The organism is Actinoallomurus vinaceus, assembly GCF_039542055.1.
In the GTDB taxonomy this organism is placed as follows: Bacteria; Actinomycetota; Actinomycetes; order Streptosporangiales; family Streptosporangiaceae; genus Actinoallomurus; species Actinoallomurus vinaceus.
On record NZ_BAABHK010000001.1, the window covers coordinates 395,225 to 510,567 of the forward strand.

Consider the following 115,343-nt stretch of genomic DNA (forward strand, 5'->3'; position numbering starts at 1 on the left):
GTCCGGCTGGTACGGAGGCGCATCCGGTGGCGGGTACGCCGCTGGCCGATGCCGGGAAACGGTACCCGGTGACCATGAAGGTGCCGTCGCTGGCGACCCTCGGGCATGCGCCCACGCAGCCCCGGTACCTGCCGGCGCATCTGGCGCATCTGCACTCGCTCGGGGTGTCCACAACGCCTTTGCAGGTCAGCGACGTAAAGCCGCTGTTCGATCAGGCGGAGCAATGGCTTGGTGAGCACGGTTTCCTGCCGTCGCAGTCCACTGTGGCAGCGGCGCTGGACACGGTCACCCAAAAGTCCGTCCGGGCCAGCCGACTGAACAACATGCGCAAACTGGACCAGGCGCGGTCGCGGTTGGGGCTGCGCTCGGAGCTGGAGGAGATGATCCAAGGCGGTGCCGGCATCACCTTCGAGCTGCCCACGACAACGGGTGTGTGGCGAGCGACGGTGAAGCTGACAGCCGAGCGCAGGTACACCGGGCAGGACGCCGAGGTGGAGCACTACTGGACCTTGCCTGATGTGCAGACGCTGAACTACACCGGCTCCACCATCGGCGGGGACGAGCAGTTCAGATCCGCGCCGTTCGCGTGGAACGCCAGCGTCACCGGCTCGGTCACCAACCCGCTCAAGAGCAAGCAGGTCACTCAGCGGCTGAACCGGATCACGGGCGAGTACACCTACAACCGGCAGACGGCGAAGGTGAACGGGTCGAGCTCCGGCACCGGACATGAGTACTACCTGCTGAGTCCCACCGAGGACGGAAGCCAGTTGTTCCTGGTCCCGGTCACCTATCGGATGGAGTTCTCCTTCAGCCACGGACCGGCCCCCGAGCCGGCGGAGGCCAGCGGCTCGGTGCGGCTGGCGGTCCCGACGTTCCGTACGCTGAGCGCGCCGCTCGCCGCCCCAGCCCCGCGGCCGGTGACCGTCCGCGACCAGACGGACGAAGACATCGCTCGGCTGGCATTGCCCGGGGACGGCCACACCTACCACGACGGAGTGCTGCGGCTGCCGGACACGGCCGTGCTGGAACGGGTCGAGGGCAGCAAGGCGCTGAAGGAAACCGTCCACAACATCTTCAACGACCTGGAGCAGGAAGCGGCCGAGCTGGAGCGCGCCGCGCAACAGACCGTGCCCCCGCCGATGCCCGGCGCCTGGCCGCCGAACGACGCGGAGCTCGATCTGGAGGCGCAGGTCGGTCCGGACCGTCTGGGGCACGGCCCGATCCTGCCGACGCATCACGTACCTGCGGATACGACCGCACGCGCGGCCGAGGCCCCGGCCGCGTCTTCGTGGGCCAAGGCCCTCACCGACGCGGCCACGTCCGTGGCCAAGACCGCCGCCTGGGAAACGGCGAAGTGGACCGGGGCGGTGGCCGCGTGGCGGTTCGTGCGGCAGGTCGCGGTGGGGGAGCCGGCCGCGAACGGGGAGTCGGCGACCGAGCAGGTACACCAGAACGCGCTGTCCCCCCAGCACCTGACGGCGAATGCGCTGCGTATCTTCCGTGACTCCTACGTGGTCGAGGGCGGCGGCACGGCCGGTGCGGTCGCGGGGACCGACGTCACGGTCGAGGTGACGGGGTACATCACCGACGTCCGGTTGCTGCCGCAGCCGCCGAAGCTGGACAGCGAGCGGTGGCTGCAGTCCACCAACTTCTCCATGACCACCGACTCCCGCACCGCGGGGCATCACGTCGCGGGGTCGGTGGCCGGTCAGTACGGCACCGCGCACCGGTCCTTCAACCCGGCGGGCACGTATCAGTTCGGTTCCTCCACGACCGACAGCTCGGTGGTGAACGACAACACCGGCGCGTTCCGGGTGACGACCGAAGACACCACGCTGGCCCACCGGTTCACCGCGAAGGTGGTCTACGCCGTCACCGTCCGCCGGGGGTTGAGCAACATCCTCACCGGCACGCTGCGTCCCGGCCCCAGCCTGGAACGCACCCGCATGGTGGAGGCCCCCGACGGGCTGGAATTCCTACTCGTCGACAACGATCTGCGCAACCATCCCGAACTGCTGGCCATAGGCGACTTCCCCCCGCTGTCCGAAGGCCGGCCGCGGAACCGGATGCTGCCCCCGTGGTACATCGACGGCGGCGGCGCCATGGGTGCGGGCGCGGTTACCGAAGTCCACCTGCAAGGCGGCAGAAACGCCCTCCACAACGCCGTGATCGCCGCGGTGGAGGAGCAGGCTCCGGGAGTGACCCGGCCCGGTCACGCCACCTATCTGCGCAATGTGCTGACGCGGATCAACGAGCACACCTCCACGCTGGGTCTGCGGACCCTGCCCAACGCTGGACCGAACGGCCACACCGCCTTCCACTTCATCCACCGCTCCTGGCTCGGGCCCCGGCTGGTGGAGGTGGCGTTCACCGCCCGGCCCGCGCCGGGCATCGACCTGGCGGGGATACGCGGCCGGATGGTGGATCCGAACTCCGGTGTGGACAACGTCTTCGGTCGCTCCAACGGTGACGGCGCGGCGCTCAAGGTGCCCGGCGCGACCGGGGTGAGCACCACCCGGACCACCAGTCACGAGATGGACTTCGCGCCGCTGGGCCAGGTCAGGGGCAACCAGAGTCGGCCGACCCTGCGCCTGTCCGGTAACCGCACCACGACCGACGTCCAGACCTCCGCCCGCGAGTTGCGGACCTGGAAACGTACCGTCAACAGCGTCGAGTTCAACGGGGTGCCGTACGCCTACGCGTGGACCGTCAGCTCCCGCCCGCTGGACGAGGCACTGCTGGTGCGCCTGGTCGGCGCCGGGCTCAGTGGTCTCGTATGGGCCGGGCGGGCCACGCGCATCCTCGACCTGCTCGACCCGGTACTCCAGCACCTTCCACGTCCCGTCAGTCAGGCGACCGGCTGGCAGCCGGCGTCGGTGAGTCTGCGGTTCGACGCCGATGAGGCGCCGGATGACGGCGGCTACCGCGCGGCATCGGTCCAGCCCGGCCTGTATGCCTTCGACCCGACCGTCACCCCCGGATCCACACCGGGCGGATACGTCATACAGATCGGCCCGGACGAGGTCCCCGCCGATGCGCGCGGGTTGCTCTCCGGCCCGCGGTGGGTCCCCTCACGGCCGTTCCAGATCTACGACTTCGGCGGGATACGGCAGTTGGGCCAGGCACTACGGAACGTGGACCCGTCGCTGGAACAGGATTTGGCCCCACAGACCTCTCAGTCTGCCGAGGGTATGTTCCTGCGGCTCAACCAACTCGTCGCCAGCAACCGGCTGACCCTGCTCGAGCCCGCCGCCACCGCCCCCATCCTCGGGCGTCGCGGTGGCAAAGGCACCTCGATCAAAGTCACCTTGTACTCCCCCCGTCAGGAGACCACCAGCAAAGACGTCGCCATCGACCGCGTCGAGCTGTCCACGGACGGGTTCATCAACCGGACGGACAAGTCAACCGCCTTCTCGCTGACCTTCGGTGGTTCGCCGCTGAAATCCGACGGGACCGACCGCGGCGGCCCGTCCATCCCCCTCCTCGGCGGCACTGAGAATTTCGGCCAGATCTCCAACTTCTCCAGCCAGCGCCGCGAACTGTTGCGCATCGGCACCCCGAAGGAAGGCGCCGACGGCTCCGGACACACCGGCCACCGTATCCGCGCCGTCGCCGTACTGGAGGTACGCGGCCCCTCCGGCACCCGATGGGTCGTCGGAGACTTGCTGCTCCGTACCACCGAAACCCCGCCGACCCTCACCGAGAAGACCGAGAGCGCCGCAGGCACCACTCCCTCCGAGTCCCGCATCACCACCGGTACGGATGAGGCACCGTTCGTGGACCGGCCAGGGCAGGTCATCGCCGAGGCCGCCGGGTCCGAACCTCTCGACTGGCAGAAGAGCACGCACAGCCGGCCGCGGCGCCCGAACGAACCGGAGGCGTGCGTTTCGGTCGCCGTCGTCGTCCTCGTGCCGGCGGTGGGCCGGTGACCGGAGCCTTGGGCGCTGTTCCCCGACGACGCCCCATCGAAGGGGTGGCCACCGGGGTGTCACAGACGCCAGCGGAGAGATCCGCTACAGTGACGCGCCAGTCACTCGATGAGCCCAAAAGTGTACGGTGCCCCGGAAGGTCGGAAGCGTCGCCCGTCTGCGCTGGTCACCGGGAAGGCCAACCGTGTCGATCATCTCGCTGGGCCGGGACGTCAATGGTGGAGTCGCCGCTTGGCGCACGTCACGTTATTGCACTGCGACGGGGAACAACGCGTGTGTCCAGGCCTCGGCCGCCATTCGTCACGCTGATGGCCGGTTCAGCCTCACCGTGGCGGGCGCGGGCCGTAGCGATACGGCGACGAGGCTGAATGAACGGCTGAAGAAGGTCCTCCCGCCGTTCGAGGGAAATTCCGTCGACTGTGTCATCCGCATGGAGTCTGTGCGCGCCGACTTCTACAAATCACCTCGGGTCACGCGCGATGATTCCGCGCTGGGCACCGGCCGGCACCAAGACGCCCTGGCCTCGGCCGTGGGTGGCGTCTGGCAGCCGGTGGGGAGCTCGCTCGAGATCGTGATACGGCGGCTGGAAGAGCTCGGCCACGGGGCGGCCGCGTTCGTTCTCACCTCACCACCAGGTGACCAGAACCGACACGGCTTCGTCCTACGCAATGAGGACGGAACAGTCTTTCGGATCGAGACCCAGGAGACCGAGGGCGGACGGGTCAGCCCGGCAATAGTGCAGGGCTGGATCAACCCGGTCACCGGGCAGCCGATGGCGCCCTCGATCGGGACGCGAGTCATCGTCGTCGACTCGTCGGGCCGCGCGGTGCCCCTGGCCGAAGACCTGGTCTCCGTGGCGAGAACCGTGGACGCGGTGGTAGACCCGTCGCGTGACCTGAAGTACAAGGCCATGGGCGTGGAACTGGAAGTCGGCTTCATCGTGCATGGTCACAACGGCGTGCCGCTCGACCACGAAACCGTCCTCATGGAGGACGACAATCTGGGGATCAAGCTGATAACCGATACCTGGGAAGTGGTGGTCGCCGGCGGACGCTACTTCCCTTCGCGAGAAGCGGCGGCCGCCGCCCGCGTGGGACGGGTGACCACGCGGGCGGTCAAGGTCATTGAGATAGTGAACAAACCCCCTGTCGGCGTCATCCTGCCGGAGGAGTCCAACCGGCCCTCACTCGAGCAGGGTTACCGGAGCATCCGGGAGGTTCTGCGGATCCTACGCACGGCGCGGCCCCACGGTGGTGTCGCCGGGCCCGGCCGGCGAGGGACCTCTCTGCTGGACCTGTTCCCACCCGCGCCCGGGCGGCGATTCTTTCGGGCGTCAGCTCAACTCTCCATTGTGCCTGGCCCCTGGGGCACACAGTGGGGCACCCCGCAGATATCGGTAGGCCTACCCGGGGAAAGCATCCCGGCTTTTCAGCGATTCGCTGCGCGCCATAACGGTGGCTTTCCCTTCATGCAGAGATACCTGGCATCGAGCCTGGGATTCGCTGCGTCCGTCACCCGCGACTTCATACAATTTCGGATCAAGAGCGACACCTCGGTGGACGGGTATGCGGTGGTGGCGCTGGACTATACGCCGGCAGTCAGTCTGTTCGCCTCGGCCATGGAGCTCTTGGCCTCACACGCCTACGCTGAAGTCCACACCTACCTAATAAATCCCGACGGCCGAGCGAAGAACAATGTTCATGCGACATTGCGCACCTCATTCTCGGGCGTCCTGCAAGCGCTTCCCGTTGCAGCGCGAGAATATATCTACAAGAATGCCCGCCCCATCAAAACGCGACTGCGAGAATATATCGAATATGACTTCGCTCAAGATATTCGGCGCCACAAAGAACAGCGCATTCGGCAGAATCTTCCCGCCCTCGACATCTTTAAATATCCGTTGCAGTACCAGGACGAATTGACCCTGGACGACTACGTCAACAACATGTTGCAGCCGAGGCACCGGCGACGAGTCCACGTCGACCAAGCGGACGCCATGAACGTCCGGACGAACTTCGACAGCGCCGACACGAACGACGGCCGACTCACGCATCCCCTCATTGTCGTGGAGTGGCGTAACCTTGGTAAGCGGTGGTTCTCCATCGATGAGGTCGAAGAAAAGTACCGGGCCGTCGCGGGCTTCGCGCAGCTGGCTTATGGAAACAGGGAAAAGCTTGCCCTGAACGAACAAAACCCGGAAGGCCAAAAATTCACCGAGGCGTTGAATGCCGCAGTGGGCCATCTGAGCGGTCTGCCGAGGGACGGCGGCCTGGTGTCACAGGTTCGCGAACTCCTGGAGGCGGTCGTCGAGGGACCGGCCGAGTCGCTCCGTACTCCGCTAACCCGAGGCGCGGTGACCAGCAACGTCATCGCCGACACGGTGGTAGCCCTTCATTCGTTCTCCCGGTTCGGTGATTGGCAGGTGGGGCCGCTGAGAGCCGCGCTCGAGGCTCTCAGGTCGACGGCCGCTCTAACCGTAGGGCCGGGAAATCGCACACTCATGTACCGAGCTGACGGGATCATCGACGAACTGTGGCGCCGGGAGATGGACCATCTGCTGGTGGTGTTCGCCGACAGGCAGAGCCGCCTCCTGCCCGGTCAGCGTGCCGACCTGGATCGGTTTGCGGCGCACGTCGTCGATCAGGCAAGGAGAGGGCCGCGTCTGCGCCCGGCGCTCGTCGTGCGCGTGGAGAGCCCTGATGGCGGCGTGGCTTCCCACGGGCTGTTCCGCCGGCTGTTCCGCATCGTCCGTAGCGTCCCCGCGGGGGAGATCGTGGCCGGTGACCTGCGGCTGCTGATCTACAGAGAGCTTTCGATGCGCGGGATGGACCCGGCGGTGGTCGCGGTCCAGACGCGGGCGCGGTCGCTCGATACGTCCGCACCACGACATGGTGCCGGGCGTCCCGTGTGGGTGTCGGTCGTGCCGGTGCCGGTGCCGGTGCCGGTGCCCACGAGCGCGTATCGGCACGGTGGCCGTTCGCAGCAGGCCGGCCCCGGTCGTTCCGGGGTATACCGGAGTGCGAGCGCCGGCGACGGTATTCGAACTTACGGCATCCGACGCGGGGTGCCGATGGGGCGGGTTTCGTTCCAGCCTGTTCCATCCCGGCCGACGCCGATGAGGGGAGGCCGGTCGTTGCCGGTTCCCCCGTCCATCGCCGGTGATGGTGACCGGTCTTGGGTGGTCGCCCGGTTGCGGCTTCCGCGGAACACAGACGTGGTGATGCCCAGACGTGGTGACGGCCCATGGGCCGGGATCAACCGTCCGGTCCCGGGGGTCACGACGCAGCCGTCGATCAACCAGAGCGTCTCCGCCCTTGAGGAGGGGGCGGTGGCGGCCGAGCTGGCCAGGTTCGTCGCGGAGCGCTATCCGGTGCTGCACGCACTGAACCCCACCGGCAACACGATGAACTGCAACCAGGCGGTCGTAGCCGTCGACTACATGCTCAACGGGGACGCGCAGGTACGGGTGCCGCCTTCCGGCACCGGCGGCTGGTACGGGCTGGACCTGCTCCAGGACCGGTACGGGGGCCGCTGGGTGGAGGTCGACGGCTACGACGACATCATCACCCGCATCGCCGGTGAGCCTGGCAGCCGTGGCGTGGTCTTCATCGGCGCTCGCCAGGGTGACCCGCACCTCTTCAACGTCATCCACACCGACGTCGGCGTGGTGTTCCTCGACGGCCAGATCGGCGGCCTGGCGGCGCTGCCGGCCAACGCCGTCGAGGTCGGGCTCATGATGTACCACCCCAGCGGCAAGGCTGAGGGGACCGCCGGCCCCGGGCTCGCGGCGCTGCGGTGGACGAAGAGCAGCCAGAGCGTGGCCGACAAAAACGGCGAGAAGTACTGCGTCGAGGTCACCTCGATCGGCGAGACCGGCAAGCGAAGCCGCACGCGCTTCGGAGGTCCGACCCCCTCCCACGGAACGCCGTCGCCGATCAGCTAGGCCCGAACTTCGCCGTCTGGCCCATCGACACTCCTCCCACCAGTCGTCGGACGGAGCGGTCGTCACCAAGCGCCACCGTCACATCACGCGCTCCTATCGCCGCCATCGGGCAGGTGCCCGACCCGGACGACGGCTGGGATCCCACCGAAGCGTTCGGACCTCTGTGCCGATGCGGAATTCACAGAGTGTCCACTCGTCATAAAGTGGATCACCCTAGCTTTAGTTAGTGTCGCGTGAATACGAAAGCATCGTGGATCGCGGACTCGGCGTGAGTCGACTTCCATCGCCGGGCTCACGCCCATGGCATGTGTGTTTTCCACCGACAGAAAGCAAGGTCAAGAATGGCCACGATTACGACTACAGACGGTACGGAAATCTTCTACAAGGACTGGGGCTCCGGTCAACCGATCGTCTTCAGTCACGGGTGGCCGCTGTCGTCCGATGACTGGGACACCCAGATGCTCTTCTTCCTCCACCATGGTTATCGGGTGATCGCCCACGACCGGCGCGGGCACGGCCGGTCGGCACAGGTCGGCGACGGTCACGACATGGACCACTACGCCGACGACCTGGCGGCCTTGACCGAGCACCTCGATCTGCGGGACGCCGTCCACGTCGGGCACTCCGCCGGCGGCGGCGAGGTGGCACGCTACATCGGCCGTCACGGCGAGAGCCGGGTGGCGAAGGTGGCGCTGATCAGCGCCGTGACGCCGTCCATGCAGCAGACGGCGGCCAACCCGGACGGGCAGCCTCAGAGCGTCTTCGACGGCCTGCAGGCCGGGCTGGCCGCCAACCGCTCGGAGTTCTTCCGGGACGTGGCGTCCGGCCCGTTCTACGGTTTCAACCGGCCGGGCGTCGAGCCGTCCGAGGCGGTCATCGAGAACTGGTGGCGCCAGGGCATGACGGGTGCTGCGAAGGCCCACTACGACTGCGTCTTCGCGTTCGCCGAGGAGGACTACACCGAGGACCTCAAGAAGATCAGTGTGCCGGTCCTGGTGATGCACGGCGACGACGACCAGATCGTTCCCTACGCCATTACGGCGCCGCGAACGGCCGAGCTGGTGCAGAACGGCACGCTGAAGACGTACGCGGGCTTCCCGCACGGTATGCCGACCACTCAGGCCGACACGATCAACGCCGACCTGCTGGCCTTCATCCGCTCCTGACCAACCGTGAGGCCGTACTCGCCTGAGCTCGCCGCACCCGGGCTCAGGCCAGGCGGCTGGTTGTATGAGAGCTCGCTGATGAATCGCCGGCCCAATGTGGCGTCAAGAATCCCTGCACTTGCTCTCCAGTCGTACGTCTCATACTCGCCTCGCCGCCGACGTTCGGTCGGCGGCGAACATCTACGAAGGAGCAAGACAGTGCGAAGGAAACTGATCGCGCTTGCGCTGGGCGTTGCGGCGGCTGTCGCTGTCGGCGCGGGTCTCGAGACGGCGATGGCACATCCGGCAACCGGCCACGTCGCCCTGCGTACACCGCTCGTGCACTAGCGTCACGTAGTCGCTGCACCAGGCCTGAAGCCAAGTTCCTGGGCTCGCCGCCGCGAACGCCGCGGCGAGCCCGAAAAACAGACCCCCACGGTCGTCCTGGTGCATGGCGCCTTCGCCGACGCCTCCAGCTTCGCCCGGGTCATCCCCGAACTCCTCGCCGACGGCCTGTCCGTGGTCGTGCCCGCGATGCCTAATCGCAGCCTGGTGGGCGACTCCGCCTACATCGCCCCCGTGGTCCGGCAGATCCCGGGACCGGTGGTGCCGGTCGGGCGCTCGGTCGAGCGTTTCGGCTACCAGCGGGCGGGCATGACCACGGTCGAGGCCGCCTCCTCGCACCTGGTGATGCTGTCCCAGCCGATGCGGGTCGCCGACCTCATCCGCGAGGCAGTGCGCACCGTCACCGGCTGACCCGGCGATCTGGGGCGCTGTCCGTGTCCACACGCCGGGTGGCGCCCCATGCGAAGGCAGTTCCGTCTTCTTCTCACCCTCCACCCCGCAGAACATGGAGTCACCATGTCTCTCCGTCTTCGTCGCCGTGCCGTCGGCACCGCGGTCGCTGTCGCCGGTCTCCTCGCCGCAGGCACGGCCGCGGCCCTTCCGGCCGTTTCGGCGCCGGCATCGGCTCACGCTGTGCGCGCTGAAGCGACGCAGGCCAAGCCGGCGATCGTGCTCGTGCACGGCGCCTGGGCCGACGCGTCGAGCTGGAACCCCGTCATGAGCCGCCTTCAGAACGCGGGTTACACGGTCTACGCTCCCCCGAACCCCCTCCGCGGCGTCCAGTCGGACGCGCAGACCATCGCCGACTTCGTGAACACGATCCCCGGCCCGGTCGTCCTGGTCGGCCACTCCTACGGCGGGTTCGTCATCACCAACGCCGCCACCCTCAGCCACAACGTCAAGGCGCTCGTGTACGACGACGCCTACATCCCCGCCAAGGGCGAGACGGTGTCCCAGCTCAACTCGGCCCAGCCCGGATCGTGTGTGACCGCCGCTCCCAGCACGTTCCTCAACCTGGTCCCTTACCCCGGCGGTCCGAAGGGCGACGTGGACGCGTACCTGAAGTACGCCCCCAACGGCAGCTACCAGGGCTTCGAAGGCTGCTTCGCGAACGGCGTCCCGCCGGCGCAGGCACGCCTGCTGGCCGCCGGCCAGCGGCCGCTCGCCGTCAGCGCGACCTCGGAGCCGTCGGGCGCCCCCGCCTCGAAGACGATCCCCTCGTGGGCCATCGTCGGCACCGCGGACAACGTCATCCCGCCGGCCGAGCTGCTGTTCATGGCCAACCGGGCCGGATCCCACGTGGTCAAGGTCCCGGCCGGTCACCTGTCCCTGCTCACCCGCCCCGGCACCGTCGCGGACACGATCATCGCCGCGGCCCGCGCCGTCGGCTGACGTCCCCTCGACCGCCCAACGGCTGATCCTGACCCCTCTGCTCCTGAAGGCCGACCGGCACCACCGGTCGGCCTTCGCCACACCACGCCCCCTCGAATACGATGAGATCAACTTCTCGACACTCACTCAGAGAGCATGCAGTCCGGCGAGGACCCTCGAGAGTATTTCCTCGCTATGCGAATACTGTGATGGCTCCTCCGGGGTGTGAACGCTCAGGATGCCTTTGTCCTGCAAGTCGCCGAGGAGCACGTGCACAACGCCCAGTGGAAGATTCATGCCGGATGCCAGGTCGGCGACGGTGATCGGGGATTGGCAGCGTGCCAGGAGGCGTAGGTGTTCCGCCTCCAGGCGCGCGCGATCGACCTCTGATGCGGAAGAACCGACCACGATGGCGAGTAGATCGAATGATTTCCCTGGCGATTCGGTCCGCCCTTGGGTCACCGCGTAGGGCCGGACGACCGGCCCGGCGGCGCTATCGAACCAGCGGTCATGTTTGGGCGGGTTCACTGAGCATCAGATCCCGAAGGGTGCTTCAATTCCTGGCCCTGGTGGTGTGGCCATGGTGCCGAGCGGACACGTCTAACCAGCTAGCTGCGGCAGCCACCCAGCGGCCATCTCGGGTACCCACGCCTCCGTCTTTGATGTTTCACTCTTCGAAATTCTCGTCACGTCCTTGGAGCCATCCATTTTGAAAGGATTCCATGCGTGACCGTATATCCGTCGGAGGGCGGGTGCCAGCGAGGTCTTTTCCGGTCGGTTCATGTTTGGCATGGTCCTTACGCAGTTGCGGCGCCATATTTGCTTGGCGGACCCGACGGGGCAGTTTTCGGACCGTGCTCTCAGTTCGCCCGTCGATGGACAGAGGAGGCGAAATCTGTCCGACGTCGGCGGACGTATGTTCAGCCGTCACATCCGAGTCAGGCGGTGCCGGAGTTGCCGTCTCCTTTGAGATGTCGGCAGGCACCGGAGGACGCGACTCCAGGCTTGAGGCGGGGAGCCGACCGGATTTGGCGACTGGCTCATTGAACAAGCCGTTTTCAGCGGCGAATCCCCGATCGCGGGTGATCAGGTCGGATGGAATCAGGGCGACAGCCTGTACCCCGCCGAGGGGCGATGACCTGAGTGTTACGCGGATTCCTCTACGAGAGGCGATCCTTCCGACGATGAACAGCCCAAGCCGGTTACTGTCGGCGAGATCAAATTCCGAAGACGACGTCACCCGCGCGTTGGAATCGGCCAACTCTTGGGAATTCATCCCGATGCCCCCGTCCTCAACCTCGACCACGTAACCGCTGGCCACAAGTTCTCCGCGCACACGCACATACGTATCTGGTGGTGAGAAGGAAGTCGCGTTCTCGATAAGTTCCGCCAGCATATGGGTAACGTCGGCGACAGCCTCACCCACCAGTGCGGCGGCCGGCCCCGCCTCAACGATGACACGGGTATAGTCCTCGACCTCGGCGATCGCGGCCCGCAGGACATCACGTATGGGCACCGGGTTGTGCCAGCCGCGGGCTGGTGGCGCGCCGGACAAGATCACCAAGCCCTCGGCGTGGCGGCGCATACGGGTCGTTAGGTGGTCGAGCGCGAAGAGGTCTTTCAAGGCAGCCGGCTCGGTTGCCCGCAACTCCATGGCGTCGAGCATGGAGAGTTGGCGGTGCAGCAAAGTTTGATTCCGCCATGCGATGTTGCGGACGACCTGGTGGATGCTTTCCCGCAGATGTGCCTCACTGATGGCCGCCTCGATAGCGGTTCGTTGCAGGGTGCTCAGCGCATCGGCAACGTTTGCGACTTCTTTGCTCGTGCCGATGTAAACGCGCGGCGCTTCGGCGGTGACGTCTACTCTCTTATTTTCTCTAAGGTGCTTGATCACCCTGGGGAGGCGCTCGTTGGCCAGATGGAGCGCGGTCCGCTGAAGGGCGGTTAGCTCACGGGCCAGGCTTCGGCCGAACCGTGCTGAGACCGCGATAGAAAGCGCCACGGCGACTAGACCAAGTCCGCCTGCGACATATAGCAGCAACATAATTCTGTCGCCGATGGGCTTGGCCTTGCTGGCCAAAGCGACGCCGGTCCGGGCGATCGCTTGCTGCAATGCCGCCATGACCGATTCGGTGGCAGCCCGCCAGCTAAGCGCCGTCGGCGCCAGCGAGGCTCTCGCACCACCGGCGATAACGGCGCCTTCCAGTGTGCGAAGGTCGGCGAAGCTTGAGGAAGCGGCCAATTGGCCGAGTGGGGCACGTAGGCTCGGGCTCAGATCCGCCATTCCAGTATCGAACAAATAACGTTCGTTGTTCGCGGTCTGCACGAACATGGCGTACTCCGGGGCGGTCAGCTTCCCGGTCCTACCGGCCAGAGCCCCGGTCACCAGTGCATCCTCGCGCGCCAGGAGTTCTTCGGCCTTGCTCACATTGACGATCGCGAGACCTTCGCGGTAGACGTTCAGATCGTTGATCATCACGAGGCCGCTGTAGAGATGCATGAACGAGTCGATCAACGCGCCGTAGTCATCGATCGCACGCAGCGCGTCTGCCGTTCCGGCATCGACCCGCAGGCGTATGTCGGGCAGCCCGTCGAGTTGCTTCAGCAACTCGCCGAGCCGCTGTGTGGTCAAGGGGCTCGACGTGCGGCGAGCAGCAGCTGACAGCACCGATCGACGGAAGGTCTCCACCATCGCGTCCGTGCCCGCCCGGCTGCGTTCGACCGACGAGCGCCCCTGCGAACGAGCCGTTGCGACATACGGCACCGATGTGCCCCGCTCCAGTTGGAGCGCGAGTGTGAGCGGCATACCCGGCATGGCGATCTTGTCGAACGTGGTCGACGCGTCGTACTTGGCGAGGGCGTCTCGGGTCGTCACGTAGGCGCCGAACGACCAAATTACCGTCAGTGAGGAAAGAGGCACCAAAAGCAGCGTCACTAGCCGCAACCGCAGCGAACGGCGCGTAGAACGCTTGTGTGTAGCCATGACAGCCCTATCGGATTCGTATGGGCGCACGACAGGCGCAACATCAGCGCAGGATCGCCCAATGCGACTGATTGCACCATCTGGTGGAGAACCGACACAAGCGCCTCAAGTGCCACAAAATGGACTCAGTGTGTCAGGGGCGTAGCCGGGGTCGCTGGTCATCGATGGTGAGGACGGCCGGGTGGGCCCGCGTTCCGCAGACCCCACGCTCGTCGAACGCAGGGAGAGGGAGACAGGCGTCTGACGTCGTCGGCGTACGCGGCGTGTTAGGCCGGCTGGAGTGTTTGGAACGCCGTGGTCAGCGCTGCGGCGTATCGGTTGTTCCAGCGCGCCGCCGCGGCGACGACAAGGATGGTGTACTGATGCCCATTCGCGGTGAAGGCGCGGCCATAACCGTGCAGCCTGTGGTGGCGGCCCCGGGCCGAGGTGAACTCGATGTCGGCCGTTGTCCAGCCGCGGGCGGAGAACGGCTGGCCCCACCGCAGAACACGCATGGCGGGGAACGTCGATCGCTGAATCATCTCATGCTGAAATCTTCGCCAGTGTTCGACGGGGTCGGGCACGTCCCAATGGGTGGCGCTCACCTGAACATAGGCCCCGGTCTTCGGCTCGGTCCATCGTACGGAAGCGGAGGTCAGCGCCTTTCGCCGCCATTTGGCCGGTACGTCGAGCGTCGTCATGCCAGGGCCGTTCGCCTGCCGAAAACCAGCCGCTACGGCGGAGGTCGAGTTGCTGCCATGGTCGGACTTCTCGCCGGGCGGGCGGAGTACGACGAAGCCCACCTCGGCCACGGCGAGTACGGTCAGCGCCGCCAACGCCAGCGTCCTCCATGTTCTGGTCCGCGACGGTTTTCCCGTGGGCGGAGCCGCTTCCCGCGTAGGCTCGTTTTGCGTGTGCGGTTCGATCGGGTTTTCCGGAATGGCCGTGTCTGGAGTAGGAGACGCCTGCTGGATGACTTGAGCGAGTCCCTCCGCCGCCTGCTCGGCCGACATCCGAAGCGTCACGTCCTTGGTCAGGAGGCCTCTCAGCACAGGGGTGAGCGGCCCGGCGTGGCGTGGCGGGGTGGGCTCATCGCTGTAGACCGCCTGAAGCGTCTCCATGGCGGTGCCGCGAGTGTAGGGCGGTCGTCCCTCGACGGCGGTGTACAGCGTCGCTCCGAGGGACCACAGGTCGGAGGCGGGGCTCGCCCATTCGCCGGCGACGCGTTCCGGGGCGATGAAATTCGGAGATCCCAGGACCGTGCCGGTGCGGGTGAGGGCCTGTTCGCCCTCGATCGCGGCGATCCCGAAATCGGTGATCACCACGCGGGGGGTCGCGGCCATGTCGCCGGATTCGGTGAGCGTGAGTAGTACGTTCGGTGGCTTCACGTCGCGGTGCAGGATGCCGGCCGCGTGTGCGGCTCGGAGCGCCTCCAGCATCTTGACGCCGATCACGGCCACCTGCCCCGGTGACATCCTGCCGTCGGCTCTGATGACATCGTGCAGCGAGCGGGCATGGAGGAGTTCCATGACGATGCAGGGCCGACCGTCCTCTTCGAAGACATCGTAAACGTTCACAATGCCGGGATGGGACAGGCGTGCGGCCGATCGTGCCTCTCGCAGCGTCCTTTCGTAGAGCACCTGACGCTCGGCCGTTGTCAGGCCGGGCGGAAAGTAAACGGTCTTGACCGCGACTTCGCGGTGGAGTCGCTCGTCGAGACAGCGCCAGACGGTTCCCATTCCGCCGTTACCGACGCGCGACAGCAAACGGTAACGTCCGGCCAAGACCGAGTCTTGTCTCAATTGTGTGGTGGACATGATGTATCGATGCAATTAATGTGACAGCGCGTCGAGGCCAGGCCTCAGCGGACGATGGTGAAGATGATCAGATCGGCGATGACGGCCACCACTGTTGCGACCAGCAATGCCGATCGTAGAGTCGGCCGTCGCCTGGGTGACTTTACGGAGGGCTCTGCCGCGACGGGTGCTGACGACTCAAGCAACTCGGACAACTCGGCGGGTGTGACGGAGGGGTCATTCGTGACCTGTTCGAGCATGGCCACGACTTCCGCAGCCGTTAGTCGCTCGTCGGGATTCTTGCAGAGGAGGCCATCGATCACGGGTTGGAGAGGGCCGGCCTTCTCGATCGGAGCAGGGTCGTCGTTGAGTACGGCGACCAGACTCGCCACCGCCTCGGGCTTATTGAACGCCGGTCTCCCCTCGGCCGCTTCGTACAGCGTGGCACCGAGGGACCAGAGGTCGGATGCGGCGGCCGCGAGTTGGCCGCCTACACGCTCGGGTGCCATGTAGGCCGCGGAGCCGGTCAGAACGTCGGAATTGAGGGTCGTCGCGTCGCTGTGCGCGCGGGCGATGCCGAAGTCGGTGAGCACGGCGCGTACGGACCGCGACTCGTCGACGAGTACGTTGCCCGGCTTGACGTCGCGATGCAGAATGCCGGCTTCGTGCGCGACGAGGAGTCCGTTCGCGACCTGCAGACCGATCTTCGCGACGAGAAGCGGCTCCAGCGGGCCGTTCTCGTCGATCAGGTCTCTGAGCGAAGGAGCGTGGATCAGTTCCATGACAATCCACGGCCGGCCTTCCTCCTCGACGACGTCGTAGATCTTCACGATCGCCGGATGGGACAGCCGGCCGGCCAGCCGGGCCTCCTTGAGCGTCCGCTGGTTGACCTCGTCATATTCGGCCGGTGTGAAATCGGATGGCAAGATCATGGCCTTGGCCGCGACCTCGCGGTCAAGAAGCTCGTCGTGGGCGTGCCATACCGTACCCATTCCGCCGCGGCCGATCTGTGATAGCAGACGGTAACGCCCACCCAGCGTGGAACCTTCTCCTAGTGACATGACCCCTATAAGTACCAAATCGTCAGCTCAACGCGGAGCTGGAACGCCTTACCGAACGTCAGGCAAAGGACGTGCTTGATCACTGGGCGGCGCGAACGGCTCCATTCACCCGTCGTCGCGCAGCACCTAGTTTACGGTTCGAGTCGGCTGCGGCATAGTGAATGGGTGCCACAAAATAGAACGAGAATGTCATGCGTGAATGAGTTCCCCCCGGGAGCGGAGGCGAGCCGTCATGTGCTTAATGTGATGCAACTCATGCAACTCATGCAACCCCTTACCGACGCAGCACCACTTGCGGATGTCGCGAGCGACGCGGGACCGAACGGGAATCACCTGCCGACGCTGCGATGGTCGGCGTACGAGGCAGGGATCGCTTCGGACGGGCGCGAGGCCGATGACGCTCTGCGGGACTGCCCGGACCTGCTACGTGAATTTCCGGCACACTTCGGCGACCTCGACGCAGAATCGGCCGTCACTGAGGGAGCTGAACTTCCACGTGAGGCCATTGTCGTCGGTAACGAAGCTGTCATGGACGCCCGGGCCGGAGCCAGCCGTGTGTTCTGTCGGGGTGCCGGCGCCGTGCTGCGGGGGGACGATACCGGATGTCGCGAGGTCCGCGGTCACGACGTGTGAGTTGGTCGAGGGATGCGGGCTCCGTGAAGAACCGGCGGGATTCACCTCGTGTGTCGGTGTCTGCCCGTCCTTGCGGAAAGCCGGCCTCCCGCCCCGCATCCGCGGGGGAGCGGAACCGTGGGCGATCTGGTGGGCGATGGCGTTCGCCCACTCGGCGCGGTTCTTTGGCAAGGGCGTGTTCTGCACCAGCACTTTCCGGCCGGCTTCATGCACAGCGTTTGCGTCGACGTTGTCACCGGTCCAGCCCAGGGTTCGGTCCGTGCGTAGAATGCCGTTGACGAATTTCAGCAGGTCAGGGTCATTCAGATGCCTGAGCCAGCCGCTCACGCCCCACAGAATCCGCTGCGTCTCCTCGACGGGCCCGTAAGTGTCCGGGACTGGGTGGACTGGCCCGATACCGTCAGCCACCTTCCTCAGGGCTTTGGCGAGCGATTCGGCGTTTGCGGCCGGATCGCGGATGTACTCGCCGAGTTCCGTGAGGATCGCCTGGACTTCTGAGGTGGTCAGTATCGGAGCCGCGTCATCATCGACCACCTCCAGTGCGCGGAGGGTGTCACTCACTGCCGGATCCGTGCTGGTGCTCAGCTCTCTTGCCAGCCGCCGCCGGTGCTCGATCCGTTGTGGATCGTTGTGTACGGCATCCCGCATCGTGCGCGCGGACTCATAACTCTGGGTTGCCAGCTGTTTGAAGTCCGTGAAGGTGGCCTTCACGTCATTGAGTGTGCGGGCCCGCCGGTGGCTGGAACGTATTTCGAGCAGCACCAAGGGGGTCCGAAGCTTGCCCTGTGCGGTGTCGAGGCCGGTGAAGCGGGTACGTACGCCGAGGGCCTGGTACTGGTCGATGATCTGCCCAGGATCGGGAAGCAGGGCGTTGTCGAGGTAGTCACCGATCGTGGCGTCGCTCTCGTCGTCCAGCCGTACCTTTAGGGCGTCACCGGTCAGCCCCGGTCTTTCGACGCCCGCTGTGCGAAGCAACTCCGCGCGGATCTCCGCCGCGCGGTCGCGTAGGAAGTCTTGGACCGGCGGTGGCAGTGCTGCCCGCCATGCCGCGAGATTGGTACGCAGGGCGACGGGGGTACGGTTCTTGATCATCTCCGGGTCCTGTGGGCCACCCGGGAAGGCTGCCGTGACCTGCGTGTACACGGTTGCCAGAAAGAACCTGAGCATGGAGACGTCTCGTTCGTCCAGCAGGTCGGCGGTGGGCGGCGCATAGCGCGTGCCGTGATACAGGGATATCATTTCCCCGGAAAACCGGATGCCGTCCGAGAGCCTCCTCTTCCTTATCGGGTGCCATTCGTTGTCCCGAACGTACTCAAGAAAGGACACTCCGCTTTCGAGTGGCATTCCAACGGTATAATGCATGTAGAGTTCTGGTCTGATGCCGTCTATTGTGGGGTCCGGCATCAGGAGAGCGTCTTCGGCGTCGTTGGTATAGGTGAACCGGTCTTTAGGGAATATCTCCTCAATCGGAGTGCCTTGGGGGGAGTGTCTCAGTCGAGACAGGGCGCTTTCGACGGCGGCGAAGACCGCACCTGCACTTCGCCGCGCACGCTCTTCCCCGGGTAGTACCGCGATCGGCGCGGTGACGATCTCCAGGATCGGCCAATGGGTCCACTCCGCCACCTCCTTGCCGGCGCCGAGCAGGTTATCTTCCGATTTGTAGAACGTACCGTCCTTGGCCTTATAGGCAGCGTTGTTGTCGAGGACTACCTTGAACGTGCCGTCTTTTGCGATGATCTGAAAATCGTCGCCGGTTATCCCTGGGCGGAGTGTGACGCGCGGTAGGAGTTCCGCCTCGAAACCGATCGCACCGCCTAGCAGGGCCGGGAGCGGCATGCCGGCGATGTGGTGCGCGACCCATTGCGCCCGCCCCCGCGGGTTGCCGGGCGGCCTTCTGCCCGCCCGTTCCAGCTCTCCCAGCGCCTTTTGAACGTCCTTCCCGTCGATGTCCTGGCCGGTTCGTCCAAGTTGGCGCAACTGTGTGTTGGTCTCGTGCAGGAGGAAGTCATGCGGCTTGCCCGGCGAAGTGCGGTCGGGGGTGGTCCAGGTATGGCCTCGACCGGCTCCTTGGGGCCCACGGTGCGCGCGCAGCACGCCAGGGCCGATGGTTGAGCTTCCGCCGGGTTCATCGGCCGGCGCCGGCGGTCGTGATCGGGCGCCTGGTTTTAGATGGTGGAACTGGCCTTCGTGGTCGATGACGCCGGGCGCCGCTTCGACGCAGGCCCCAGCAGTGCGAGCCGACTTACGCCACAATCGAAGGTTTGCGCCCGGCCTCGTCCCAAGGGCTGCGAGTGTCTCCGCGGTGGACGCGACGCCCGTGCCTTGAGCGGTCATGGAGAACTCGCCGGGCGCCGTCGTGCTACGACGCAGCAGCCAGTGCCACGGGCTGCGGTCACTCCGGCGTGGCCCGGGCATGGTACCGGACAACACTTCCCCATAGATCGAGCAGCCATGCGATGGCTGCAGGATGGCCGCTGCATAGACAAGTAAGAAGTGTTGTCCGCTCGACCTTCTTTGCAACAGACTCTTCGAGTCTGGCGTGACGCCATGGCTTCAATAAAGAATACGCGCGTCAGATACTTGAATTTAGACGCCAATCCTTCGGTCCCTGGCCTTCGTGTTGCCCTCGGCTGGGGCCGTACCTGCCAGCGGTTCGGATCGGCGGTGTGCCTGTCGGGCACCGGCTTAGTCCTCCTGTGGGATGGAGTTCGAACCGGCGTTCCGGGTCGTCAGGTAACCGTTCAAACGCTCGGCCGCGCATGTGGGGCAAGATCGAATTGAACACGCCGACCTCAAGGGGTAATTTTGCTCTCAGTGCCAATGACTGCACGATGAACTTCCCGCTGAATTCGCTGCTACCTGCATCGGATACTCGCGCCGAGACGATCGGAGCCGATGCTCGACCGCTTACGGCCTATGCGAGCGCCGCGCTCGAGGCCGTGGCACATGGGCGGCCCGTCTCGAACGTGAGGACGATCGCCAGAACAGTGACCACACCGATCTCGAATGACCGTCATGGCGAGATCTTGTTGGACGCTCCCGGACGGCTCCACCTAGCGTGACCTCTGGAAAGGCGGAAGGAGTGATCACTTGCGGTACGGGCAGCCCGGGAGTTCCGGGGCGTGGTTCCTTGCTCGTCCTCGGTACGTTGCCGGGCGGACCGGCGAGGCGACCCGGGCCACGCGTCCGTCTTCGTGGCCCACGCCGACCCTCACCGGCGTGACCCCCTGCCTCGACACGGGAACGCCGCGGCTGCAGATCAGCTATTCCTCCCCCCTCCCCCGAGGGACGTGGCCGGCTCGGCGCCCCCCTACGCCGAGCCGGTCCGCGTCGCTGGAGCAGGCTTCGGAGGCCCCTTTCGAACCTCCGCTTCGATGTCTCGCCGCGTCGCAGCCAGGGTCTCGGCGGTGAACACCATTTCGGCGAGCAGCCGCGCCGGGGGGCTGTCCTCCGTGGTGACGAAGTGCACGACCCATTGCAGATCCGGTTCGGGGAACGGCCGTCGCACCAGGCACTCCGCCTCCGGCTTGTCGGCGAGCGGCGTGGGGACCAGCGCGATGCCCAGCCCCTTCCGCACCAGCTCCATGAGCATGTGCATGTCGTTGACGGTGAACACGACGCGCCGTACGAGGCGGCGCGTCGCGAAGGCGGAGTCGATGATCCGCCGCGCCGTCCACGTCACGTCGAAGTCGACGAAGAGGTGCTCTTCCAGATCCGACCAGGTCACCTCGTCACGGGAGGCCAGCGGGTGCCCGGACGCCAGCACGAGCTCGAAGTTCTCGCGGGCCACCTCGAACGAGTCCAGCTTCCGGCCGGAGAGCGGTGCGACGAACGCGCCGGGCTGGGCCAGGAACGCCGCGTTCAGCTGGCCCCGGAGCAACTGGTCGAAGACGACCTGTGTACCGAGCTGCTCGAACCGGAGCGCGATGCCGGGGAACCGCGTGTGGAACGACGCGATCAGCTCGGGCAGGTCGACCAGGTCACCGAGGCACTGCTCGGAGCCGACGCCAAGGGCTCCTTCCGCCGAGTCGTCCGCGAGCTCCCGCAGCGCGGCCCGTGCGTCGTGCAGCATGCGGCGGGCGCGGGGGAGGAAGGCATGACCGGCCTGGGTGAGCACGACGGCTCGCGGTGTGCGGTCGAACAGCTGGGACTTCAGCTCGCGTTCCAGGCTGCGGATCGAAGAGGACAGCCCCGACTGGGTGACGTACATCAGCTCGGCGGCCCGCGTGAAGTTGAGCTCCTCGGCCACCGCGACAAAGAATTCGATCTGCCGGATGTCCATGGATCACCCCCCGCTGAGCATCATATCGATCCAAACGCCGAGGTCAGAGGGAGCACTGACGGTCGAACGCCGGGAGGAGGAGATCGCGGTGCTGTCGGCGATCCCGTCCGCCACGCCGTTGGCGTCTTTGAGCGGGCGATGGTGGCCGGATGCCGAGATCACCTGGCCGACCGCAGATCACCCGAATGCCCGTCACGGCGGCGGATCTCACCGATGCGGTGGAGCTGCCGGTGCCCCAGGGGCTCACGATCCGGCACGTCACCGACCGGCCGGGCATGCGTGATCTGGTGAACGCCTACGCCGAGCCGCTCGGTTTCCCGTCGGAAGCGATCGACACCATGGTCGAGCGCAAGCTCGAGTACCTGTCGCGGGATCCGAAGCTCATCCATCTCGTCGGCCTCCTCGAACTGACCGGAGGCGGCTCAGGACGGCGAGAGTGACGTCCTGACACCCGGCCGCCGCCGTCAGCGCACGCGACGACGGCAGGCGTACCCGGGTCGTGACATCGATGGGCTGAAAAGGCGGCAAGAGGCGGACGATCAGTGGAAGAAGTGCGAATTCAGATCCTCGGTCCGTTGCGGATCTGGCGGGGCGATGTGGAGCTGGACGCCGGCCCCTGGCAGCAGCGTTGCGTGCTGGCCCTCATGCTCGCTCGCGGCGGCAGCCCGGTCAGCATGGCCGAGTTGATCGATCTGCTGTGGGCCGACAACCCTCCGGCCAGCGCGGTCAATGTGATCCACAAGTACGTAGGCGCGCTTCGCCGCCTGCTGGAGCCGGAGCTGACGGCTCGCGCGCAGGGCTCATGGCTGATCCGGCACGGTAACGGTTACCGCCTCGTCGCCGGTCCGGACCATCTGGACCTGGCCGCCTTCCGGAGGCAGGTCGACATGGCGAGGAGAAGCCTGCGCGAGCACCGGCCGGACGACGCGCTCGACCACTACATCCAGGGTCTTCGCCTGTGGCAGGGGCCGCCGGGCGACGGCCTGGCCGAGAGCACGGCGGCGTCGGTGGTTCGGCCGGCCCTCGAGGACGAGCTCTTCGAGGCGGCCATGGAGGCCGCCGAGCTGGCCATGCGCCGGAATCAGCCGGCCCGGGTGCTGCCCGTACTGCGACGAGCGGTCGGCCTGGGGCCGCTGAACGAACCGATCCACGCCCTCTTGATGCGGACGCTGGCCGCGGCGGGCCAGCAGGCCGAGGCGTTGTCCGTCTTCCAGGCCGTGCGCGACCGCCTCACCGATGAACTCGGCATCGATCCGGGGTCGAGCCTGAGGGAGGCGTACCGCCAGGTGCTGAACCAGAGCGCCGCGGCAGCGGAGAACCGTCCCAAAGCCGAGCTGCCGAGAACCGGTCGCGGAGTGAATCCCGAGCGGATCGAGCCGGTCGGCTCGGCGTTCCTGACTCCGCTCGTCAGACCCGCCCAGCTCCCGCCGGAGCTGCCGAACTTCTTCGGCCGGAAGGCCGAACTGTCGACCCTGACCGGACTGTTCGAGAACCGGTGCCGGGGAGAGCGCACGAGCCCGTTGATCGTGGCGATGGACGGTATGGGCGGGGTCGGCAAGTCGACGCTCGCCCTTCATTTCGCCAGCCGGATCGCCGAGCGGATGGAGGACGGCCACCTCTATCTCTACCTGCGAGGAAACGAGACCGAGGCGCTGCCGGTCGGTGACGCCCTGAGATCTCTCCTGCACGCCCTGGGCGTGCCCGCGCAGCGGATCCCGGACACGTTCGACTCGCTGGTGGGCATGTACCGGAGCCTGACCGCGCGCAAGAACCTCCTGATACTGCTGGACAGCGCTCGCGACGTCTCGCAGGTCCGGCCGTTGCTGCCCAACTCCGCCGAAAGCGTCGTCCTGGTGACCAGCCGGACACCGCTGGTCGGGCTGGCCGCGTTCGAGGGCGCCCATCTGCTGCACGTCGACGTCCCCGACATGCCGGAGGCGCACGCACTGCTCGAGAGGCGCCTGCCGCCGCTTCCGCCGGAGTTGCGCGACGAGCTCATCGACGAGGTCATCACCGCATGCGGCCGGCTGCCGCTGGCCCTGGCGATCGTGGCGGCCCGGATAAGCGCCCGTCCGCATCTCTCGCCGGCCGCGGTGGCCGCCGAGCTGAGGGATGACGAGGGCCTGCTGGGCGCCTTTCCCGGCGGACACGGCGTCAGCGATCCACGTACCGCCTTCGCCTGGTCCTACCAGCGGTTGAGCATCGGCGCCGCGCGGCTCTTCCGGCTCTCGTCGTTGGCCCTCGGCCCCGACGTCTCCGTGGCCGCGTACGCCAGCCTGGCCGGGCTGGATCCGCGGAAGACGCGTGAGCTTCTGCGGGAGTTGTCGGAGGTGGCGCTGTTCCAGGAGCACGGCGCCGGCCGGTTCTCCTCCCACGTCCTTGTGAAGGCCTACGCGAGAGAACTCTGCGCCAAGATCGACACCGAGCAGGATCGGGACGAGGCCACCAGCCGTCTGCTGCAGCACTATCAGCAGCTTCAACGCACAGGTCGCCCTGAAATCGCACCGGACCCCGATCCAGCCGCCGCCCGCGGTGGCCGGCGTCCGTCCGGAGCGGCCCGGGTGCTCCAACGAGGCGATGGCATGGTTCGCCGTCGAACGTGACGTACTCGGTCACGCGGTACGGGAGGCCGGTCTTGAGGTTCCCCCGTTGCGCGGACACCTGCGGTGTGGTCACTTGTGCGGGGGCTGCGCATTTCGTGGCTGTCCGTGAGGGTGTGAGAGCAGTATTCTCGCTGCCGGGTGGAATTGGCACTGTTATTCAAGTATCTGTCGCCAGTCTCCTGTTTTGGCTGATCCCGTGTGCGGCCCATCTTGTCGGCGGTCTGATCGCAGAAATTTATCGGGCGGAAATGTTGGGGCGGGTAGTCTGCGGTAGAAGGGCAGCGGGCTGTTCAGCCGACTTTCACCTGGCGTTGCCGAAAGAGGTTCACGTTCGTACATAGGCTGCTGCCGTAGGTTCAGGGGCTCATCGGACCGCAGGCTCTCTAACACCGGTGAGTTCGGCGGATCCGGGAGTGTCTTCGCGAGGAGACGAATGACCGAACGGAGCCGACCGTGGCGCACGTCCAGCCGGAGCGGTACCGCCTTCTGCGTGCAGGCGCGAGCGATGCATGTGCGCGCCGTATCCGGGACGCGTGAGCGGCCGGCCGAAGGCGGTCGGCGCGGCGGTGTCGGGATTTCCGCGCCGCCGACTTCCCCGCCCGTGCGGGACCGGGTGGACGCAGGGAAGACATCCGCCAAGGACGACTTCTTCGAGGAGCTCGACTGGCTCGCCGCCGCGATCGACAGCGGCTGGCCGCCGGTCGAGGCGCCCGAGCCTCCCCGCCCGGCCGATCCGCCGGATCCACCTGCGCCGAACCCGCCCTGGTACGTGCGCCAGGGCGGGTTCGGCGACGGCGGGGTGTCGTCGATGGCGGAGGTGGTCAGCGAGTCCGTGCCGGAGGGCAAGCCCCTCGACACCACGGTCGACCGGTGGATCACCAGGGTGACCACCGGGATGAAGCAGGCGACCGCCGCGAAGGTACGCGCACGGGTCATCGCGTTGCTGGGAGAGGACGACCCCCGGGCGTGGGAGCGGCTGCTGCGCCACGGCAAGCTGATCGTCGCGGACGGCGTGCGGGTGAAGCTGACCTTCTCCGCCGAGCAGCTCGGCTACGAGCCGCCGAGCGGCGAGCCGGCCGAGCCGGGCTACCAGACCTACTTCAGCAAGTACGGTGACACCTCCTACGCGGAGGGCGAGTCGTCCCACCACCGGACCGCCGGAGGCGCCCGCATCGAGCCGGTGCTGTTCGTCGCGGCGGCCGCGCAGGGGGGCATGTCCCACGTTTCGCCGTCGGTGAAGGTCGGCACGGAGCAGGGCCACTCCTCCGGGAACAGCGTCGCGATGGAGGTGCAGGCCGGAAACCGGGTCCTCGCGAACGCGACCCACCTGTTCACCGGGAGGATCCGGGTCGCGGCGGCCGTGAACCGCGAGGCCCGCCCCGCCGTGGTGCTGCCCGGCAAGGCGCGGCTGGCGTTCCCGGAGGTGTACTCCTCGGCCGCCGAGGTGCCGGCCGCCGAGGAACGGCCCGGCGACGGCGGGCATCCGGCCCTGCCGGTGGTCAAGCCGTCGGTGCTGCAGGGCCTCGACCACGCGGTCAACGCCGCAGTCCCCGGGGACCTGCTGGACGCGCTGGCGGAGACGCTCGAGAACGAGCTCGGCCTGCCGGAAAAGGCGGTCGACGAGATCCGTCAGGAGATCGCCGAGGAGTACCTGAACGAGAAGACGCTGAAGGACCGCAGCCAGTGGTGGCTCACCGACAGCTGGGTCTCGGGTCTCATCACCAAGAAGCTGCCCCGGTGGCGCTCGTTCAGCGGTCACCTGGAGATCAGCGCGATCCCGCGCACGGTGCGTTACGTCACCACGACCGAGCAGGAAGTGCTCATCCGCAACGACATCGCGGACACGGCCACGTTCCGCGACGGCGGCGAGCATGAGAGCTCGGCGAACATCACGCCGGGGCTCGCGCTGGGCGTCGAGGTCGGCGACCACCTGGCCACGCCCGGCTTCGACGTCCTGAAGATCTCCTCGGAGCGCGGCCACGGACGGACGGTGGCCAGGGGCGGACAGACCAAGAACGCCATCATGCGCAAGGACCGGCTGGTCCGCTACCGGACCGAGTTCGAGATGACGGTCGTCCTCCATTCGGACAAGGGCCGGGCCAAGGTGACCAGACCGGTCCTCGGCGAATTGGCGATCGGCCGCGAGCACGCCAAAGAGTTCGAACGCCAGGCCCTGGGCAAGGAGCTCACCGGCTCCGGGCTCGTGGCACCCGAGGAGTTCAGGGACGAGGAGCGCGGCGGATCCAGGCCGGCGCCCGAGCTTCCACCGCGACGGAAGACGGGCTTCACGCAGCGGCTCCGGGACGGGTTCGGCCGGAGCGCGACGACGCCGGCGCCGTTCCCCAGTGGCGGCGTACGCGGTGTGGACGACCTGCGGCGGCTCGCCGGCCGGGGGCCCATCGAGATCGCCCTGCCGCCGGCCCTGCACGACGGCCGGGCGCCGACCGGGCTGCGGTCGGAGGGCTGGCGGGCGCTACTCGGAAACCCGGGCGTCACGTGGGTCTTCATGGGGGACGAGGCGTCGAGTCTCGTCTCGCGCGCCGTGGGCCCGGCCAACGCGTCCTGGCGGTACGTGGTGGACGACCAGGCCCAGGTGGTGGGCGCCCTGTTCATGGAGGAGCAGCCGACGGGCGTACGGGAACCGCGCGGGTACGTCCCCAACCCCGCGGTGACCGCCCCGCCGGAGGCCGCGAAGCAGCAGCGCCCAGTCGCGGCGCCGGAGCCCACGCGGGAACCGGTGACGGAGACGCCCGATCCGGCCGGCGAGCTGGACTGGGCGCTGCGCGCGGCAGGCCTGGGCAGCGTGGCCGACTTCGTCGCGGGCGGCGGCGTAGCGCAGGTCCAGCTCAGTGACGCGCTGCGGCCGCGGCTGAAACATGCCGTCGCCTTCGACCCGCTGGACCGGGCCGTCACCCTGATGGGCACCGCACCGGGGATCCGTGTCATCGGTGCCGACGGCCGGCCGTTCGCGGCCGAGGATCCCGACGGTGAACCGGCCGCGGAGCGGTCCGACGCCGGAGCGCCGGTCGTGCCGCCGGAGCGCCGGTTCGTCATCGACGGCGCGGGCACGGCGCACGGCCCGCTGCGGCCCTGGCATCACGTCCCGCATCCGCGCGAACCGAGGGCGCTCGCCGCCCGGAAGGGGCTCGGCCGCGGCATCGTCCGTGAGACGGCCGGCCTCGAAGAGGTGTACCCGGCGGTGCAGAACGCCATGTCGCACCAGATGCGCGCCGCCGGCGTCGCGAACGCGCTCACGGCGCCGGAACGCCAGCACCTGGCACGGGTGCTGGCGATGAAGTTCGGTGTACCCGGACTGCGGGGTGCCTACCCTGGCCTGCTCGACGGTGGCGTCGCGCACGAGGTGCGGGTCGGCGACTACGTGTTCACCGTCACGCTGGACGCGGAGCTGCGCGGCCTGCGCCGTGCGCCGGTGGCCGAGACCGGCGTCGTCCTGGACTCCCAGCGCAAGGGCGTCGCGGCGGTGGACGTCCAGGAGAAGCGCGGCGCGGGGGTCGGCGCCGCTCTCGACTTCCGGTTCCGGGCCAAGCTGGCCCACTTTTTCAGCCTGGACATCAACGCGCTGAAGCTCGACTACAAGCGTTCCTCGGTGCACAAGGTCATCGACAGCAGGGGCATCAAGGAGTACCGCCGCGACCGGACCGACGGGAAGGTCACGCGGTTCGAGTACGAGACCGCCTACACGCTGGCGGTCACGACCCGCCGGGCGTCCGAGGGCGTCGTCGCCGCCCAGGTCCGGGAGTTGTCCGGCGACGCGTACTGGACCGCCGTGACCATGTCCGACGCCCACCTGCCGGACGAGCCCGTGCCCGCGGACGAGGTGCTGGAGGTCGGCCGGGTCACGGTGGAGAACGGCCGGCTGGACGATGAGGGCGTCAGGAAGCTGGCCGGCGGGCCGGGTGAGAAGTTCGACCTCAGCAAGGAGGGGCTGTCCGGCATCCAGGTCGGCCTCGTCGGCCTCAGCGAGATATCGACGCAGCTGGCCGCGATGGTGGCCCAGCACAACGACCTGTCCTGGGCCGGGACGAAGGCGGACGCGTTCCAGGAGGTCCTGGAGAAGGTCGTGCCGTCCGGCGGCCGGTACGGGGTCGCCGAGCGGATCCTGCGAACCGGCACGCAGACCTTCCTGGAGGCCAACGTCCGGGCGACGATGGGCGAAAGGGGCCTGGTGGTTCCGCTGCCGCCGACCGCGGGCGGGTGGGAGCAGGAGGTCAGGATTCGCATGCGGACCTTCAACGCCCGTCACGAAAAGACGGTCAAGGGCGGAAGGCTGGAGCAGTACACCGAGGCGGACCTTCGCTTCGGCGAGGAGAACGCGGTCACCCACACGCTCCACGGCACCGCCGGCCTGAGCGGCGTCGGGCGGCTCGGCAGTCCTCCGGCCCAGGAGGGCGAACACACGACAAGCCAGAAGTCGAGCAGTCAGATCTCGGCCGGGGGCTTCGGCCACGGGGGCAAGTCGTGGGGCCGGCACGACGGCGACCTGGGCGGCGGCCTGGACCTGAACCTCGGCTCGTACTCCGGCGACGGCGAGATGATCGGCGCCGACCCGGTGTACACGCTGGAGTACCGGCGCTGGCGTCGCCGGTCCGACCTTCCCCCACGGCCCAAGGACCCCGAGCGCAACGTGCTGAAAAAGGAGCGGCGAGGCCCACGCCTCTACGAGACGGACACTCGGCACGTCAGGATCGGCCGTGGCATCGAGATCCTCGCGCCGTACGTGCGCGCGGCCGACCACGGCCTGCCCGTCCCCGCCCGCGGCGACCTGCCCGCGAGGAAGGGGGAGCGGAGCTACCTTGAGACGAACCTCGCGCTAGCGGCCGCGTACGTGGAGAACGTGGACGCCGACGGGGGCGATGAGGCCGATGGGGTCCGTCGCAAGGCCGATGGGGTCGTCGAGAAAATCTTGGAGATGCTCGGCCGGGGCGTCGATCCCGAGGTGCAGCGCGCGGTGGAGACGGCGTTCTCCGAGGAGGCGGTCCGCGCCCAGTACGGCATCGCACGCCGTGGTGGGATCCACCAGATCTTCACGATGCCGGCGAAGCTCTGGCTCGACCACGGCGCCTGGGACCACCTGAAGATGTCCCCGCGTACCAGCGGGACCGTGCACACCGGCATCCGGGTAACGGTCAAGGAGCAGCCGGCCGAGTACCGGCGGCCCCGGCCGGACGTCAAGGTGACGACCGGCGGACAGGCGTTCACCCAGAAGGGCAAGGCCCGCAGCCGCGGACGGACCGGCCAGGTGTCCGGCTTCCTCCACGGCCGGTGGTCGAACGCGCCGTACGGCCTGCGGCCGGCCGGTGGGGTGAGCGGCGCCTATGAGTTCGGCCGCCGGTCGAAGGAGGGCACGACCTCCACCGCGCGCGACATTCGGCGCGCTACCGCGCAGGACACCTCGCAGGAGTTCACCCACCAGGTCACATACGAAATCGAGGTCTTCTACCGGTACTCGCCGGACGAACTCACCCGCAAGGCCGGACGGCTTCTCTCCCTCGCGCCCGAGTTCCTCGAGGTGATGACACGAGGAGAGAGCCGACGGTTGTGGCAGCGTTTCTTCCCGGCCGACGGGTTCTCGGCCGCGATGGAGGGGAAGGTGAGCGGCCGGGCGGCGGTCCTCGTCCCCACGCACCTGACGACGGTCTCCCGCGCGCCGGTCGCCGCCCCCGAACCACCGGTGCCGGCGGTCGCCCGGACGGCGGCACCTGCTCCCTCGGCGTTGGCGACGGCGCTGGCCGAGCACGCGCACGCGCTGTCGATGCCGGGAGCCGAGACGCTACCGATATGGGCGCCGCTCGCGGCGGTCCCGTGGCGCCGCGTCGACCCTCAGGCGGTGGCGCGGGGCGACAAGCCGATCGTGGAGGCGTTCGCGCCGGGCACCCAGGACGGACTCACCCTCGGCCTGGCCTTGGACGAACGCGACCTGCGCGCCAACATCGCCGCGGTGCTCGCCGGCACGTACCGCATCCCCCTGGCCAACGGTGACCACCTCACCGTCCAGCTCGTGCCGTCGAAGGCGCGGTGGCTCGTCCGGGGCCAATACTCCGCCCTCAACTTCCCCGAGCATTCCGCCGAACCGGACCGCGAGAACGAGGCGCACCGGAGCCGGAGCGGCGGTACCGAGTGGGACGTCGGCCACGCCGTCGGCCATCCGCTGAAGCCACACGCGGAGACGCCGCTGCTGGACCCGGGAGTCGCCCGCGACCGCGACGGCACGACGGTCCGCGTCACGAAGAACTCGACCGGTGACTACGTCGAGTCCAACCGCCAGCGCGACGGCGACTTCGACTACTACGTGTTCGACGCCGAGTACCACGTCACCGGCCCGTACGGCCATCGGGTCAGCGTCGCGATCGCGGACGGCCTGGTCGGCATGCTGCCCGCCACCGTCGTGGCGCGGCTTCTCGCCAAGGACCCACACCTGCCCCTCGAGCGGGCCCCGCTCGACGCCGAATGGGCGCAGGACGGGACCCTGCCCTCCGGGGCGGCCGCCCGGATCGTCGAGAACGCCGGTGGCGCGGAGGCCGTGCGCGCCGCCGGAACGCTGCGACTGTGGGCTCCGGCCGAGCACCTGGCGGCCGCCACCGTGACCGCAGGGCGGCTGGCCGCGGACGTCGGTGTCCCGGTCGAACTCTTCATCCGCGACGCCGACGGCTCGATCGGCCGCCACCTCGTGGCCGCCGGCGACGAGACCCCGGACGGCGTCGATGCCGCCGGCCTTAAGTGGAAGCCCAGCAGCTACAGCGCCGGGGGCTCCTCGGAGGGCGAGGAGACGTTCTGCGTCGAGGTCGCCGTGACCCAGGCCATGATCAACGCCAGACCACAGTGACCTCGACACAGGCCTCCTTGCTGTAGCTCGATTTAACGTATTGCAGGCCGATGCCATCGGTCTCGGTGTTCTTTCGCTGTGGCTCCCGCTCGTCCGTCTCCGGGACGCGCGTCGAGGCGGTCCGATCGTGTCCAGGCGCGGCTTGCGGCTCCTCCAGGAAGACGCGAGGGCGGTCCGGACGGGAACGCTCGCCGGCCGCAGGGCTCCGCGGCCTGACCCTCGCTGATCCCGATCCGCGCAGGGAGGCGACGGCAGTGGCGTACAGATGGGGAAAGGACGACGCGTCGCTCGCCCCGATTGTCCCGATCGTTCCTTCCGGTCCGGCGTCCTCGCTCGACGACGTGAGGAGAGAAACAGGCTGTGACGAGGGGAGCCGGAGCGAAAAATGCTGATCGGGATCGACGATCAGGAAGGTCGGCCACGCACCGGCCTCCAGCCGCAGTTCCTCGGCACTCAGGCTCCGGATCTCCGCCCCGGGTACGTACGTGCGATACCGCCCTCTGCCGAGCGCGACCGCCGCTCCCGTCGCGGTGTCGCCGTCGAACGCCACCCACGTGCCGCTCCGCAGGTCGTCCGGCAGTTCGCTTCTCGTCCTGACGAAGCGGTCGGGTCGACTGAGTTCCTCTTCGACACGCTGAGACAGGCTCATGCCACGGTCGGCCGTCAGGAAGTCCAGCGCGTTGGTCCAGTCGGTGCCGACGATGTCTTCCACCGTGACGCCATTGTTCGGAGCGCCGTGCATGAGCCAGAAGACCGGAGCGTAGTCCGCCAGCGGCCGGCCAGGCCCCGCGTGGAGGACCGTGCGCCCGTCGTCCTGCATCGACAGGTGCGCGTCGGTGAGGGCCAGCCCCATGGGAACCCGCGGCGGGTCCTGGCTGAGCAGCGCTTGCGGCACGTGCGAGGAGGACGTCCCTCCCTGCTTGGCCACCGCGGCGGCGGACGATCGGAGTCGCTGGAAGATCGCCTGCCCGAGGCGGAGATCCGATAGCCCGTCGACCGGGTTTCGTACCTCGCCGTCCAGATCGAGGTCCAGTGACGCCGTCACACCGGCCGGCCGGCCCACAGGCCGGCCCAGCGTGTCGAACCACCGGACCGTATCGTCTTGGTTCGCCGCCACGAGCGGGCGCCCGGACGAGAGCACCAGCGACACGGCGCCCGAGCGGGCCTGGATGAGTTCGTCTTCGATCGTCGCGGCGGTCGTGTCCGGCGACCGGGTCCGGTACGCACGGCGGACGCGTGGCGACCGGGCCAGCCGTTCCAGCGAAGTCAGGTCGTCGAGCCGCTCGCCCATCCGCCGCATGATCTGCGGCGATTGCTGCGGGCGTCCGCCCGGCCGGGCGAGGTCCCGCAGGCCGTCCAGGATGGCACCCGCGTTGTCCGCCCGGTCCTTGTCATCTCGGGTGTCGCGGACCTCCTTCCGCGTCTGGGTGAGATCTTCGAGATCCGCCTGGTGCTGGTCCAGCCGACGCTTGATCTCCGCTCGCTCCGTGGCGGTGTCCGGTGTCTCGCGCAGTAGCTTCAGCTGCCTCGTCGACGCGGTCACGTCCGTGTTCAACCGGTTGATCCGGCGGTCGATCTCACTGCGCCGTTCGCTGCGCCAGTCCAGCTCGCTTCGCCAGAACTCGTGGGCCTCGTATGCGTGCCGCAACCGCTCCGACATCCCCGGGTGCACCGTCTCCAGCCGTTCGCGGCGGGCGGCGATCTCCTCCGCGACGGCCTGCTCGAACGTCTGCTGGCGCGCCATGGAGTCGCGGTACAGCCGGCCCAGCTCGGCGTCGTCGAGCGCGAAGGTGGCGACGTCGGTGCGGTGCCAGTCCGACAGCAGCCCGCGCTGGTACACGAGGTCGGCGGTGAACGGGCGCTCACCCCGTTCGTCGGAGACGTGGAGGTTGCCATCCTCGTCGACCCGGTCGCGGGCCGGGTCGAAGGCGTGCACGCCGCCGTCGGGGGCGATCCAGGTCGACCGCATCGCGCCGCCGGCCTGCCGGACGTCGACGCGCACGTGGGTGTCGAGGGCGTGCGCCACGTCACGTGCGACGTACACCGGGTCCTGCCCGAGCACCGATATCCCGGGTGGCAGCTCCGGCAGGATCTGGAGCGGCGTACGGGGACGCCCGTCGCGCGCCGACGCGTTCGCGATCGCCGCGTTCATGTCGTCGCGTGCGGCCTGGACGTCTCTGATCATCGCGTCGACGTCCTGGTTCATCGCCGTCGCCAGGTCGGGTGTCCTGGCGGGCTGCCCGTTCGGGCCGATGCGCTGCGCCGGGTGGACGGCCCTGTTCCCCTGCTCCCACTCCCGGAGTTGGTCCAGCCGCGTCTCATAGGTCTGCCGGTTCGCCGCTTCGGCGACGTCGTCGCCGACGGCTCCGCGGGCGGCCCCGAAGTCGGCCCGCATGGTCTCCACCGCCCACGACAGCGCCGCGCGGTACCTCTGCATCGCGAGGGTCCGGTCGTCGGCGGTGAGGACGACCGGCCGGTCACCGCCGACCTGGGTACGGATCTGGCGGGCCACGTGCTGGTAGGCCCGTGCGGCCTCCAGGTGGTTTTCGGCCGCGCCGGTGAGCAGGGGGGCGAGGTCGAAGGCGGGAGCCCGGCGCATGTCCGGCCAGGCCTCGGTGCGTGGCCGTGCGTCGGCCCGCTCCTGCTCGATCTTGGCGCGCAGCTCGTTGACCTCGGCCTCGAACAGCTCGGCGTACACGTCTCCGCTGATCGGGTCGCTGTGGAACCGGCCCTTGAGCGTCGGCTTGCGGAACATGTGGTGCTGGAACTTGTCCGCGTAGAGCCGCCCGCGGAACTGGAGCCGGACCATGTAGACCGGGCCCTGCTCCTTGGCGTGCTGCTCACGGCGGTAGTTCTCGGTGCCGGCGCTGTTCTGGTTCAGTGAGGTGACGCGGCTGCCGGGCTGGTCGGGGTTCCAGGTGTACGGGGGTTGGTCCTGGGACGGCTTCAGCTGGGGTCCCACGGCACCGTCGACCTGGTAGTCGCCCTCCAGACGTACGTGGTCGGTGCCGGCGAAGGTCGTCGTGCCGCTCTGGTGCTTGCTGTAGCGCCCGGTTCCGGTGCCCTCCTTCATCGGTGCGATCACCTGCAGGTCGTACAGCCCGCCCTCGAGGAAGAGGTCCGCGCGGGTGTCGGCGTCCCCGGGCATGTGGAGGCCCTCGGCCACCTGGTAGGTGCTGCCGCCGGTCGCCTCCGCGAGGTGGTTGGTCAGGTGCAGCCGCGACAGCAGGACCGGAAGCGACCGGCTGGACTCCTCCTTCGGGCCCCCGGCCCCGAACATCCGCGCGACCGCGCCGGGTTTGAACACCTGTGCGAGCATCTTCTGGGCGATCGGCAGGGCGTCGTCGATCATGGTTCCGGCGATGAACCCGTTGCCCGGCAGCTTCGGCAGGGCCGCCAGGTCACGCCGGGCGGACGGGCCGCGGATCACGCCGGCCTCCGCGATCGCGCGCGGCACCTGGATCTCCAGCCGGCCCGACACCGTGACCTCCGACGTCCGGTTGTGCCACGTCATCGGGTTGAACGTCCGCTGCAGCAGATTGTTCAGCGGCCGGCCGGACATCCTGAGTCGCCGCACCTTGACCGTCATCGCCTCGCCGAAGTCGGCCAGGTAATGACCGGACCAGTCGTAGACGGTCTGCTCGGTGACGCCCGTCTCGGCGCGCGTCGTTCCGCGGTGATGCCCTTCGGAGATCTTCCCGGCGCCCGCACCGGACCCGGTGTAGGTGTCCGTGCCGCCCGCGCTGAGTTTGGTCGTGAGGGACTGGGAACCGTCCTTGGACTTGGAAGTCGAGGCGCTGCGGTAGCCGTGGGAGTAGACCTCGATGCCGGTGTTCGGCACGAACTCGCCGACCTTCGGCGCCGAGGTCAGGACGCTGGAGATGTTGATCTCCACGATGTCGGTGAGCAGCCAGCCGGACGGGTGGGCCAGGTAGAAGGAGTGCCCGTTCGTGGACAGGAACTCCTCGAACATGCCCACGTCCCGGCCCTGGGCCAGCATCGCCTGGAGCGCGTCGACGCCGCCCTGCATGCGGCCGACGACCCGTCCCCTCCGGTCCCAGATCTCGGCCCCGGCGGCCAGCATGCCGGGTGCCACCGCCTCGATCTGCTCCTTGACGATCTGGTACGTGGTGCGGCCGTCGTCGTGCCGGTAGGTCTGCATGCCGCTGTGGCCGAGCATCCGCCCGCCCGGGTCCTCACGCGTCAGGTACTCGGGCAGTTCCATGTGCTCGAGCGGCGTCTTCGGGCGTGGCAGTGGCCGCCGCTCCTGCGGAAGGATCGTCTCGAACCGCTCCCGCGTCGCCGCCTGCCGGATCGGGAGCGCGCCCGCGGAGTGCAGGTCGTACAGGAGCTGGACGAGTTCGTCCCGGTCGTCGGTCCTGTCCGACAGGTGGGGCGCCGTGGTCATCCAGCGCGCCAGGATCTCGGCCACCACGTCGCCGTTCAGGGTGAGGTCACCGTTCTGCCAGGCGTTCATGGCCTCGGTCAGCCGCCCGTCCGGCAGGTCCACGGCGCCCTTCGCGTAGTCCAGCAGGTCCTGGCTCCCGGACATGTCGACGGCGGCGGACGAATCCCGTGGCTCCTCCAGCCTCGTGGAACGAGTGAAGGTGGCATTGAAGTCCCGCCGGACGTCGGCGTCACGTACCGGCGCCGAGCCCGTACGATGCATCCTCGAAAGGGCGTCCGCGAAGCCGTTGGCCTGGCGGAGACGCTCGGCGCGTTCCGTGTCGAGCGCGCCGGCCGGCTGCGTGGTCCGGGTGCGCAGGTCGGTTCTCCAGCGCGTCAGGACCCTGGCCACGGTGTCACCGCTGAGCGTGAGCTTTCCGTCCTGCCAGCGTGTCAGGGCGTCGGTGAGCTGTGCGTCGGAGATCGGCACGCTGTCATCGGCGTAGCGTTTCAGCGCCTCCGGCTCCGACAGCAGGAACATCACCGTGCGCGGGCCGAGCCGTTCCCGCACCAGGCGCTTCGTCCAGATCGGCGCGGGCTTGGAGTGTTTCTCCTGCCGGGCCGAGACGGCGAGGTCCAGCCGGGCGGTGAAGGCGTAGACCTGGTTGAAGTCGAGCTGGATCAGTTCTTTGGCGCCGGTGCGCCCGCTGGAGGTCGAGGTGTTCCACTGCCAGCGCCGGTTGAGGTCGGCCTCGCCGGCCAGCCCGGCGTGGCCGGCGCCGCCGCCGAAGGCGAAGTCCAGCTGGTCCCAGGCGATGCCGGAGGAGTTGTTGTCGGTGAGCCGGTTCTCCAGCAGGGCGAGCTTGATGTCGCCCTTGACGAACTTGTCCCCCGAAGAGCCGCTGAACCCTACGTCGTACATCTCGCCGGAGATGTCCAGGGCTCCGAGGGTGTCGACGAACAGCCCGGTGTCGAACAGCCGGTCGGTGGTGTACTCGCCCTTGAGGATCTCCCGCAGATGAGCCCGTACCCCGATGGTGCCGGCGAACGTGTCGATGTCGGCGTCGGCGGTGCCGGCCGGTCCGGTCAGGTCGGTGAGCGCCCGGCCGGCCAGCTCTCGCAGGCCGGTCGTGTCGACGAAGTAGCCGACCCCCTGGTCGAGGAGGTCGTCGGGCGCGCGCCCCTTTCGCACCGGCCCGCGCTGCTCGGCGGTGCCCAGCGGCATCAGGTGCACCACCGCCGTCTGACCCGGCAGGCGGACCTGCTGCGGGCGCCGGTGCTTGCGCAACCTGTTCCTCGTCTGCTCGGGGGGCCGGCCGACCTCTCCCGTCCGCTCGGGGCGCTGGACGATCTCTCCCGTCCGCCCGGAGTACTTGTACTCGAAGCCGACCTCGTAGTCGCTGGTCAGCGTGAACTCATCGACCTCGCCGGGGTACTCCAGGAGCTCGGGACGGTTGTTCAGGAAGCCGACGCTGTCGGCGGCGCCCACGGTCCGCTGGATCTCCACGCCCATCGCGGCGCCCCTGAGGAACGTGTACAGCCCCCGGAGCGAGACGCCGGCCGCGAGCTTGCGGGACCGGCTGACGCTCTGCCCCGTGGTGTCCATGCCCATCGCCAGGTTCACCGTGTGGTACTCGTTCGTGGTCCGGTGGTACCTCGGGGGCCTCGTGGCGCTCTGCCTGGCCTTGACGGTCACCTTGACCGAGTCGACGTCGAGATCCGTGCCGGCGATGCCGCTGCTAAGCCGGAGTGTGAAGGTCATCCCGTCCTGGTGGATCTGGTCGTAGTGGGAGTCCAGACCCTGCGTGGAGATCATCTTCCTCAGCAGTTCACGGTTGTCCAGCCGCCGGCCAAGCCGGTTGCCGTGGCTGTACCAGTGGTGCCCGGCGAACGGGTCGTCCTGGTCCCGTGGCAGGAACCCGCTCACCTCGTTCTCGACGATCCCGCGGAGCCTGCTGACGGCCTCGTCCGACACCCGGACGAGGCCCATCCCGACGCCTTTGCCCTTCTGGACGTGCAGCGGCACGTCTTTGCTCTGCGGGTCCTGCGGACGGCGTCCGGAGTCCAGGACCGCGTCGTCCCGGTACGGCATGGTGTTCCCGTCCGGGGGGTTCTCCAGGGTGGCCCGGTCCACCGTGAAGCCGTGCGCGAACGCCGCCTTCACCGGCATCCGCACCAGCCCGCGCCCACGGACCGGCGTCGTCGGCTCGGCCCTCCGCCCGCCGAGGACGCTCACGGTGGCGTGGTGCTCGAACTCGACGTTGTACGCCGCGGTGCGGCCGGTGTACCGCGGCACCAGGACCCACAGGCCGGTACGCCCCGCGGACAGCGTGTCGGTGCGGGTCTTGCTGTACGACGCCGAGGCGCTGAGGTTCAGGCCCAGACCCTCGATGCCCGGGTTCGGCAGCAGGTCGAACTCCACGCTCAGGGCGGCCGTGGTGGAGTTGGTCAGCGTGTGGCCGCCGCTGCTGCCGTCGATCGCGGTGCGGACGTCCTCCAGGTGCACCTTGTCGCTCACCGCACCGACCTGTTGCGCCGTGGCCGGCTTCAGCAGCCGGCTGTGCACCTGCACCATGGCGATCGGCTTGCCCCGGTCGTCGTGCAGCGTGATCTGGTAGCCGATCTGCCGCTCGTTGACCGCACTGTCCAGGTGGGTGTTCAGGTTCCACAGCTTCTGCAGCAGTTCCTCGCGGGTGACGCTCCCGGTGTGCAGCCGCAGACCCTGCCGGCTCAGGGCCCTGAGGGTCTCGTCGAACAGTCGCGGGATGTCGGTGAGGCCCGAGGCGTAGTAGTTCCTCGGCAGCGTCCCCCTGCGTCTGTCGACCTCGGGGCCGGTCGCGGTGACCGTGGTCATGGGTGCCGGAGACTGCTCGGTGTACGGCTTGGGCACCCACACCAGCAGCGCCTCTTCGCCCGACTCCGGGATGTGGTGGCGCGGCAGGTCCTGCCAGCGGGGCACCGGCTCGTTCCTCCTCTGCTCGCGGATCTTGTAGGAGATGTTCACCTCCGGATACGCGATCAGATCCGCCTCGATCCGGCCGTCCTCGACCTTGCCCCGCTCGGCGTCCTTGACGGCCGTCGTGCTCCGGTTGGACTGATTGGCGGTCCCGGCGATCGAGCCGCCGACTCTGATCAGGTTGAGCACACGCGGTGCCAGGCCGCCGATCCCGAACGAGAACCCGATCTTGCCGCGGGTCGCGCCGGTCTGCCCGCCGTACGTCTCCCCGTGCGCACCGGTGCCGTACGCGGCGTTGATCGTGCCCACGGCCATGGAGGAACCGTCCGGAGCGGCCTGCTTCGACGGCGCGGTGTACGAACCGGCCGGGTTGCGTACGACGCGTTGTGGCCGCTGGGGATCGAAGGTGATGAGGATCTCGATGGACCCCACCGGGACCACCAGGCCGCTCGCGTTGTCGTCCGTACTCCGGCCCAGCAGGTACGGGTAGTTGGCGAGCAGCCGCTGCACCAGATCGTCCTGCTGCTTCTCGGTGAAGGTCTGATCTCGGACGGCCATCTCGAAGCCGATCGCGGCCAGCAGCGTACTCATGTACGGCAGCCCGGCACGCGGCACGCCGATGGAACGCGCCATCTCGTCCAGAGGCCGGCTCTCCGTCACCGGCACGTCGATCGTCGGCACTTCCCGTGCGCCCGCAGTCAGCGAGGCCGCGATCGGCCCGCCGTCCGGTTTGCCGGGCACGTACACCCGGAACGGTTCCGGCACCGGCCCGTCCTGGCTGGGGTGGAAGAACGTCAAGGCGGCGCCCAACGTCAAGCCGGTGCCCAGGTCGAGCCGCATGCCGTCCGGGGCCGCCAGCACCGGCCCGTCGAACTCCCGCGCCAGCGGTTCGGCCACCCCCGCCGCGCCCGGGACCAGCAAGAACGGCTGCATGCCCGGAGCCCTGGCGGCGATCGTGCGGCGCAATGTCGCCGCCGACACCGGCCGGTCACCGACCACCATCTGACCGTCGCGCTCCGCGGCGATCACGAACACGGTCTGCGGCGGCACCAGGTCACCCAGCGCCCGCAGCGTCGCCTCATCGAAACGCAACCCATCGGCGGGCGCACCCGGCAACCACAACGCCACCGGCCGGCCGCCGACCACACCCATATCCGTGCTGGCCAGCAGCTCGTCGAGCTTCGCCGTCTCCGGACCGGACTCCGTGTCCAGCGCGGGGGACCGCATCGCCGGTTCCTCGGTGGTACCGCCTTCCGCGTCGGCCCAGCGAACGGTCTTCCTCCGGCTCGCCACGGTCGCATTCGCCGTCGGCTGCCCGGAGGTACGAGGAATGTAGACGGCCCTGGCCTGCACGCAGAAGGAATGCCCGGCCGCGTCGCTCCACCTCGACGTGCGCCATGCGGGTTCGGCCGGCGTGATTTCCGATCGGCCGCCCGCGTCGACGTCGGCCGGATCGACGCGGCAGGAACCTGTCGCCCGCCGACCACGAGCTGTTCGCATAGATCGCTCACCTACCGACGACCGCCGAGCGCAGCACGGCCCTGAACCCGACTTCGTGACGGCTGGATGTACGCCCAGGGTCCGAATGTTTCAAACATGTATCACGCAAGTTAGAACAAAGGAAGAGAAAACGTTTACGGCGGACGCGTCCGGTATATGGAATTGAGTATTCGCGCCATTCGGTTGAACCTCAGCGCCATCCGGGCCCTGCTGAGGGTGCCGACGTGTCAGTGAGTGATCGGGTGTTCAATGCGTTGGCGCCGGCGTTCTAGCCGTGCGCCTCGGCTGGCGTGCATCCTTGTTTACCGCTATCGATGCAGAGGGTTCGGGGAACATCATGAGATATTCAGGACGGTTCGCCGTCGTCGGTGCCGTCGTCGCCGGTTTGTTCCTCGCTGCAACTGCGGCGAACGCCACTCCTCCCGGCCCTGGTGTTAGCGGCACGATCATCACGGACGAGACCGTGGGCGACAAGCACATCGTCGTGCGTGAGATCACCCTGCCGCCGGGACAGAGCACCGGTTGGCACTACCACGACGGAAACCTGTTCGGGTACGTCAAGCAGGGCACGCTCAGCCACTTCGACTCCTCCTGCAAGCCCGATGGCGTATATCGGACCGGCAGCACCATCGTCGAGCCGGCCGGTTCGAATCACGTGCACATCGGACGCAACCTCGGCACGGTCCCCGTGGTACTCGACGTGCTCTACATCCTTCCGGTGGGAAGTCCCCTGTCGGAGGACGCGCCGAACCCGGGATGCGATTTCCAGTAATCCGTAACGGCCTCTCGCCACGGATGGGCTCCGCGCACGACCCGACCGGGCTTGGACCGGCCGAGTCGGCGTGACCCTCTCATCGAGAGCCCGAAACCCACTGGGGGTGAACATTGGGCGGCGTGACACCAAAGTACGGCCCGCCGTTTCAGCCGCCGAAGGGCGGCGACGGCTCCTCCGACCCGGACAGCGGAAAGGACTTCTGGGGCGATGTGCCGAATTTGGCGGTTCCCGCGCCATGGGGCACTACGGGTCCGCCTTCGTTCAACGACGACCCGTCGTCCCCCGCCGGGGCGGGCGAATCGCCGCCCGGAGGTATACCGCTGACCACAGCCGTCTCGGTGAATCTGTCCTCTCTACGTTTCGCCATGAACAGCATGCTCTCCGATGTGAAATTGCTGGTGAGTGACTACGAGAGCTTGAAGTCCCTGGTAGCCGCGCAGAAGGACACTGTCTTCGGTCAGAATGCCATCGTCACTAAGGTCGGCAGCTCACTCGGCAACGCCACAGGTCAGGCCAGCGGTGGCGGTGGCAGTAACTCTGGCAACCCTCAGGATCATACGTATGGGAGCCAGATCCAACCGTACGCGCAAGAATTCGCGGCCAGCATCAACCCTGCTCAGGAGAAGACGCTCGAGGCGATCGCCAACTCCCTAGAGCTGGTCGGACAGTTCATCGCGGGTGTGGACAGAGCGGGCCAGACCTATAGTCATGCCGACCGTCTGGCAAGATTTCCCGAGCCAAGAATTTGGCGGCTTTCCGATTCCGGCACTCCGATCACTCCTCGCACTCCGACCGTTCCTGGCAACCAGGTGTGACCAATACCTGAAGGCCGATCCTTCCGGCGCTGAGATCAATGGGATGTCCAATGGCGAATCCGCCGTCGAGCTTGAGCGAGTTCAAGGTTGACCTGGGTCAATTGCATGACGCGATCGGCATCGTCAAGAAACAGCATGATGTGATCAGTGGCGAGCTGGACAATGTCGCCAGCGAGTTCAACGGATGCAGGGAGTCCTGGAACACTCCGTCGACCGCATCGTTCGATGACGTAAGCACGTGGTTTACGAATGTCAGTAAGGACGTTAATTCAGTACTGGCCGAAATGGTCAACCGAATGCAGACGGCTTATGACAACTACACGTCGGCGGAAGAAGCCAACGTCTCAAATCTTGAAGCACATGGCAAGAAGCTGCTGGGCAGCTCCGAGCGGTTTTTTGTTGGGGGTCACGGCAAGAAGCTGCTGGGCAGCTCCGAGCGGTTTTTTGTTGGGGGTCACGGCAAGAAGCTGCTGGGCAGCTCCGAGCGGTTTTTTGTTGGGGGTGACGCCAAGAAGCTGCTGCGCGTCGCCGCGCAGCCCCTTGATGCGAATGGGTGACCGCCGAGTGGGCGACCTTGGCCCGTTGACTGAGAGGCTGTGTATCGGTCATGGCAGTTTCTGACGTAGACTACGATAGTGTTACAACTTTTTACGTCAATCCGCACAATAACGTTCCGGGCGATCTCGTCAGCCATACCAATAACATCGTTGCGAGTAACCAGAATATCGTTGACGCTCTTTCCACTATCAACAAAACGCTTAGTGATCTCAACTTGGGATGGGCGGGGAAGACGTCTCAGGAAGCCAAAGACTTTGGCGACCGGTGGAACGCCGTTATGAAGGAACTCTTCGGCACCGAGGACGAGCCGTCGATAGGTGCGCTCAACCTCATCGCGACCGGTTTGTACACGGCCGCCGGCACGTTCGCCCAAGCCGAGCATGCGCTCATGGACTTCTTCGGCAACTTCGTGAATGCGCTTTGGAGTTCAACGGGCGGCGGCTCTGGTGGCGCTCCGCAGAGTATCACCGACGCCACGATGACGGCGGTTACCGAAACCTGGTAGCCGAACGCGGCGGCACCATCATGACCCGATCTAGGGTGGGGAGGATTCATGGCTGAAACCGACTTGTCCCTGTTGGGCGTGGATACGGCCGCGCTGTACGACCTGGGCAATTATTGGATCATGCTCGGTGACGCGCTCGCGCTTGGTACCCAGTCAATGGTTGACGCAGTGGCGAGCATGAGCTGGACCGGCGACGCGTCCAAGATGGTGCGCATGCTGTGGTCTGAGGTGAATGAGCCAGGCCCGATTATCGGGGGGATGCATCCGCATGCGAATGCAGGCCCCTACCTTTCGGCAGGCAGCGCGGAAGGCATCCCCCAGTGCCTTCTGCAATGTCGGGACGCCGCGTACGAGATCGGTGGTGCCATTAATTACTACGCCGATCAGGTCTTGGCAGCCGTGGAAAAGTATAACAAGGAAGCCAAGATCGAGATCGTCCTCCAGATCGTCGGGATCGTCTTCGACTTCTTTGCGTTCGGTCCCCTTGGTGAGCTCCTCGGTGCGGCCGACGCGATACTCACCGATATCATCTCCAATCTGGTCAGCGTCGTATCGCGAATCGCCAAACTGGACGGGCTGATCCCCGAGACCGTTCTTCGCTTCGCCGCGGGGGCCGTCAGCGGAGCGGTGGTCAACGTCTCGGTGGAATTTACAGCCGAGGCCATCGCCAACGCTGCCGTCGGGAACCACCACTGGACACCTAACCCGGCGGGCGTGGCCGGGGCAGCGGGCCTCGGTAGCCTCATGGGGAGTATGGCGCACGGTGGCGGCTTCGGGGCGCGCGGGAAGGGTGGGTTCGATGGGCTGAATGCCTCCGATGTGCCCTCGGTCGGAAAAGTCCCGAATGCCGGCGATATCAAGGGAGTCGGGGCACACGCCGACACGGTATCGGTCTCGGGCGGCGGTCAGAGGGGCGAGGTGGTGCCCAACTCTACGATCACCACGGCCGATTTCAAGGGCATGTCCGGGATGCCGGGCAACGGCGAGTCCAAAATTGACCCGACGGGCGTCCACAGCGACCCATCGGGCCTGCCGGGACCGGGTGGCGTTTCGGTCAAGGACGGGCTCGGCCGCCCGGACGTGAGCGGTCCTGCTCCGGCGGCGCAGATCTCGGGCGGCGGGTCCGCTGAAGAGAGCGCCAGACCGGCCGGAACTCCACGTCCGGAGCCCGCGGTGTCCTCCGCAGGAGGGGTTGCCGGCCGTCCCCCCGCCGATCACACTCCAACCTCTGCCCAGATCACCCCCGGCGAGATCGCCTCACGGCCCGGCGGCGAGGTCGTGGCGCCCGGTCCCGCGGATCATTTGCAGAGTGGACGGCCGGCGTCCGCGGACCCTGGCGCCGCGGCCGGTGGGAGGCCCGGGTCTGTTTCGTCACGCGGTGGTCCGGGGGAGCCCTCTGGACAGACTCCGGTCGCGGACAACGGGGCTTCGGGCGTGCGCGGTCCTGGAGCCGTCAGCGATGGCCTCGCGGCCAACGGCGGTAACGGCCCTCGGTCGTCGGTGGTAAGCCCGCAGGGCAGGCCGGGCGCACCGGCGAGTGAGCGCCCGGCGTCGGGTGACCCGTCGTCCGAGCACGACCCCGCGGTCGTCGGCCGGCCCGGTACGGCAGGTCCCACGAACGGCGACCCGCTTTCGGCCACGCCCGGGCGGGCGGGAGCCGGCGGGCCGGAGTCGGCGGTAAGCCCGCAGGGCAGGCCGGGCGCACCGGCGAGTGAGCGCCCGGCGTCGGGTGACCCGTCGTCCGAGCACGACCCCGCGGTCGTCGGCCGGCCCGGTACGGCAGGTCCCACGAACGGCGACCCGCTATCGCCCACGCCCGGGCGGACGGGAGCCGGTGACCCGCTTTCGCCCACGGCCGGGCGCGCGGGAGCCGGCGGGCCGGAGTCGGCGGTTGAGGCCGGGCGGGGCGTGGGTGCGGCCGGGTCGGTGGCCGGGCCTTCGGGTGCGCGTCCGGGCGAAGGTGCGGCGGCGGCCGCGAAACCTCAAGGCGACGGAGCCGTCCCCCCGGCCGGGTCCGCGGAGGGGGTGCGGGGTGGGCGGTCGGTGTCCGCGGACTCGGCTGCTTCGGGCGATCGGGCGGTCGTTCCGGGGCGTGGTGGCGCGGAGAGGCCTTCTGGGCAGGGTTCTGCCGGGGATGTCGAGGATGCGGGCGCGCGGGACGCCGGTGCGGTCAGCGGTGGTGCGGCGGTCAACGGTGGTGGCAGTTCCCGGGTGCCGGCGGGGAATCCGCCGGCCAGGTCGGCGGGCGGGCGCGCGGAGACGGGTGAGGCGCCGTACGAGCGCGATGCTGTGGTGGTCGACCGGTCGGGTCCGGCTGGTTCGGCGAATGGTGGTGCGGTGCCGCCTGCGTCCGCGCGGGCGGGAGCGGGCAGGTCGGAGTCGGCGGTCGAGACCGGGCGGGGCGTGGGTGCGGCCGAGTCGGTGGCCGGGCCTTCGGGTGCGCGCCCGGGCGAAGGTGCGGCGGCGGCCGCGAAACCTCGAGGCGACGAGGCCGTCCCCCCGGCGGGGACCGGCCGGACGTCGCCGCCGAAGTCACCGGAGCGGCCGGCCGCCGGCACGGGAGCGAAGGCTGAGGGCCCCAGCGGCGGTTCGAGCGGATCGAAGGTCTCGTCGTCGGAGGAGCCGCCGTCCCGTACCCCGGGACAGGAGAGCGAGACCGTCCACGGGACGACGCGGGATTCCGCCGTCGGCGAGGACGTACCCACCGGTGCCGTGCGGTCCGATGAGCGGCCGACAGGGAGTATCGGTTCGGCCAGGACCGGCAGCGAGCCGAGGACCCCGCGCGATGAGCATGCCGCTCCCGCGGAGGACAGGCGTAGCGACGCCGGGAGCCCACGGGCCGGATCGGCCGAATCGAAGGACGCCGCAGGCGACGGGGGTCCTCAGCGGTCGGCCGTGCCTCGTCGTGACGGTCCCTCCGCCGGCCCGGCCGACGACGCCCGGAGGACACCGGCATCACCGGAGGGCAGAAGCCAGGAGAGCGCCAGGCCGTCCGCTCCGGCTGACCGGGGAGAGAGGCCCACCGGACCGTCGGGCGAGCGGGATGCCTCGGGCGGGCACGGCGCACATCGGCCCGAGGCCGGTGAGGAGGCCGCCGCGCTCGTCTCGCAGCACGGGCCCCTGACCAAGGTCGAGACGTGGCAGGCCTTCAAGAACACGCGGGACGCCGACTACGCGGGCCGGTTCTCGAAGGAGGAGCGGTTCGCGCACGCGACACGCGATCTCGACGTGGACCATGAGGTCGCCAGTGCCGAACGGCATTTCCGGGAGGATGACCCGGACCTGGCCGCTCACCTGCCTGCGGACGGGACCGCCGCCGTGAGCAAGGGATTCCGGGAGGCTCTGCACGACGCGTTCTCCTCCGCATGGAAGAAGAGCGCGGGGCGTCCGGAGGAGACTGACACGTGGTCGAAGACCTTCACGCGGCTCCGCCAGGAGCTTCCCGACCGGTTCGCACAGGTGAGCCTGCAGCATCGCGAAATCAGCCGGATGGACACCGCCCTCAACGAAGCCGCGGACAGATTCGGGGAGAACGATCTCTTCAGGGGCAATTACCTGCCGAAGGAGAAATTCGACGAGAACGCCGTCAAGTTCGACGAGACAACGGGAACGTTCTCCGTCGATCACGAGAAGGCGGGACCGTACGGCAAGCTGCGACTGGACGTGCACAAGGACGTCGTTGAGACCGTGAACTCGGCCTGGAGGGACGCCGGAGGGCTCCCGACAGGCGAGGCGGCGCGCGGACTGGAGAACGACCTTGGCCAGATCCGTGACGGGCTGCACGAACGCCTTGAGAATCTGAGCAACCAGGAACGCCAGGTTCGGCATGGTGAACGGGCCCTCGACGAAGAGCACAGCGCGCGAGGCACCCCCCTGAGCCGTGACGTGCTGGACCGGGTTCGTAAGGAGTTCGGCGACGAGATCCGAAGTCGGTACAACGAACTGCGCGAGCAGGCGACGGGGCGTGACGCCGGATGGTTCGACCGTGCCTGGGACGCGGCCGACGAACACATGCGCGGCACGGACGCTCTTCGCAACCGTCTCGATCACGGCGAGTTCCGTGAGAATGCGCTTCAGCAGGGGAAGCAAGCCCTGCGGAAGGCCGTCGCCCGAGCCCAGGGCGAGGACGGCGGGGAAAGCCTCGGGGAGTATGTGGGCCCCGAAGGCGAGGAGCGACTGACCACGGATTGGACGAAGGCCGTCGAGAAGGCCGTCGACGACCACTGGTCCTCACTCCCGGGCCGGGACTTCCGCAGCACAGGCCGCCCCCAAGAGAGCGTGCGGTCGTCCGTGGATGACGATGCCGTCTCCTCGCGCGGGAGCGTGCCGGAGTTGGAGGACGATGTCAGCCTTCATGAGGGCTCGCAGATGTCCTGGGAGGAGCGTTTCCGGCAGCTCAGCGACACACTGCCCCAACGGATCGCGCACGAGTTCGACAAGAACACCACCCTGCGGCAGGCCGCCAACGACTTCGAACAGATCGCGGGCCATCCCGACGACCTGTCGGCCGGGCACACCGTCACCCCAGAGTCGTTCGAGAAGCTGTCGAGCGATTTCCGTACCGACACCGTCACCGAGTACGACCGGCTCTGGGGGCCGGAGGGGACGGACTCCAAGGCATGGCTCGAACACGAGGCCCAGCACGAAAACGTCTTCGAGACGACGCTGACGGGCCTGCGTGAGGCACCGTACCGTCCGGGAGACCGCGGGCCCGAAGGGCATGCGGAAGAGTCGGCCGCAGGGGGCCCCGCCGATCCTCGGCCGCCCGACGATGACACGAGTGGACCCGCCGTCCCGTCTTCCGGCGACCGGCCGACGCCCACGGCGGCTTCGGCCGACCGGCCGGTTCCTGAGCCGGGGGCGCGTCCGGCCGAGCACATGCGGTCGGATCCAGGGCAGGTCCACGCCGAGGTCGTGCGCGAGCGGCTCACGTCATCGAGCGTGCGGTCACCGGGTTCACACGAGGAAGGTCTCGGTGCGAAGGGCGCTGGAGAGACGACCCCGAAGCCCGTGGGGTCGGATCCAGGGCAGGTCCACGCCCGGGTCGTGCGCGAGCGGCCCATGTCATCGAGCGTGCGGTCACCGGGTTCACACGAGGAAGGTCTCGGTGCGAAGGGCGCTGGGGACACGACCCCGAAGCCCACAGGGGAGCACGATCTCGTCGAGACGCCGGAATCCTCGGTGGCCACGCCGTCGGAGATCGTGGACGGCTTCACCAAGACCCTGAACCGAGTCGGCGAGACGGCCGCCATCCGCGACGATGCGTACAAGACCTTCCAGACTCAGTTCGAGGCCCGCTATCCCGAACTGCGGACACGTCCGGCCGTACGCGACGTCACGCCGGTCCGCGAGTGGTTCGCGGACCGCTGGACGGCGGCGGCGAAGGAAGCCGGTGGCTCCGAACACTTGACGACCGCGACTCAGGAGCGGCTGAAGGGCGGACTGGCGAGTCGGCTGCCGACCGGTACGAGGCCGCCGGCCGACGATGGCCTACAGCAGCGGTACGAGTGGGAGTTCCGCGTCGTCGCGCTGCGCGTCGAGAGCGGGACTGACTACGCAAATCCTGATCCCACATGGGATCAGACGACCACCGATCTCTTTCATCAGGGGCTTGACCGGCTTCGGGAGCGGTATGTCGCGGATCGTATTCCGCTGGGTGTAAACCGAACGGAGCAGGTCGAGCACTTGCAGCAGGTCATCGTGAAGGCGGCGACGATGCTGAGAGCTCGGGTGGAACCGATTGGCGCGACGGTCCATGCTTTCAACGAGCGGACGCGCGACATGAGCCCCCATGCCGAACGCGACCAGGCGCTCAAGCGGGACCCCGCCCTGTTCTCCTGGTACCGGCGGCAGCAGGAGAACATCGTACGGCGGTTCTCGGACGCGCTGGAGCTTCACGGGCCCGGCGCAGAGCTGGAGCGCGTCTTCCAACAGCGGATCACGACGCTGCGTGACATGGCATGGTCCAGGCTCGAGGCAAGTCGGGAGTTCGGGCGCCTGCTCGACAAGGCCGCTCCTCAGGAGCTGGCCACACCTGCCGCCCGGACATGGGCCGCCGACCAGGTCGAGGAAGTCCGCGAAAGCTTCATTCAGGCCCATCTCGACTGGCGGGCCACCGTGACACCGCCGGAGGCGCGGGGGTCGGCTTTGGCGTCGGCAGGGGCGTCGGGTTCTGTTGATTCGCCGGTTGTCGCGGATCGTGTCGTGGCGGTGGAGGAGCCGGCGCGCGTCGAAGAGGCGCGGGGGTCGGCTTCGGTGTCGGCCGAGGCGTCGGGTTCTGTTGATTCGCCGGTTGTCGCGGATCGTGTCGTGGCGGTGGAGGAGCCGGCGCGCGTCGAAGAGGCGCGGAGCTCGGCTTCGGTGTCGGCCGGGGCGTCGGGTTGGGTTGTTCGCTGGTTGCCGCGGATCGTGTCGTGGCGGTGGAGAGCGCGGGGGTCGGCTTCGGTGTCGGCCGAGGCGTCGGGTTCTGTTGTTTCGCCGGTTGTCGCGGATCGTGCCGTGGCGGTGGAGGAGCCGGCGCGTGCCGAAGAGGCGCGGGGGGATGACGATTACGGCCTCCACAAGAGCGGGTGGCGGCCGCTCAAGGATGACGATGCTTCTTCGTCTTATTCGCAGGAGCATGAGTGGTTGCTGGGGGATGACTCGGATTCGGCGTCGGCCGAGGCGTCGGGTTCTGTTGATTCGCCGGATGTCGCGGATCGTGTCTTGACGTCGGAGGAGCAGGACCGCCTCGATGTGATGCAGCGTCGCGTCATCAGGAGACAGCAGAAGCGCGTCAACAAGGCGATCGCCAGAGCGGCGGCGTATATCGCGGCTGAGCCCCAAAGCCCCTTCGCGCGCAAGTTCAACCTGGCGAAGGGCGCTGTCTCCAGCTCCGCCCTGTCCGTCGTACGCGATCGGCTGCAGAGCGGGTTCGACGACGTGATCGCCAGGGAGACCTCCCCCCGTAAGACGTTGTTTCACCCTGGCCCCGAGAGCGTCGACGTGCGGATCGCCGATCTGAAGGCGCGGATCAGCGGGCCGGTCGACCGCCTGGTCAAGGGGATCGGGTGGGCCCTCGAGCGCGAGGCGGCTCGCGAGGCAACCATCGCGAGGGCTCGCGCCATGGTCGACACGGCCGCACGGACCTGGCAGACCGTGCTCGAGCAGAGCACGGCTCTGCGCAACCGGCTCGGCGTCCAGAGGCCCGTGCCCGCCGACGTCTTCGGCGCGATCCGCGAAGGTTTCGCCATCAGGGCAGGAGCCCGGTTCGACAGTGTCTTCGACCGCGACTCCGAGAGTAGGACGGCCCCCGTCAGACAGTCACATGAGCAGCTGGAGAAGTTGCTCAACGCGGACGAAAGTCGCCTGCACGACTGGTTCCTGCTGCCGATCGCACACAGGGCACTGGTGGCCGAGGCGACCCGGACGTTCGACGAGCGGTTCGACACGACCGACGCCGGTCGCGAGCTCGCCCCATGGCAGGTCGGCCGCCTGAGGAACGCGTTCGCCGCCCTGGGCGGAGAAGTCTTCAAATCGGTCTTCGACAGCGTCACCGCGGATCCGGTCGACCTGACGGCCCGTATATGGGAATGGGAGGACCGGATGAACGGCCTCCTCGGCGAGCTGGCCGGGCTCGTCGGCGTCGAGTCCGCGGCGACGGAGGAACCGCGGGCCGACACCACGTCATTCCACAGGGTGAGCGACGAGTACGACGTGGCGCAGGACGAACTCGCCACCGGGGATCGTGACGACCGGGCGTCGGCCGGTGTTGTCGAGTCCCCGATGCACGAACCGGCCGATCTCGACGCGGTACGGGAATCGCTCGGTGAGCGGTCCGCCGGCGAAGCCGAGGCTCCCGCGCGCGGGACCGATGATGCGGTTGAGAGCCAGATCGGGACGCCGGCGCCGGCCGATGACGCCGAGCGCGCGGTTTCTGATCTTGGTGAAATGCCTGTACTGCGTGAACTGGGTGCCGAGAGTAGCGATTACAACCTCGATGCGGCACGGGAACTGCTCGAGAAGGAGTACGAGGAGTCCAAGGCCCGGCACAACAATGCCATGCTCGAAGCACGAAGGATCATTCGCGAGCTCGTCGGGCGGACGCCCAGCATTTCCGACCCTGGCGGGGTCGTCTCGGACATCGATCGGGCCAGGATCCTCACGGCGGCGTGGATCGCCCGCATGGGTAGCGAACACGCCAAAGAGTTCGCCGATTCCGCGCTTACTTTGGTGCCTTCACGTGAGCCCATGGCGTCCGAACCGGAGCAGTTCACTCGTGCGAACCTCATGGCGAAGGCCCCTGAGGCCGACGAATGGCTGAACGATCTGGCGGATGAGACCCGCGAAAAACTGTTGGACAGGGCCCGTCAGATCGTCGCGGATCACCACGAGCCACCCCCCGTCGGCGGGACCGTCGAGTCGCTGCGGCAACGGGAGGCGTACGAGGCCGTCCTCCAGGTTGTGGCGCACGCTATGGCCAAGGCCGCTCTGGACGGCGCCAGCCCGGAACAGGCCGAGGCGGAGGCCGATGGGCTGGCGTCGTGGCTGGCGGGTGCGCCGCAGTTGCGCGGGCCTGGCCCGGCGGATGTGGACGCCGGCGCAAGGCCTGATGGTGGTTTTGCCGCCGGCGTACCGGCAACAGCAGATCCCGTCGTCGCGCGGGGCGACACTGGCGGAGCCGCCGTGGTCGGCGCTCAACCCGCGGATCTTGCGCCCGAGGCGCCGTGGCCGGGCACTGCGGCGGGTTGGGTGGACGGTGATGAGGATGATCAGCTACGCCGGGCCATCGAGGCGAGTCTGGTCACCGGCACGGCGGGCGGTCAGCATGGCACCGCGGGTGCGGAAACCGGCGCCCCTGCCGCCGACGCGGAAGCCGGGCCGGGCATCGGCGGCAGTGAAGCCGCCGAGCGGCCCGATCCCGACCTGATCAAGGGCGACTACACGGCCGGTTACCCGCAGGCGTACCTGGACACGGCACAGCGGTACGCCAAAAACCTGGGGACGAGGGTCCGCGCTAGGGATCAGGTCGTGATCGAAGCTGCCGTGAACGAGCGCATGGAGCCGCACTTCCGCGCGGCGTTGCGGCACGTGGGCATCGTCGACCGGTCGATGCCGCCCAACGGCGACTGCTTCTTCGAGACCCTGCTCACCGACGACACGCCGGCTGTGGTCACGCAACGGCTCCGCGAGGTCCTGGGGACCGAGCCGACAGTGGGGGCCATCCGGGCGCACATGGCCGACTACCTGGCGGCCGACTTCGACTTCGCCGCCCGCCATCCGGACGCCGAGCCCGTGGTCGCCCACCTGTTCCCGAACGCGGAGGAGCCCGACGCCCAGATCCGGTACGTCGAGGACATCCGGCGTATGGGCTCGTACAACAATGATGCCTCCGACATGGTGCCGGCGATGTTCTCCTTGATCTTCGGCATCCCGATCGTCGTGTGGCAGCCGCGGTATCGGTCGGAACTCGGCTGGCGTCGCGAGGAGACCCCCGACGTCGTGCCGATGCCGGTGATCCGCCGGGGAGCGCACTACTACTTCGGTGCCACCCCGCAAGAGCCGACGCTGCTCGACCCGGTCCGGCCCCGGGCTTCGGCCGCGGGAGGCGAGCCCCTGCGACCGGTGGACGCGCCCCGGGCGGACACCTCTGCAGACCAGAAGCTCGATCCAGAAAACCTCGACGATGCAACTGCGTCGGTGTCTTTTGCGTCGCGTAACCGTCCGGCCGCCGGTTCGGCGGTCACCGCCTCGACCGATGGTGTGGACGAGACGGTGCACGATTACGCCGATCTCAACAGGGCGCGGAGGGCGCTGGCCAAGCAGTCCGGCTCCCGGTACGACGACCCGATGGAAAAGGCGTGGACGATCGTCCGTGACCGGAGCGGTCTCCGGCCGACCTGGAAAGACCTCGGCGGAGAGGTCTCGGACGTCGACCGCATCCGGCTCCTCGTGGCGGCCCACATCGCCCGCGAGCGGAGCGACGGCTACCTCCGTTCCGACGTAGACCGGAGAGCGTCTGAGCCGGTCCGGTTGGACCACAGCGGCGAGGTCTCGGACGTCGACCGCGAGGCGGCACCCACCGTCCATGACAGGAGCGCTGCGGCCTTCGCCGATTCCCTCCTGGCCGCTCTCTCGGCGTCCGCGCCGTCGCGATGGACCAGCGACCTGACCGCCGAGGTGAACGGCATACTCGGCCGTTGGGGTGTCCCCTTGTCCACGTCCGAGGAGGCGGTGCGCGCCTACCATGGCCTGCCGGACGAGGATCGGAAAGGCCCGATGCGCACGGTCGCGCAGCGGATCGCCGACCGGCTCGTCAACGGAGAGTCGCCCCGGCTACCCGGAGGCGCCATCGGCGCGGAGTTCGAAAGCGTCATCAAGCTCCACGCGGACGCGGACCTTTGGTACGGGACGCCGCTGGCCAACAACGAGCGGCTGGGTTTCAAACTCGTCGTCGATCATCGCAACTTCTTCGTCGACACAGCGGGTGACTACTACCCGACAGCGGAACTGTTCAAAGCCTCGAACAAGCCGCTGAAAGAGCGCCAGGACAAGACTCCCATCGTGGAGTTCGTCACTCGCCCCGGAGGAATCCCGGGCGAGCACAAGAAGTGGACCATCAAGGAGATCATCGCCCAGGTAAGCACCACCATCAACGCGTTGGCGAAGGCCGAGGAGCCCCTGTCCATCGCGGAGTGGCTTCCCGAAAGCGAGGGGTGGACCGTCCACCGGCCGGAGATCAGGGCCGAGGTCCTGCCCATTCGCACCGGCCAGGCGGATGATGTGACATTGTACGCCCAGTACACCGTTGATCTCAGGCCGACGGAGCTGTACGGCGTCCTTCAGGACGTCCTCGCGCAGGGGAAACAGGGTACGAACTCCGCACGTTTTCTCCAGCAGGGACTGGAGTTCGGCACTGAGATCGCGCGGGATTTCGCCGCCCTCCTTACCGGCACCGAACTCCCTTCGTCGGCCGTCGACGTACTTGATGAGATCGAACCTGTTGCGGCCGTACGGGGTTTTCTGGCACTGGTTTATCCTCATATCACCGCCATTTTCCAGGGCGCCCTTCTAGGGACAAACCTGATCAAGAATTGGGTACTCGCCGCATCGCGGACCGATTTCGCGGCGATACGTGGTCTCCTGCCCGAGGCCTCGCGGTTGTTCCTGGAGTTCTACACCCCGGCCATCGAAAAACGGCTGGTTGAGAAGTTCCGCGAGGGCTCTCCCGAGCTCGACGAGCAGGCGGCCGGAGCAAACCTTCTTGCCAAGCGGTTGTGGACCACGGGCGGCACGATCGGCGACTACCTGAACAGCGCCCTGCTCGAACCACAGCGCAAGCCGGTCGACCAGCTCACCGGCATCGGTATGTGGACCCACAACCGCAGGACACATGACGGCCAGCTTGCCGTGGAGCTCCGTGGCTGGGGCCCGTATCCGATCGGCCTCGGCGAGGTGCCGGAGGTCATCGACTCGCTCGGCACGATGCTTGCGGACCGGGAGAACCGGGCCGGGCGGAAACGCTTCCAGACCTCCGCCCGTGGTCCGCGGCTGCTCGACGCGGCTCGTCTGCTCGCGGACCACCCGAGGGCGGCGGCCTTCAGGAGTTTCAACGAAGACGGTCTGGGCCAGTTGAAGCGGATCTGGCGGAAGAAGCATTCCAAGGACGATACGGAACTGCTGCCGGTGGCCGACGTGGCAACGATCCTGGTCGGGCTCCGCGCCCTCGATGTGCCGGAGCCGACCTCCGCGCAGGACGTCGCCGATGCGATCGAGGTGCTGCGGGCAGCTTCGAACCGGCTCAAGCTGATCGCGGCCGACAAATCCACGGCGATCCAGAACATGGCGCACGGCGCACTCGAGCGGTTGGAGGCCGTCCTCGAGCCTCTCCACGCCTACACGCCACCGTCCACGGGGCAGGAGCAGGCCGACGCGGGAGCCTTCACCGCGGATCACAGCCAGATCAGCTTGGATCTCTGGCAGGTGGCGTCCCTACTCAGCGAGACCTCACCCGAGGAACGGGTGAGGGTGTTCGGCGACTTCCTGATGGGACTGGATGCCACGTGGAGGCCGCATTACGCGCGGGGTGAGCTGTTCCCAGTGGCGGATGTGGCCACGGTCCTCCGCGGACTACGCTCTCCGCACGATGAGGACGTGCCGTTGGACATCGAGGACGACGAGCCGCTCAGCCGGCTTCGCTCCCACTTGGAGACGCTGGCCGATGATCCCCAGGTCGGCGATCAGGCACGCGAAACGCTTCAAAACCTCGACGCGCTGGAGGCCTATTTTTGGTCTTCGAACATCGTCTCTTCTCCGGACGCGCTGGGGGAGATCGAGAGCGGTCTGGAGCCGGACGTGGCTCCGTCGGTGCCTGGTTCTCCTTCGGTCGGGTTGGACGAGTTCGAGTTCGGCCTCGCGCCAGGCTCGCCGTCGTCGGTTCCTGTTTCTCCACGTGAGCTCGTGGCGTCCGAGCCGGATCCGGTCATTCTTGAGAACCTTATGAGCGACGCCGCTGAAGCCGAACGGTGGCTGGACGAACTGCAGGAGGATGTCCGCAACAGCCTGCTGGCCAGGGCCGGCGTGATCGTCGGGGTTTATCATGAGCCGCTCCCCGTCGAGATGACCGGTGAGCGTGTGGAACGGCTACGGCCGGTGTACGAGGCCGTCCTCCTGGTCGTGGCGACGGCGCTGGCCAACTCCGAGGAGGATGCCCGCGACATGGCGTCGGGGCTGGCCGGCGCACTGGGGACGCGGCGCCGGACGGCCGGCGCGCCTCCAGGGGGTTCCCGGCCGCCCGTGGAACTCGATGTGATCGGTGGCGGGGGTGAGTCCAGCGGCGCGGTACACCGGCGCCCGACCGAGAATGTGGCGGACGAGCTGCCGCCGTACGTCGACCGCGAGGTGCCGTCAGAGCGGCTTACGAGTATGGCCGGGATGCTGCGCGTCTCCCAGGAGCGGCTGGCCGAACTGTTGCAGTACGACTGGCTCGACGAAGAGCTCTTTGCGACGGCGCGTGAGCAGGCAGGTTTGGTCGGCGACGCGACGGAGCTGGCGGACTTCGCCGAGCAAATCGGCAGGATCCCCGATGACCTGCAGGACATCGCCACGCTGCTGGCGCCGATGCGGCCCAGGGACGTCTACCTGGTGAGTCAGATGTGGGATATGGATCCACGCTGGCTGCTGGCATTCCCCGACAGACTCCGCGACTTCTACTCCCGGACCAGCGTGCCGGATCTCGACCATAGGCACCTTGAACTGCTGCTAGACGAGAATTACTTGTTGCAAGACGAGTTCGAGAGGGCGATCGAGCCGGACGAACTAGCTCTTATTGGGAAGCTGTGCTATCAGGCGGGAATCAGCGCACCGGAGCTGGGTCGGCTTCTGGCTGAGCGGCGCGATGGGCTGCGCGCTGAGCTACTCCTTGACCCGAACACACGCGTCGGGGCACGCGCTGAGGCACTCGCCGATCTGCTCCTTGACCTGGAAGCACTCAATGAGGCACTCGCTGCACTACTCGCCAACCCGTCCCTACGCGCTGACCTACTCGCTGACCGGAACGCACTCGCTGAGGCACTAACTGACCTACTCGCTGACCCGGACACACGCGCTGAGCTACTCGCTGACCCGGACAGACGCGTTGATGCGCTCGTTGAGGCACTCGATGAGCGACTCCCCGGCCTGAACGCACGTGACTTGCATGATCTGCCGGGAGGTAACGTCGAGGATTTGGTTGCCGTCGAGGACTTGGTCGACGTTGAGGCTTTGGTCGATCAATTGGTCAACGTCGAAGACTACGTCGATCGGCGGGTCGATCGAGAGGCGTTCGGCATTGACGATCTGCTGGCGTCGGGCTATGACGCTTTTGAATGGCTAGATGAAACTCTCTTCAATCGTTTCTCAACCGCCAACCCGGCCGTCGGAGAGCTGGAGGCCGCGGCGGCCATCGTGCGTGAGCTGATGCCTGGTGAGCTGCTGGAGTCGACGCCAGGTGCGGCGGCGGTGGCGGAAGGTATCCCGGTGGGGAAGGTCTCCGATGGCTGGTTCCGTGACGCCATAGCCCAGGTCCGGGATTTGAGGCTGAGGGACGGCGCCCTCTACGACGTCCAGCGCTGGGCCAGGAACCGGGCACGGCGTCTCGTCGCTACGCGTGACCTGAGCGGCCCCGACCCGGTCGAAGGCGATGTGCCGGGGGAGGACACGGCCCCGTCTCCGGCGAACTCGACTGGAGTCTCCGAAGAGGCTTTGGCTGCGGCGTATGCGCGTGCGGGTATCGGGAGAGAAGACTTTTCCGCTGTCCTTCTTGGCGCTAACTATACCGAGGGGCTATTGCCCGCTGAGGTTATTCAGCTGCCAACGAACCATCTGCGTCGTCTGGCCAACGAGACACTGGACGGACTTCGGGAGGAAACGAAGAAGTGGATTCCGCAGATGCCGGCCCTTGACGTGGCCTGGATCCGCGGGCAGTTCAACGTTGAGCCCAAGCAGTTGGAGCTCTTCGAGACCTGGCTGAAAGCCATCTATTCGAACTCCGACTTGTCGCTTGACGAGCGGTTTAACCGGATCCTGGAGATGTTCGGTCGTCTCCCGGGCGTCGTCGTAGAAGACGATCAAGCAGACGTATTGGACTTCATCGACCTCGCTGATCGAGAACACGTATCCGCCGAAGAGTTGTCCGCCTTTCTGATCCTGCGAACTCCATACGGAGAGGATCCGGATCTCGATAAGTGGCGGGAAATGGATCCGGAGGATCTCCAGCGGGAGATCCGCGAGGGCCTGGACGCGCTGAAGGCGGCTGCGGAATCGCTCGCGCCGATGGGTCTTGATGACGTCGCTTGGGTTTCCGTTGAAATAGATATCGAACTGCGAGATCTCTGGATCTTCGGCCGGGAGTTGCGTGGGATCTATTCTCGGACCCCCGAGAATCCTCATGCGAACTTTACCTTGCTCCGGCGGGAACAGGTCGGGGAGATGTTCCGCGCGGTCCCGGGTGCCGACGTGGACGGCGATATCATCGACGTCTCAGACTTCGTTATGGTTGCCGGCAACGCTAACGTATCCGCTGACGTGCTGCGCACCCTTCTGCTCGAGGGCGGTGATGAGGCGCAGGCACTCGAAGATTTGATAGCTTTGGGAGAGGATGATCTAGGCGCTATTCGCCGGGTATTCCGCGACCACCTGTCCCTGCTGGGGGGCGTCGCGGCATCGTTTGCGGCGATGGGCGTGGATGACGTCGCTTGGGTTTCCGTCGAAGGAAACATCGATCCGAGAAAGCTCTGGATCTTCGGCCGGGGGTTGTCTGGGATCTATTCTCAGATTCCACCTGATAACTCTTATCCAAGCCTTGAGTCGTTCCGGCAGGAACGGGTCAGGAAGATGTTCCGCGCGGTCCGGGGTGCCGTCGTGGACGGCGATAGCATCGACGTCTCAGACTTCGTTACCGTCGCTGACCTTGCTGGCGTATCCGCTGACGTGCTGAGCTCAATGCTGGTACTCAAGGGTGGTGATGAGGCGCAGGAACTCGAAGATTTGATAGCTTTGGGAGAGGATGATCTAGGCGCTATTCGCCGGGTATTCCGCGACCACCTGTCCCTGTTGAGGGGCGTCGCGGCATCGTTTGCGGCGATGGGCGTGGATGACGTCGCTTGGGTTTCCGTCGAAGGCAACATCGATCCGAGAAAGCTCTGGATCTTCGGCCGGGGGTTGTCTGGGATCTATTCTCAGATTCCACCTGATAACTCTTATCCAAGCCTTGAGTCGTTCCGGCAGGAACGGGTCAGGAAGATGTTCCGCGCGGTCCCGGGTGCCGTCGTGGACGGCGATAGCATCGACGTCTCAGACTTCGCTACCGTCGCTGACCGTGCTGGCGTATCCGCTGACGTGCTGAGCTCAATGCTGGTACTCAAGGGTGGTGACGCGTCGCAGGAACTCGAAGATTTGATGGGGAGCTCTCACCTTCGCTCGAAGGTCGGCGCCCACCTGACCCTGCTGGAAGATGCCGCAGAATCGCTTCCGATGAGCGCGGATGATGTCGCGTGGTTTAGCGCCCGGACCGGAGTTCGTCCGAATGACCTCAAGATCTTCGATCGGGAGTTGCGTGAGATCTACCATCGCGCGTCGGATACCGGTCCGTCTCGCGCGGAGCCCCAGGCGTCGCTGACCGACATCCGGAGTGTCCTGAAGGCAGAGGCCCGGCTGAACGCGGCCACACGCATGCTCTCGGAGTACGCGTCCTCAGAGGACATCGCGGATTTCGCGGCGATGGCGGCCCACCTGGGAACCGATGCCAAAGGTATGCACGCCATCGTCGAGGCGGCGCGGCGTGCGATGGACCCGGCGCGGATTCCGCGGATGCCGGCCGTTGACGTGGCCTTCATCCACCAAAGGTTCAACGTCGAGCCCGGGCAGTTGTGGGTCTTCGAGACCCGGCTGAAAGCCATCTACTCGAACTCCGGCTTGTCATTTGAGGAGCGGCTTGACCGGATCGTGGAGATGTTCGGTCGTCTCCCGGGTGTCTTCAGAGAAGGCGACCACGCCGACGCATCGGCCTTCACTGCCATCGCTGTTCGAGCCCGTGTATCCGCCGAAGAGCTGTCCGCTTTCCTGATCCAGCGAACTGCTTACGGAGCGAAGCCCCAGCTTGACAGGTGGTCGGCGATGGCTCCACAGGAACTCCGGCGGAAGATCGACAAAGAGTTGAGCGGGCTGAGGCAGGCTGCGGGAGCGCTCGCGCCGATGGGGATTGATGACGTCGCGTGGGTCTCCGCTGACAGCGGCGTTGAACCGGAATTTCTTCCGATCTTCGGCCGAGAGTTGCGGGAGATCCATCGCGCGTTTGATGCCGATTCGTCCCGTGCGGAATGGCAGGAGCAGGTCAAGGCGATGTTGCGTGACCTGCCGGGAGCCGTCGTGAACGGCGATTCCATCGATGTCTCAGAATTCGTCACCGTCGCTACTGTCATGCGGGAATCCGCCACCGACCTGAACGCGAGGCTGGCGCGGGCCGCAGAGCGGCTCGCGCCGATGAGCGCCGCCGACCTCTTCACGATCGGCATGCAGCTCAAGATCGATCCATGGGACCTCGTGGTCTTCAGGGAACCGCTGCGCGGGATCCAGGATCGCGGTTTGGACATGGAGGAGCGCGCAGCGGAGATCTCTGGCGTCCTCGCCGACTACACCGCAAAGGAGCATCTCGGGGAGTTCGCGGCGCTCGCGGCCCGCCTGGGAATCGACGCCGAGGGAATGCGCACGGTCGTCGAGGCGGCGGAGCGTGAGATGAACCTGAACGTCACAGATCTTCGGCGGGTCTCTCCGTACGACCTGCTGGATCTCCTTCCGGCGGAGCGCGGAACGCAGGCCGAGGGGCCGTCCCGCACCAGCGTCGATCACCCAACCTGGTTCGAACAGGCGAGGAGCCGCGTAGAGGGGCTGTCGCGGACCGACAGGAGGCGACTGCTCGTGAACGCCGGCGAGATCGTCGCCCTTCACCACGAGCCGTTGCCGGTGGACCTGACGACGGTGCCGCCGGCGCGGCGGGCCCAGCACGAGGGCGTCGTCTACGCGGTCGCGGAGCGCCTTCTGCTCGAGGACGAAGCTAATGGCAGCGTCGATGAAGCCGTATACGAGGCGGTCCGCGCGCTGTCGAGGCGGTTGGCCGCCGAGCTCGGCACTCAACGCCGCACCGGCGGGGCGCCGCCGGGCAGTTTGCGGCGGACGACGGATTTCCTTGAGATCGGTGGCGGCGGTGCGTACTCCGGATCACGGGCCGAGACGGCGCCGGACCGTGCCGTGATCTTCGCGCCGGCCGAGATGGGGGATGAGTTCAACTGGACGATCTCGAAGCACAGCAAGGGCCCGTACTGCGTGCAGGTGGCGGTCGTCGGTGGGGGTCGGCGTCGGGGAGGCCGGGTGCGGCGGTGCTGATCCCAGGCGCGGAGGCTGGGAGTGATGGTGGCGAGCTCGCGGGCGAGCGCCCGGATTCCGATTCCGGAGGCGGCCGGGGCGTCCGCGAGTGAGGTCCATCACCGTGCGGTGAACTCCTCGTCGATCCGCGCGTAGGCCGCGGCGCGGTTCGGATGCACGTAGCCGCTGATCGTCTTCCAGTCAAGCCCGATGATCTTGCGGCGCCAGTACGTGATGGTCTGCCGCTTCCATCCGGTCAGCCGGGCGAGTGGGCCGGTGTCCTCATGGCACGTGCCAGTGATCAGTGCGTGCCAGTCGGCGTACCCGAGCGCGGGCCGCCGCCTCGTCCAGCGCGGCTCGGGCGTTGGCGACGGTGCGGGTACGGACTGTGGCGATACCGGCACCCAGTGAACGACGACTGAACGCGTGTCGTTGGCCGCGGTCGTCGGTGGAAGCGCCTGTCCAGTCTTCGTCCATCCCGCGTATCTACGCTGATGCGGCCGATGCGGCACCGGCTGCCGTTGTGGGGCATAGGCGAGGAGGAGGCCGGAGGAGGCGTTCGTTTTCGAGGCCGCCCGGAGGCGGTGGGCGAGGCCATTTTTTCATCATGGCTTCTTAACGGCTTCGTCATATTTTCTTGATCTTGCTCGCGAGGAGTGTCATCGGGTAAGAGTGAAAATCCTGATAACCGTAACGGTCGACGTCTGCGCGGGATTGACACTCCCATGCAAGATGATGGCAGGGATTTTCTAGCTTCGCTCCGGATCGGTCGGCATAAGATCGCCTTTTGTCTATTTAAAGTATTGATCAACTACTGGCCGCGATTTTGTCGAGCCGAGTGATCGAGGTGCCCTTGCGGTGCGATCCACCGCCCGGCAGGTCACTCAGTCGTCATCACCTTAATAACCCCCCTTGGCCTGACTGTTGCTCCGACGTGATCAGGCGCTCCGGCCGAGGCGACTCTCGCCGGCCTGGCGCACGAAAAGCCAGGCGGTCGAGTAGAAAGGAAACCTGCCCGAGGTGGCTACTTGGCATATCGTGATACCGCGGGATATGCCACTGCGCGATAAACTGCTTCAGCGTCTGTGGCAAAAAGGATCTTCGCACATGGGATTGCCGGTCGTCTCGCCGGAGATGGCCGTGCCCGCCGTGGCGGACTACCGCGAGCAGGTGACGTGGCAGAGCCTCGATGACATGCTGATCGTCAGGAGGGTCAGCGGCGCGCACAGCGCGCACTTTTCCCGCCCGGCACTCGAAGGCGGGTGGGCCGATTTCATGGTCGTGTTCCAGGTGACCGCCGGCTCCGTTCGTATCACCGACGCCGAAAATGACGTGGTGATCGGCCCAGAAATGCTCTGTATTCGAGATTTCGGCAACGACTGGAGATATTCATCGGGCGAAGAGACGACCTCGCGTATCCTGATCTTCCCCAAGCAGGCGCTGTCCGAGGTTTCCTACGAGCGGCTCATCCCTTTCGTGGCGGTGGAGTCGTCCTCGCCGGAAGCCCGTCTGCTGCTCGCCCAGCTGGACGCGCTCGGCGAGACCGCCGACACGTTGACCTGCAAGGCCGCGACGAGAGCCCGGAACGCCACTCTTCATCTCATCAGAGGAATCCTCGATGCCGAGCTTTCGTCCGAGGAGCGTTCATCACATATGCGCAGCCGTGCCGAACGGTACATCGACCGCAATCTCCGCGACCCGTCCCTGGATCCCAACACCATCGCCAAGGGTCTGGGTGTATCGCTGCGTACCCTGCACCGGACCTTTGCCGAATCGGACGAATCCGTAATGGCCTACGTGCGTCGGCAGAGGTTGGACCACGCTCGGATCGAGATGAGCACCCAGGATTCCTCGGTCACCATCGCCTATCTCGCGGCGAGATGGCAGTTCGCTGACGCAGCCCATTTCTCGCGGGCATTCCGGCAGCGCTTCGGTCTTACGCCGACGCAGTACCGGAAGATGGGTCGGAAAACGCGTCCTCACGCGCGGGATCTGGACGCGATCTAGAGCGAACCCGCCGACGAGGAACGCCGGACCACCCGTGAGGATGGACCGGCGTCCGAAGCTGTGCCGGGTTACTCGACGAAGATGTCCACCGGAGGGCGCATCTCCGCACAGACCCGCAGGACGTCGTGGATGACGTGGTCCTCGAACGCCTTGAACGGCGCCGGGTCGATGGCCACCTCTTCCTGGTCGGCCGCGGGATACGCCTGCTGCGTGAGCAGGTAGTCGAACCGCGGGGCCCACTTGCGGGCGCCGAGGCGCGCGGTGGTCGAGCAGTTGTCCACCAGGTACGCGATGCCGCGGGCGTGCATGTAGGGGTTGAGGGAGTCCACGGCCTCGATGACCGACTCGTTCGCGATCTCCGAGTACGGGTGTCCCTTCTCCAGGAAGGTGTCCACCTGGGCCATCATGACACCGCAGAAGACGCCGGCGGTGAAGGGGCTCAGCGGGATCTCGCTCTCCACCCGGTCATCGCGCACCTTCTGGCCGACCTGCCACATCGTCGACTGGTCGATCTTGCCCATCGGGAAGCGGTCGAGGCGCTTCCCGGCCAGCACGACGCTGCGGATCTCGTTGCCGGACTCCACTTCGTCGTAGATCTCGTGGGTCAGCTCGAGGCCGACCGGGTACGCCGCCGAGTACGCCTGGGCGAAGACGGCCCTGTCGTCCTCGCTCAGCCGCTCGTACAGGCCCCGGAGCCCGTCCTTGGAGATGGTCTTGGAGATCGGGCCGGTGACCGACTCCGCCGAGAGCCGGAACGCCGACTCGTCGCTCATTCCGTACCCCTGGTACCGGCGGAAGAGGCTCTCCACCACGCCGTGCACACCGGCCGCCAGGATCGCTCGTTCGCCGGTCAGGTCCGACAGATACTCCGAGCGAAGCGTGGTCTGGAACGTGTACGGCGCGCCGAGCGCCACAGACCAGGCCAGGGCGCGGTCGACGGCGCGGCCGGTGACGTCCTGGTGGACCGCGAAGCTGGCGTTGATCCCCGCGCCGTTGACCTCGGAGCCCTGCAGGTACAGCGCGCGCACCGAGGCCCCCATGCCCTTCGGGCAGACGCCCACGACGTCGATCTCGGCGGGGAACGTCTCGTTCCGATCCGTGAGGTAGCCGAGGAGGAAGCCGTGGGACAGGCCCAGCGTGGTGCCCGGCCGCAGCGCGGCGAAGATCTTCTCGTACAGCTCGGTCTGCGCGGCGTCGGAGATCAGCAACAGGACCATGTCCGACGCGGCGATGACGTCGAACATCTCGCCGAGCGTGCCGTCCTCCTCGCGGAAGCCGGCCTCTCGTGCCGCCTCGAACGACCGCGAACCCGCCCGCAGGCCCACCGCCACGTCGATCGCGCCGTTCAGCGAGTCGCGCAGGTTCTGCGCCTGCGCGGAGCCCTGTGGTCCCCACCCGATGACCCCGATCTGGCCGACGCCCTCCAGGGCGGCGGGGAGTCGGTCGAAGAGGTGCCGGCCGCCGCGCACGATGGCCTCCCGGCGTCCGCCGAGCGCGATGTATTCCTTGTCGAAGACGGCGGTCTCAAAATCCAAAGTGTCCTCTTGCATTTCCTTCTCTCATGACGACGGTGCTTGGTATACGGCCCGGAGCGTGAACCTGCCCGTCGGGTCCCCAAGGTTAAATGTGTAACCTGCGGGTTAATTATTCCAGAAAACATCGACGGCAGGCGAGAACGTCCCCGCCGCGAAGGTTGCAGGACGGCGCCAGCGACGTGGGCGTCGGACGTCCTGGTTCAACGGCCTGGCGCAGGCGTCCTAGACCTCGCCGTGCGCCGACTGGAAGCATCCGGTCGAGACATATGTGATCCCGTCTCATCGGGGTGTTGGCCGATGTGGGTTCCTGTTGCAGTGCGCCCGCATTACCCGTGATATTTACGAAGAAAGGCGGACGCCATGGCTGCGAATGGCGGCACGACGACCGTGGGGGGCGTGACCTACCAGGTCACGCCCGAGTATCTGTCCAATGCCGTGACGAGTACCACCAACACCGCGACGGAGATCGACGGCATCCTGGCAAGTATCAAGTCGTACGTCGTCAGCCTGGAAGCGTCGTGGCAGGGCGTCGCGTACAGCACCTTTCAAACGCTGATGGCCGAGTACGACATCTACGCCAAGATGCTGCACGACAGCCTCACCGACATCGCCTCCGGTTTGCAAGGCACCTACGTCAACTACGTCGACTCCGAGCAGACCAACATCAACAACCTTCATTCGCTCGACGCATCCCTTCCCGCCGGAAGTCAGACCATGGGCGCAGCGAACCTCGCCTAGTCAACGAGAGGACGTTTCTCATGGCGAACACGAACATCGACGGCTCCAAGATCCTCGTCGCCGAGGGCCTTGAAGGCGCCGGAGCGTGGTTGAACAGCCAGGCGAGCACCTGCGCCGACGACCTGGCGCGGCTGAAGGCGCAGCTCGCGCCACTGGTGGACACGTGGAACAGCATGGCGTCCACCTACTACCAGGACATGCAGCACGAGTGGAACGTCGCCGCCGAGGGCCTGTTCGGCCCGGAGGGCGTGCTCGGCCAGATCGCCCACGCGATGAACGTCAACTGGGGCAACTACTCCGACGCCGAGTGGTCCAACATCAAGACCTGGCAGCACTGACCCGGCCCGTACCTCCTGCCAGTACCGATGCGAGGAATCCGAAGTGGATGATGAACGGTGCCGGATCACCGTGGTCGGCAGGCGGCGCCGTGTCGACCTCGCCGTGCCGGCCCACGCTCCGATCGCGGAGTACGTGCCTGAGCTGACACGGCTGTGCGGCCAGGAGACTGATGAGACCTTCCCGGCGTCGTGGTCGCTCGCGCTGCCGGGCGCCAGACCGTTCCCGCTGGGTGTGTCGCTGCTCGAGGCAGAGGTCGTGGACGGTGCGACGCTGTACCTGCGCGACGTCGTCGACGGTGAGACGGATGAGCCGGTCGTCACCGACCTGGAGGATCTGGCCGAAGAGGTCCGCGGCGGGTGGGACCGGTGGAACACCCGTCATCGCGTCCTCACGACCATCGGTATCGGCCTGGCCGTGATGGTCGGTGCCGTCGCGCTGCTGACGCTGACCTCGCCCAACAGCCCGGCGACCATCATCACCATCCTCATGGGATCCGGTGTGGCACTGCTCGGCGGGACGGCCGCCCGCCGCGACTGGGCGATGCCCGCGCCGCTGCGGGCGGCGGTCGCGATGGCCGCGTGCCCGCTGTTCGCCCTCGCCGGCTACGCGCTGCCCGCTTCCGTGAACACCGCCGGTGCCGGGATCACGGCCGGGGCCCTCATCGGCGCGCTGGCGGCAGCGCTCGCGGTGCCGGACGTGTCCACGCTGCTGTTGCTGGTGGTCGCGGCGATCGCGTTGCCGGTCGCGATCCTTTTCGCTGCGGCGCACGCGACTTTCGTCGAGTCCGCGTCGGTCACGGGCGTGGTCGCGCTCATCGCGCTGAGCGCCGCGCCCGCGGTCGCCGGGCGCCTGGCCACGCTGGCTCCAGTACGCGGGAAGAAGGACACGCCGGCCGACCCGGCGGGGGAGATCGCTGTGGTCCTGAGGCGTGGCCGTGGCGCTCTGATCACACTGGTGCTGATCCTGTCGCTGGTCGTCGCCGCCTGCCTGCTGGTCGTGGCGGATTCCAGCGACCCGTTCGCCGTCGCGCTGGCGGCGTGCGTCAGCCTCGCCCTGCTGGCCCAGGCCGGTGAGAGCGAGGTCCCGGTGGCCGTCATGTCCCGTCTCGCCGCCGGATTCGCCGGTGTCGCCGCCGTCGCCCTGCGGGCGCCCGTCCATCTGCTCCACCTCGCCTCGACGCCGGTGGCCCTGATCGTGTGCGGCCTCGGCGCCGCCGTCCTCGGCGTCGGATGCGGCCTGGCGGGCCGGAGCGCGCCCGCCGAGATCCCGGAGGAGCGTCCGTCCTGGCTGGGGACGCTGGGCATCGTGTTCGTCGCGCTCTCCGTGCCACTCGCCGCGGGTGTCTTCGGGGTGTTCGGCGACCTCGCGCACCTCGGCGGACGAATCTGACGTGAAACCGGCCTGGCAGCGTGTCTCTCCGAACGGCTGGGGCGCTCACCGTACGATCGGCGCCGCCGTACGCGCGGCCGACGACGGCGCGACGGTGTCGGTACAGCCGGGGGTCTACCAGGAGTCGGTGGTCCTCGACCGGGATGTGACGGTCGTCGCGGCGAAGGGGCCGGGCACGGTGCGCATCGTGGCCCCGCAGCGGTCCGCCCTCATGCTGCACGGATGCGCCGCGACCATCCGGGACATCACGATCGAGGCAGCCTCCCCGAAGGAGACCGCCGTTCTGATCAAGGGCGGTGCGCCCGTGCTGGAGCGGTGCGAGATCGCCCGCGGCCGCGTCGAGATCACGGCGGACGCCGAATGCGTACTGCGCGGATGCGACATCCACGACGCGGTGTTCGCCGGTGTCTACCTGACCGGCACCACCCGGGCCGTGATCGAGGACTGCACCGTGCGCTCGGTGGACGGCGACGGCATGCGCCTGGACGACGCGGCGCGCGCCGACTGCGCCCGCACCACGGTGGACGACGTGCAGGGCAGCGGCCTGCGCGTCGCCGGCACCGGTGGCGGCGTGTTCGACGACTGTGAGATCAGCCGGACCGGTGACGCCGCCGTCTCGATCGAGGCCCCCGCACATCCGCGCCTGCGCCGGTGCCGGCTGCGCGACACCGGCGCCGCGGGAGTACGAATCGAAGGCTCGGCACAGTGGGCCGGCGACCGCGCCCGCGAGGACGAGACGACCGACGGGGACGGGTCCGCCGACGCCGGGCGGGAGGAGCGCCGGGTCCGGCTGGAGCAGTGCGAGATCACCCGTACCGGCGACGGAGTGTCCGCCCACGGCGACTCCGGCGTCTTGCTGAAGGACTGCCATGTCCGCGAGGTCAAGGGCACCGGTGTGCTCGTCTCGGGAAACTGCCGCATGGATCTCGAGGACGTCCGCCTCGTCGACGGGACCGGAACGGCGCTGGTCATCGCGGACTCGGCGGACGTCCACGCCCGGCGTACGGTGCTGACCCGCACGGCCGCCAACGGCGTGCACTGCAGCGGCTCCGGCACCCTGACGCTGACCGACTGTGAGGTGTCCCGCACGGCGTTCACCGCCGTCCACCTCGACGGCAGCACACAGGCCACCCTGCGCGACTGCCGCGTGTCCGAGACGCCCGAGCACGGCCTGCGTGTGCGTCAGCAGGCCGGTCTGCGCGCCGAACGCGTCATCGTGGAACACATCCAGATGGCGGCGTTCAGCGTCGAGGGCGGCGACGCCCTGCTGCGCGGCTGCCACGTCAGCGACGTCGACGTCGGCGCCAAGATCGTCACAACGCACCGGCCGCTCCTCGACGACTGCGAGTTCACCGCCGTCGCCCGTACCGCCATCGAGGTCGGAGCGGACACCGGCGTCCTGATCTCCGGAGGCCGTATCGAGAAGACGGGATCGGCCGGGGCCTTCCTGGACGAGCGCAGCGAAGCCTGGTTCGAGGGCATGCGGATCACCGACACCGAGGGCAGCGGCCTGATCGTGTGGACCGGTGCCCGGCCGCGGGTCCGGAACGTCACCGTCGCGCGTACGGGCAAGAACGGGCTGTACGTCGCGCGGGGAAGCGCCGGGGTGTTCGAGGACTGCGACATCTCCGAGACGGGCTTCCCGGCGATCTACGTGGGGGAGGAGGCGACGCCGACTCTGCGGCGCTGCGTGGTCCGCGACACCGGCGAGGACCTCACGCTCGCCGACGGCGCGGAGCCGGTGTTCGAGGACTGCTGGACCAGCGGGGTGGCCGGCAGCTCCATGCCACAGGGCGAAAGGGCGCCGAAGTGGGCGGGCGGGAGCGCGCGGACCGAGGCCCCGGACGAGCCGGAGGAGGACTCGAAGGAGAGCCTGGAAGACCTGCTGGCCGAGCTCGACCGTCTCGTCGGGCTGGACCGGGTCAAGCAGGAGGTCAGCGCGCTCGCCCAGCTCATGCAGATGGTGAAGCGACGCGAGGAACTCGGCCTCTCGCCCCCACCGCTGTCGCGGCACCTGGTCTTCGCCGGGAACCCGGGTACGGGAAAGACCACGGTGGCCCGCCTGTACGGGCGGATCCTCGCCGCGCTGGGGCTGCTGGAACGCGGCCATCTGGTCGAGGCCGACCGCGGCGACCTGGTCGGAGAGTACGTCGGGCACACCGCGCCCAAGACCCAGGCGATCTTCCGCCGCGCGCTCGGCGGCGTGCTGTTCATCGACGAGGCCTATGCCCTGGTCCCGCATGGGCAGAGCACCGACTTCGGGCAGGAGGCGGTCTCCACGCTGGTCAAGCTGATGGAGGACCACCGCGACGAGGTCGTCGTGATCGCCGCCGGCTATCCGGGCGACATGGAACGGTTCATCGACTCCAACCCCGGCCTGGCCTCACGTTTCACCAGGACCCTCACATTCGAGGACTACCTTTCCGAGGAGCTCGTCAGCATCGTGGAACACCACGCCGAGCAGCACGACTACCGGCTGGCCGACGACACGCGTGAACGCCTGCTGGACTACTTCGCGGCCTACCCGCGGGGCGGGCGGTTCGGGAACGGCCGCACCGCCCGGCAGGTCTTCCAGCGGATGACCGAAAGGCAGGCGCAGCGCGTGGCGGGGCTGACCGCCCTCAGCAAACAGGACCTCACCGAGGTGCTCCCCGAAGACCTGCCGCAAGGGGCCGCATGAGCAGGATTGCCTTTCACCGGTCTGCGCGTACGATGCCGCCGGCGGTCCCCGAAGAGAGAGTCAGCCTGGGGGCGCCGCCACAGAAGCCGCAGAACAACAACGCCTCGAACTGGCTCTACCTCCTGCTGCCGCTGCTGAGCAGCGTCAGCATGGCGGCCTACATGGTGACGTACGGCAAGCCCTGGCTGGTCGTCCTGGGCATCTCGTTCGTCATCGTGTCGGTCGGGGTGACAGTGGCGGTCCGCGTGCAGTTCCGCAACGCGAACCGCCGCACCCGCGACCGCCAGCGTGAACGGTTCGACGAGCATCTCGCCGACATCCGGCGGCAGGCGCGCGCCGTCGCGAGTGCCCAGCGGGTGGCGGGCGCGTTCGCCCACCCGAGTCCGGAGCGGCTGTTCGCGATCGCGGTCGGCCGCCGGCGGGTGTGGGAGCGGCGGCCGACGGACGAGGACTTCCTGAAACTGCGGCTCGGCGTGGGGCGTGGCCCGCACGCGTTGCAGATCCGTCAGAGCGGGCGCAGCGATCCGATGGCCGAGTACGACAAGCAGTCCCAGCGCGCGGCCGACAGGGTCGTCGCCGCCAACGCGACCGTGGGCCGGCAGCCGGCCTGGGTGGATCTCGCGCGGTCCGGTGTGGTGAGCCTGCTGGGTGCGGAGGAGGCGACGCAGGCGGCGGCACGTGCCCTCCTCACGCAACTCGCGGTGTTGCACGCGCCGGACGACGTGACGGTGGCGGTGTGCGCGAACGGCGCACCCGGCTGGGAGTGGGCCAAGTGGCTGCCGCACACCCACGACCCGGACGCGCGCGGGGCCGAGGCCGGGGTGGTGCCGCTGGTCGCGGAGGACCTCGACGGGCTCGCCGACTACCTCGACGACCACCTCACCAAGCTTCAGAACCAGCGGGCGGAACGCGCGACCCGGCTCAGTTCCCTGCGCGACACCGGACCCCGCCACCGGCTCGTGGTCGTGTTCGACGGGTACCGGCCGGACGAGGCGTGGGCGCGGACGCCGCTGGTCCAGCGCCTGATCGGCGAGGCCGGCCCGGAGACCGGCGTCACGGTGGTCTGCCTGGTCCAGCGGGAGAAGGAGGAGCCAGAGCGAGTCGGCGTGCGCGCACGCCTGGACGGCGCGGGCGGGCTGGAGCTGACGAGTCGTGTCTCGGCCCTGCACAGCTCTGTCGAGGACGCGGTGGCGGACCGCATGGACCCGGCCTTGTGCGAGCAGATCGCCCGCCGCCTCGCGCCGCTGCGCCTGTCGGGCGAGCGCGAGCAGGTGCTGTCGCGGACGATCTCACTACCCGACATGCTCGGCGTGCCGGACCTGGCCAGATTCGATCCCCGGACGCGCTGGCGGGCGCCCGACGACGAGATGTTGTTGCGGATTCCGATCGGGGTGACCGGCGAGGGCGAGGACCTGGCACTGGACCTGAAGGAGTCTTCTCAAGGCGGCATCGGCCCGCACGGGCTGGTGGTGGGCGCGACCGGGTCGGGCAAGAGTGAGCTGCTGCGCACGCTGGTCACCGCGCTGACGATGCAGCACTCCCCGGAGCTGCTGAGCTTCGTGCTGGTCGACTTCAAGGGCGGCGCGACCTTCGCCGGCGTCACCGAGCTGCCCCACGTGGCGGGCCTGATCACCAACCTCGCCGACGACCTGGCGCTGGTGGACCGCATGCGGGCCGCGCTCCAGGGCGAGCAGCAGCGCCGCCAGCGGATGCTGCGCGACGCCGGGAACGTCGACTCCCTGAGCGACTACCAGCTCCGCCAGGCCGCCGGCGGCACCGACGTCAACGGCAAGCCGCTCGAACCCCTGCCGTACCTGCTCATCGTGGTGGACGAGTTCGGCGAGCTGCTGTCCCAGCGCCCCGACTTCATCGACCTGTTCGTCCAGATCGGCCGCGTCGGACGCAGCCTCGGCATGCACCTGCTGCTGGCCACCCAAAGGCTGGAGGAAGGCCGCCTGCGCGGCCTGGAGTCCCACCTGTCGTACCGGATCTGCCTGCGCACCTTCAGCGCCGCCGAGAGCCGCGCCGTCATCGGCACCCCCGACGCCTACCGCCTGCCGGCCATCCCCGGCTCGGCCTACCTCAAGGTCGACGAGTCCGTCTACGAGCGGTTCCGCGTCGCCCACGTCTCGGCCCCCTACCAGGAGCCGGCCGAACGGGAACTAGCCACGCCCGAGAGGGTCCCCCCAGCGCCGTTCGCGTTCCGCACTCCGCATCAGGGACGGGACGAGGCGTCTCTGGAGACTCCTGTGTCGCCGTCGCCACGGGCCGCGGTGGGTGAACGCACCGAGATGCAGGTCGCCGTCGAGCAGGTGCGCCGGTACGGATCGCCGGTGCACCAGGTCTGGCTGCCGCCGCTACCAGCCCACATCACGCTCGACTCGGTGCTGGGAGGCATCGACGTCGACGACCCCGCCCACGGGCTCCAGGCGACGATGTGGCCTCAGGGGCAGCTGAACTTCCCGATCGGCGTGGTGGACCTGCCGGTCGAGCAGACTCAGTACCCGCTGGTCATGGACCTGGCGGGCGCCCACGGCCACCTCGCACTGGTCGGCGCGCCACAGGCCGGCAAGAGCACCCTCCTGCGCACCACGCTTCTGGCCGCGATGCTCACCCACACTCCGGAGGAGTTGCGGTTCTACTGCGTCGACCACGGCGGAGGTGCGCTGCTGAGCCTGCAGGACGCGCCGCACGTGAGCGGCGTCGCGGGCCGCCACGATCCCGAACGCGCCAGCCGCGCGCTGTCGGAGGTGCACCAGCTCGTCGGCGCCCGCGAGCGCCTCTTCGAAGAGCTCGGCATCGCCTCGGCGAACGACTTCCGCCGGCTGCGCGACGAGGGCGAGTTGCCCGAGGGCGTGGACGCGGCCGACGTCGTGCTGGTGATCGACAACTGGGGCGCCGTGCGCGAGGTGAGTGAGAGCGCCGAGGCGACGGTCGTCGACATCTCCTCACGGGGTCTGGGCGTCGGCGTGCACCTGGTCGTCAGCGCGAACCGCTGGGCGGAGATCCGGATCAGTCTGCGCGACAACATCCGCGGTCGCATCGAGCTGCGGCTGAACGAGCCCGCCGAGTCCGAGGTGAACCGGCAGGCGGCCCGGCTGCTGCGTACGGTCACGCCGGGGCGCGGCGTCGCCTCGCCGGGACTGGTCTACCACGCGGCGCTGCCGCGGATGGACGGGTCGCAGACCACCGACGGCCTCGGCAAGGCCCAGGAAGCGGTCATCGAGGAGATCGCGGCCTGCTGGCCGGGCGAACCCGCACCCCATCTGCGCGTCCTGCCCAAGCGCGTGTCACCCGCCGACCTAAGTGCCGCACGGCACGCCGAAGCGGCCCAGGCCCCCGGCGCGCTGCGCCGGCCGCCTGTGAGTGAGGTCCCGATCGGACTCCGCGAGCTCGATCTGGCGCCGGTGGGGCTGGACCTTTGCGGTGCGGATCCGCACTTCCTCGTGTTCGGGGACTCCGGCTCCGGGAAGACGTCCTTCCTGCGTGCCTGGATGCGCGGTCTGACGGAACGACAGGAGCCCGAGGACGTGCGCTTCGTGGTCATCGACTACCGGCGCGGCCTGCTCGACGCCGTCCCCGTTCCGTACATCGGCGCACAGGCGGGAGACGCGGAGTACGCCGTGGCCTACGTCGAGCAGTTGGCGGAAAAGCTCCGCGACCGCCTGCCTCCGCCGGACGTCACAGGGCAGGACCTGCGGGAACGCAACTGGTGGACCGGGCCCGAACTCTACCTCGTCGTCGACGACTACGACCTGGTCGCCGGCACGTCCCGCGGGCCGCTGGCTCCACTGGCCGACTACCTCACCCAGGCTCGGGAGCTCGGCTTCCACCTGGTGCTGGCACGCCGCGTCGGCGGCGCGTCGCGGATGTTGATGACCGATCCGCTGGTCAGCAGGCTACGTGAGCTCGGCTCCCCCGGACTCGTGCTGTCCGGCGACCCTCGGGAAGGCGTCCTGCTCGGTGACCAGCGCGCCGCCCAGCGCCCGCCCGGCCGTGGCGTGCTGCTCCGCCGCGGCCGGGCGACGCAGGTCGTGCAGACCGTACTAGATGAGGAGGAGCAGGAGTGGTAGCCGCGGCGACGGTCCTGACGCCGCTTCGTGCGGCCACCACTCCCCGGCCGTCAGGTGGGACCTACACCGCGCCTTCGGCGACGAGTCGGTTCGACTGGCGGTTGGACTGGACGGGTGAAGCGTTCGTCCAGTCCCTTCCGGAACTCCGCCGGCAGCTCCAGTTCTCCGGCCTTGATCCGAGCGAGCAGGGCGATCCACGCGCTCGGCCGGAAGAACAGTTTCGGGCCATCGGGGTCCTTGCTGTCGCGGACCGCGACCACTCGCTCGTACTCACCTGGTACTTCCGTCACTGGCTCACCCCTTTACGGTAAGACGTCGTACTGAATGCATTATGCCTCAACCAAGTGAAGAAAGAGGAACCCGTGGCTGGGATAATCGAGTTGGCGGAAGTGCTGTTCGTCGACGGTGAGGATGTGCCTGTCGAGCATAAACACGAAGACCTCATGGTGGTTTTGCGGGATGCGGACGACCCCGACGGCGTCGCGCTGTATTACACCCCGAACGAGTGGGAGGCGTTCATCCTCGGGGTTAAGGACGGCGAGTTCGACGACCTGGCCATTGAGCCCGACGAGTCCGACGCGTCCGACGACGAGTCCGATGGCGGCCAGGCCGCCGCCTTTCCCTGGACCGGCCGTCCAGGTTATCCGGCCGGCGGGCAATCCAGGACCTGAAGTACCCGTGAACTCCGGCGCGCGAGGCGCCGAAATATACGGCACGTTCAGGCGGTGCTTCCTTACTGTTAAAAGCCGCGCTTCTTGTCGAATTCGCGTCGTCGGTCGCCGCTCACCTGGGCCACCGCTGGATCACGGCAACGCTGACGCAATGGTCGCTGAGGCTGGCGCTCGACTTTGTATACAGGAGGCCGTCATTGCCGAGCTCCACGTTCGCCGAATGTGTCGCCGGCGCTGGTGGTGCCGGCAGCGGCCGTGAAGCTGTCGCCTGCCCTGGTGGTGTCGGCAGCGGGCGCGATCGAGATCCACGACCCTGCGTAAACAGCTCATCGACGATAGATTTGGCAATAGCGTAGACGAACTGTAGCTCATCCGACGCGTCGGGCGCGGTGACGGCCTCGACGATACTCGCCTTGTCCCGTAGAAGGGGGAAGTATTCGGGCCCCTGCACTACCTCGTTGAGGCGGGCTACCATCTCACGGGTGATCTGGGCGTCACCGAGTCCAGCATCTCTTTTGCGCTCGTCTCGCAAATGCTCCAATAGTAGTTCCGCGTTATATTCCAGCCAAGCTCTATCCACCGGTTCTTTCGTGTCGGGCGCCGTTCTAGGTTGCGAACCGGCGGATTCTCGTGTTTGCCTGGATTGTGGATGGGCGGCACGGTGTTGGGTGGGGCCCGGCTGAGATCCACGACCTTGCGGAAGCAGTTGATCGACGAGAGATTCGGCAGTAGCCAAGACCATGTTCAGGTCTGGCGACGAGATAACAGCCTTGACGGGATCCGACTTTCTCTCTATGGCGGCGAGATGCTCGGGCCTTCGTATTACCTTGGCGAGATCTTTTACCATTTTTCGGGGAATGTTGGCGGCGTTGGGTCTAGCGCCTCCTTGGCGCTCGTCTCGCAAACGCTCCAGTAGGCTTTTCGCCACAATCTCCTGCCAAACCGTCTTTGCCTCATTCCGTTTTTTGTGCCAGTTCTCAGCCTCGAGTTCGGCCCTCGCTCTACCCTTTTGCATAGCTGAGGTGTCGCGATAAATATCGCCATTCTTTAGTATGATATCGGCGACGCTCTTGACCGCTGAAGCCGGTATCGGCTGGCGGGGAGCAACGCTGCGAAATGCGGCGGTCAGTAGCTTATTCGCCGCATTCGTCGCAATTGCATTACGCCAATCGTCGGCGGCCCTCTCGATTCCTTCCGGACTCATATTGATAAGGTTTGAGACGGAAGGATTGTCGGAAGGGTCATTCGCGACATGCTCTCCGATAAAACGCATCAAGATACTTGGGTTCACCGTCAACTGCCATCGGTTGCGCCGATCGGCATCGGCGGCGATGTCGATGTCGATCTTGGCGTAGTGGGCAATCGACATTAGGTGCCGGAGTGAATTCGGGCCCGAGTTGGATTCTTCAAGGATATTGTCGGCGGCGTTCTGGAGAGCACCGGAAATAGTGCTCGCGACTGTTTCCACGATTTGGGACCGCGCACTCGCTGACTCCGCTTGAGAGTAATCGTGATATGTTGACCTCAGGAACGTTTTTACCGCGCCGAAATGCTCGGGAGCAACCTTCAGTCTCACGCTGAGTCGATAAATGAACGTCGCGTTCAGGTCCCATGTTGTGGCCAGCGTGGTGATGTCGGGAATCCGATCGAATCGCAGAAGATACCCCGCCAATTCATCGGGGGAGATGTGCTCCTTTTGGGGGTTCTCGCTGTTCAGTTCCTTGAGTAGCTTGTTGAATTTGCCATCGTTCCACCAGCCTTTTGTTCTTGCTACCTCCAGTTTATATTCTGGTGAAGTTGATTTGAAAAACTTTATTCCCCGGCTTCGTCCTGGAGAGTGCCGGAATAGGGTAGGACGTCCTGGTTCCACGGACGAGGTGGGACCATCGTGTGTCGTGTTCCCAGCTCGGCCTCCGCTGGCTTGCGCTGATTCCGGGACGGCGGGCAGGGTCGGCCTTGCCGAGCTTGCTGCCTCTTCCTGGATGGTGGTGTCGGCCCTGGGGGCGTTCCGGTTCGCTAGCCTCCGGTTCCGGCTGATCCTTCCCTGGTCAAGCACGTAATCCGGGGCATTCAATTGGCTGGTGCTGGCGTCGTTCGCCTGTGGCAAAGATTCGCCTGGCGATGCACCTCCACGCAGGATCCCTCTTTTAGGGTGGCCGACGCTCAGCCGTGAGGCGATCGTCCTTGCCTCTTCTCTATTGCCGCCGTTTCGTAGGTGCTCAGCGATGACCGCGACCGCCTGCCAGGCGTGAGGCGCTTTCTTCCAGGATTCGAGTGTCCAGTCCCTGGGCGAGTCGAGGCCAGGGGGGAGCCCGACGTCGTCCAGTAGTTTGATCGCTTCGCCGACAGGTTTCTGAGCTGGATCATCGGCGGTTCGCTTCCCTGCCCATGTCACGAACGCTGCCAGCGCTTCTTTGTCGGCCTTGGCCAGGCTTGCCGGGGCGGGCGAGGCGGTGGAAGCGCTGCGGGGCTGTCTGCTCTGCCCTCGCGGGCGGGGTCTGTCCGGCGTGAAGACCCCGTCGCTCAGGGTTCCCGCGCTTGCCTGTACACACGCGGCCCCAGGCGCCTCCGCGCTGTGTCGCGACGTGAGCCACATCGCCTCTTCGGCCTTTACCTGCGCGTCATCCTGAACCGACATAGCCTCTCGAAATCCTGTTGAGCCATCGAACGGACACTCACCCGTCCAGACGTGAACAAATACATCAACGATCCCGCGGACGGGCTTCTCGACGCGAGAACGAGCGCGCCATCTCCGAGCAGGTGCCAGGCACGGGTTTCAGGCCGGCAGGCTCAGGATGAAGGTGGAGCCCCGGCCGGGTTCGGAGGTGGCCGTCGCGGTGCCGCCGTGGGCCCCGGCGAGTTTGCGGACGATGGGGAGGCGAGACCGCGCTGGCTCTGCGGATGCTGGACGGCATGAAAAAGTGGTCCCTTCCTCCGGGAGGAAGGGACCACATCTTCTTGGCGTCAGGCCAGGCGCCACTTCTGATTCGGGTGCCCGTTGCACGTCCAGATCTGCAGAGGGGCGCCGGCGCCCGTCCACTTGTTCTTGACGTCGACGCATAGGTTGGTGCCGCTGTGCACGATGTCGTTGGCGCTGGTGAGCCTGAACAACTGCGCGGAGCTGCCGTTACACGACTGGACCTGCAGAGGCGTGCCGGCGGACGAGCGGGCCGCGGTCATGCACATCCCCATCGATCGGAGCGTGCCGTTCACGAACGACCACTGCTGCTGCCTCAGATCGCTACGGCAGTTCCAGATCTGCACAGGGGTGCCGTTCACGGTGTGCCCGCCGGAGACATCCAGACAACGGTGCGAGGCGTAGCCGACGATCGAGTGAGTGGCGACCGTGGCCATCACATTCGCCTGCCTCTGCGCCGGTCCGCCACCCGACCCGGGACTCGCGTTTGCCACGGCAGGATCTCCGCCGTGGGCGCGGTCGCCCTTGGCTCCATTGGGGTTTTTCCCGAGGGGCGCGGCGGCCGGGGGTTGGTTGGCGCCGGGGGCCGCCGGGGGCCGCTGGTACAAGATGCGCGGCGAGCCGGACGGACGCAACGATTTGGATCGCTGCTTGTCCGCGGCGGCCACCGGCTTCGCCTTGGCATGCGGGCGGAAGACGATGGCGCCCACGCCCAGTGCCACGGCACCGGCCAGCACGACCGTCATGCCGATCGTCACGAGATAGCTGGACAGGCTCTTCTTCTCGCCAGGTGGCCGTACGACCGCACGGAAGGCGCGTGTCAGATCGCGGCCTTTCGGCTCCTCTGGCTGTTCAGGTGTTGGTTCGGACACGCTGGGTTCCCTCAAGGTGGGTACGTACGCGGACGCTGTATCGGGTACCCGCCCGCGGCAACGGTCGAGCGGATGTGATGCGGGGTGATGTCAGGTCAGGTGCAGGACATGTACTTCACGGAGGAGAACTGGTCGTTGTACGGGACCTGGTCGAGTCTTCCGCCCTTCCCACTGCCCCAGTACCAGTGGCTGCCGCCGCCGTTGATGTCTGTCGCGAGGTTTACGCAGGCAGCGGAGGAGGAGTTGACCCAGATGGACGACACCTGGTCGTTGGCGCTCCAGCCGTTGCTCATAGTCCGGTTGGTGAGATTGACCCATCCCGACGTCTTGAGCGAAGAGATCGAGATGTTCAGGACGGCGCCCATGCCGGCGGCGTTCTGGTAAAGGCAGACGGAATTAGCCTGGCAACCTGTGTAGCCACCGGCAGCCTGAGCGGGCATGACCGAAACGGCTGAACCCGCGCAGAGGGCAACGGCCGCGACGGCCATCCTGATCGCGCTTTTCTTCTTGATGTTTCCTCCCAGCCGTGGTGAATGAGGGCACTGTTTTTCCCGATCTCACTCGCGTGGTGACAGAGTGAGTGGCGCAGTATGACAGCGCGTTATGGGATCCTCCAACGACGGAATCCGTCCATGGCCCAATACCGATCTTCTCATGATCTGCGCCCTTGAAAGACAGAACGTGGGTGCCATATCAAGGAACCTGGGCGCCAACGGATCTTATCTGCGTTCATGTCCTCTCGGCCACGGTGAAGTATGCGCTTACCCGGTGCGGTAATCCGCACCCTCGTGTCGCGCACTCGGCGTCGCGGGGGTTTGGCCGATCCGAACCAGACAATGTGGTAGCTTTCGCGCCCAGCGTCTCGTTTGCCCAGGTAGGCGGCGCCTCCTGGCTGTAGAAGGGTGGATTATGGGAACGTGGGGCGAGGACGGCTGGGCGGTGCGACCCGGCGAGGGAAAGCGGGTTGATCTCGGTGGACCGCACTGGTTGGAGGTACTGGTGAGGGGGGCCGAGGTCGACCAGGCGCTCGGTGCGTTCGTCTTCGCCCACGATGTGATCGAGGAGAACCCGCCGCACGCGCACCACGGCTTTATGAAGATCGCCTATGTGCTGGACGGCGAGTACGACTTCCGGGTCGGCGACGCCACATTCTCCGGCGGCGCGGGAACGACCGTCGTGGTGCCGAAGGGCAGTCAGCACACTTTCACGACACGGACCGGCGGCCTCATGCTCTTTGTGTCCTCCCCGGCGGGCAACGAGGAGATGTTCCTGGAGATGGGGCGGCTCGGCCCGGATGCCACCCGCGAACAGCTCGAGGAACTCAACGCACGCTTCCAGACCAACGGCCTGCCGGGCGACGAGGGACTTCCCTGGCGTCGGATGCGCGCCGCGAAATAGACGGAGAAGGCCGGGGTGATGTAGTTGATAGAATCCTGGTGCCAGCTTAAAGAATTGTCGCGCCAGAAGCTCCGTGGTGACGCGGATCGCATTTACTGACGCCTTTCGCTAGGCTCGCTTCTGACGTTTATCGTGGATACGGAAGCGGGATGGGGCAGCATGTCAATCGCGTGGCACAAGTCGAGTTATAGCGATGTGGCATGCCTCGCGGCGACCGAAGCTGAGGCCCTAGTAGTGGCCGGCCAGATCGTCCCGGGCACGCTCCGGCCGCTCTCTGCCGCCACCCGCGGCCGCGGCGCTTCGGCACCGGCCAGGCGAGAGGCCGGCGTGTGGACCGCTGAGGATTATGGATCGCTGGAGAACTTCCAGGAGTGGATGCGCGTCGCTCGGTCCGAGGCGACGTATTGGTTCCGTCAGGCCATGCAAAGGATGAAGCAGCGGCACGGAATCAGGTTCCCTGTGGACATCGCCCCAGACGCTCGCGCCTTGTCGGTGAGCAATCGGTCTGAAGCCTACCGCGTGACCGCGGTCGTCGCTTTGGACCTTCACGACTTTCATGATAATGAAGCGCATGCCGACGACACCATCGAGCGCTTGGGTGCCGGTCTGCCACGGGGCGGGGGCCTTGACGGCGGCGCGCCGGAGTCCTCCGCCACGGGCGGGCGGCGGACGCCGTCGGCTGCAGATCGTGACACGGACGCGCCGGAGTCTTCATCCATGGGCGCGCGGCGGACGTCGTCGGCTACAAATCGTGACACATCCAGCGCGGCCGGCGCGGCTCCGGCGGAGGCGTCTGTTCCGCAGGAGGGCGCGATCTCGGTGCCCCGCAGAGCGGGCTCACCGCAGGCGACGACGGCCGGCAGTTCCGTATCTCAGCGCTCTAGGCGTGGCCGGGGCGATGCTGTCCCAGCTGCGTTCCTCGACAGTCCCCCAGCGGCATCGTCCGCGGTCACCGACCGGCCGGCTCCGGTCGCTTCTGAACCGCCGGTCGCGCACCCGACCCATGAAGAGCCGGCTCCGGTCGCTTCTGAGCCGCAGGTCGCGCACCCGACCCGTGAAGAGACCGTCACCACCCCCTCGGATCCTGTCGGCGGCCGGTCAGAGTTCAGCCTGGGTGGCCTGCCTGCGGGTATCGGCTGGGGGCACGCGCGGTTGGTGCGTTCGTGGGACTCGGAGCCGGGCACGACAGAGACCACGTCGCTGTACGAGGCGTTTCTGGCCGCGTCCGATGGCCGTCTCCCTGTTGACGACACCTCCGGTGGCCGCCGGGTCATCAGCGATGCCGGAGAACTCCGCCAGTTCGTGGCCCAGGGTATGGGCGCTAAGCAGCTGGACGGGCAAAGCTGGCAGCTGGCGAAGGATGCGTTCCGCCAGGCTGCCAGCGAGATGGTGGCGAGCGCAGGGCAGGCCGAAAACCTCGACGATGAGGTCGCGACGCTGATCGAGGAGCAGATCAACACCGGCGTGGCGTGGGGACAGATGGTGGCCAGCTTCCAATCGCAGGGCCACTGGGACGCGCTGGAGAGTGCGCTCGCCCCTGTGATGCTCAGCGAGTACTCCGGAAAGAGTCTGCTGGTGCTGCATGCCGACGGGCGGATGAGCTCCTACGGATCCGGTCCTGCGTTGGTGGTCGCCCAGAGTGTGGGTCCGGACGGAACGCCGCGATGGGTCGGCGTGCCGTCGAGGGCGGAGGGCCAGGCGCTGGGCGGGTTGTCCGGCGGACAGGTGAAATGGGCCGCCGACCACGGGATGGTGTTCGTCGGGGACCAGGGCGGCAGTGATTTCTTCGGCGCGTTGGCAGCGGCCGGCCGCGGTGCCGGGCTCGGCGAAAGCTTCGGTGATGGACCGGCGTTGCGGACCAAACTGGCAAACCGCATGCAGACGGAGAGCTCGCTCGACGGCGTCTTCTGGGACAAATTCGCGGCGGAGTACGTTCAGGCGGCGAAGCGAGGCGCCGGCGATGACGCGGCGGCCGAAGTGCAGGCGGCTCGCCAGAGGCTGGACAACGGCGAGGCATGGCAAGAGATCATCGCTGGGCTCTCCAAGGGGCGCGACCATGGTCTGACCGATGGGCTGTTGCGGCTTCTCGGGCAGCGTTACTTCAATGCACGTGTCCTGGAGACGGACGCTCAGCCGCTGTCCCCGGGTGAAGAGCCCGGGCTCACCGTGGCACGCCTTACTGGTGACGGGGCGCGTTCCTGGACGGGGCTGGCACCGGTCCGGGCACCGCACGTGCGGGGTGCCGTTACCAGCCCGGCCGACGTCGCGGGAGGGCGGAGTAGTACGTACGTTCCGGTTTACGGGCCCGCCACGAGCGGGCCGGTGATGCCGACAGGCCGGGAACCGGAGGGGATGACCGCAGCGCAATGGCGATCGGCGTTGCGTCATGACCGGCAGGTCGTCAAGGTCCACAAGGGCGCCGACGCCTTCTTCAATGCCGTGCTGGCGGCCACGGGCGAGTTCGGCGCCGGGCAGGTGCCCGTCGAGAAGGTGACGGAGCTGCGAGGCCGTCTCGTGGAGCGGATTGATCAGGAGAAGAACGGAAACCCGGACGGCTGGCTGGTCGTCTACACGATCTACGCCGAGTTGTACAAACAGCGCGAACAATCAGGACCGCAGGCGGGTGCCGAAAACGATGTCCACGCGTTGGACGCGCGCATCAGTGAGCGGATCGAGAGCGGCCAGGCGCTGGATGACATCAAGGCGTCCATCGCCGATCCGGGCAGCTGGCCCGAGCTCGCCGAGCAAATAGCGCCGTACTTCATGAACCGGCTTGGCTCGGCCGTACGGGTGATCGAGACCACTGGTGAGGTCAGTCGGTACGGAAATGGCAGGCCGCTGTATGTCGCCCACCTGCACGACGCGAAGGATGGGACCCGGCAATGGGCGGCGTTGCCGTGGGTGGAGAGCCGGTTCGCGGTGGGTTCGCCTCTCAGCGCTTCCAACCGGTCCGATCCGGTACTGGTCGGCCTTGGCCTGGCGGCCGATGAGCAGAGAGCCGCACTGGCGAAGGCAGGGTCGGTCGGTCCGGCCGACCCTGTTCTGAAGTCGTTGCACGACGCCCGCAATAGCTGGCTGGCCGACGGGGCCGGCTCGTCGGTGTCCTCGTCGGGCGTTTCCTTGACGGTCGCCGACTTCGAGAGCGCGGTACGCGGACTGGGCCCCGCCGTTGATGTGAGCGCCGGGTCTTCTCCGCGAGGTGGCGGTGACGCGGTCGCGGCCGGTTTGAACCTGGGGTCCGCGGTCCGGCTGATTTCGCGGCTCTTCGAGGAGCGGGGCGGGATCCGCCCGGCGCCGACGGCCGGCCGAACAGGGGACGCGGCCGCCACGGGCGAGGACTGGCCGGAGGCCGGGATACTAGCCGACCAGTGGGTGGTCGCTCCCTCGCTTCGGGAACTGATCGGCGCGATCCCGGCGGGCAGCACCGCACTGTTCGTCAGCGGCGGGCGTACGTGGGTCGTGGCGGACACCACCAGTGGGCGGCGGCTGGTGGAGTTCAGCCCGGCGAACCCTGCGGGCAGCGTGATGGCTCCCTCGCCGCGGGCGAGTGAGTCCATGAGCTCGGCCGGGTTGGCACTGGTCGTCGGCGAGGACGGGCACGTGATGCCCGTCAACGAGCTGGTCGGACCGTTCGTCTCGGCCGTCGGCTGGGACAGCGACGACATCTTCGCGCCCGGGTCGTTCCATCAGGCCCCGGCCGTCGATGGGCCATGGACGAGCGAAAGGCAGCGCGAATGGGCGCTGGTTCACGAGCGGCAGTTCGACGAACCCCGACAGGGAGACAACGCCTTCTTCGAGGCGACGATCAAGGCGGCCGGTGGACGGCTCACCGTCGGCGGCAAGGAGATCACCGATCCGGCGGTCCTGCGTACGGCGCTGGCCGAATGGGTCCGTACGAATGCCGCTGAGCTGAGCAAGTGGCCATTGGTCCCGGCCGGGTACGGGTTCGCCGGTGGAGAACGCGTCCTTGAGGAGTTCCTGCGCGCCGCGGCGGAGTTTGACAGCGCGGCCGTGCACCGCCGGATGGTCGAGCATTTTGAGACCGGAATGGCGGCCCAGTACATCGAAAGGGCCATCGCTCAGCCAGGGCATTGGGAAGAGGCGGTCCGGTTGCTGGCACCGCCCCTGCTGGCCGAAGCCGCCGGTGTCAGACTGGCGATCCTCGAGCGTGATGGGAGTGTCCTCGCGTACGAGCCCGCGGGCGACCCTCAGGCGGGCGATCTCGTTCTGGCCCGCACCAATCCCCGCAGCGCGACAACGCCGCTCTGGTCGGCGCTCGTAGGCAAGGCGGGCAAGACGTTGCCCCCCGTCGGCGTGGACAAGACGATCCGGATCACCGCCGGGCCATCGACAGGTCAGCTGGCTACGCTCAGTGGCCATCAGCAGAACATCGCCGGCACGAGAGAACTGAAGGTCCAGCCCACCGAGGCGGGGGCCGACTCCATCTACAGTGCGGTCCTGGCGGCAATGGGCGGCGGCGTCCTGATCGACCGCGGCACCTTCGTCGACACTCCGTCCCAGCTGCGCGAAGGACTGGCCAGGTCGCTACGGGAGCGGCCGGACGTACTGGGCAGGGACGCCCGAGGGCAGATCGGCCAGAGCCACGAAGCGATCATCAGTGCCCTCACCGACCCCGTGGCCCGAAACACCGACCAGATCGCCCAGCACCTGATCGGCCCGTACCTCGGTGTCGAGTTGAACATCGTCGAGCGTGAGGGTGAGATCCGTGCGGACGGAGGCGGTCGGTCGATCACCCTCGCTCCCACCGGCAGCGTGGACCAGCCCCACTGGGCAGCGCTCGTCCCGAGTCGGCCCGTGTCGCACGACATCGCGCCGGTCGGCCTTCTCGGGCTACCGAAGCTGCCCCTCGACGCCGACCAACCGCAGATCTCCAACAACAACAAATGGAGCAGGGACGGTTTCGAACTTGTCGAACCCGAAGCTCGGGAAGTCGGCAGCCCCTGGCGCAACGCCACGTTCTGCCTGGAGGACGAAGACGGCAACATGGCTTGCGTATCCGTCGCCGTCGTCTATCAGCGCCTGCCGCTGTGACGACCGGGCCCATCCGATGGCCCGAGAGGATAGGGAGGTCCAGTCGGGCGGGCGCGAAGGCAGAGGTCAAAGGCCCATGGGCTGGGGTGTGGGGCTCGTCGTCGGCTAGCAGCGGGCCCCGAGCCATCGCGCACAATCAGTGATACGGCGGTGGAGGAACCGGTGTCTCTTACCGAGGATCTGCGGGCAGGGGCCCCGGGGGCTTACGCCGCGCTCTATGACGAGCACGCCGGATCTTTGCAGATCTACTGCCACGTCATGCTCGGTGACAGAGCAGCGGAGGCCGTGCGCGATGCCTTCGTCGCAGTAGCGCGTAACCCGGATTCGGTGCCGGCGGACGAGGACACGCTGCCGGTGTGGCTGCACGCGGTGGCCCGCGCCGAATGCGTGCGGCACGGCGCCTTCGTCCGCAAGCCCGCGACCACGCCGATGTCGGATCCGATGTGGCGGGCGCTGGCCGGTCTGGAGCCCGAGGACCGCGATGTCCTCGCCCTGGCCATCTCCTTGGTGCCGGAGGAGATCGCCTGGATCCTGAACATGGCACCGGACACGGCCGCCACTCTCATCCAGGGCTCGCGGCGGAGACTGGAGCACGCCCTCTCCGTGGGTCACGGCCAGGAGGCGCATGACCCGGTCGTGCTCACCTCATTCGACGAGGACACGCTGCGCCGGCTGATAAGACGACGGTGCGAGCCGTCGGAGGACCAGTCGGAGCGGGTGCTCGCCGCGTGCGCGGCGGTGGAGGGCACGCCCGATGAGACACTGATCTTCGACGCCGACGGGATGCCGGTCGTGCCGGACCCACCGTCCGAGACCGACGACGAGCCGGCTCACGCTTTCCCGAAGGCCTCGCCGGACCCGGACGCCACGCCGACGCCGGAGGACGACGCGGCCACCAGCGCGGAGCCGGCGGAGAGCGATGAGACGCCGGCCTCTCGCGCCGGCCGCGCCGAGCGACGGAAAGAGTTCCGCGGCCGCCGTATCGAGGGCCTGCTCCAGGCCGCGGCTCTGGCGGCTCTGGTGCTCGTGGCAATGGGCGTCATGGCCGTGCGGTCGGACCATTCCTCGGAGGGCTCGTCCGGCGACAAAGGAACGGGCCTCTCCCATCACCGGAAGCGCACCGCCGGTCCCTCGGTCCGGGCCACCCCACCGCCTCGAATGCCGCCGTCCGCGCCACCGGTCGCCGTACCGTCCACCGTACCGTCGACGGATCCGGGCCTTTCGTTTCCGCCCGACGACTCGACCGGGGGCCAGCCGAGCCCGTCAGCGCTTTTCTCGGATTCGCCGTTCCCTCCGTCCCCGCCGGTTCTCCCGAACCCGCCGGCCCACCACTCGAAGACGCCGACTCCTCCGCCCCCCACCCCGAGCCCTACCCCCACTGGCAAGGACTCCGGATCCCCGACACCCACCCCGAGCCACCGGCGATGACAGTGCCGACCGCAAGCTCCGGCAAACCACGGCCCTATCAGTGGAGAAGCCGCTAAGGTACCCCGTCCAGCACAGTGACCAAATACTGAAAAGTGAATTCCTGCAGTGGCTGGATGATCGACTCGTGCTTCATTGGTTCGGAAGTCTTTCGAGGGTGGCCATGCTCGGCTAGAAAAGACGTGCCAATCTCTTGAATGACAAGGTCAGGTCGCAAGTCGCGGCATTCCTTCATCGAATGGTTGTCTCCGCGTTGGTTTAAGCGCGTTAGAGTTTCGCTCCCAAACAGTGCAAAAGGGGCAATCGGGGGCAAAAGTGAGTGAACGGCGTCGTAGGGGTAGGAGGCGTAGCCAGCGGGCCGCATCGGGGCGTCGTGCGTGGTTGATCGGTCTGGGTGCTGTCGTCGGCGTGCTGGTCGTTCTGGTGGGAGCGGGGACATATGCGCCGGCGGGCCTGCGCGGGTGCGGTGATCGTCTCGTGCTCGACGTGGCCGTGGCGCCCGAGCTGGCTCCGGCGGTTCAGGACGTCGCGACCGTCTTCGCCCGGCAGCGGCACATGGTCGACGGCCGGTGTGTACAGGCCAAAGTGAGGGCGGCCGGTCCGGCCGGCATGGCGCTGGTGCTGTCCGGCCGGGGGTCGATGCCGGGAGAGACCATCCCCGACGTGTGGATTCCCGACTCTTCCCTCTGGCTGGCGCTGGTGCGCGGTACGGCAGGCGTGCGGATCGCGGCCGACGGGACACCGGTTTCGGTGGCCCATACTCCGGTCGTCGCCGGGACGACGCGCTCGTTCGCCGCCTGGCTCAGCCGCGAGGACATCAAGCCGACCTGGGAAGCGCTGCTGAGAGCATCGGTAGAGCCCATCGGTACCGCGAAGGCCGACGCCGGCGGGATGAAGGGAGTCAACCTGCGGATCCTCGACCCGGTCGGCCAGTCCGCCGGCATGGCCGCGCTCGTCATGGCGCAGATGTCGCTTCAGCGCGCACCGGACGCGGCGTCGGCGTTCACCCGGCTCGCCCAGAACCTGCGCAGCACCGTCTCCCCGACACCCGAAGCGCTGCTCGCCGCACTAGGGCGCGGCACGAAGGGCAAGGACCCTGTGCTGATCGTCCCAGAACAGTCTCTGTGGGCGTACAGTCGCACGGCTCCGCCCGTTCAGGTCGAGGCGCTTTACCCGAGCGAGGGCGAGATAAGCCTGGACTACCCGTTCGTACCGACCACCGAGGACGGCGCGAGGAGCCGGGCCGCCCGCTTCCTGGAACAGGCCATGCGCAGCGCACCGGCCCGGACCGCCGTTCAGGCGCTGGGCTTTCGCGATCCCGATGGGCATGCCGGTGACGGCTTCACCGCCGCCAGCGGGCTGAGCCCGCGGATTCCCCGCGCGTTCCCGCGATCTTCAGCCACCGTGGTGACCGACGCCATCGCGAAGTGGAACCAGTTGTCGCTGCGCACGCGCGTACTGGCCCTGCTCGACGTGTCCGGATCGATGCTGCAACCGGTCGCCGGGAACGTGACCCGTATGCAGGCGACCGTCAAGATCGGGCAGGGCGCGCTCGCGACGCTGCCCGACGACACCGATGTGGGTCTGTGGACCTTCGCCACGAACCTGGACGGGAAGCGGGCCTATCGCGTGCAAGTACCGATCGGGCCGTTGCCGGCCCGGGTCGGATCGACCAGCCGCCGCCAGGCCATCACCCTCGCCCTGGACCAGGTACGGCCCAAGCCGGATGGCGACACCGGACTGTACGGCTCAGTGCTCGCCGCGGTCCGGTCGCTCCGGAGCACCTACAAGCCGGGGTACTACAACAACGTCCTGCTCTTGACGGACGGCAGGAACGACGACCACGACGGCATCACCCTCACTGGGCTGCTCAACACCCTCGAGCGGGAGGACGACCCGGCCAGACCGGCCCCGGTCATTTCCATCGGCTTCGGCCCCGGTGTCGATATGGCGACCCTGCAAAAGATCGCCGCTACGACCAACGGTGCCGCCTTCCACGCCCTTAATCCCCAGGACGTCCAGCGGATTCTGCTGAACATCATCGCGGAACGAATAAGTAAGTGACGCTCTCCGCGGCCACGGCTGATAACGGCGGTCAGATCGCAGAGAAGATCAAGAGCGCCTGGCAACGGTTCGGTTTTAAGGAACTGGCCATGACGGACGATGGATGGATCATGGTCGCGCCCGACATCGGTGAGGGAGCACGTTGATCTCGCCATCGTGAACTACCCCCGCTCGGCACCCGAATGATCGGTTCGGGCGGGGCAGTAGGGCCGGTAGGTGGCAGTTCCCGCGCCCGGCCGGGCGCGGGAACTGTGGAACGGCGTCAAACGATGTTGAGAACGTCGAGGAATCGTGCCGCGGCGGCGGCATCGCCGGCGACCGAGCAGTAGTCCCGCCAAGGCTTGCGGGTGGTGCCCCACTTGATGAAATCGAGCGCTGTGCTGCTGATCCGCGTCGTGCCGTGGGCGCCGGGCCTGATCGTCATTCTGCCCTCGCCCGGCCGCGTCGGCATCACCGTGACGGTCGACGCCCCCGGGCCGGTGAGGTCGAGGACGAGCGGCTCGGTGACGGTGGCGGTGAGCTCGGGTCCCTGCATCTGGGGGATGCCGGCGATCATGAACTCGACGGCAGGGCCGACTTCGCGGGCGGTCGGTTCCGGCAGTGTGAAGGGCAGGGGCCCGTCCGGGGCCAGCATGTCGTTGCGGAGATGGCAGAAGACGTTGAAGGCCATCGTGTTCGCCAGGAGATGCCGAGGATAGGTGCCGAGCCCGGTCACCTCGATCGGATCGTCGGCGATCTCCTTGTCCTGGCCGGCTTCGAGCAGCTTGAGCTGCAAGGGAGCACTGCGGTGCCATTCGGCGAGGACTTCGGCGTGGCTCCAGCCGCGGCGTTCGTCGACGCGAAGGTCGTGGTAGCGCTCGCGGTTCTTCGGCCAGGAGGGGTCAGGCTTGGGAGGGGCGACCGCCTCCGTCGCGAGCGCCGCCAGGTGGGCGACGACGTCGATCACGCGCCAGCCGTCGCAGGCCGACGGCGCCTCCCACTGCTCGGCGCTCACCAGGGGGATGATCTTCTCGAGGTTGTCGACACTGAGGCGTGCGGCATCCAATCCGGCTTGCGTCATCGTTTCCTCCTGGGTGCTGATTTCGAGGGCAACGCGTGATGCACCAGCACGCTAGGACACGGCACTTGATTTCAAGTGACCGTCGCCGCGCCCACGACTGGCCATCCACCCTGTGCACTGGCGGATACGAACCCGCGTCCCCGGCGTGACGATGAGCGCGGTCGGCGTCCCCTCCACGACGCCGCGCCGTGTCATCGCCTTCAGAAAGGACGCCCTCGTGCGAAGCACATCACGAATTCGCCGATCCCTCGCGTCGGCCGCCGTCGCTGCCGCGGCGGTCGCGCTCACAGCCGTCGGAATCGGCCATGCGACCGCAGACACCGCCGGCCACGGCGACGCTCGCAGTCCGGTCCGCTGCTCGGCCCCCGGCCACCGGGCGATCACCGTCGTCCTGGTCCACGGTGCGTGGGCGGACTCGTCGGGTTGGAGCGGTGAGATCAACCAGCTCCAGCGGGCCGGGTGCGTGGTGCGCGCCGCGGACAACCCCGTCGAGAACCTGACCACCGACGCCGAGAAGGTCGCCGCGTTCGTGCGCGCGATCCCGGGTCCGGTGCTCCTGGTCGGCCACTCGTACGGCGGCGCGGTGATCACCAATGCCGCGGCGCAGGCGGACAACGTCGTCGGGCTGGTGTTCGTCGACGCCTACGCGCCGGCCGTCGGCGAGGCCATCAACACGCTGAACGGCGCGACGTCCGTGGTCTACACCCATCCCAAGTCCGAGCTGCTGCAGGAGGTCCCGGGGCCCGGAGGCAGCACGAACCTGCTCCTCACCCAGAAGGCCTATGCCGACTACTTCGGCAACGACCTGACGAACTCGCAGGCGCGCGAGGGGTGGGCCTCGCAGACCGAGGCCTCGAGCCTGGCGCTGGGGACGCCGACGAAGTACGCCGCGTGGCAGCACCTGCCGTCGTGGTCGTTCATTTCCAGCGGCGACCAGATCATCACTCCGGACTCCCTTGCGATGATGGCCAAGCGGGCGCACTCGAAGGTGACCTGGTTCAAGGGCGGTTCCCACCTCACCCTCGTCACACATCCGGGCGCTGTGACGGCGGTGATCGGCCAGGCTCTGTCGTCGCTGCTCAAGGGCGGTAGCTGACCGTTCCCGGTCAGGGCGGCCGCCACCGGCCCCCCGTGATCCGTGCCCGCTCCTCAGCGTTGCCCCGTGGGAATCCCGACCCGCGGGGCAACGCTTTCTGCTCGTCGCAGCCCGGGTGGGGGCACTGGAGGCTAGCTCCAGCGAGTCGAGTTCACGTTGACCTGCCAAAGGTTCACTGCAATGATCGGGGAGAGCGTTTGCGGTCTCGCAGGAATGCTCGCAACCGTGAGGAGAGGCCGAATGGCCCCGTCAAGCCGCGGCGAAAGCCGGTCGCGGTACGGCCGGAGCGAGGTTCCGGTCGCGGCCCCGGGCGGTCACCGCGAGATCCCGGGCGATCAGCCCTCGAACATCATCGGCCGCGCCGGCGCCCTCGTCGGCCGGGACAACGAGGGCCGGCGCCTGGCGCAGTTGCTCGACAACGTCCGCCGCGGCCGCGGCGACCTGCTGGTCCTCGTCGGCGAGCCGGGCATCGGCAAGACCGCGCTTCTGAACCGGCTGTGCGAGGGCGCCTCCGACATGCTCATCCGCCGTGTCGACGGTGCCCGGGCCGAACAGCAGCTGGCCTATGCCGCACTGCACCGCCTCCTCGGCGAGTTCATCGACCGGGCCGACAGGCTGGCCGACCCCCAGCGAGCGGCACTGCGGGTGGCCCTCGGTGTGGAGGCCGGTGAACCCCCCGACGCGCTGTGCGTCGGGCTCGGCACGCTCGCGTTGCTGCAGGTGCTGTCACGGGAACGTCCCGTCCTGTGCGTCCTGGACGACCAGCAGTGGCTCGACCGGGCGTCGATGGGCGTCCTGGCCTTCGTCGGCCGGCGCCTCGACCGCGACCGGGTGGGCGTGGTGCTGGCATCCGCCATGGTGTCGGCCGAGTTCGAGTCCCTCCCCGCCGTCCACGTGGCGGGCCTGTCCACGCGGCACGGCGGACAACTGCTCGACGCGGCGCTCGTCGGCCCGCTCGATCCGGCGGTACGCCGGCAGATCGTCGCCGAGGCCGGCGGCAACCCTCTGGCCCTGCTGGAGCTGCCCCGCACCGTCGGGCCGCTGGACCTGGCCGGCGGCTACGCCCTGCCCGGCGCGATGCCCGTGTCACCGCGGATCGACGCTGCGTACCGTAGGCAGCTGGAACGGCTGCCGGGCCGCTCGCGCCGGCTGGTGGAACTGGTCGCCGCCGACCCGGTCGGCGATCCGCTCCGGCTCTGGGCCGCGGCCGCGCTGCTCGGCTTGGACCGGGACTGCCTCGGGCCCGACGCCGAGGACTGGCTCGTCGTCATCGACACCACGGTGCACTTCGCCCACCCGGTCGCACGTTCCGCCGTCCACCGCGCCACCGATCCCGCGAACCGCCGGGCGGTCCACGGGGCGCTCGCGGCGGTCACGAACGCCAGGCTCGACCCGGACCGCCGAGCCTGGCACCGCGCCGAGGCTGCCTACGGCCCCGACGAGGAGATCGCCCGAGAGCTCGACCGTGCCACCGGCCTGGCCCGGCGGCGGGGCGGACTCGCCGCGGTCGCTGCCTTCCGCACCCGGGCGGCCCTGCTGACCCCCGACCAGGGCTACCGGGTCAGACGCCTGATCGCCGCCGCCGAGGCGACCCATGACGCCGGTTTCCCTGAAGACGCGCTCGACCTGCTGGAGATGGCCGACGAACTTGTCGTCGGCGAGCCGGAGGCCGGCCGGGTGCTGCGATTGCGCGGCCGGATCGCCCTGGCCCGGCAGCACCCGGCCGAAGCGGTCGGGTACCTGGTGGCAGCGGCGCCGCTGATCATGAAACACGACCCCGCGCAAGCCCTGGAGGTGTACCTGGAAACCCTCAGCGGGGCGGTATGGCCGGTCGGAGGCCCGGTCGTCACCGAAGGCGCGAAAGTCGTCGCGGCCGTACCGGATGACATCCGCGTCTCCGTCCCCGGCTCGGCCGGCGACGCGATGGCGCTGACCCTGGACGGGCTGCGGACCCTCGTCGTGGCCGGCTTCGAAGCCGCGGCGCCGGCCCTACGCCGAGCCCTGGACGTGCTGTGCGCGCACCCGGAGCCGGCCCGTCCGACGCCCGTCACTGTCCGGCCGATGGTCTCGCTGCCGCTCACGATGTGGGACGAGCGGGCTTGGCGGCGCCTGGCCCACCACGTCGTGGACTGCGCACGGCGCGAGGGAGCACTCGCCGTCCTGCCCGCCGGGCTGGAAGCGCTGTGCGTGCACCTGATGTGGGCCGGGGACCTGGACGCGTCGGCCGACCTGGTCGACGAGGCGGGACGCGTGGTCGCCGTCACCGGCCGGGTCGCCGGCCCGCACACCCGGATGCTGCTCGCGGCCTGGCGGGGCGACGAGGCCGGGACGTTGCGGCTGGGAGCCGAGATCCGGGCCGCGAACCCGCCAGAGAGCACGCCCGTGCCTCTGGCCGACTGTGCCGAGGCCGTGCTGTTCAACGCGACCGGCCGCTTCGAGCAGGCGTTCGCGGCCGCGCGCCGCGTCTTCGGCTCGGGCCGTGCCCCGGTGAGCGCCATCGTCGTATCCGAACTCGCCGACTCGGCCGCGGGCAGCGGGGCGGTGGACGACCTCGAGCGCCTCGACGCGTGGCTGCGGCAACGCGTCGCCGCCGCACCCGGACGATGGGTCGCCGGCATCGCCGAACGGGTCAGGGCGCTGCTGGACGAGGACGGCGACGCTGAACCCCACTACCGGAGTTCGATCGACCATCTCTCGAGGACGGCCAGCCGTACGGAGCAGGCGCGGACCGCGCTGATGTTCGGCGAGTGGCTGCGCCTTCAGGGGCGCCGCAGCGAGGCCCGGAATGTCCTGCGCGACGCCCACGGGCGGTTCCGGGGGATCGGTGCCCAGGCGTTCGCCGAGCGCGCCGTCCGCGCGCTCCGGGCAGTGGGCGACGCCTCCGCCGTCGACGTCACCCTCGAGCACGGGCAGCTCACGGCTCAGGAGGCGCAGATCGCCACGATGGCGGCCGAAGGGTTGACCAACCCCGAGATCGGCGCCCGCCTCTACATCAGCAGCCGCACGGTCCAATACCACCTGCGCAAGGTGTTCCTGAAACTCGGCATCACCTCGCGCAGCCAACTGTTCCCGTCGGCCGGCCTCGATCGGGCCGTTCGGCGGACGGGCATGCCGCCCTAGTGCTGCACCAGTGTCCGACGATCGACACCACAATCAGTCGTCTGACCTAGACGCCGGACTCGACTGGCTGGCTTTTCAGGATGGCTTGTGCCAGCCATTCCCGGATCGTGTCGCGGGCGCGGGCCACGCCCCAGCCGAACTCCTCGGACGCCAGGGTGAACTGCTCGTAGCGGAAGTGGTAGAAGATGGTCCGTACGACGTCCTCGTCCGACAGATCGTCCACGATCTCGCCGGTCGCGCGGATCCCTGCGACGATCTCGGCGAGCGCCTCCTGGTGGCGCAGGTTCGCGACGTGCAGGAACTCCGCCGCCGCCGGGATGCTTGCCGCCGCCTCAGTCACGATCCGGATGATGTCCCCGGACTCCGCGTAGATGAGGACGTAGCCGACGGCCAGCACCGAGAGCTTCTCCCTGGCGGTCCCGGCGTCCCGGCAGTCGTCGATGATCTGCTGGACGCGGGTGCCGGAGGTCCACATGTCCATCAGGGTCTCGAGCAGGCCCTGCTTGCCGCCGCACTGGGCGTACACCGTCGCCGGCGAGACCCGGGCCCGGCGGGCGATCTCGTCGACCTTCGTCTTGACATAGCCGTTCGCGCCGAACAGCTCGCGGGCGGCGTCGACCACGGCCAGCCGGGTCACCTCGGCGTACTCGTCACGCCGGGTCGGAGGCCGTTCTCCGGTGGGCTCTGACACGCGGCAATCCCGTCTCGAGTGGTGCGGTTGGTTCCGTCGACTTTAGTCACTGGAGCAGCACTCTGGTCGATACCCCGGCACGTCCATTGGCCGTCCAGTGCCGGTTCCTAGCGTGGAACCACCGGCCACGGCCGTCGACGACCGCCGACCGGCTCGCATCCGACCGGCTCACACCACACGAGAGAGGCGCTCTCATGGCATTGCTCACAGTCGGCGAGGAGAACGGCGCCGACATCCAGATCTATTACGAGGACCATGGCGACGGCCGCCCCGTCGTCCTGATCCACGGCTACCCGCTGGACCTGCACTCCTGGGAGCGCCAGGAACCGGTCCTGCTCGACGCGGGCTACCGCGTCATCGCCTACGACCGGCGCGGGTTCGGCTCCTCCAGCAAGCCGAGCACCGGATTCGACTACGACACGTTCGCAGCCGACCTCCACGCCCTGATGGAGCATCTGGACCTGCAGGACGCCGTCCTCGTCGGGTTCTCCATGGGCACCGGTGAAGTCACCCGCTACCTCGGCCGCTACGGCTCCGGCCGGGTCGCCAAGGCCGTGCTCATGGGCGCGATCCCGCCGTTCATGGTGCGCACCGACGACAATCCGCTCGGTCTGGATCCGTCCCAGTTCACGTCGACCAAGGCCGCCATCCGGGCCGACCGCTTCGTGTTCCTCGACGAGTTCTTCCAGAACTTCAACAACGTCGACAAGCTTGCCCCCGATCGCATCACGGACGCGGCGATCCGCGGCGGCTTCACCACGGCCTCGCTCGCCTCGCCCCTCGCGACGTACGCGTGCGTCGACACGTGGGCCACCGACTTCCGCAGCGACCTGGACGCCATCGACGTCCCGACCCTGGTGCTGCACGGGACGGAGGACCGCATCCTGCCGATCGCGGTGACGGCCGACCGCCTGCCCGGCTTGATCAAGGACTGCCGGCTGGTGCGCATCGAGCACGGGCCGCACAACATCCCGTGGACGTTCCACGAAGAGGTCAACAAGGCGCTGATGGAGTTCCTCGCCGAATAGCGGGCGCCAGCCGAACGATCACTGCACGGCCTGCCCGGCGACGAGGGAGACACCTGGCGTGCGCTCGCCGGGGAATGACCGTCGTCCGCAGTCCGGTGCACGCCGCTGAGGATCGGAGTCGTCGGCTCCGGTCCTCAGTCGATTGCCGGGTGTCACCCGCCGAGGGCGCCGTCGAAGGCGACGCGGGTCGGCTCCGGCAACTGCGTCCGCGACGTGATGCCGAGCTTCTGGAACACATGGCGCAGGTGGTGTTGCACGGTCCGGCTACTGATGAACAGCCGGGCGCCGATCTCGGGGTTCGTCAGCCCCTCTCCCGCCAACGCGGCGATCTGCGCTTCCTGCGCGGTGAGCCGGCCGTAGTCGGCGGTGACCTCCCGCACAGACGGGTCCCCGGTCGCGCGCAGCTCCCGGGCGGAACGCTCGGCGAAAGCGCCGGCGCCGATGGCGCGGAACCGGTGGTAGGCCTCGCGCAGCACCTGTCTGGCGGAACCGCGACGCCCCCGCCTGCGCAGCCACTCGCCGTACAGCAGCTCCGACCGGGCCAGCTCCGTCCGGCTGCCGGTCCGGCGGAGCTGCTCGATCGAGGCCTGATAATGCGTCTCCGCCTCGTCGCCTGTGCTGAGCAACGCCTGCACCCGCTCCGCGATTCCGACGACCCACGGTCCCGGCGTCGCCCGGACCCGGACCAGCAGCCAGGTTTCCAGGCGCCGCAGGTCCGCCACCGCTCCGCAGCGCGAGGCGGCGTCGGCCAGTTCGGACGCGACGAGCGCGCCGAGCGTCGGCGGATGAGTGTCGAGCAGCCCGCAGGTGGCCGCGTGCGCCTGCTCGAAGCGGCCGGTGCCGTTGCACAACACGGCCTCGGCGTAGTCGGTGAGTACGAGCTGGGCGAACGACGTCGGGCCCGGTGCGGAGCGCGCCTCGGCGGCCAACTGGAGCGTTCTGGCCTCGTCGCCCCGCCACGCGGCCAGCATCGTCCGGTTGTACGGGTTGACCGCTCCAGTGGTGGCGGCGTGCAGCCGGCATGCCTGGTCGAGCGCGGCGCCCGCCGCGGCCAGGTCGCCGGTCCACATCTGGCACACGGCCAGGGAGTCCAGCGCGCACGCCAGGATGCCCAGCGCTCCGTTCCCCCGCGCGTGGGCCAGGACCTTGTCGATCAGCCGCGGCCAGGCTTCTGCATCCCAGAGCGCGACGGGCAACAGCAAGGTCGCATACAACGTCGCCGGGCTCGGAACCGCCGGGTCTGGGCCCGGGGAGCCACCGGGGCCGGTGGAACCGTCGGGGTCGGCGGCCAGTAGGTCCATCGCCCGGCGCAGCTCGGGCGCTGCGGCGGCATAGCCCTCGACGGCCAGGGCCCGCAGGCCGTTCAGCAGGACCGCCACCGTATCGTCGGCCAGGCTCGGCGCCGCGACGGTGGCGACCCTGGTGGGGATGGCATCGGGGGCGTCGGCCGGCGCGATCGCGAACGTTGCGCCGGCGACCTCGGACAGCCGGTCCGGCCCGGCGGTCCAGATCGTGCCGACCAGCGCCTCCAGACACACCTCCCGGCCTTGCCCGGGGTCATCCGCCGCCAGCTGCCCGGCACAGGCCAGCAAGTCCCGCACCGCGTCCGTCGGCCGCTGCTGGGCCCAGGCGATCCGGCAACGCAACCGCAGCAGGCGCGGGGTCAGCCGCTCGTCGACGACGGCTTCGTCGATCAGTTCCAGCAAGTCCAGCGCGGTGTCGAGGGCCCCCGCCTCGCGCGCCGCCTCGGCTGCCGAGATCAGGCGGACGGCCTGGCGCCGCTTGTCCGGCGTCAGCGCCGCGGCCTTCCTCCGGAAGGCCGCGGCCGCGGCCAGCCCGCCCCGCCGCCGGGCCCGGCCGGCGAAGCGGTCGAGGTCATGGGCGACTGCCTCGTCGGGGCTGTCGGCGGCCTCCGCCCGGTGCCAGGCCCGGCGATCCGGGTCGGTGTCGACGTCGGTCACGGCCGCCAGCGCCGCGTGGGCCGCCCGGCGCTCGGCCGGACTCATCATGCGGAAGGCCGCGGCGCGGGCGAGCGGATGTCCGAAGTACACGCTGCTGCCGACGACGATGAAACCCTGCTCGACGGCCGTGGCCAGACGCTCGCGGTCCAGGCCGAGCAGGGCCGCGGCGGCCCACAGCCGTCCCGGCTCGCCGACCGGGTCGACGGCGGCGAGCTGGACCAGGTGGCGGGACCGTTCGGGCAGCCGCTCCAGCCGCGCGCGGTAGGCGGCTTCGAGCTGTTGCGACTGTGCCGTCGCCCGGGAGGCGGGCCCGTCGAACGGTCCGAACGGTCCGAACGCGGCGGCCATTTGCAACAGGGTCGACGGGTTGCCGTCCGCTTCGGCGACCATCCGCCGGCGCACGGCCGGGTCGACCGGGCCGACGAGTACGGCGTCGAGCAGCTCTCCGGCGTGCGACGCCGACAGTCCCCTGACACGGATCTCGGGCAGGGCGGTCAGCGCGCGCGCCGGGGCGGTCGCCGCGAAGAGCAGGCCCACCTTGTCCCGGTCGAGTCGTCTGCTGACAAGGCTCAGCGCTCGCGTCGAGGCCTCATCGAGCCAATGCTGGTCGTCCACCACGCACACCACCGGGCGTTCCGCCGACAGCGCTCGTAGCAGCGCCAACGTTCCTTGGCTGACGGCCAGCGGGTCCGGGGGCTCACCGGCGTCCACCCCGAATGCGACCCGCAGTGCCATCCGCAGAGGTTCGACCAGCGTGTCCGCGCGGTCCAGGAACGCGCCCAGGAGATGGTGGAGTGCGGCGTAGGCGAACCCTTGTTCGGCCGGTACGCCCGCCGCTCGGAGAATCAGGGTGTCCCCGGTGCGGCGGCACAGATGATCCAGCAGTGCGGTTTTGCCGATGCCCGGTTCGCCGCTCACCACCGCGCTGCGGCCGTTGCCCCGTCGGACGTCGTCGAGCATCCGTGCGAGGTATCCGTGTTCGGCCTGCCTGCCGACCAGGACGTCGTGCCCCTCGGGGGCGAGGGTGATCGCAGATTGACCACTCATGTCGCTCTCCGGATCAGCTCGGCCGCGACCGGTGGCCGCGTCCTTCACACCGTCGCAGTTGCTCTCCGTTGAGTCAAGTTAACTTCTACTCGCTGGAGTCCAACTCCATTTCCTGGGAGGGAGGCTGCTTTGGTCAGGTTCGCCCGTGCCGACGACTGGCCATCGGTCCTGTGCACTGGCGGATATGGGAAACGGTGCTCCGGCGAGACGCTGTCCAAGGTCGACAGGTCCGTGGTCGGGCGTCCGCATCGTCGGAGAACGCCACGACATGAGGAAAGGACTGTACTGTGCGGAAGGTTCTTATTACGGGGTCGGGTACCGGATTCGGCCACGAGGTCGCGATGCGGCTCGCGGAGAAGGGGTTCGACGTCGTCGCGGCGGTCGAGATCTGGGCCCAGGTGCAGACCTTGAAGCGGCAGGCGGCCGAACGAGGCGTCGACCTCCAGGTCGAGAAGCTCGACGTGACCGACGCCGGCGACCGCCGGAAGGCGCTCGCGTGGAACGTCGAGATCCTGGTCAACAACGCGGGCGTGGGGGAAGGCGGCGCCACCGTCGACGTACCGGGCGCCAACATGCGCAGGCAGTTCGAGGTCAACGTCATCGGGCCGCTCCTGCTGACGCAGGGCATCGCCAAGCAGATGGTGAAGGGGGGCGAGGGACGGATCGTGTGGGTCTCCTCCCGGGAGGGCCTGAACACCAACCCGTTCACCGGCCTCTACGCGGCCTCGAAGCACGCCGTCGAAGCCATCGCCGAGACCATGGCCAACGAGCTGCAGGAGTTCGGCGTCGAGGTTGCGACGGTCAACCCGGGTCCGTTCCTCACCGGCTTCAACGACCGGATGTTCCAGACCTGGACGGGGTGGGAGGACGACGCGTCCGAGCGGCTGTTCGACTACTCGAAGCTGGCGTTCCCGCGGGCGCAGTTCGACCCCGAACCGGTCTACGCCACGATGACGGCGGTCGCCGCCGGCGAGGTCGACGCGTACCGGAACCTGGAACCCGAGTCGATGCTCGAGGAGACCAAGCGGCTTATCGAGGCGCCCTGGAGCCGGACGACCAAGGCCGGGCTGGGGAAGCGCCCGGCCAGTCTGCAGGCGTCGTTCGACATGCGGCCCGAGACCTCGGTCTCCGACTGAACGGCGGCGTGAGCCGAGCGCATTCCTCAGCCACCACCTCCCGGAGGTACCGCATGTCCATCAAGCCCAGCATCCTCGAGGACCGCTACCGCAACCGCGGAACGGCCTTCACCCTGGCCCAGCGCGCCGAACTGGGAATTGTGGGCCGGTTGCCGGCCGCCGTCGAGACCCTCGACGAGCAGGCGGTCCGGGCCTACACGCAGATGCAGCAACAGCCCTCCAACCTGCACCGGTACCTGTATCTCAACGAGGTGCACAACCAGAACCAGGTGCTCTACTACAAGCTCCTGGCCGACCACCTCACCGAGCTGCTGCCGATCGTGTACGACCCGACCGTGGGGGACGCGATCGAGCAGTGGTCCAGCGACTTCCGTGACTCGCGGGCCACGTATCTGTCCATCGACCGCCCGGAGGACGTCGAGGACTCGTTCCGCTCGCTCGGCCTCGCCGCCGACGACGTGGACCTCATCGTCGTCTCGGACGCGCAGGAGATCCTCGGCATCGGCGACTGGGGGGTGAACGGCACCGACATCTCGATCGGCAAGCTCGCCGTCTACACCGCCGCCGCCGGCATCGACCCCAACCGGGTCATCGCCGTTAACCTCGACGTCGGCACCGACAACGAGCTGCTGCTCAACAGCCCGTACTATCTCGGCAACCGCCACGCGCGGGTCACCGGCAGGCGCTACAACGACTTCATCGCCCGGTACCTGGCGACGGCCGCCAAGCTCTTCCCGAACGCCTTGCTGCACTTCGAGGACTTCGGCCCCGGAAACGCCCGGCGCATCCTGGTCGGCAACGCGGCGCGCTATCGGATCTTCAACGACGACATGCAGGGCACCGGCGCCATCGTCATGGCCGCCGTCTTCGCGGCACTGCGGGTGACCGGGGATCGGTGGGCCGACCAGCGTCTTGTGGTGTTCGGCGCCGGCACCGCCGGCACCGGGATGGCCGACCAGATCCACGCCGCGATGCTCCGGGACGGCGCGTCGACGCAGGAGGCGAAAGACCGCATCTGGCTCATCGACAAGCACGGCCTGGTCACCGACGACATGCCCGGACTACCGGACTATCAGCGGGTTTACGCGCGGCGCAAGGCCGAGGTCGCGGACTGGGCCGACGGCGAGATCGACCTGCTCACCACGGTCGAGCACGTCAAGCCGACGATCCTGATCGGGACGTCGACAGTCGCCGGCGCTTTCACGAAGGAGGTCGTCGCGGCGCTGGCCGCGGGGGTGGAGCGCCCCATCCTGCTGCCCCTGTCGAACCCCACGAGCCGCATCGAGGTCATGCCGACGGACGCGCTGGCGTGGTCGCAGGGGCGGGCGCTGGTCGCGGCCGGCATCCCGGTGGACCCCGTCGAGTACAACGGCGTCACGTACGAGATCGGCCAGGCCAACAACGCGATGCTCTACCCGGGCCTGGGCCTGGGCACGATCGTCTCCGGCGCGAAGCATGTCACCGACAACATGCTGCTGTCCGCCGCCGAAGCGGTGGCCGGGCAGGTGGACGTGAGCAGGCGGGGTGCCGCGCTGCTGCCACCGGTGGCGAACCTGCGGGCGCTGTCCGCGACGGTCGCGGTCGCCGTGGCCGAGGCCGCCGCCGAGGACGGCGTGGCCACGAGGAGGCACACCAACCTCGTGGAAGCGGTCCGCAAGGCGATGTGGCAACCGGTGTACCGGGAACGGGACCTGCCGCGGCCCGGCGGAGAGGGCGCACGCTCATGAGCGCGAACGAGGGGCAGCATCCTGTGCTCAGGGTCGTGCCCGTCGGCATCGACGCGTCGGGAGAGCGGACGGAGTTCGACAGCATGGGCAGCGTCAAGGTGCCCGCGGACCGCTACTGGGGAGCGCAGACGCAACGCTCCCTGATCCATTTCTCCATCGGTGGCGACCGCATGCCCAAGGCGGTCTACCACGCCTACGGCTACGTCAAGAAGGCGGCGGCACTGGTCAACGCGGACGCCGGACGCCTGCCCGACTGGAAGCTGCGGGCCATCGTCCAGGCGGCCGAGGAGACCATCGCCGGCGACCTCGACGACAGCTATCCGCTCTACGTGTGGCAGACCGGGTCCGGGACCCAGAGCAACATGAACGTCAACGAGGTGATCGCAAACCGGGCCTGCCAGCTGCTGGGGGGCACGCTCGGGACGCAGGAGCCGGTCGCCCCCAACGACGACGTCAACATGGGGCAGTCCAGCAACGACAGTTTTCCCACCGCGATGCACATCGCATCGGTCTTCGAGATCGACGACCGTCTGCTGCCCCAGGCACGACAGCTCGCCACCGCGATCGAGCTGAAGGCCCGACAGTGGCACGACGTCGTCAAGATCGGGCGCACGCACCTTGAGGACGCCGTGCCCTTGACCGTCGGACAGGAGTGGTCGGGTTGGGCCGCACAGCTGCGTGCCTGCATCGCAGAGATCGAGTACGCGCGGAAGGGCCTCCTCGAATTGGCGCTGGGCGGCACCGCCGTCGGGACGGGACTGAACGCGCCGAAGGGATTCAGCCGCGACGTCGCCGCCCGGATCGCCGATCTGACCGGCAAGCCGTTCGTCACGGCGCCGAACAAGTTCATGGCGCAGGGGTCCCTGGACTCGATGGTGCGGGCGCACGGAGCGCTGCGCGGGCTGGCCGTGGCCCTGATGAAGATCGCCAACGACATGCGGTGGCTGGCGTCGGGACCGCGGGCCGGACTCGGCGAGCTGCTGCTCCCGAATAACGAGCCCGGCTCCTCGATCATGCCCGGCAAGGTCAACCCGACCCAGTGCGAGGCGATCGTCATGATCGCCATCCAGGTCCTCGGCGACGACGCCGCGGTGGCCTTTGCCGGCAGCCAGGGCAACTTCGAGCTCAACGCGATGCGCCCGATCATCATCGCCAACTTCCTGCATTCCGCACGCATCCTCGCCGACGGTGCGGAGAAGTTCCGGACGTTCTCCGTCGTGGGCACCGAACTCAACCGCAAGAAGATCGCCCAGTACGTCGACGACAGCCTGATGCTCGTCACGGTGCTGAGTCCGCTCATCGGCTACCAGAACGCCGCACATATCGCCGAGGAGGCGCTCGCCAAGGGCCTGACTCTGCGCGAGGCGGCCCTGGCCAGTGGGCATGTCGATGCCAAGACCTTCGACAGGGTCGTCGATCCGCTCGCCATGGTCGGCGACGGTTTCGCCGGCGCGTGACGTACCGCTCGGGAAGCGCACCACCACGGAACAGGTGGAACGAGCCGTGGCACCGCTAGAACCGCCGAAGGGCCGGGGCCGGCTGCCGGGCGGAGACCCCGATGCCGGATCCCGCGTCGGGTCCGGTGTCGGATCCCGCCGCCAGGGCGACACCTCCGGCGACCACGTGGTGTTCAGTCGCGAACCACGGCATGACGGACTGGCGGCCGGAGACCGGCACGGGGTTCACACCCCGTTCCGGCGCCGAAGGGGCGACTCACTCCGGGTGTGGTTCCAGGGCTGTGGCCGCTCGGCGCCGGGTCCGGAACGCAGGTGATGATCGAGCAGGCGGGCCTGTGCCTCGCGCCGGTCCGCTTCCGAATCAGCGCACTCCGACAGTTCGCCGGCGTAGGCGCTGACCAAAGGGTGACAGAAGTATCGTCCGGGTCGGTCCTCGGCGAACAGCGAGGTGCCGGTCAGTTCGGCGATCAGTCGGCTCGCCTCCTCCGGCTGGACGTCGAGGAGGCCGGCCGCGGCCGCGGCCGTGACGTCGGGGCCCGGCCGCAGCGACAGCAGCCGGAACATCCGGCGGGCCGGCGGGCTGAGGCGTCGGTACGACCAGGAGAAGACCGACCGGGCGTCGGCGGCCCCGCCCGCGGCGCCGAACACGTCAAGGTGGCCTCGGCGCCCCCTCGTACGCCGCAGGTCGTCGGCGATGGACGCCAGCGGGAAGTCGGGATGGGCGACGGCCCGGGCCGACAGCAGCGCCAAGGCCAGCGGCAGCCGGCCGCTCAGCCGGATTATCTGCTCCACCGCCTCCGGTTCGGCGGCGACGCGGGCGGCGCCCAGCCGGCGCCGAAGGACCTCCTTGGCGGTGGCCGGCGGGAAGAGGTCGAGCGTGAGCAGCTGTGCGCCCTGCGCCACGGCCAGCCCGGTCAGCGGGTTCCGGCTCGTGGCGACGACCAGGGATCCCGGGCTGCCCGGCAGGAGCGGGCGGATCTGCTCGACGTCATGCGCGTTGTCCAGCACGATGAGGACGCGTTTGTCGGCCAGGAGGCTGCGGTGCATGGCGACGAGGGCGTCGAGGCTGTCGGGCAGGAGCTCGGTGGCGATGCCCAGCGAGCACAGCAGGGCACGCAGCGCGTCCGCCGGCGTGGTGGGGGAGGCGCTCGCGTCGAACCCGCGCAGATCCAGGAACATCTGACCGTCCGCGAAGTGTTTCGCGACGAGATGGGCCCAGTGGACGGCGAACGTGGTCTTGCCGATGCCCGGCATGCCGGCGATCGCGCAGACTCCGGCGCCCGGCGGTTCGCCGCCGGGACCGAGCGCTTCCGACAGGAACGAGAGCTCCTCCTCGCGACCGACGAAAACGGGCAGGTCGGCGGGCAACTGCGCGGGAGGCACCAGGGGCGCCAGGGAGCGGGGGGCCGCGATGCTCCAGACAGCACGTTCACTCGGCGTATCCGCGGGTTCGGATTCATCCGGCATCCCGGCCGATTCCGCGGACGCCCCTGGAGACCCGGGCTTGGGCACCGAGCCGGCCCGCCCGTCGTCGGCGAAGGCCGAGAACTCCTGTCGCAGCACCTTGCCGTACGCGGCGCGCATCTCCTCGCCGGGGTCCACGCCGAGTTCGTCACGGAGCCGCTCTCGGACCAGCTGGTAGTACGACAGGGCCTGGGCCTGTCGCCCAGCCGCCCCGAGGACGAGCACCAGCCGGGCCTGCAGCGGTTCGTTCAGCGGTTCGTCGCATGCCAACTGCCTGAGCATCGGGAGGACCCGCGGTGCCTGAGCGCTGACGAGGGCGGCGTCGGCCGCGTCGGCGACGGCGGCGACGTACTCCTGGTCCACCGCGGTGAAGTGGTTCCGGTTCCGCCCGCGCAGGTCGAGACCCTCCCCGCAGGCCCCCCGCGCGAGAGCCAGCGCCTCCATCAGGAGGTCCAAGGAGTCCGCCGGACGGCCGTCGGCCCGGGCCGTCTGCGCGTCCTTCACCGTGCGGCGGAAGGCGATCAGGTCCGACGTGCTCTCGTCGACGGCGAGGCGGTATGTGCCGCCGTGCCTGGTCAGCCAGCGTCCGCTGGTTCTGGCTTCGAGATCCGGCTCGAGCAGGCGCCTGATGCTGCCGACATATTTGTGGATGGCGTTGACGGCGCTGCCCGGCGGGTCCTGTTCCCAGAGGAGTTCGATCATGTCCTCGACGGAAACGAGCCGATTCGACCGGACGAGCAGCAGCGCGAGGATCGCCCGCTGCTGGGGCGGGCCCAGGTCCACCTCGTCCGGGCCACGCCACGCCCGGACCGGGCCGAGCACGCTGAACCGGACGGCCGGGCGCGGGTCGATTCTCAGTGGCGGAAGAACCCCGTCAGCGCAACCCGGATCCTCCCGCTCGGAATCAGGCACCGCCGTTTCAGTGGACATCACGATGGACGGCGCCATGTGGGGGTACCGGAGAACATCCGCCGCTCCTGAATGGCGGTGCCGTGCCGCTCATCGAGCGAGATCAATGTCGGGATCAGCGTCATGAGGAGGCCTTTCGGAGCGTGGCGAACACGTGGTCCTTTCCGGCCAACGTACAGAGCGGGCGTGGTTTCGACATCCGCCACTGGCCAGTGGATCGGCCAGCAGTCGAAGCGTATTAACCGGATCAGTCAGAACTCCCGGGTCTCCCTTGCTTCCGCTCTTGCTAGAGCGCTACTCTAGCAAGTAAACCCCGACTCCGGCGAGCTCGGCGGAGCCGGCCGCGGATCCAGGCGACAGACAGGTTTGCCCGCATGCCAGAGTTCACCGGCCGACAACTGCCGACCCGGCGCGACGAGTACGCAGAGGTGACTCGTCTGGCCGTGATCGACGCCGCCCGCGAGTTGTTCGGCAGAAACGGCCACGCCAATACGAAAGTCGACGAGATAGCGCGCAAGGCACGCGTCTCGCCCTCGACCGTGTACGCCAAGTGCGGCGGCAAGCAGGGCCTGCTTGAGAGCCTGATGGATATCTGGACCACCGGCACCCGTATTCAGCAGATCATCGAATCCTGCCGCGGCGCCAGGACCGGACGCGACATGCTCTCGGTCCTGGCCGAGGGCTACGTCACCATCTACAACGAGTCCGGAGACATTATCCGCATCGTGACCCAGGCGGCGGCCAGCACCGCCGCCGCCGAGGCCTGTCTCCACACCGCCAACACACGCCACTGCGACGCCCTGGCCGAGATCGTCGCGGGCATCCGCACCACCGGCGAACTCGCACGTGATCTGTCGGACGAGGAGGTTGTGAAAGCCATCTACTACCATTTCCGCTACGAGCAGCTCGCGCTCACGATTGAAGAGTTCGGCTGGACCGAAGCCCGCTCGCGCGACACGATCCGCAGATGGGTGGAAATGGCCATCTTCAAGGAGTGAGTCGGACTGGCCCGCCATTCTCCGCCTGGTCGGCACCGCGCAGGATCTCGTCCTTCCAAAGCGTGGCCACCGCGTCCGGCGCGGCCAGGTCGGCCGGGTCCGGCTCGCCGGCGGGCCGGTCCACGCACACGAATCCGTAGATCAGCCGCAGCGGCCGGCCGTGCCGGTCCCGCGGCGCGCGGGCCGACGGCGCTGACCGGTATTGAATCCAGCCGCGGCGCATGGCGGCCACGACGATGGCGATACGGGTGTGGACGGCGAGGCGCTTCTTCAGGTTGGCAAGGCGGCGTTGGACAGTGGGCAGGCTGACCTCCAGCCGGTGCGCTATCGCCTCGGCAGTGGGCCGGCACAGGTCGAACCAGACGCTGACGGTGGGGTCTTCGATGTTGTCCGAGACGTCGGCGATCGGGAACCCTTCGGCTTCCAGCACGCCGTTGCGGTACAGGCGAGTACGAGGCATGAGCGCCAAGACTTAGGACCGGCCCGATGCCGCCCGGCCAGGGAACATGTCGCACGGGCAACCAGCGCCCAGCCGACCGGCTGCCCAGAGCCCAGAACAGCCGGTCGGCTGCGTGACTACAGGAGCGGGGCGGGGGGTGCGGGGGGCGGAGCCCCCTGCCTCGGGGGGTTCCGGGGGGGCGTCCCCCCGGGCGGAATGACGAAGGGCCAGCAGGGAGGAAGCTCCGCTTCCGACCACACTGGCCCCAGGACCGAAGTGTCCGAGGGGGGACTTGAACCCCCATGCCCCGTAAAGGGCACTAGCACCTCAAGCTAGCGCGTCTGCCTATTCCGCCACCCGGACGTGGTGACCTCCGCGGGCTTCCCGCGTCGGCTGCCACAGATTAGCAAATCCCTGGTGATGCTGCGAAGTCGGTTTCGGCGAGGGTGGGGGTCGCCGAGGAGGGAGGGGCCTGCGGGAGGATGGTGCCGCCGGAACAACCTGGGCGAACTGAGCCGGACGCCGGTGATCGGCCGCTCTGCGGCGGATGGGCGTTCCGGTTCGGCGCCGCACTGCGAGGAGGCAATGTGAGCAATCCTTCGGCGGAGGATGAGGTCGTCCAGCTGTGCAGCGACCTGATCCGCATCGACACCTCGAATCCGGGGGACCACAGTGGGCCCGGGGAGCGGGTGGCCGCGGAGTACGTCGCGGAGAAGCTCGCCGAGGTCGGCCTCGACCCGAAGATCTACGAGTCGCACGCGAAGCGGTCGAGTGTGGTCGTACGGATCGAGGGGACCGATCCGCAGCGGGACGCGCTGTTGATCCACGGGCATCTGGACGTCGTTCCGGCGCGTAAGGAGGACTGGACCCGCGATCCCTTCGGCGGGGAGGTCGCTGACGGCTGCGTGTGGGGCCGTGGCGCGGTCGACATGAAGGACATGGACGCGATGGTCCTCGCGGTGATCCGGGATCGACTGCGTCAGGGCCGGCGGCCGGAGCGCGACGTCGTGCTGGCCTTCCTCGCGGACGAGGAGGCGGGCGGTAAGTGGGGTGCGCACTGGCTGGTCGACAACCACCCGGAGCTGTTCGAGGGGTGCACGGAGGCGATCGGGGAGGTCGGCGGGTTCAGCCTGACGCTGCCGAACGACGAGCGCCTGTACCTGATCGAGGCCGCGGAGAAGGGCCTGGCCTGGATGCGGCTGATCGCGGAGGGTACGGCCGGGCACGGGTCGATGGTGCATCCGGACAACGCGGTGACGGCGCTGGCGGCGGCGGTCGCTCGGCTCGGTGCGCATGAGTTCCCCGTACGGCTCACGAAGACGGTGAACGCCTTCCTGGAAGAGGTGTGCGACGCGACGGGGATCGAATTCGATCCGGACGATATCGAGAAGACGGTCCGGGATCTCGGGCCGCTGTCCCGAATGATCGGGGCGACCCTCAGAAATACCCTGAATCCGACGGTTCTGGACGCAGGCTACAAGACCAATGTAATTCCGCAGGGCGCCACCGCCCACGTGGACGGGCGATTCCTGCCGGGTCACGAGGAGGAGTTCTTCGCGACCGTCGACGAACTGCTCGGCGAGCACGTCCGCCGGGAGTTCGTCCACCACGACATCGCGGTGGAGACGGAGTTCGACGGGCCGCTGGTCGCGGCCATGGCGGCGGCGCTGAAGGCGCACGATCCGCAGGCCCGGCCGGTGCCGTACTGCCTGTCGGGTGGGACGGACGCGAAGTCGTTCGCCACGCTCGGCATCCAGTGCTTCGGTTTCGCGCCATTGAAACTGCCGAAGGATATGGATTTTTCCGGAATGTTCCACGGCATCGATGAGCGCGTTCCCGTCGATGGTCTCCGTTTCGGCGTAAGGGTCCTCGACCATTTTCTTGATCACGCCTGAAAATCGACGCTGATTGTCGATTCAATGCTCTCCGTGGTGATAGCGTGACTCACCGTACGGAACGCCTTTGCGTTCCGTACGGTGGGTCGATGCCAAGGAGGGCGCGTGGTGTCCAGGTGGTCGTGGTCGCGGAGGTCTGCCTCCGTCGCGTGCCGCCTGGGTCTCCTCGCGCGGTCGATCACCCGACGCCCGCAGGGCGTCCCCGCACGGGTGGTCGCCCCACGTCTGCTCAGCGTTCCCGCACAGGCGGTCGTCCGACGCCCACGTGGCGTCTCTGTACAGGCGATCGCCGCACGCCTGCTCAGCGTCCTCGCGCGGCCGGCCACCCGACGCCTGCTCGCCATGGCGGGCGTCGCCGTCGCCGGCTGGCTGCTCGGGGCCGCCGGGCAGGCACACGCCGACACCGTTCCGGGAGCACGCCTTCCCCATGCGGCCGCGCCCGCGGGCGGGCATGTCACGACGCGTGACATACCGCCGCTGCGCGCCGCCGCACCGGCCGTGCACCTTCCCCGGACGGCCCTGCGGCATCCACGCCCACCGCTGATTCCCGTTTCGCCGTCGCGGGCGGCGGACGGAGTGGCCGGAGCCCTCCGGCCCGGCACATCGAAGATCACGGCGGATCCTTCTCGGGCACCGCGGCAGTCCGGCCACGGCCAGCGCGCCATGACCGGGCATTCCGGTCATGGCAACCGCGCCATGGCCGGGCGTTCCGGCCATGGCCATCGTGCCGCGGCCGGGGGCGGGCCGGTGACGAGCACCGGCCGGTTCGCCGCAACGGGGGCGTCCGAGAAGGCCTCCGCCGTTCACGCGACCCGTTCCCGGGGTTCCGCGCCGGCCGTGCCACGGATGCCACGACCCCTGCCGCACCGGGCACAGGCGCTTCCGCCGTCCACCGGTGACGGCCTCACCCAGCAGGCGGGGCTCTGGCGCGCCCCCGGGTTCGGGGCGGCCTCGGGCCGCCCACGGTCGTCCGTCCTCCGCGTGGGGCCGGTTCCTCCGGCCGTCCGCACCGCGGCGGACGAGCCTTCCTTTTCGCCTGACTAGTTCCCCCCATCACCGGCCCGGACCCCGCCGGGTCGAGGCGTGCCCGCATTCCCGCGGCGGCGCCGTGAATCCCCCCTGCGAGACGTCCTCCGAACTCCGAGAGACGTTCTCCGATCTCTGTACCGAAGGAGCTTCATCCATGTCCACGTGGGCGAAGAGCACCGCGCGTGCCACCCTGCTCACCGCGAGCTTCGTCGCGCTCGGTGCCGGTCCGGCCCTTGCCGACGTCACCGACGGCACCGGCAGCGTGCTCGGCGGCAACCAGATCAAGGCGCCCGTCTCGGCGCCCGTCGACGTCAGCGGCAACGCCGTCGCGGTCGTCGGCCGCTCGGTCGCCGGCTCGACCGGCGGCGCGTCCGTGCGCCGCGGCGACCCCGGCGGCGGGCAGTCGACCTCCGGACGCCACAGCGTCGGCGGCGGCAACCAGGTCGACGCACCCGTCAGCGCGCCCGTGAACGTCTGCGGCAACGCCGTCGCCGTCTTCGGCCGATCCGCGGCCGGCTGCGAGGGCGGCGCCTCCGTCTCCGGCGGTCACGGCGGACGCACGACCGGCGGGCACACGACCGGAAAGGGCTCCGTGCTCGGCGGAAACCAGGTCAACGTCCCCATCAGCGCGCCGGTGAACCTCTGCGGCAACTCGGCGGCCGTGCTCGGCGCGGCGGTCGCCGGCTGCAAGGGTGGCGCGGCGGTCCGGCCCGGCGGCCACGGTACCGGCGCCGGAGGGTCGACCTCCGGGCGGCACAGCGTCGGCGGCGGCAACCAGGTCAACGTCCCGATCAAGGCTCCCGTCAACGTGTGCGGCAATGCCGTCGGCCACGCGATCGCCGGGTGTGAGGGCGGCGCGGCGGTCACCGGCCCCGGCACCACCGGCGGCGGCCGTACGAGCGGGCGGCACAGCGTCCTCGGCGGCAACCAGGCGAACATCCCGGTGACCGCTCCGATCAACGTCTGCGGCAACGCCGCCGCGATCCTCGGCGACGCGGTCGCCGGCTGCGGAGGCGTCATCCCGCCCGTGCACGGCGGCTCCGGCACTGGCGGCCGTACCAGCGGCCGGCACAGCGTCGGGGGCGGCAACCAGGCCACCGTCCCGGTGACCGCGCCGATCAACGTCTGCGGCAACACCGCCGCCGTCATCGGCCGCGCGGTCGCCGGCTGCGCGGGGGACGACCACTGCGTCTCCGCGCACCACTCCCACACGATGCGGGCGCCGCTGAGCGAGCTCCCACAGCTGCCGGGCACGTCGTCGCGTACGGGAGCGGTGGCGGCGAATCCTGCGGCGATGCCGGTGTTCCCCCGGCTGCAGTTCCAGCCGATCCGGCACCTGAGCGCGCCCGTCGCGCCGGGGATCCCCGACACGCCGAGGCCGCCCGTCGCGGTCCCGGTTCCCCCGACCGGGCGGAACACCTCCGTTCCGTCCCTCCAGGCCACCGGAAACACCCCCGTCCCGTCTCTTCCGGTCCGAGGCAACGCCCCCGTTCCGTCTCTTCCGGTCGGCGGGAACACCTCGGTTCCGTCTCTCCCGGCCAGGGCCAACACGCCTGTCCCGTCTCTTCCGGCCCCAGGCAACGTCCCCGTCCCGTCCCTCCCGGCTACGGGGAACACCTCTGTCCCCGCCTCCCAGACCCGGGAGACCGCCTCCGTCCCGATGGGTCCCCTCGACGACCTCACGGGCGGGATGGCGGGCACCCTGCCGGACCTGCCCAGGCCGGTCCGGGTGGGCGGCCCGGTGGGCGCCGAGCCGACCGCGTCAGGCACCGCCAGGACCGGCTCTCCCATCACCGGATCCGGCGTCGCCGACGCGATCCCGGGTGCCAGGGCGATCCCGGGCTCGGGGACGATCCCGGGTGCCAGGGCGCTGCCCGATCTGCCGAGCGTCCCGGTCACCCGTCCGGTTCCGCAGGCGGGGGCCGCGCTGCCGATTCCGGGCCGGTTCGGTCTGCGCCCGGTGGGCGCACAGCCGGAGCGGATCCTTCCGATGCGGACGGTGGCGGCGCAGGAGCCGGCTCAGGCGGAGAGGGGAGCGCTGGCCGCCCTGGCGCTTGCCGGGCTGCTCGCCGCGTCGTCCGGCGCGATCTCGATGGTCCGTCGCTTCCGGGGCCGCTGAGGCCGGGTACCGACCGCTGAGGTCCGGTCGGCCGTGATCGCGGGTACGGCGCGCCCGCCGAGAAACGGCCGACCGTGATCTCGAACACTGTCCTGCCTGGCCCGGAGCCGACGCTCCGGGCCAGGCAGAACCCTTGACCGGACCGGACTGGCCGGACTGACCGGGACTGGCCGGACCGGCTGGACTGATCGGCTGGGCTGACCGGGACCGGCTGGGCAGGCCCGGACCGGCGGGGCAGGCCTCGTGGTGGGCCGTGGGAAAATCGCATGTCGGACCAGGCAAAGACCTATGAAAGGGAAAGTTCGCGCCAAGCTGTGCCTTGCGCTCACGTGCAGGGCACATTGCTGTAGCGTCGAAGGGGCCGAGAACTGGCGGCTCCTACATGGTGCGCGTCGCGCGGATCACCTTGCGGCGGAGCTGGATTCGCCGGCGTCCGTCGGGGTACACCCGCACCCGGACGAGTTCCCACCCGCCATGTTCGGCGTGCTCGACCATCACTTGCCTGGCGGCATCCCGTGTCGTGCCACGCGGCAGGTGTAGTACTAGGTAGGAGTACTCCAGCATTGGCCTTATTCTGCTCCGTCTAGGGGTCCTCACGGGGAGCGTGTGATCCTCTTCCGCGGAACCGGTCCACCGCACCGCGCGTTGACCGGCTTCGGGGTGGCACTTGATGACTCCCGCCGCAGTCGAGATTTGTGAGGTTCAAGCACCGTGCCCGACAGCAACGGCACAACGAGGTCCAGCCGCAACCGCCTGGTGATCGTCGAGTCGCCTGCCAAGGCCAAGACGATCGCGGGGTATCTCGGCCGTGGCTACGTCGTGGAGTCCAGTATCGGCCACATCCGTGATCTCCCTGAGAAAGCAGCCGATATTCCGGCGAAGTACAAGGGTGAATCATGGGCCCGGCTCGGTGTGAACGTCGATCACGACTTCGAGCCACTGTACGTCGTGAACGCGGACAAGAAACAGCAGGTCGCAAAGCTCAAGAAGCTGTTGCAGGACGCCGATGAGCTGTTTCTCGCGACGGATGAGGACCGCGAGGGCGAGGCGATCGCCTGGCACCTGCGCGAGGTCCTGAAGCCGAAGGTGCCCGTGTACCGCATGGTGTTCAACGAGATCACCCGGGATGCCATCCGCGCCGCCGCCGAGAACCCTCGCGACCTGAATATCAAGCTCGTCGACGCGCAGGAGACCCGGCGCATCCTCGACCGCCTGTACGGCTACGAGGTCAGCCCGGTGCTGTGGAAGAAGGTCATGCCGAAGCTGTCGGCGGGCCGGGTGCAGAGCGTCGCGACCCGCCTCGTCGTCGAGCGGGAGCGCGAGCGCATCGCCTTCGTCCCGGCGCACTACTGGGACCTGTCGGCGACGTTCGACACCGGAAAGCCGGAAGAACCCTCCTCCTTCGCGGCGACTCTCGTCTCACTGGACGGCAAGCGCGTCGCCCAGGGCCGTGACTTCACCGCGCAGGGCAGGCTGAAGACCCAGGACGTCCTGCACCTGGACGAGGCCGCCGCGCGGGGCCTGGCCGAGCGCCTGCGCGACCGGCCGTACGCCGTCTCGTCGGTGGAGCGCAAGCCGTACCGCCGCAGCCCGTACGCCCCGTTCCGTACGACGACGCTGCAGCAGGAGGCCAGCCGCAAGCTGGGCTTCTCGGCGAAGTACACGATGCAGATCGCGCAGCGGCTGTACGAGAACGGCTTCATCACCTATATGCGAACCGACAGCATCACGCTGTCGGAGACCGCGATCAAGGCCGCGCGCAGCCAGGCCAAGGCGCTGTACGGCGCCGACTACATCCCGGACAAGCCGCGCGTCTACCAGAGCAAGGTGAAGAACGCCCAGGAGGCGCACGAGGCGATCCGCCCGGCCGGCGACAGCTTCCGCACCCCGGGCGAGACCGGTCTGTCCGGCGACCAGTTCAGGCTGTACGAGCTGATCTGGAAGCGCACCGTGGCCAGCCAGATGAAGGACGCCACCGGGCAGTCGGTGTCCGTACGGGTCGGCGGCGAGTCGACCACGGGCGAGCGGGCCGAGTTCGGCGCGTCCGGAAAGATCATCACGTTCTACGGCTTCCTCAAGGCGTACGTCGAGGGCGCGGACGACCCGTCGTCGGACCGTGACGACCAGGAGCGGCGTCTGCCGCAGCTGACGGAGGACGACCCGCTCACCGCGACCGAGCTCGGCGCGGAGGGGCACTCGACGCGGCCGCCGGCCCGCTACACCGAGGCCAGCCTGGTCAAGGAGCTGGAGGACCGGGAGATCGGCCGGCCGTCCACGTACGCCAGCATCATCGGGACGATCCTCGACCGTGGCTACGTGTTCAAGAAGGGCACGGCGCTGGTGCCGTCGTTCCTGGCGTTCGCCGTGGTCAACCTCCTGGAGAAGCACTTCGGCCACCTCGTCGACTACGACTTCACCGCGCACATGGAGGACGGCCTCGACGACATCGCGCGCGGCGAGGCCGGGCGCGTGCGCTGGCTGCAGCGCTTCTACTTCGGCGAGGACGGCGAGGGGCTGAAGGAACTGGTCAGCGACCTCGGCGAGATCGACGCCAAAGAGATCAGCTCGTTCCCGATCCTGGACAGCGACATCATGATCCGGGTCGGGCGCTACGGACCGTACCTCGACCGTGACGGCGAGCGGGTCAACATCCCCGAGGACATCGCGCCGGACGAGCTGACCAAGGACAAGGCCGAGGAGCTGTTCGCGCAGCCGAGCGGCGACCGCGACCTGGGCATCGACCCGGCGACCAAGCACCCGATCGTGGCCAAGAAGGGCCGGTTCGGCCCGTACGTCACCGAGATCCTGCCCGACGACGCTCCGAAGTCGGCGAAGCCGCGTACGGCCTCGCTGTTCAAGTCGATGTCGCTGGACACCGTGACGCTGGACGACGCGCTGAAGCTCCTGTCGCTGCCCCGCACCCTGGGGGAGATCGACGGCGAGCCGGTCACCGCGCAGAACGGACGCTTCGGCCCGTACCTGAAGAAGGGCACGGACAGCCGGTCGCTGCAGAGCGAGGACCAGCTGTTCACGGCCACCATCGAGGAGGCCAAGGAGATCTTCGCCCAGCCGAAGCAGCGCGGGCGCGGCCGGGCGGCCGCGGCGCCGCCGCTGCGTGAGCTGGGGGAGGACCCGGCCAGCAAGACCAACATCGTCATCAAGGAGGGGCGTTTCGGCCCGTACGTCACCGACGGCGAGACGAACGCGAGCCTGCGGAAGGGCGACGAGGTCGAGTCGATCACCATGCAGCGGGCGCTCGAGCTCCTCGCCGAGCGCCGTGAGAAGGTGGCCGCGGGCGGCGGGAAGAAGCCGGCGAAGCGGCGTACGGCGAAGTCTCGATCCTGACGCTCTGAGGTGGATACGCTGACACAATGACCAGAACGGGCAGCTCTCCCGGCGTGCTGTCGATCAAGCCGTTTCGTCGGCTCTGGATCGCGCTTTCGTTGTCCAGCTTCGGCGATTGGCTGAGCATCCTCGCGTTGACCGCGCTGGCCGGCTCGCTCACGAAGGGCTCCGCCGAGAACTACGCCATCGGCGGCGTCCTCGTCGTCAAACTGCTTCCGGCGCTGGTCTTCGGACCACTCGCCGGGGCGGTGGCCGACCGCTTCGACCGCCGCACCACGATGGTGATCGCGGACATCCTGCGATTCAGCCTGTTCCTGTCGATCCCGCTCGTGGGTCGCCTCGACTGGCTGTACATCGCGACCTTCCTGATCGAGGTCGTCACGCTGTTCTGGATCCCGGCCAAGGAGGCCACGGTCCCGAACCTCGTGCCGAAGGACCAGCTCGAGAAGGCCAACCAGATCAGCCTGATCTCGACGTACGGCTCCGCGCCGGTCGCGGCGGCGACGTTCTCGGTGCTGGCGCTGATCTCCGGCGTGGTGTTCGCGAACCAGCGCCAGCAGGCCAACCTCGCGCTGTACATCAACGCGGTGACCTTCCTGGTCTCCGCGGCCACGATCTTCTCCCTGCGCGAGATCCCCAGGCAGCGTGGGAAGGTCTCGGTCCCGTCGATCCTCAAGCAGATCGTCGCCGGCTGGCGGTTCGTCGGCTCGACGCCGCTGGTGCGTGGCCTGACCGTCGGGATCGTCGGCGCGTTCGCGGCGGGCGGCGCGGTGATCGGCATCGCCAAGGTCTACGTCAAGGCCCTCGGCGGCGGCGACGCCGCGTACGGTGTCGTCTTCGGCATGGTGTTCGTCGGCATGGCGATCGGGATGTTCCTGGCGCCCCGCATCCTGAAGGACTTCAGCCGCCGCCGCCTGTTCGGCCTGGCGATCATCGGGGCGGGCCTCGCCCTCGTGCTGATCGCGATCATCCAGAACCTCGTCATCGTCGCCCTGCTGACGGCCCTCCTGGGGGCCGGCGCGGGCATCGCCTGGGTGATCGGCTACACGCTGATCGGCCTGGAGGTCGAGGACAGCCTGCGCGGCCGCACCTGGGCGTTCCTGCAGTCGCTCGTCCGGGTCGCGCTGCTGCTCACGGTCGCCGCCGTGCCGTTCATCGCGGGCGCCGTCGGCCAGCACCGCCTGAAGTACGGCAAGAACGGCGTCTACCACTTCGACGGCCCCAACGCCGTCCTGCTCCTCGGCGCGGTCGTCGCCGTCATCGTCGGCCTGCTCGCCTACAAGCAGATGGACGACCGCAAGGGCATCCCGCTGTCCCGCGACCTGATGGCGGCGCTGCGCGGCGAGGAGTACACCCCCGAGCAGCCGGGCAGCGGC

56 protein-coding genes and 1 tRNA gene (2 of these 57 running past the window's edge) are annotated in these 115,343 nt (G+C 68.2%); 37 read left to right on the plus strand and 20 right to left on the minus strand.

The annotated features are described in order from the left end of the window. The 5 genes from ABEA24_RS01810 to ABEA24_RS01830 form a co-directional block, all read left to right on the plus strand. Nucleotides 1–3,929, plus strand: the 3' portion of a protein-coding gene (locus tag ABEA24_RS01810; RefSeq protein WP_345428637.1) for a hypothetical protein. Its footprint begins 1,783 nt before the window's first position; the window shows 3,929 of its 5,712 coding nt (coding positions 1,784–5,712); its start codon lies beyond the left edge, outside the window; the stop codon is at nucleotides 3,927–3,929. A gap of 184 nt (nucleotides 3,930–4,113) precedes the next feature. Next, nucleotides 4,114–7,872, plus strand: coding sequence for a toxin glutamine deamidase domain-containing protein (locus ABEA24_RS01815; protein ID WP_345428639.1), 3,759 nt, complete (start codon nucleotides 4,114–4,116; stop codon nucleotides 7,870–7,872). Between the two features lie 341 nt (nucleotides 7,873–8,213). Next, entirely contained in the window at nucleotides 8,214–9,038 is an 825-nt protein-coding gene (locus ABEA24_RS01820) for an alpha/beta fold hydrolase (RefSeq protein WP_345428641.1), read from the plus strand. Between the two features lie 426 nt (nucleotides 9,039–9,464). After that, nucleotides 9,465–9,773: a hypothetical protein gene (locus ABEA24_RS01825; protein ID WP_345428642.1), complete on the plus strand. Its 309-nt coding sequence runs from the start codon at nucleotides 9,465–9,467 to the stop codon at nucleotides 9,771–9,773. Between the two features lie 222 nt (nucleotides 9,774–9,995). Next, nucleotides 9,996–10,754: an alpha/beta fold hydrolase gene (locus tag ABEA24_RS01830; RefSeq protein WP_345428643.1), complete on the plus strand. Its 759-nt coding sequence runs from the start codon at nucleotides 9,996–9,998 to the stop codon at nucleotides 10,752–10,754. A 126-nt stretch (nucleotides 10,755–10,880) separates the two neighbouring features. Here the strand turns inward: ABEA24_RS01830 and ABEA24_RS01835 are convergent, their stop codons facing one another. The 6 genes from ABEA24_RS01835 to ABEA24_RS01860 form a co-directional block, all read right to left on the minus strand. Then, nucleotides 10,881–11,261: a DUF742 domain-containing protein gene (locus ABEA24_RS01835; protein ID WP_345428644.1), complete on the minus strand. Its 381-nt coding sequence runs from the start codon at nucleotides 11,259–11,261 to the stop codon at nucleotides 10,881–10,883. A gap of 139 nt (nucleotides 11,262–11,400) precedes the next feature. Then, complete coding sequence (locus ABEA24_RS01840) at nucleotides 11,401–13,668, minus strand: sensor histidine kinase (RefSeq protein WP_345428645.1); 2,268 nt, start codon at nucleotides 13,666–13,668, stop codon at nucleotides 11,401–11,403. A gap of 314 nt (nucleotides 13,669–13,982) precedes the next feature. Continuing rightward, the gene (locus ABEA24_RS01845) at nucleotides 13,983–15,512 is read right to left on the minus strand and encodes a serine/threonine-protein kinase (RefSeq protein WP_345428647.1); all 1,530 of its coding nucleotides are present in this window, start codon (nucleotides 15,510–15,512) and stop codon (nucleotides 13,983–13,985) included. 44 nt (nucleotides 15,513–15,556) lie between these two features. Continuing rightward, nucleotides 15,557–16,552, minus strand: a complete 996-nt coding sequence (locus tag ABEA24_RS01850) for a serine/threonine-protein kinase (RefSeq protein ID WP_345428649.1) — start codon at nucleotides 16,550–16,552, stop codon at nucleotides 15,557–15,559. Between the two features lie 423 nt (nucleotides 16,553–16,975). Then, nucleotides 16,976–19,279 carry a hypothetical protein gene (locus ABEA24_RS01855; RefSeq protein ID WP_345428651.1) on the minus strand — a complete coding sequence of 768 codons (2,304 nt, stop codon included), beginning with the start codon at nucleotides 19,277–19,279 and terminating at the stop codon, nucleotides 16,976–16,978. A 1,216-nt stretch (nucleotides 19,280–20,495) separates the two neighbouring features. Continuing rightward, complete coding sequence (locus ABEA24_RS01860) at nucleotides 20,496–21,467, minus strand: LysR family transcriptional regulator (protein ID WP_345428653.1); 972 nt, start codon at nucleotides 21,465–21,467, stop codon at nucleotides 20,496–20,498. A gap of 149 nt (nucleotides 21,468–21,616) precedes the next feature. Between ABEA24_RS01860 and ABEA24_RS01865 the strand changes: the two genes are divergently transcribed. The 3 genes from ABEA24_RS01865 (at nucleotide 21,617) to ABEA24_RS01875 (ending at nucleotide 30,914) form a co-directional block, all read left to right on the plus strand. Continuing rightward, the gene (locus ABEA24_RS01865; protein WP_345428655.1) at nucleotides 21,617–21,907 is read left to right on the plus strand and encodes a hypothetical protein; all 291 of its coding nucleotides are present in this window, start codon (nucleotides 21,617–21,619) and stop codon (nucleotides 21,905–21,907) included. Nucleotides 21,908–22,018: 111 nt separating this feature from the next. Continuing rightward, nucleotides 22,019–24,070 carry an AfsR/SARP family transcriptional regulator gene (locus ABEA24_RS01870; protein WP_345428657.1) on the plus strand — a complete coding sequence of 684 codons (2,052 nt, stop codon included), beginning with the start codon at nucleotides 22,019–22,021 and terminating at the stop codon, nucleotides 24,068–24,070. 613 nt (nucleotides 24,071–24,683) lie between these two features. Continuing rightward, on the plus strand, nucleotides 24,684–30,914 hold the full coding sequence (locus ABEA24_RS01875; protein WP_345428659.1) for a hypothetical protein: 6,231 nt from the start codon (nucleotides 24,684–24,686) through the stop codon (nucleotides 30,912–30,914). On the opposite strand, the gene ABEA24_RS01880 is transcribed toward ABEA24_RS01875, so the two are convergent. Continuing rightward, a complete protein-coding gene (locus ABEA24_RS01880; RefSeq protein WP_345428662.1) occupies nucleotides 30,895–39,483 on the minus strand; it encodes a hypothetical protein in 8,589 nt (2,862 codons plus the stop codon). The two genes, ABEA24_RS01875 and ABEA24_RS01880, sit on opposite strands and share 20 nt — an antisense overlap. A gap of 610 nt (nucleotides 39,484–40,093) precedes the next feature. Here ABEA24_RS01880 and ABEA24_RS01885 point away from each other — a divergent pair. From ABEA24_RS01885 to ABEA24_RS01905, 5 genes are all read left to right on the plus strand, one after another. After that, nucleotides 40,094–40,528: a cupin domain-containing protein gene (locus tag ABEA24_RS01885; RefSeq protein ID WP_345428664.1), complete on the plus strand. Its 435-nt coding sequence runs from the start codon at nucleotides 40,094–40,096 to the stop codon at nucleotides 40,526–40,528. A gap of 122 nt (nucleotides 40,529–40,650) precedes the next feature. Continuing rightward, nucleotides 40,651–41,346, plus strand: a complete 696-nt coding sequence (locus ABEA24_RS01890; protein ID WP_345428666.1) for a hypothetical protein — start codon at nucleotides 40,651–40,653, stop codon at nucleotides 41,344–41,346. A 50-nt stretch (nucleotides 41,347–41,396) separates the two neighbouring features. Continuing rightward, the gene (locus ABEA24_RS01895) at nucleotides 41,397–41,903 is read left to right on the plus strand and encodes a WXG100 family type VII secretion target (RefSeq protein ID WP_345428668.1); all 507 of its coding nucleotides are present in this window, start codon (nucleotides 41,397–41,399) and stop codon (nucleotides 41,901–41,903) included. Nucleotides 41,904–41,953: 50 nt separating this feature from the next. After that, complete coding sequence (locus tag ABEA24_RS01900; RefSeq protein WP_345428670.1) at nucleotides 41,954–42,409, plus strand: WXG100 family type VII secretion target; 456 nt, start codon at nucleotides 41,954–41,956, stop codon at nucleotides 42,407–42,409. A 48-nt stretch (nucleotides 42,410–42,457) separates the two neighbouring features. Then, nucleotides 42,458–60,307 (plus strand): hypothetical protein, encoded by a 17,850-nt coding sequence (locus ABEA24_RS01905; RefSeq protein WP_345428672.1) that lies wholly within the window; start codon nucleotides 42,458–42,460, stop codon nucleotides 60,305–60,307. 98 nt (nucleotides 60,308–60,405) lie between these two features. Here the strand turns inward: ABEA24_RS01905 and ABEA24_RS01910 are convergent, their stop codons facing one another. Then, nucleotides 60,406–60,690, minus strand: a complete 285-nt coding sequence (locus ABEA24_RS01910; protein ID WP_345428674.1) for a hypothetical protein — start codon at nucleotides 60,688–60,690, stop codon at nucleotides 60,406–60,408. 703 nt (nucleotides 60,691–61,393) lie between these two features. Between ABEA24_RS01910 and ABEA24_RS01915 the strand changes: the two genes are divergently transcribed. Then, nucleotides 61,394–62,293, plus strand: coding sequence for a helix-turn-helix domain-containing protein (locus ABEA24_RS01915; protein ID WP_345428676.1), 900 nt, complete (start codon nucleotides 61,394–61,396; stop codon nucleotides 62,291–62,293). 68 nt (nucleotides 62,294–62,361) lie between these two features. On the opposite strand, the gene ABEA24_RS01920 is transcribed toward ABEA24_RS01915, so the two are convergent. After that, nucleotides 62,362–63,828, minus strand: a complete 1,467-nt coding sequence (locus tag ABEA24_RS01920) for a hypothetical protein (RefSeq protein WP_345428678.1) — start codon at nucleotides 63,826–63,828, stop codon at nucleotides 62,362–62,364. Between the two features lie 360 nt (nucleotides 63,829–64,188). Here ABEA24_RS01920 and ABEA24_RS01925 point away from each other — a divergent pair, with 360 nt between their 5' ends. From ABEA24_RS01925 to eccCa, 5 genes are read left to right on the plus strand one after another with little or no spacing between them, the layout of a single operon-like run. Beyond that, nucleotides 64,189–64,566: a WXG100 family type VII secretion target gene (locus tag ABEA24_RS01925; protein ID WP_345428680.1), complete on the plus strand. Its 378-nt coding sequence runs from the start codon at nucleotides 64,189–64,191 to the stop codon at nucleotides 64,564–64,566. 20 nt (nucleotides 64,567–64,586) lie between these two features. After that, the gene (locus tag ABEA24_RS01930; RefSeq protein WP_345428683.1) at nucleotides 64,587–64,904 is read left to right on the plus strand and encodes a WXG100 family type VII secretion target; all 318 of its coding nucleotides are present in this window, start codon (nucleotides 64,587–64,589) and stop codon (nucleotides 64,902–64,904) included. A gap of 43 nt (nucleotides 64,905–64,947) precedes the next feature. Then, entirely contained in the window at nucleotides 64,948–66,294 is a 1,347-nt protein-coding gene (eccD, locus tag ABEA24_RS01935; RefSeq protein WP_345428685.1) for a type VII secretion integral membrane protein EccD, read from the plus strand. Nucleotide 66,295: 1 nt separating this feature from the next. Beyond that, complete coding sequence (locus tag ABEA24_RS01940) at nucleotides 66,296–68,974, plus strand: right-handed parallel beta-helix repeat-containing protein (protein WP_345428687.1); 2,679 nt, start codon at nucleotides 66,296–66,298, stop codon at nucleotides 68,972–68,974. After that, nucleotides 68,971–73,047 carry a type VII secretion protein EccCa gene (eccCa, locus tag ABEA24_RS01945; protein WP_345428690.1) on the plus strand — a complete coding sequence of 1,359 codons (4,077 nt, stop codon included), beginning with the start codon at nucleotides 68,971–68,973 and terminating at the stop codon, nucleotides 73,045–73,047. Before ABEA24_RS01940 ends, eccCa begins: the two co-directional genes overlap by 4 nt. A 50-nt stretch (nucleotides 73,048–73,097) precedes the next feature. Here eccCa and ABEA24_RS01950 read toward each other — a convergent pair whose 3' ends face one another. After that, nucleotides 73,098–73,337, minus strand: a complete 240-nt coding sequence (locus ABEA24_RS01950) for a DUF397 domain-containing protein (RefSeq protein ID WP_345428692.1) — start codon at nucleotides 73,335–73,337, stop codon at nucleotides 73,098–73,100. A gap of 54 nt (nucleotides 73,338–73,391) precedes the next feature. On the opposite strand from ABEA24_RS01950, the gene ABEA24_RS01955 reads away from it, so the two are divergent. Next, nucleotides 73,392–73,718 (plus strand): DUF397 domain-containing protein, encoded by a 327-nt coding sequence (locus ABEA24_RS01955; protein ID WP_345428694.1) that lies wholly within the window; start codon nucleotides 73,392–73,394, stop codon nucleotides 73,716–73,718. A gap of 112 nt (nucleotides 73,719–73,830) precedes the next feature. Here the strand turns inward: ABEA24_RS01955 and ABEA24_RS01960 are convergent, their stop codons facing one another. The 3 genes from ABEA24_RS01960 to ABEA24_RS01970 all read right to left on the minus strand — a co-directional run bounded on the left by ABEA24_RS01960 (nucleotide 73,831) and on the right by ABEA24_RS01970 (nucleotide 77,995). Beyond that, nucleotides 73,831–76,356: a hypothetical protein gene (locus tag ABEA24_RS01960; RefSeq protein ID WP_345428696.1), complete on the minus strand. Its 2,526-nt coding sequence runs from the start codon at nucleotides 76,354–76,356 to the stop codon at nucleotides 73,831–73,833. A gap of 326 nt (nucleotides 76,357–76,682) precedes the next feature. Further along, nucleotides 76,683–77,507 carry an RICIN domain-containing protein gene (locus ABEA24_RS01965; protein ID WP_345428698.1) on the minus strand — a complete coding sequence of 275 codons (825 nt, stop codon included), beginning with the start codon at nucleotides 77,505–77,507 and terminating at the stop codon, nucleotides 76,683–76,685. Nucleotides 77,508–77,602: 95 nt separating this feature from the next. Then, nucleotides 77,603–77,995 (minus strand): peptidase inhibitor family I36 protein, encoded by a 393-nt coding sequence (locus ABEA24_RS01970; protein WP_345428700.1) that lies wholly within the window; start codon nucleotides 77,993–77,995, stop codon nucleotides 77,603–77,605. A 451-nt stretch (nucleotides 77,996–78,446) separates the two neighbouring features. Between ABEA24_RS01970 and ABEA24_RS01975 the strand changes: the two genes are divergently transcribed. The 5 genes from ABEA24_RS01975 to ABEA24_RS01995 all read left to right on the plus strand — a co-directional run bounded on the left by ABEA24_RS01975 (nucleotide 78,447) and on the right by ABEA24_RS01995 (nucleotide 87,592). Next, nucleotides 78,447–78,905: a cupin domain-containing protein gene (locus tag ABEA24_RS01975; RefSeq protein ID WP_345428702.1), complete on the plus strand. Its 459-nt coding sequence runs from the start codon at nucleotides 78,447–78,449 to the stop codon at nucleotides 78,903–78,905. A 132-nt stretch (nucleotides 78,906–79,037) separates the two neighbouring features. Continuing rightward, complete coding sequence (locus tag ABEA24_RS01980) at nucleotides 79,038–83,957, plus strand: hypothetical protein (RefSeq protein WP_345428704.1); 4,920 nt, start codon at nucleotides 79,038–79,040, stop codon at nucleotides 83,955–83,957. Between the two features lie 162 nt (nucleotides 83,958–84,119). Continuing rightward, nucleotides 84,120–85,385, plus strand: a complete 1,266-nt coding sequence (locus ABEA24_RS01985; RefSeq protein ID WP_345428706.1) for an RNA polymerase sigma factor — start codon at nucleotides 84,120–84,122, stop codon at nucleotides 85,383–85,385. A 489-nt stretch (nucleotides 85,386–85,874) separates the two neighbouring features. Next, nucleotides 85,875–87,446 carry a substrate-binding domain-containing protein gene (locus ABEA24_RS01990; protein ID WP_345429601.1) on the plus strand — a complete coding sequence of 524 codons (1,572 nt, stop codon included), beginning with the start codon at nucleotides 85,875–85,877 and terminating at the stop codon, nucleotides 87,444–87,446. Then, complete coding sequence (locus ABEA24_RS01995; RefSeq protein ID WP_345428708.1) at nucleotides 87,443–87,592, plus strand: hypothetical protein; 150 nt, start codon at nucleotides 87,443–87,445, stop codon at nucleotides 87,590–87,592. Before ABEA24_RS01990 ends, ABEA24_RS01995 begins: the two co-directional genes overlap by 4 nt. A 116-nt stretch (nucleotides 87,593–87,708) precedes the next feature. Here the strand turns inward: ABEA24_RS01995 and ABEA24_RS02000 are convergent, their stop codons facing one another. Further along, nucleotides 87,709–88,506, minus strand: a complete 798-nt coding sequence (locus ABEA24_RS02000) for a maleylpyruvate isomerase N-terminal domain-containing protein (RefSeq protein ID WP_345428710.1) — start codon at nucleotides 88,504–88,506, stop codon at nucleotides 87,709–87,711. A gap of 217 nt (nucleotides 88,507–88,723) precedes the next feature. Here ABEA24_RS02000 and ABEA24_RS02005 point away from each other — a divergent pair, with 217 nt between their 5' ends. Both ABEA24_RS02005 and ABEA24_RS02010 read left to right on the plus strand, forming a co-directional pair. Next, the gene (locus ABEA24_RS02005; RefSeq protein WP_345428712.1) at nucleotides 88,724–89,602 is read left to right on the plus strand and encodes an alpha/beta hydrolase; all 879 of its coding nucleotides are present in this window, start codon (nucleotides 88,724–88,726) and stop codon (nucleotides 89,600–89,602) included. A gap of 240 nt (nucleotides 89,603–89,842) precedes the next feature. After that, the gene (locus ABEA24_RS02010; protein WP_345428715.1) at nucleotides 89,843–92,722 is read left to right on the plus strand and encodes a helix-turn-helix transcriptional regulator; all 2,880 of its coding nucleotides are present in this window, start codon (nucleotides 89,843–89,845) and stop codon (nucleotides 92,720–92,722) included. A 46-nt stretch (nucleotides 92,723–92,768) separates the two neighbouring features. Here the strand turns inward: ABEA24_RS02010 and ABEA24_RS02015 are convergent, their stop codons facing one another. Next, complete coding sequence (locus tag ABEA24_RS02015) at nucleotides 92,769–93,413, minus strand: TetR/AcrR family transcriptional regulator (protein WP_345428717.1); 645 nt, start codon at nucleotides 93,411–93,413, stop codon at nucleotides 92,769–92,771. Between the two features lie 194 nt (nucleotides 93,414–93,607). Between ABEA24_RS02015 and ABEA24_RS02020 the strand changes: the two genes are divergently transcribed. Next, a complete protein-coding gene (locus tag ABEA24_RS02020) occupies nucleotides 93,608–94,441 on the plus strand; it encodes an alpha/beta fold hydrolase (protein WP_345428719.1) in 834 nt (277 codons plus the stop codon). 152 nt (nucleotides 94,442–94,593) lie between these two features. Here ABEA24_RS02020 and ABEA24_RS02025 read toward each other — a convergent pair whose 3' ends face one another. Beyond that, a complete protein-coding gene (locus ABEA24_RS02025; RefSeq protein ID WP_345428722.1) occupies nucleotides 94,594–97,449 on the minus strand; it encodes an AAA family ATPase in 2,856 nt (951 codons plus the stop codon). Nucleotides 97,450–97,736: 287 nt separating this feature from the next. Here ABEA24_RS02025 and ABEA24_RS02030 point away from each other — a divergent pair, with 287 nt between their 5' ends. The 3 genes from ABEA24_RS02030 to fumC are packed head-to-tail and all read left to right on the plus strand — an operon-like array spanning nucleotide 97,737 to nucleotide 101,769. Then, a complete protein-coding gene (locus tag ABEA24_RS02030) occupies nucleotides 97,737–98,585 on the plus strand; it encodes an SDR family oxidoreductase (RefSeq protein ID WP_345428724.1) in 849 nt (282 codons plus the stop codon). Between the two features lie 53 nt (nucleotides 98,586–98,638). After that, on the plus strand, nucleotides 98,639–100,312 hold the full coding sequence (locus ABEA24_RS02035) for an NAD-dependent malic enzyme (RefSeq protein ID WP_345428726.1): 1,674 nt from the start codon (nucleotides 98,639–98,641) through the stop codon (nucleotides 100,310–100,312). Then, nucleotides 100,309–101,769: a class II fumarate hydratase gene (gene fumC, locus ABEA24_RS02040; RefSeq protein WP_345428728.1), complete on the plus strand. Its 1,461-nt coding sequence runs from the start codon at nucleotides 100,309–100,311 to the stop codon at nucleotides 101,767–101,769. Before ABEA24_RS02035 ends, fumC begins: the two co-directional genes overlap by 4 nt. A 225-nt stretch (nucleotides 101,770–101,994) precedes the next feature. Here fumC and ABEA24_RS02045 read toward each other — a convergent pair whose 3' ends face one another. After that, entirely contained in the window at nucleotides 101,995–104,145 is a 2,151-nt protein-coding gene (locus tag ABEA24_RS02045) for an AfsR/SARP family transcriptional regulator (RefSeq protein ID WP_345428730.1), read from the minus strand. A gap of 371 nt (nucleotides 104,146–104,516) precedes the next feature. Between ABEA24_RS02045 and ABEA24_RS02050 the strand changes: the two genes are divergently transcribed. Then, nucleotides 104,517–105,140 carry a TetR/AcrR family transcriptional regulator gene (locus tag ABEA24_RS02050; protein ID WP_345428732.1) on the plus strand — a complete coding sequence of 208 codons (624 nt, stop codon included), beginning with the start codon at nucleotides 104,517–104,519 and terminating at the stop codon, nucleotides 105,138–105,140. Here the strand turns inward: ABEA24_RS02050 and ABEA24_RS02055 are convergent. Both ABEA24_RS02055 and ABEA24_RS02060 read right to left on the minus strand, forming a co-directional pair. Further along, nucleotides 105,130–105,570, minus strand: coding sequence for a helix-turn-helix domain-containing protein (locus ABEA24_RS02055; RefSeq protein ID WP_345428734.1), 441 nt, complete (start codon nucleotides 105,568–105,570; stop codon nucleotides 105,130–105,132). The two genes, ABEA24_RS02050 and ABEA24_RS02055, sit on opposite strands and share 11 nt — an antisense overlap. A gap of 286 nt (nucleotides 105,571–105,856) precedes the next feature. Beyond that, a tRNA-Leu gene (locus ABEA24_RS02060) sits at nucleotides 105,857–105,942 on the minus strand. A gap of 224 nt (nucleotides 105,943–106,166) precedes the next feature. On the opposite strand from ABEA24_RS02060, the gene ABEA24_RS02065 reads away from it, so the two are divergent. The 3 genes from ABEA24_RS02065 (at nucleotide 106,167) to ABEA24_RS02075 (ending at nucleotide 110,622) form a co-directional block, all read left to right on the plus strand. Further along, complete coding sequence (locus tag ABEA24_RS02065) at nucleotides 106,167–107,474, plus strand: M20/M25/M40 family metallo-hydrolase (protein ID WP_345428736.1); 1,308 nt, start codon at nucleotides 106,167–106,169, stop codon at nucleotides 107,472–107,474. Nucleotides 107,475–107,582: 108 nt separating this feature from the next. Then, entirely contained in the window at nucleotides 107,583–108,518 is a 936-nt protein-coding gene (locus ABEA24_RS02070; RefSeq protein ID WP_345428738.1) for a hypothetical protein, read from the plus strand. A 139-nt stretch (nucleotides 108,519–108,657) separates the two neighbouring features. After that, nucleotides 108,658–110,622 (plus strand): chaplin family protein, encoded by a 1,965-nt coding sequence (locus ABEA24_RS02075; protein ID WP_345428740.1) that lies wholly within the window; start codon nucleotides 108,658–108,660, stop codon nucleotides 110,620–110,622. Nucleotides 110,623–111,000: 378 nt separating this feature from the next. Here ABEA24_RS02075 and ABEA24_RS02080 read toward each other — a convergent pair whose 3' ends face one another. Beyond that, on the minus strand, nucleotides 111,001–111,186 hold the full coding sequence (locus ABEA24_RS02080) for a DUF5703 family protein (RefSeq protein ID WP_345428742.1): 186 nt from the start codon (nucleotides 111,184–111,186) through the stop codon (nucleotides 111,001–111,003). A gap of 147 nt (nucleotides 111,187–111,333) precedes the next feature. On the opposite strand from ABEA24_RS02080, the gene topA reads away from it, so the two are divergent. Continuing rightward, nucleotides 111,334–113,967: a type I DNA topoisomerase gene (topA, locus tag ABEA24_RS02085; RefSeq protein WP_345428744.1), complete on the plus strand. Its 2,634-nt coding sequence runs from the start codon at nucleotides 111,334–111,336 to the stop codon at nucleotides 113,965–113,967. A gap of 26 nt (nucleotides 113,968–113,993) precedes the next feature. Continuing rightward, nucleotides 113,994–115,343 carry the 5' portion of a dTMP kinase gene (gene tmk, locus ABEA24_RS02090; protein WP_345428746.1) on the plus strand. 672 nt of this gene lie beyond the right edge of the window, so 1,350 of the gene's 2,022 nt are visible here — the first part of the coding sequence; it begins with the start codon at nucleotides 113,994–113,996; the stop codon falls past the right edge of the window.

What these genes read in the sequence shown, in the direction of transcription:
- fumC (WP_345428728.1), top strand. Translation starts at nt 100,309, where the DNA reads ATGAGCGCGAACGAGGGGCAGCATCCTGTGCTCAGGGTCGTGCCCGTC.
- ABEA24_RS01860 (WP_345428653.1), bottom strand. Translation starts at nt 21,467, where the DNA reads ATGGACATCCGGCAGATCGAATTCTTTGTCGCGGTGGCCGAGGAGCTC.
- ABEA24_RS01850 (WP_345428649.1), bottom strand. Translation starts at nt 16,552, where the DNA reads ATGTCACTAGGAGAAGGTTCCACGCTGGGTGGGCGTTACCGTCTGCTA.
- ABEA24_RS02025 (WP_345428722.1), bottom strand. Translation starts at nt 97,449, where the DNA reads ATGAGTGGTCAATCTGCGATCACCCTCGCCCCCGAGGGGCACGACGTC.
- ABEA24_RS01915 (WP_345428676.1), top strand. Translation starts at nt 61,394, where the DNA reads ATGGGATTGCCGGTCGTCTCGCCGGAGATGGCCGTGCCCGCCGTGGCG.
- ABEA24_RS01885 (WP_345428664.1), top strand. Translation starts at nt 40,094, where the DNA reads ATGAGATATTCAGGACGGTTCGCCGTCGTCGGTGCCGTCGTCGCCGGT.
- ABEA24_RS01960 (WP_345428696.1), bottom strand. Translation starts at nt 76,356, where the DNA reads ATGTCGGTTCAGGATGACGCGCAGGTAAAGGCCGAAGAGGCGATGTGG.
- ABEA24_RS01865 (WP_345428655.1), top strand. Translation starts at nt 21,617, where the DNA reads ATGCCGAGATCACCTGGCCGACCGCAGATCACCCGAATGCCCGTCACG.
- ABEA24_RS01845 (WP_345428647.1), bottom strand. Translation starts at nt 15,512, where the DNA reads ATGTCCACCACACAATTGAGACAAGACTCGGTCTTGGCCGGACGTTAC.
- ABEA24_RS02050 (WP_345428732.1), top strand. Translation starts at nt 104,517, where the DNA reads ATGCCAGAGTTCACCGGCCGACAACTGCCGACCCGGCGCGACGAGTAC.
- ABEA24_RS01880 (WP_345428662.1), bottom strand. Translation starts at nt 39,483, where the DNA reads ATGCGGTCCCCCGCGCTGGACACGGAGTCCGGTCCGGAGACGGCGAAG.
- ABEA24_RS02035 (WP_345428726.1), top strand. Translation starts at nt 98,639, where the DNA reads ATGTCCATCAAGCCCAGCATCCTCGAGGACCGCTACCGCAACCGCGGA.
- ABEA24_RS01925 (WP_345428680.1), top strand. Translation starts at nt 64,189, where the DNA reads ATGGCTGCGAATGGCGGCACGACGACCGTGGGGGGCGTGACCTACCAG.
- ABEA24_RS02010 (WP_345428715.1), top strand. Translation starts at nt 89,843, where the DNA reads ATGGCCCCGTCAAGCCGCGGCGAAAGCCGGTCGCGGTACGGCCGGAGC.
- eccCa (WP_345428690.1), top strand. Translation starts at nt 68,971, where the DNA reads ATGAGCAGGATTGCCTTTCACCGGTCTGCGCGTACGATGCCGCCGGCG.
- ABEA24_RS01905 (WP_345428672.1), top strand. Translation starts at nt 42,458, where the DNA reads ATGGCTGAAACCGACTTGTCCCTGTTGGGCGTGGATACGGCCGCGCTG.
- ABEA24_RS02075 (WP_345428740.1), top strand. Translation starts at nt 108,658, where the DNA reads ATGTCCACGTGGGCGAAGAGCACCGCGCGTGCCACCCTGCTCACCGCG.
- ABEA24_RS01970 (WP_345428700.1), bottom strand. Translation starts at nt 77,995, where the DNA reads ATGGCCGTCGCGGCCGTTGCCCTCTGCGCGGGTTCAGCCGTTTCGGTC.
- ABEA24_RS02000 (WP_345428710.1), bottom strand. Translation starts at nt 88,506, where the DNA reads ATGACGCAAGCCGGATTGGATGCCGCACGCCTCAGTGTCGACAACCTC.
- ABEA24_RS01895 (WP_345428668.1), top strand. Translation starts at nt 41,397, where the DNA reads ATGGCGAATCCGCCGTCGAGCTTGAGCGAGTTCAAGGTTGACCTGGGT.
- ABEA24_RS02080 (WP_345428742.1), bottom strand. Translation starts at nt 111,186, where the DNA reads ATGCTGGAGTACTCCTACCTAGTACTACACCTGCCGCGTGGCACGACA.
- ABEA24_RS01820 (WP_345428641.1), top strand. Translation starts at nt 8,214, where the DNA reads ATGGCCACGATTACGACTACAGACGGTACGGAAATCTTCTACAAGGAC.
- ABEA24_RS01930 (WP_345428683.1), top strand. Translation starts at nt 64,587, where the DNA reads ATGGCGAACACGAACATCGACGGCTCCAAGATCCTCGTCGCCGAGGGC.
- ABEA24_RS02020 (WP_345428719.1), top strand. Translation starts at nt 93,608, where the DNA reads ATGGCATTGCTCACAGTCGGCGAGGAGAACGGCGCCGACATCCAGATC.
- ABEA24_RS01900 (WP_345428670.1), top strand. Translation starts at nt 41,954, where the DNA reads ATGGCAGTTTCTGACGTAGACTACGATAGTGTTACAACTTTTTACGTC.